The 91,538-nt window shown below is 44.8% G+C and carries 86 protein-coding genes and 1 pseudogene (1 of these 87 cut by a window edge); 41 read left to right on the top strand and 46 right to left on the bottom strand.

Annotated features, from left to right (window positions below):
- The 4 genes and pseudogenes from LG368_RS01840 to bfr (LG368_RS01825) all read right to left on the bottom strand — a co-directional run.
- A pseudogene (locus LG368_RS01840) lies at positions 1-207 on the bottom strand (IS1380 family transposase); the annotation flags it as partial.
- A 204-nt stretch (positions 208-411) separates the two neighbouring features.
- Positions 412-2,415, bottom strand: coding sequence for a TonB-dependent receptor domain-containing protein (locus LG368_RS01835; protein WP_226753013.1), 2,004 nt, complete (start codon positions 2,413-2,415; stop codon positions 412-414).
- Positions 2,416-2,691: 276 nt separating this feature from the next.
- Positions 2,692-3,159 (bottom strand): bacterioferritin, encoded by a 468-nt coding sequence (gene bfr, locus LG368_RS01830; RefSeq protein WP_226753012.1) that lies wholly within the window; start codon positions 3,157-3,159, stop codon positions 2,692-2,694.
- Between the two features lies 1 nt (position 3,160).
- On the bottom strand, positions 3,161-3,631 hold the full coding sequence (gene bfr / locus LG368_RS01825) for a bacterioferritin (RefSeq protein ID WP_226753011.1): 471 nt from the start codon (positions 3,629-3,631) through the stop codon (positions 3,161-3,163).
- Between the two features lie 698 nt (positions 3,632-4,329).
- Between bfr (LG368_RS01825) and LG368_RS01820 the strand changes: the two genes are divergently transcribed.
- Positions 4,330-4,845, top strand: coding sequence for a TetR/AcrR family transcriptional regulator (locus LG368_RS01820; protein ID WP_338086290.1), 516 nt, complete (start codon positions 4,330-4,332; stop codon positions 4,843-4,845).
- Positions 4,846-4,885: 40 nt separating this feature from the next.
- Positions 4,886-5,389: a hypothetical protein gene (locus tag LG368_RS01815; protein ID WP_226753009.1), complete on the top strand. Its 504-nt coding sequence runs from the start codon at positions 4,886-4,888 to the stop codon at positions 5,387-5,389.
- Between the two features lie 95 nt (positions 5,390-5,484).
- On the opposite strand, the gene LG368_RS01810 is transcribed toward LG368_RS01815, so the two are convergent.
- The 4 genes from LG368_RS01810 to dbpA all read right to left on the bottom strand — a co-directional run bounded on the left by LG368_RS01810 (position 5,485) and on the right by dbpA (position 9,426).
- A complete protein-coding gene (locus LG368_RS01810) occupies positions 5,485-6,045 on the bottom strand; it encodes a DUF6198 family protein (protein ID WP_226753022.1) in 561 nt (186 codons plus the stop codon).
- A gap of 224 nt (positions 6,046-6,269) precedes the next feature.
- Positions 6,270-7,571 carry a guanine deaminase gene (gene guaD, locus LG368_RS01805; RefSeq protein WP_226753008.1) on the bottom strand — a complete coding sequence of 434 codons (1,302 nt, stop codon included), beginning with the start codon at positions 7,569-7,571 and terminating at the stop codon, positions 6,270-6,272.
- Between the two features lie 66 nt (positions 7,572-7,637).
- Positions 7,638-8,036 (bottom strand): VanZ family protein, encoded by a 399-nt coding sequence (locus tag LG368_RS01800; RefSeq protein WP_226753007.1) that lies wholly within the window; start codon positions 8,034-8,036, stop codon positions 7,638-7,640.
- 7 nt (positions 8,037-8,043) lie between these two features.
- The gene (gene dbpA, locus LG368_RS01795; protein WP_226753006.1) at positions 8,044-9,426 is read right to left on the bottom strand and encodes an ATP-dependent RNA helicase DbpA; all 1,383 of its coding nucleotides are present in this window, start codon (positions 9,424-9,426) and stop codon (positions 8,044-8,046) included.
- Between the two features lie 205 nt (positions 9,427-9,631).
- On the opposite strand from dbpA, the gene LG368_RS01790 reads away from it, so the two are divergent.
- Complete coding sequence (locus LG368_RS01790; protein WP_226753005.1) at positions 9,632-11,977, top strand: bifunctional diguanylate cyclase/phosphodiesterase; 2,346 nt, start codon at positions 9,632-9,634, stop codon at positions 11,975-11,977.
- A gap of 59 nt (positions 11,978-12,036) precedes the next feature.
- On the opposite strand, the gene LG368_RS01785 is transcribed toward LG368_RS01790, so the two are convergent.
- From LG368_RS01785 to LG368_RS01760, 6 genes are read right to left on the bottom strand one after another with little or no spacing between them, the layout of a single operon-like run.
- On the bottom strand, positions 12,037-12,960 hold the full coding sequence (locus tag LG368_RS01785; RefSeq protein ID WP_226753004.1) for a LysR family transcriptional regulator: 924 nt from the start codon (positions 12,958-12,960) through the stop codon (positions 12,037-12,039).
- Positions 12,951-13,967 (bottom strand): ABC transporter ATP-binding protein, encoded by a 1,017-nt coding sequence (locus LG368_RS01780; protein ID WP_226753003.1) that lies wholly within the window; start codon positions 13,965-13,967, stop codon positions 12,951-12,953. Before LG368_RS01780 ends, LG368_RS01785 begins: the two co-directional genes overlap by 10 nt.
- The gene (locus LG368_RS01775) at positions 13,967-14,989 is read right to left on the bottom strand and encodes an ABC transporter ATP-binding protein (RefSeq protein WP_226753002.1); all 1,023 of its coding nucleotides are present in this window, start codon (positions 14,987-14,989) and stop codon (positions 13,967-13,969) included. Before LG368_RS01775 ends, LG368_RS01780 begins: the two co-directional genes overlap by 1 nt.
- A gap of 1 nt (position 14,990) precedes the next feature.
- Positions 14,991-15,929: an ABC transporter permease gene (locus LG368_RS01770; RefSeq protein ID WP_226753001.1), complete on the bottom strand. Its 939-nt coding sequence runs from the start codon at positions 15,927-15,929 to the stop codon at positions 14,991-14,993.
- Positions 15,926-16,906, bottom strand: coding sequence for an ABC transporter permease (locus tag LG368_RS01765; RefSeq protein ID WP_226753000.1), 981 nt, complete (start codon positions 16,904-16,906; stop codon positions 15,926-15,928). The genes LG368_RS01770 and LG368_RS01765 overlap by 4 nt, the downstream gene beginning before the upstream one ends.
- Positions 16,907-16,962: 56 nt before the next feature.
- Entirely contained in the window at positions 16,963-18,492 is a 1,530-nt protein-coding gene (locus LG368_RS01760) for an ABC transporter substrate-binding protein (protein ID WP_226752999.1), read from the bottom strand.
- Between the two features lie 446 nt (positions 18,493-18,938).
- Between LG368_RS01760 and ylqF the strand changes: the two genes are divergently transcribed.
- The 3 genes from ylqF (at position 18,939) to LG368_RS01745 (ending at position 21,004) form a co-directional block, all read left to right on the top strand.
- Positions 18,939-19,931, top strand: coding sequence for a ribosome biogenesis GTPase YlqF (gene ylqF, locus LG368_RS01755; protein WP_226752998.1), 993 nt, complete (start codon positions 18,939-18,941; stop codon positions 19,929-19,931).
- Positions 19,932-19,942: 11 nt separating this feature from the next.
- Positions 19,943-20,323, top strand: a complete 381-nt coding sequence (locus LG368_RS01750) for a YacL family protein (protein ID WP_226752997.1) — start codon at positions 19,943-19,945, stop codon at positions 20,321-20,323.
- A gap of 84 nt (positions 20,324-20,407) precedes the next feature.
- On the top strand, positions 20,408-21,004 hold the full coding sequence (locus LG368_RS01745) for a hypothetical protein (protein WP_226752996.1): 597 nt from the start codon (positions 20,408-20,410) through the stop codon (positions 21,002-21,004).
- 130 nt (positions 21,005-21,134) lie between these two features.
- Here the strand turns inward: LG368_RS01745 and LG368_RS01740 are convergent, their stop codons facing one another.
- Positions 21,135-21,542 carry a pyridoxamine 5'-phosphate oxidase family protein gene (locus LG368_RS01740; RefSeq protein ID WP_226752995.1) on the bottom strand — a complete coding sequence of 136 codons (408 nt, stop codon included), beginning with the start codon at positions 21,540-21,542 and terminating at the stop codon, positions 21,135-21,137.
- 330 nt (positions 21,543-21,872) lie between these two features.
- Here LG368_RS01740 and LG368_RS01735 point away from each other — a divergent pair, with 330 nt between their 5' ends.
- On the top strand, positions 21,873-24,221 hold the full coding sequence (locus tag LG368_RS01735) for a fatty acid cis/trans isomerase (RefSeq protein WP_226752994.1): 2,349 nt from the start codon (positions 21,873-21,875) through the stop codon (positions 24,219-24,221).
- A gap of 39 nt (positions 24,222-24,260) precedes the next feature.
- Here the strand turns inward: LG368_RS01735 and LG368_RS01730 are convergent, their stop codons facing one another.
- Positions 24,261-25,190, bottom strand: a complete 930-nt coding sequence (locus LG368_RS01730; protein ID WP_226752993.1) for a lysophospholipid acyltransferase family protein — start codon at positions 25,188-25,190, stop codon at positions 24,261-24,263.
- A complete protein-coding gene (locus LG368_RS01725; RefSeq protein ID WP_226752992.1) occupies positions 25,183-25,893 on the bottom strand; it encodes a 3-deoxy-D-manno-octulosonic acid kinase in 711 nt (236 codons plus the stop codon). The genes LG368_RS01730 and LG368_RS01725 overlap by 8 nt, the downstream gene beginning before the upstream one ends.
- 104 nt (positions 25,894-25,997) lie before the next feature.
- Between LG368_RS01725 and LG368_RS01720 the strand changes: the two genes are divergently transcribed.
- Positions 25,998-27,005 carry a glycosyltransferase family 9 protein gene (locus LG368_RS01720; protein WP_226752991.1) on the top strand — a complete coding sequence of 336 codons (1,008 nt, stop codon included), beginning with the start codon at positions 25,998-26,000 and terminating at the stop codon, positions 27,003-27,005.
- A gap of 22 nt (positions 27,006-27,027) precedes the next feature.
- Here the strand turns inward: LG368_RS01720 and LG368_RS01715 are convergent, their stop codons facing one another.
- Complete coding sequence (locus tag LG368_RS01715; RefSeq protein WP_226752990.1) at positions 27,028-27,987, bottom strand: methylenetetrahydrofolate reductase; 960 nt, start codon at positions 27,985-27,987, stop codon at positions 27,028-27,030.
- Positions 27,988-28,206: 219 nt separating this feature from the next.
- Here LG368_RS01715 and LG368_RS01710 point away from each other — a divergent pair, with 219 nt between their 5' ends.
- The 4 genes from LG368_RS01710 (at position 28,207) to ppnP (ending at position 31,552) form a co-directional block, all read left to right on the top strand.
- The gene (locus tag LG368_RS01710; RefSeq protein WP_226752989.1) at positions 28,207-28,743 is read left to right on the top strand and encodes a DUF1285 domain-containing protein; all 537 of its coding nucleotides are present in this window, start codon (positions 28,207-28,209) and stop codon (positions 28,741-28,743) included.
- Between the two features lie 95 nt (positions 28,744-28,838).
- Positions 28,839-30,206, top strand: a complete 1,368-nt coding sequence (locus tag LG368_RS01705; protein ID WP_226752988.1) for a DEAD/DEAH box helicase — start codon at positions 28,839-28,841, stop codon at positions 30,204-30,206.
- An 88-nt stretch (positions 30,207-30,294) separates the two neighbouring features.
- On the top strand, positions 30,295-31,191 hold the full coding sequence (gcvA, locus tag LG368_RS01700; RefSeq protein ID WP_226753021.1) for a transcriptional regulator GcvA: 897 nt from the start codon (positions 30,295-30,297) through the stop codon (positions 31,189-31,191).
- Between the two features lie 70 nt (positions 31,192-31,261).
- A complete protein-coding gene (gene ppnP / locus LG368_RS01695; RefSeq protein WP_226752987.1) occupies positions 31,262-31,552 on the top strand; it encodes a pyrimidine/purine nucleoside phosphorylase in 291 nt (96 codons plus the stop codon).
- Positions 31,553-31,636: 84 nt separating this feature from the next.
- Here ppnP and LG368_RS01690 read toward each other — a convergent pair whose 3' ends face one another.
- Together LG368_RS01690 and gloB are read right to left on the bottom strand one after the other, a co-directional pair.
- Positions 31,637-33,268 carry a lytic transglycosylase gene (locus tag LG368_RS01690; RefSeq protein WP_226752986.1) on the bottom strand — a complete coding sequence of 544 codons (1,632 nt, stop codon included), beginning with the start codon at positions 33,266-33,268 and terminating at the stop codon, positions 31,637-31,639.
- A 54-nt stretch (positions 33,269-33,322) separates the two neighbouring features.
- Positions 33,323-34,108, bottom strand: coding sequence for a hydroxyacylglutathione hydrolase (gene gloB / locus LG368_RS01685; protein ID WP_226752985.1), 786 nt, complete (start codon positions 34,106-34,108; stop codon positions 33,323-33,325).
- Between the two features lie 92 nt (positions 34,109-34,200).
- Between gloB and LG368_RS01680 the strand changes: the two genes are divergently transcribed.
- The 3 genes from LG368_RS01680 to dnaQ are packed head-to-tail and all read left to right on the top strand — an operon-like array spanning position 34,201 to position 36,103.
- Complete coding sequence (locus LG368_RS01680) at positions 34,201-34,953, top strand: class I SAM-dependent methyltransferase (protein ID WP_226752984.1); 753 nt, start codon at positions 34,201-34,203, stop codon at positions 34,951-34,953.
- Positions 34,950-35,393: a ribonuclease HI gene (gene rnhA, locus LG368_RS01675; protein WP_226752983.1), complete on the top strand. Its 444-nt coding sequence runs from the start codon at positions 34,950-34,952 to the stop codon at positions 35,391-35,393. Before LG368_RS01680 ends, rnhA begins: the two co-directional genes overlap by 4 nt.
- Positions 35,390-36,103, top strand: coding sequence for a DNA polymerase III subunit epsilon (gene dnaQ, locus LG368_RS01670; protein WP_226752982.1), 714 nt, complete (start codon positions 35,390-35,392; stop codon positions 36,101-36,103). Before rnhA ends, dnaQ begins: the two co-directional genes overlap by 4 nt.
- Before the next feature lie 65 nt (positions 36,104-36,168).
- On the opposite strand, the gene nhaB is transcribed toward dnaQ, so the two are convergent.
- A complete protein-coding gene (nhaB, locus tag LG368_RS01665; protein ID WP_226752981.1) occupies positions 36,169-37,671 on the bottom strand; it encodes a sodium/proton antiporter NhaB in 1,503 nt (500 codons plus the stop codon).
- Between the two features lie 258 nt (positions 37,672-37,929).
- Between nhaB and sohB the strand changes: the two genes are divergently transcribed.
- On the top strand, positions 37,930-38,970 hold the full coding sequence (gene sohB, locus LG368_RS01660) for a protease SohB (protein WP_226752980.1): 1,041 nt from the start codon (positions 37,930-37,932) through the stop codon (positions 38,968-38,970).
- A 92-nt stretch (positions 38,971-39,062) separates the two neighbouring features.
- Here the strand turns inward: sohB and LG368_RS01655 are convergent, their stop codons facing one another.
- Genes LG368_RS01655 through LG368_RS01645 form a run of 3 tightly spaced genes read right to left on the bottom strand, consistent with a single transcriptional unit; the run spans position 39,063 to position 42,703 of the window.
- Positions 39,063-39,716, bottom strand: a complete 654-nt coding sequence (locus LG368_RS01655) for an ATP-binding cassette domain-containing protein (protein WP_226752979.1) — start codon at positions 39,714-39,716, stop codon at positions 39,063-39,065.
- 12 nt (positions 39,717-39,728) lie between these two features.
- Entirely contained in the window at positions 39,729-41,441 is a 1,713-nt protein-coding gene (locus tag LG368_RS01650) for an ABC transporter permease (protein WP_226752978.1), read from the bottom strand.
- A gap of 41 nt (positions 41,442-41,482) precedes the next feature.
- Positions 41,483-42,703 (bottom strand): ABC transporter substrate-binding protein, encoded by a 1,221-nt coding sequence (locus LG368_RS01645; protein WP_226752977.1) that lies wholly within the window; start codon positions 42,701-42,703, stop codon positions 41,483-41,485.
- A 195-nt stretch (positions 42,704-42,898) separates the two neighbouring features.
- Between LG368_RS01645 and LG368_RS01640 the strand changes: the two genes are divergently transcribed.
- From LG368_RS01640 to LG368_RS01625, 4 genes are all read left to right on the top strand, one after another.
- Positions 42,899-45,190, top strand: a complete 2,292-nt coding sequence (locus LG368_RS01640; RefSeq protein ID WP_226752976.1) for an ATP-dependent helicase — start codon at positions 42,899-42,901, stop codon at positions 45,188-45,190.
- A gap of 11 nt (positions 45,191-45,201) precedes the next feature.
- Positions 45,202-46,152: an isopenicillin N synthase family dioxygenase gene (locus LG368_RS01635; protein ID WP_226752975.1), complete on the top strand. Its 951-nt coding sequence runs from the start codon at positions 45,202-45,204 to the stop codon at positions 46,150-46,152.
- A gap of 506 nt (positions 46,153-46,658) precedes the next feature.
- Positions 46,659-48,011, top strand: a complete 1,353-nt coding sequence (gdhA, locus tag LG368_RS01630; RefSeq protein WP_226752974.1) for an NADP-specific glutamate dehydrogenase — start codon at positions 46,659-46,661, stop codon at positions 48,009-48,011.
- Between the two features lie 218 nt (positions 48,012-48,229).
- Positions 48,230-49,813 carry an L-lactate permease gene (locus LG368_RS01625; protein WP_226752973.1) on the top strand — a complete coding sequence of 528 codons (1,584 nt, stop codon included), beginning with the start codon at positions 48,230-48,232 and terminating at the stop codon, positions 49,811-49,813.
- 154 nt (positions 49,814-49,967) lie between these two features.
- Here the strand turns inward: LG368_RS01625 and LG368_RS01620 are convergent, their stop codons facing one another.
- Positions 49,968-51,482 (bottom strand): alanine/glycine:cation symporter family protein, encoded by a 1,515-nt coding sequence (locus LG368_RS01620; protein WP_226752972.1) that lies wholly within the window; start codon positions 51,480-51,482, stop codon positions 49,968-49,970.
- Positions 51,483-51,894: 412 nt separating this feature from the next.
- Between LG368_RS01620 and LG368_RS01615 the strand changes: the two genes are divergently transcribed.
- A complete protein-coding gene (locus LG368_RS01615) occupies positions 51,895-52,272 on the top strand; it encodes a COG4315 family predicted lipoprotein (protein ID WP_226752971.1) in 378 nt (125 codons plus the stop codon).
- Between the two features lie 75 nt (positions 52,273-52,347).
- Here the strand turns inward: LG368_RS01615 and LG368_RS01610 are convergent, their stop codons facing one another.
- From LG368_RS01610 to LG368_RS01585, 6 genes are all read right to left on the bottom strand, one after another.
- Positions 52,348-52,722, bottom strand: a complete 375-nt coding sequence (locus LG368_RS01610) for a DUF2750 domain-containing protein (RefSeq protein ID WP_226752970.1) — start codon at positions 52,720-52,722, stop codon at positions 52,348-52,350.
- Positions 52,723-52,853: 131 nt separating this feature from the next.
- Positions 52,854-53,870 carry an adenosine deaminase gene (locus LG368_RS01605; protein ID WP_226752969.1) on the bottom strand — a complete coding sequence of 339 codons (1,017 nt, stop codon included), beginning with the start codon at positions 53,868-53,870 and terminating at the stop codon, positions 52,854-52,856.
- Positions 53,871-53,951: 81 nt separating this feature from the next.
- Positions 53,952-55,019, bottom strand: coding sequence for a BMP family ABC transporter substrate-binding protein (locus LG368_RS01600; RefSeq protein ID WP_226752968.1), 1,068 nt, complete (start codon positions 55,017-55,019; stop codon positions 53,952-53,954).
- A gap of 131 nt (positions 55,020-55,150) precedes the next feature.
- Positions 55,151-56,083 carry an ABC transporter permease gene (locus tag LG368_RS01595; protein WP_226752967.1) on the bottom strand — a complete coding sequence of 311 codons (933 nt, stop codon included), beginning with the start codon at positions 56,081-56,083 and terminating at the stop codon, positions 55,151-55,153.
- Between the two features lie 9 nt (positions 56,084-56,092).
- A complete protein-coding gene (locus LG368_RS01590; protein WP_226752966.1) occupies positions 56,093-57,160 on the bottom strand; it encodes an ABC transporter permease in 1,068 nt (355 codons plus the stop codon).
- Positions 57,157-58,704, bottom strand: coding sequence for an ABC transporter ATP-binding protein (locus tag LG368_RS01585; RefSeq protein ID WP_226752965.1), 1,548 nt, complete (start codon positions 58,702-58,704; stop codon positions 57,157-57,159). The genes LG368_RS01590 and LG368_RS01585 overlap by 4 nt, the downstream gene beginning before the upstream one ends.
- 541 nt (positions 58,705-59,245) lie before the next feature.
- Between LG368_RS01585 and LG368_RS01580 the strand changes: the two genes are divergently transcribed.
- Both LG368_RS01580 and rlmM read left to right on the top strand, forming a co-directional pair.
- Positions 59,246-59,917: a TIGR01621 family pseudouridine synthase gene (locus LG368_RS01580; protein ID WP_226752964.1), complete on the top strand. Its 672-nt coding sequence runs from the start codon at positions 59,246-59,248 to the stop codon at positions 59,915-59,917.
- A gap of 46 nt (positions 59,918-59,963) precedes the next feature.
- The gene (rlmM, locus tag LG368_RS01575) at positions 59,964-61,016 is read left to right on the top strand and encodes a 23S rRNA (cytidine(2498)-2'-O)-methyltransferase RlmM (RefSeq protein ID WP_226752963.1); all 1,053 of its coding nucleotides are present in this window, start codon (positions 59,964-59,966) and stop codon (positions 61,014-61,016) included.
- Between the two features lie 95 nt (positions 61,017-61,111).
- On the opposite strand, the gene LG368_RS01570 is transcribed toward rlmM, so the two are convergent.
- The 5 genes from LG368_RS01570 to gatC form a co-directional block, all read right to left on the bottom strand.
- Positions 61,112-62,776, bottom strand: a complete 1,665-nt coding sequence (locus LG368_RS01570; RefSeq protein WP_226752962.1) for a L,D-transpeptidase family protein — start codon at positions 62,774-62,776, stop codon at positions 61,112-61,114.
- Positions 62,777-62,786: 10 nt separating this feature from the next.
- On the bottom strand, positions 62,787-63,059 hold the full coding sequence (locus LG368_RS01565) for a YkgJ family cysteine cluster protein (protein ID WP_226752961.1): 273 nt from the start codon (positions 63,057-63,059) through the stop codon (positions 62,787-62,789).
- A gap of 147 nt (positions 63,060-63,206) precedes the next feature.
- On the bottom strand, positions 63,207-64,652 hold the full coding sequence (gene gatB / locus LG368_RS01560) for an Asp-tRNA(Asn)/Glu-tRNA(Gln) amidotransferase subunit GatB (RefSeq protein ID WP_226752960.1): 1,446 nt from the start codon (positions 64,650-64,652) through the stop codon (positions 63,207-63,209).
- Positions 64,649-66,115 carry an Asp-tRNA(Asn)/Glu-tRNA(Gln) amidotransferase subunit GatA gene (gene gatA / locus LG368_RS01555; RefSeq protein ID WP_226752959.1) on the bottom strand — a complete coding sequence of 489 codons (1,467 nt, stop codon included), beginning with the start codon at positions 66,113-66,115 and terminating at the stop codon, positions 64,649-64,651. Before gatA ends, gatB begins: the two co-directional genes overlap by 4 nt.
- A 12-nt stretch (positions 66,116-66,127) precedes the next feature.
- Positions 66,128-66,415, bottom strand: coding sequence for an Asp-tRNA(Asn)/Glu-tRNA(Gln) amidotransferase subunit GatC (gatC, locus tag LG368_RS01550; protein ID WP_226752958.1), 288 nt, complete (start codon positions 66,413-66,415; stop codon positions 66,128-66,130).
- A gap of 237 nt (positions 66,416-66,652) precedes the next feature.
- On the opposite strand from gatC, the gene LG368_RS01545 reads away from it, so the two are divergent.
- The 7 genes from LG368_RS01545 to LG368_RS01515 all read left to right on the top strand — a co-directional run bounded on the left by LG368_RS01545 (position 66,653) and on the right by LG368_RS01515 (position 75,807).
- On the top strand, positions 66,653-67,696 hold the full coding sequence (locus tag LG368_RS01545) for a rod shape-determining protein (RefSeq protein ID WP_226752957.1): 1,044 nt from the start codon (positions 66,653-66,655) through the stop codon (positions 67,694-67,696).
- A gap of 70 nt (positions 67,697-67,766) precedes the next feature.
- A complete protein-coding gene (gene mreC, locus LG368_RS01540; protein ID WP_226752956.1) occupies positions 67,767-68,549 on the top strand; it encodes a rod shape-determining protein MreC in 783 nt (260 codons plus the stop codon).
- On the top strand, positions 68,546-69,019 hold the full coding sequence (gene mreD, locus LG368_RS01535; RefSeq protein ID WP_226752955.1) for a rod shape-determining protein MreD: 474 nt from the start codon (positions 68,546-68,548) through the stop codon (positions 69,017-69,019). Before mreC ends, mreD begins: the two co-directional genes overlap by 4 nt.
- A 21-nt stretch (positions 69,020-69,040) precedes the next feature.
- Positions 69,041-69,649 carry a Maf family protein gene (locus LG368_RS01530; protein ID WP_226752954.1) on the top strand — a complete coding sequence of 203 codons (609 nt, stop codon included), beginning with the start codon at positions 69,041-69,043 and terminating at the stop codon, positions 69,647-69,649.
- Positions 69,642-71,096 (top strand): ribonuclease G, encoded by a 1,455-nt coding sequence (rng, locus tag LG368_RS01525; protein ID WP_226752953.1) that lies wholly within the window; start codon positions 69,642-69,644, stop codon positions 71,094-71,096. The genes LG368_RS01530 and rng overlap by 8 nt, the downstream gene beginning before the upstream one ends.
- Positions 71,097-71,149: 53 nt before the next feature.
- A complete protein-coding gene (locus LG368_RS01520) occupies positions 71,150-74,974 on the top strand; it encodes a YhdP family protein (RefSeq protein ID WP_226752952.1) in 3,825 nt (1,274 codons plus the stop codon).
- Complete coding sequence (locus LG368_RS01515; protein WP_226752951.1) at positions 74,971-75,807, top strand: carbon-nitrogen hydrolase family protein; 837 nt, start codon at positions 74,971-74,973, stop codon at positions 75,805-75,807. The genes LG368_RS01520 and LG368_RS01515 overlap by 4 nt, the downstream gene beginning before the upstream one ends.
- Before the next feature lie 95 nt (positions 75,808-75,902).
- Here LG368_RS01515 and yjgA read toward each other — a convergent pair whose 3' ends face one another.
- The 9 genes from yjgA to LG368_RS01470 all read right to left on the bottom strand — a co-directional run bounded on the left by yjgA (position 75,903) and on the right by LG368_RS01470 (position 82,875).
- Positions 75,903-76,439: a ribosome biogenesis factor YjgA gene (gene yjgA / locus LG368_RS01510; protein ID WP_226752950.1), complete on the bottom strand. Its 537-nt coding sequence runs from the start codon at positions 76,437-76,439 to the stop codon at positions 75,903-75,905.
- A gap of 6 nt (positions 76,440-76,445) precedes the next feature.
- Positions 76,446-77,798, bottom strand: coding sequence for a magnesium transporter (gene mgtE / locus LG368_RS01505; protein ID WP_226752949.1), 1,353 nt, complete (start codon positions 77,796-77,798; stop codon positions 76,446-76,448).
- A gap of 6 nt (positions 77,799-77,804) precedes the next feature.
- Complete coding sequence (locus tag LG368_RS01500; protein ID WP_226752948.1) at positions 77,805-78,074, bottom strand: HPr family phosphocarrier protein; 270 nt, start codon at positions 78,072-78,074, stop codon at positions 77,805-77,807.
- Positions 78,075-78,082: 8 nt separating this feature from the next.
- Entirely contained in the window at positions 78,083-78,532 is a 450-nt protein-coding gene (gene ptsN / locus LG368_RS01495; RefSeq protein WP_226752947.1) for a PTS IIA-like nitrogen regulatory protein PtsN, read from the bottom strand.
- A gap of 17 nt (positions 78,533-78,549) precedes the next feature.
- Positions 78,550-80,019, bottom strand: a complete 1,470-nt coding sequence (locus tag LG368_RS01490; RefSeq protein ID WP_226752946.1) for an RNA polymerase factor sigma-54 — start codon at positions 80,017-80,019, stop codon at positions 78,550-78,552.
- A 75-nt stretch (positions 80,020-80,094) separates the two neighbouring features.
- Positions 80,095-80,820 (bottom strand): LPS export ABC transporter ATP-binding protein, encoded by a 726-nt coding sequence (gene lptB / locus LG368_RS01485; protein ID WP_226752945.1) that lies wholly within the window; start codon positions 80,818-80,820, stop codon positions 80,095-80,097.
- The gene (lptA, locus tag LG368_RS01480; RefSeq protein ID WP_226752944.1) at positions 80,821-81,330 is read right to left on the bottom strand and encodes a lipopolysaccharide transport periplasmic protein LptA; all 510 of its coding nucleotides are present in this window, start codon (positions 81,328-81,330) and stop codon (positions 80,821-80,823) included. It lies immediately after the preceding gene.
- On the bottom strand, positions 81,314-81,892 hold the full coding sequence (gene lptC / locus LG368_RS01475) for an LPS export ABC transporter periplasmic protein LptC (protein WP_226752943.1): 579 nt from the start codon (positions 81,890-81,892) through the stop codon (positions 81,314-81,316). Before lptC ends, lptA begins: the two co-directional genes overlap by 17 nt.
- Positions 81,892-82,875: a calcium/sodium antiporter gene (locus tag LG368_RS01470; protein WP_226752942.1), complete on the bottom strand. Its 984-nt coding sequence runs from the start codon at positions 82,873-82,875 to the stop codon at positions 81,892-81,894. The genes lptC and LG368_RS01470 overlap by 1 nt, the downstream gene beginning before the upstream one ends.
- 145 nt (positions 82,876-83,020) lie before the next feature.
- Between LG368_RS01470 and LG368_RS01465 the strand changes: the two genes are divergently transcribed.
- The 10 genes from LG368_RS01465 to LG368_RS01420 all read left to right on the top strand — a co-directional run bounded on the left by LG368_RS01465 (position 83,021) and on the right by LG368_RS01420 (position 90,751).
- Positions 83,021-83,830 carry an ABC transporter ATP-binding protein gene (locus LG368_RS01465; protein WP_226752941.1) on the top strand — a complete coding sequence of 270 codons (810 nt, stop codon included), beginning with the start codon at positions 83,021-83,023 and terminating at the stop codon, positions 83,828-83,830.
- Positions 83,827-84,609 carry a lipid asymmetry maintenance ABC transporter permease subunit MlaE gene (gene mlaE, locus LG368_RS01460; RefSeq protein ID WP_226752940.1) on the top strand — a complete coding sequence of 261 codons (783 nt, stop codon included), beginning with the start codon at positions 83,827-83,829 and terminating at the stop codon, positions 84,607-84,609. The genes LG368_RS01465 and mlaE overlap by 4 nt, the downstream gene beginning before the upstream one ends.
- 1 nt (position 84,610) lies before the next feature.
- Entirely contained in the window at positions 84,611-85,072 is a 462-nt protein-coding gene (gene mlaD / locus LG368_RS01455; protein WP_226752939.1) for an outer membrane lipid asymmetry maintenance protein MlaD, read from the top strand.
- A gap of 3 nt (positions 85,073-85,075) precedes the next feature.
- Entirely contained in the window at positions 85,076-85,693 is a 618-nt protein-coding gene (locus LG368_RS01450) for an MlaC/ttg2D family ABC transporter substrate-binding protein (RefSeq protein ID WP_226752938.1), read from the top strand.
- Positions 85,694-85,929: 236 nt separating this feature from the next.
- Positions 85,930-86,166, top strand: a complete 237-nt coding sequence (locus tag LG368_RS01445; RefSeq protein ID WP_226752937.1) for a BolA family protein — start codon at positions 85,930-85,932, stop codon at positions 86,164-86,166.
- A gap of 23 nt (positions 86,167-86,189) precedes the next feature.
- Positions 86,190-87,452: a UDP-N-acetylglucosamine 1-carboxyvinyltransferase gene (murA, locus tag LG368_RS01440; protein ID WP_226752936.1), complete on the top strand. Its 1,263-nt coding sequence runs from the start codon at positions 86,190-86,192 to the stop codon at positions 87,450-87,452.
- A 1-nt stretch (position 87,453) separates the two neighbouring features.
- Complete coding sequence (gene hisG, locus LG368_RS01435; protein WP_226752935.1) at positions 87,454-88,098, top strand: ATP phosphoribosyltransferase; 645 nt, start codon at positions 87,454-87,456, stop codon at positions 88,096-88,098.
- Positions 88,099-89,409: a histidinol dehydrogenase gene (gene hisD / locus LG368_RS01430; protein WP_226752934.1), complete on the top strand. Its 1,311-nt coding sequence runs from the start codon at positions 88,099-88,101 to the stop codon at positions 89,407-89,409. It abuts the gene before it with no gap.
- Complete coding sequence (locus LG368_RS01425; RefSeq protein ID WP_226752933.1) at positions 89,409-89,954, top strand: SRPBCC family protein; 546 nt, start codon at positions 89,409-89,411, stop codon at positions 89,952-89,954. Before hisD ends, LG368_RS01425 begins: the two co-directional genes overlap by 1 nt.
- A gap of 35 nt (positions 89,955-89,989) precedes the next feature.
- A complete protein-coding gene (locus tag LG368_RS01420) occupies positions 89,990-90,751 on the top strand; it encodes a Nif3-like dinuclear metal center hexameric protein (RefSeq protein ID WP_226752932.1) in 762 nt (253 codons plus the stop codon).
- A gap of 59 nt (positions 90,752-90,810) precedes the next feature.
- Here LG368_RS01420 and LG368_RS01415 read toward each other — a convergent pair whose 3' ends face one another.
- On the bottom strand, positions 90,811-91,257 hold the full coding sequence (locus LG368_RS01415) for a ZapG family protein (RefSeq protein ID WP_226752931.1): 447 nt from the start codon (positions 91,255-91,257) through the stop codon (positions 90,811-90,813).
- A 130-nt stretch (positions 91,258-91,387) separates the two neighbouring features.
- Here LG368_RS01415 and zapE point away from each other — a divergent pair, with 130 nt between their 5' ends.
- Positions 91,388-91,538, top strand: partial view of a cell division protein ZapE gene (gene zapE / locus LG368_RS01410; protein WP_226752930.1) — the start only. The gene runs 950 nt beyond the window's last position; 151 of the gene's 1,101 nt are visible here — the first part of the coding sequence; it begins with the start codon at positions 91,388-91,390; its stop codon lies beyond the right edge, outside the window.

Below are 91,538 nucleotides of genomic sequence, written 5' to 3'. Positions count from 1 at the left end.
AACGGCTTCGAAGTCGCTTTTGCCGAGGCAAATCAGCCCCAGATAGGTGCGAATGAGATCGATGTTTGCAATGCCATGACGCTTGACGACTGAGCGTGAGGTTTTGGCCAGCGAGGTCTGTTTGTTGAGGCAATGTCCGACCAACGCCAGGCCGCCATGGGGTGTGATAGTCTCGGTTTTAGACTGTTCGAGTTTGAAGGTGCGCATGGAAAAAAGTCACTGTCTGGGTGAACGAAAAGCAGTGGTCATTTTACTGCTTCAGGCCGTATGATTACAGCTCTGCAGGGGTGTGAGAGGGGTTTTAAGTCACGGAATCAGGTTAGTGTCTTTATAATTTAAATGATCTTGAAAAATAATAGTTAAAGATAAATATAAGGCCTCAGTTTTCTATTGAGGCCTTATTATTGTCTATTAAAAGATATATTTAGCGGACAGCTTAACGTTACGGCCAGGTTCTGGAGTACCCGTATCATCGTCTCCAATGGTGGTCTGATCCACGTAATTCTTATCAAACAAATTTGCTACAGCAAGAGAAAGTGTTAAGTCCTTTAATTTCTTAGGTTTCCATGAAGAATTTATGCCATGTGTAATATAACTATTTCTACTGAAAGTGTTTGTTTCGATACTATCTGTGTATTGAATGTTATAGCCAAGGCTAATTCTATTATCATCATTATGCCATTTAGTTGTCCATGAATATCGATCACCGGTAGAGGCCCCAACTCTACGGATAATACCGATATCATCTCCATTCTTATATGTTGTGTCTACTTTTGTGTATGATAAAGAGGTTGAGAGGTATTTACCACTCAGTTGTGCAGTCGCTTCATACCCTTCACTTGTAATAGGATCGTCGTTATAAAAGCCACTTACTGGCTTCATTTTTTCACCACCCACCTGTTGGATAAAGTCTTCAATTTCAGTACTGAATGCAGTAACTTTAAAGTTAGCGGATTGAAAAGTAGCGTAGTCAACTGTCGTTTTGTAACTCGCACCGATTTCTCTTCTGGTGGATGTTTCTGGTTCTAATGGCGTATTATAGCTATCTTTTTTAGCGTTTTGATTAAATGCCAGTGTATCTGTTGTACTTGACAGCCATTGAATAGGTACAACACCAGTGCTTCTTACCGCTTGACCATACCCAGCAAAAACATTCAAGTTAGGGACAACCTCATAGTCAATATTTATGCTTGGAGATATTTCATCACCTTTTAATGATGTATTTCCATATTTGGAATCAAAGCTATCATAGCGAGCACCCAGTGATATTTGAGCATTACCAATAAACAATTCTTCTTGGATAAACAGACCTAGATTTGTCGATCGAATGTCATCCCCTTTTTTTACTCCAAAACCAGTGTTTTCCCCAGTCTCTTCAATATAATCTATCCCATAACTGAGCTCATTTTCTGTTGAGCCAAGAGAAAACAAGGACGTGTTCTTAACACCACCTCCAACGGAAGAACTTTCGGTGTAACTTGATGAGGTGAAATTTTCTAGATAGATTTTATTATTAAATACGTTACTTTTTATGTTTACTAAACTGTTGGAAGCGGGGTTATAGCCATGATTAATTGCTAATGTTTCTCGCTGATACTCTTGATAATCCAGAGATGCATTTGGGTTGTAAGCAGTATCGCCCGCTCTATACCTGTAATCACCACTGTTTGTATTGCGCTCAAATGAGATTGACAGCTGATGATCTTCCAAGTCAACACTGTTCAATTTAAAGAAATAGCTTGAGTTATCTTCAGCGGTGCCTTTCACCTCTGTACCATCACCAGAATTATAGTTTTCTGAGTCATATTCTTTAACATGAGCCAAGATGCCAAGGTGTCGGCCTGCAACCCCAAATGCGTTAACAGAAATAACTTGTGCATCACTCGCACTTTCGTAACCGGTTTTAATGCTACCACCGATTGTTTGATCTTCTTCTAGGAGGTCTTGTGCATCGACTGTTGTGTAAGTGATACTGCCGCCTAATGCTCCAACGCCTTGGTCAGAAGAAGGGTGAGTTGAAACGTCAACAGCTTTTAATAAGCTCGGGTCAATACCAATAGAGTTCCCTCTATGTTGAAATAAATTGCGGCCTTGTGAAGCACCATCAACAGTGACATTTAAGTTACTAGACTCTACTCCACGAACATAGACACGTTGAGCTGAAGTGGATCCACCGCCAACCGACACCGAGGTTTCATTGCGATATAGGTCACTCAGGCTCTCTATTTGTTCATTTTGTATTTTCTCTTGGGAAATTGATGTCACAGATTGGTTACCGATTTTTTCTCCCAATACACTGATTTTATCCAGCGTGAGTGGGGTGTCTCCGTTAGCACCATTGCTCGTTTCAATCGCGAATGCGCCTGTTGAGATGGGCAATGCTAGACACAAATTAAAAAACAGTTTGTTGTTCATAACGCCTCTTATGTTATTGATAATCATTATTGACAATAAAATTAAGATACGCTGATCGTTACAGAAGAGAAATCCTCATTTTTGAGACAGAATGGTCAGCAAATTAGAATGGTTTTTATTAGCAGGTTCATAGGAAGGTCGAGGTTACCATTAGTGAGCTGTTTACAGCTCTTTTTACTGCTACTAATGGTAACCGTTGTAAGGTGCGACACTGAAATTGAGCCTTCTTAGCCATTGCAGCCAATGAAGTTATCGAAAAAAGTGCCTATACCGTTCTTACATTTGTGTCTGAATGTAGTTTGATAGACCGAGTTTTTCAATCAAACCTAGATGTTGCTCTAACCAGTAGATATGATCTGTCTCAGTATCAATTAAAAGATCCTGTAGAAGGCGACGTGTCACATAGTCATGCTCCTCTTCACAGACCGCAATAATTTCACGCAAGCTGTTAGCTACAATGTATTCCGCTTTTAAATCATTTTTTAGAATTTGCTCAACGTTATCACCAATGAACAAAGGATCTCTTGATGCTGTGTCTGCCTTGCCATCTAAGAAAATGATGCGCTCGATAAGACGTTGGGCATGACCAAGCTCTTCTTCATATTCATGTTCGAGCTGCGTATGCAACTTGTTGATGCCCCAATCTTCATACAGTTTCGCATGAGCAAGGTACTGATCCATTGAAGTCAGTTCTAATTTTAGCTGTCTGTTTAATAAGTCAATGATCTTTGTATTTCCTTTCATCTTAGCACTCCATCATTTTTTGTTGATAATTTTCAATACCTAAAGTTTCAACCAATAGCAATTGTGTTTCTATCCAATCGATATAGTTTTCTTCATATTCTAAGATGTCTTTTAGTAGCTCTCTGCTGACATAGTCATCTTCAGATTCACATAAACTAATTGCATCTCTTAATTCGGCGACTTGTTCAGAAACAACATTAAAGTCACACTGCAAAATTTCTTGAGTATCTTCACCAATTTGCAATTTTCCTAACTGCTGAAGATTTGGCAGACCCTCTAAAAATAAGATGCGATTTATAAGTTCATCTGCCTGTTTCATGTCTTTAATGGATTTTTTATAAGACTTTGCATTCAGTGCTTCTAGTCCCCAGTTTTTAAAGATTCTGGCATGTAAAAAAAACTGATTAATCGACGTTAACTCATTGGTTAACACTTTATTGAGAATGCTTATTACTTGTGGACTGCCTTTCATTTAGCTGCCTCCCTTATTCGCTGAATTATTTAACAATGTGCGGATTTTACAGGTTAGGGTCTGGTTTTAACAGTGAGAATTAGAAAATAAAAAGATTATTTATTTATATATGAAAAAGAAAAGAAATATCTTGAGAATAAGCATTGAGAAGTGAAAATAAGAATGATTCTTATAATTTGTGAAATATTTATCAAATAAGAACAAGTCTCTTTCTAATATTTAAAAATATAATACATTCTATAATAATATAAAGTAGTAGTAGAGAGTTTAACATTGAATATAAATAACACGACTCAATCTTAATTTTCATTTAATAATCATTCTAATAAAGCCCAGGCGATCGAGAAAATCCCCGAGTTCAAATGAGTGGTGTTCGATGGCTTTTAGGGACGAGCTCTCCCTTAGGGAAGAAGGAGAGGAACTAGGTTGACCCTCCGACAGCAAGGTTCTAACCGGTAAGGCGTCAGGTACACACCGAGCGCCTTGAGAGCAATGAGGTGGTGACTCATCGTACACTTATGCCTCCAAAAAATTGAACATGAGAACTGTTCTGGAGTGTTATAGTAAAAGATAAGCTAAGTTAGGGCTTTGTGCCTTTTACCTCCGACAATTATTCAATGAATCGGTTAAAATGAACGATAATTTATCAAAGTGAAGACGTTATGGCACGAGGAAGACCGAGTAAAAAGGCACACATAGTGTCTGCTGCTGGAAAGTTGTTTACTCAACAAGGCTACCAAAGCACCAGTATTGACCAAGTAGTACAAGCCGCTGCCGTATCTAAACCCACGGTATACAGTAACTTCCCAACCAAGCTGGTTTTGTGGGAAGAGGTATTAATTGCGCTCACAAATGAATCCTTTGTTGAAATGCAGTCCTGTCTTACACAACTACGAAGTCATAGTAAAAGTCATTTTACCGAGGGTTGGATTATCCTTTGGGAGACTTGGGTCAACAAGGTAGAGCACCTTGCTGTATATCGGATAATGCTTGGTGAACAGCACAAAATGCAGCCATCCACCTTTGCCTTATTTGCGAAATTCGAATTAGTTTTAGAAAATATATTAATGGATTGGATTAGTGTATTTCCAATATTAGAAGTAAACTTTTTTACTTTAAAGGCCGTGAGTAGAGAAGCATTATTAACGCCGGCGTTAATGAACTTGCCAAAAATGAAAGAAGCAGAGTTAGCTGAACATTTAAAAAGTTTTTGAAAACTTTTTTATAGCGGTTTTGAGTTATAGAGAGGGAGAGATGCATAACAGCCAAAAAGAAAAAATAGCGCTTGAGCATCAAGCCGCTAAGCTATTTATGCGGTGTTATGAGAAAAACACAGGGAAGCCAATTCGACATATTTGGCATAATGATCCGATACGACCTGACGTGAGCTGTATGCTGGAGGGAGAACGTCTAGACTTAGAGATTGCACACCTTTATGGCTCAGAAGAAGAGGCGATGGAGATATTAGGTCGATCTCTCAGTAAAATAACCCAACAGGCTCTGCAGGTATTAAAAAACGAACCCGCCAGTGAGCGCCTATTACAGTCGCTTAATCGAATATTACAAAGTAAATCACGTAAACACTATGACAGTCAGCGTGTTTGGTTGGTTATTCGAAATACGCATCCAGCATGGCAGCAGCAAGATATTAAAGCGCTGGAACATTGTATCTGTGTGCCTGAACCTAACCCATTTGAAAAGGTATGGATTTTAGGCGATATGGAAGGGAAAAGTGGTATTGTGCGTTTGTACCCCTGATGAACAATATTGCTATGCAATAGACATCTTCGTGCTGGGGTGACACTCAACACGAAGATGCTTAATAAAGATAAAGAAGTATCGAGATTTACTTTCTAATGAGACGATATTCCCGCAGTACTGTTTTCTATCGCGGTATTGATCTTGCCCGATGTTTCTACTTGTGTGGTTTGGGCCCAAATCGGTGGTCTGTGATAGCGACCAATCACCGAACTGAGTGCCGCAAAAGCCAGCAATGAATAGACGAGATATGTTATGTCGATAACTGTCATGGCTGCAATTAAGACGAGCATATCGATAAATAACGTGGTTTTTCCCGCGTGAATGCCTGCCTTTCTTTCTAAATATACCGCTAAGATGTTAATACCACCTAAAGAAGTATTATGGCGAAAGAGAATGATTAAGCCAAAGCCAACTAATAACCCGCCTAAAGTGGACGCAAGCAGAGGGGGGATAGACAAAATGACATAATGCTTCATCAATTCAGAGAGAATAGAAAGGAAGCTGACGCTGACGAAGGTTCGTATTGTGAAGTCTCGCCCTAATGCGTACCAAGCTAAAATATAAAATGGCAGGTTAATCAGAAAGAAAAGCTGACCAAAAGAAAGGTCGGTTAATCTGAGTAAGATCATCCCTATACCGGCTGTACCACTAATCAGTAATCCTGCGGCATTAACTTTTGGTTAATGACAGTGGCCTACATTTACTTCTTGTGGAAGCGCAATGATAAACAACAGCAATCGGTCCAAGATTGAACACCTTCAAAATGCTTTAAAGTCGCTGTGTATCGCTAACAATAAAGCATTTTTCATACCATAAAAACTACAAATTACTATATTGTGACAAGATGCGTCACTGTAAGTGAGTTTGACCCTCTTTATTAACGCTTATGCACACATTGCCCGGCTGAATAGGTGGCTTGTATTGCTCTGTCGTCGCCGAGCGTCATAAGGATAAATAAACTTTCTTCGATGTTTTTCGAAAGGGCCAAGCGAGAGGTCAGCAGCGGTGTGGCTTTTTTATCAAGAATCACGAAGTCTGCTTCCGTACCGACTGCCAAATTTCCTATTTTATCCTCTAATCTTAGCGCTCTGGCACCACCCAGCGTGGAAAGATACAAGGATTTAATCGGACTCAGGTTTTCATTCTGCAATTGGATGACCTTATAGGCCTCGTTTATCGTTTGTAACATAGAGAAACTGGTGCCACCACCAACGTCGGTTCCTAGACCCACATTGACGTCATGTTCCTCGGCTTTGTTAAGTTTAAATAAGCCGCTACCAATGAATAAATTCGATGTTGGGCAAAACGCAATGGCCGAGCCTGTTTTATGTAATCGATGGTACTCACTGTCGCATAAGTGAATGCCATGGGCGAAAACAGAGCGTTCGCTGAGCAATTTATGCTGATCGTATACATCTAGATAATTATGGCTGTCTGGAAACAGCTCTTGTACCCAAGCGCATTCGTCTTTGTTTTCAGATAAATGAGTGTGCATATAAACGTCTGGGTATTCATTGAGCAATTTACCGGCTAACTGCAGTTGCTCGTCAGAGCTGGTCGGTGCAAAGCGCGGCGTAATTGCATAGTGCAAGCGGCCTTTATTGTGCCAAGTCTCGATCAGTTCTTTGCTTTCTTGGTAACTGGTGTCTGGAGTGTCGGTTAAGTAATCTGGCGCGTTACGATCCATCATCACTTTTCCGCAAATCATACGGAGATTATCGACTTCGCATGCTTCAAAAAACGCCTCGACAGAGACTTTATGCACTGAGCCAAACACTAGAGCGGTTGTTGTGCCATTACGCAGTAATTCTTTTAAAAAACGGTCGGCCACATCACGCGCATGGCTTTTATCAAAAAACTTACCTTCTTCTGGGAAGGTGTACGTGTTTAGCCAAGTTAGGAGTTGTTCGCCGTAAGAGCCGATCATGTCGGTTTGTGGGTAATGAATGTGCGTATCAATAAACCCAGCAGTGATAATGGCATCAGGCAAATGCTCAATGACCGTCTCTTTAGGTAAAGTGGCGATCACCCATTCTGCATCACCAAGGGCAATAATTTTATCGTTTTGAACCGCCAATACACCGTCTTTAAAATATTCATACGCTGCGTCATTGCCGACTTTTTGGGGATCGTCAAGACAGTGAATGATTTCTGCGCGCCACGCTTTTACTGGATTCATAAGGTTCCCTTGAGTGATGTTTTATAGACAGGTGAAAACAAAATTTGACCGAGTGGTTATACTTTATCAGGTCTGATTCTTTGTTTCATTAAGGCATGACTTTTGAGGGTATAAAACGATGAACAGTATGCGCAATAGGATAACAAGAAGGACACCAGCGGCATCGGCATAAAAATCCAGCCATTCGCCATAGCGATTGACATAAGGCTGAATGATTTCTATCACACCACCGAGTAACACAATGAGGGCAGACAGACCCATAAAGCGCCGCAACGGCCCTAAAGCACACATGAGCGCCCAACCGCCAAATCCCACCACATGGTGGAGCTTGTCGCCGCCGGGTGCAGCTGGCAAAAACTCAGCAGGGGTGAGTGTCGACCAACCGATTATAATGGCGCCCACTATAAAGCCGACTGTTTGTGCAGTCGGCGAGGTGAACCAAGAAAATGTCTGTCGTAATGTCATGGTGGGTTTAGCGTAAAATGCGAGCGCGAATGTTTTTGCCTTTGATTTTTTTGTTCTCAAAGGCTTTTACTACGCTTTTGGCTGCTGCATTATCGATTGACACATAGGCATGAAAATCAAAAATATCAATTTTCCCAACTTGTGACTTATCCAGGCCAATACCAGCCGTTAACGCGCCTAAAATATCACCTGGGCGAAGTTTGTTTTTACGTCCAGCATCAAATGCGATGGTGGTTTTTTGAGGGATCAAACGATAATGAGGGTCTACGGCGTCAAGCTTAATGAAGTTTGCTTTGGTCTCAAAGCGCGTTTCAATATCACGTACTTTATAATCGTCTTTTGATGTGACTAAGTTTACGGCAATGCCCGCCGCGCCAGCACGGCCGGTTCGTCCGATACGATGGGTATGAACATCCGTATCACGAGTCGTGTCATAGTTGACAACAAGATCGATTTCTTTAACGTCAATGCCGCGTGCCGCTACATCTGTTGCCACTAATACACAGCTACTCTGATTACTAAAACGTACGAGTACCTGATCCCGTTGGCGTTGCTCTAGGTCACCATGAATCGCTAAAGCGGCAATTTTATGATCGACCAACCAATCGGCTACGAGTTGACACTCTGCTTTTGTATTACAAAAGACAATGGCTTGACGCGGGTCGAAGTGCTGTAATGTTGCTAGTAAGGTTTCGCACTTATTTTTGTTTTCACTGCGAACAAAGAATTGTTCGATGTTTGGTTTTAAATCTTCTTGCGCTTCCACTTTGATATTGACCGGTGATTTTTGAAACTCACCACTAATGGCTTCAATGCTGTCACCATACGTTGCTGAGAACAAAAGCGTTTGGCGATTACTCGGTGTCAGTTCAACCACTTCACGGATGCTGTCTACAAACCCCATATCCAGCATGCGATCGGCTTCATCGAGCACCAATGTATTCAACGCATTGAGTTTCAGTGTGCCTTTACGAAGGTGTTCCATTAAACGCCCTGGCGTACCGACTACAATGTGCGCACCGTGCTCCAGTGAGCCAATTTGTGGGCCGAATGGCATGCCACCACACAAACTCAGCACTTTAATGTTTTCTTGATAGCGAGCAACTTTACGGATTTCTTTTGATACTTGATCGGCTAACTCACGAGTTGGGCACATAACCAAGGCTTGCACACCAAAAAAGCGTGGATTGATTTTCAGTAAGAGAGCGATAGCAAATGCCAAGGTTTTGCCGCTGCCTGTTTGTGCTTGGGCAAGAATGTCTTTACCGTCGATCATAACGGGCAAACTTTTTTCCTGAATAGGGGTAAAAGCGTTGAAGCCCATATCAGACAGTAGGGCTGTCAATTTTGATGGGAGTGTTACATTTAATGTGTGATGAAATTGGGTCACAATAGGCCTGTTGAATCGGGTAAATAATGCGCTGAGAATAACAGAAAAAAACGTTAAATACCTTTCTTCACATTATTTTCCGTGTTGATTAAAGCGTTTTTAGGTAAAGTACAAATAGAATGTAAATAATATGGATGCGTCCTGTTTTCACAATGGCTGTGGTTGTGTTGAATTGAGTGAACAAATGAAGAGTGTGGGAAAATAAATGAACACATTGAAAAAATGTGGTGTAGGTTCAAAGGCACACTATTACGTCTTTATTGTTGTTTTCCTCTGTGGAGCAATCATCAGTGCCATTATGTATTCAGAGGCCAAAAATCAGGTCGCTATTGCGCAAACAGCGTCGAGCAACGTCTTTGTTGAGAAATTGGCCCGCGCTGTAGAGAATTATCAATCCATCTCTTCCTCTGTTGTGTCTCTAATAGAGTCAAGTCAATCGAGTGTTTCCCCTGATCAATTTACTCGTTTTGTGCAAAAGGTCATGCCGGCGTCTGATTATTTTGGCAGTAACGTTTACTTTGCTCAGTATGTTTTATCCAAAGACAAGCCGTCATTTCTTCAGCAAAATCAGTCTTTATATGGCTATAAAGACTTTTCTATTTACCCGTTAGGTGATCGGGACGCCTACATGCCCTTGGTGCTTGCTTACCCTGATAAGGTTGCGTATGGCTTTGATATTTTATCGGCAGAGTACCGTAACAGTGCTCAAGTCGCTCAGAGCCGTTATGCCTTGACTGCCATGTTATCGGAACCGACTTCTTCTCCTTTTTTTAAGATGCCAGGAAAAAACAGTGCAAATAACTTTGTGCTTAGGGCGCCGGTGTATGTGCCGGTTGGTTCTCAGACCTATACAGACGACCTAGTGACGGGTTTTTTTGGCCTTGTTGGTGTGCATTTTACGGTTGAGGGTTTACTAAAACAGGTGGTGCCACTGACGGACAAAGGGCTGCAGTATCGTTTAGCCGACGTCTCTGGTGAGCAGACTGTTTGGTTCGCAGATTCAGCGGTGGCGTCGTTTTGGGGGGATGTTGCCTTTGACAGCCATTATCTGTCAGTGGCTGGCAGGAAATGGCGAGTCGATACCTGTTTTGCCAGCAGTGTGGCGCAACGTCTTTCTTGGTGGCAAGTGATTACGCCATTGTCTGTCTTTACCCTGTTGGCTTTTTTCCTATTTTTATACACACGCACGTTATGCCTTGAAACGTATTCCGTCTGGCGAACCTTAAATGAGCGCATTGAAATTGATGAATTAACCGGGCTTCATACGCGTCATCAAATACGTCAAAAATTAACCGAGCTGATGCTAGACAATCAGGGTAATGGACAAAAAATCGCAGCGCTTATTTTGGATCTTGATCACTTTAAAACCATCAATGACGCTTTTGGTCATGAGGTAGGTGATGCGTTACTGGCGAAGGTATCTGAACGTCTTACCTCTATTCTGCCAGAGGGGACTTTGACGGGTTACTTAGGTGGCGATGCTTTTTTAATTGTTTTGCCCGAAAACCAGAGTCAGCGTTTACCTAATTTGAGCCATCTGTGCAAAGACCTGATCAGCAAGATTAGCCAGAGTTATTTCACCGATGGCCTGACCTTGGACATTGGTTGTTCTATCGGTGTGGCAGTGTACCCAGAGTTTGGCTCGGACGCTGTGCATCTGATTAAAAATGCTGACATGGCTGTTTACCAAGCAAAGGCGTCAGGTCGTGCAACGTATCATTTCTACGATGGCGAAATGGGTCGACGCTTTGCTCGCAATGTGCGAATCGAAACGCGTCTGAGAAGAGCCTTAGAGGAAGAGAAACTCGAACTGCATTTTCAACCTAAAATGGATCTGGTTACTGAACGATGTATCGGCATGGAAGCGTTATTACGTTGGAACGATGGCGAATTAGGTTCGGTATCGCCTGCTGAGTTTATTCCCATAGCAGAACAAACAGGCATTATTTTACCACTGGGTGATTGGGTCTTTGAGCAAGCATTTAAGCATATGCAAGAGTGGAAAGAGCAGGGCATCAATGTTCCTCCTATTGCTATTAATTGTTCTGCTGCGCAGTTAAAGCGGGTTGATTTTTTGTCTAAGCTGCTCGCTTTACTGGATAAGTACCATATAGACGCCAGCTTGTTAGAAATCGAAGTCACTGAATCGATTTTAATTGAAGATGCAGACGGTTGTGCGGAGTTATTGTGTCAAATGAGTCGTTTGGGGATGAAGCTTGCGATTGATGACTTTGGTACGGGCTATTCAAGTTTAAGTTATTTAAAAGATTTGCCGTTTGACTGTGTCAAAATTGACATGGTGTTTATACGCGACATGATGAACAATAAGAGCAATGCGGCGCTGACCAAGGCAATTATCAGTTTAAGCCATGACCTGGGCTTAAAGGTTGTGGCAGAAGGCATCAGTGATGTTGACCAACTGGCGCGATTGCGTGAGTACGGTTGTGATATCGGCCAAGGTTATTTATTCAGTAAAGCCTTGGGCCCCCGTTCTATGGTCAATGACCCTATGATTGTGGCTCTCAATCAACAAGAAGAAAGTGACTTTTAGGCTTTCTCCTTTAGGTTTTCTCCTTTGGGTTTTCTCTTTTCTTCTGTTGATAGCGTGTTCTACCGACGACATTGTTGTTTTAAGGCTTCCCAGAACTGCATGACGTTTGGGTTTTGATTGAATCGAGATCGATAGAGACGAATTTCAAGTGGGATATGCCAGTTTTCTTCTCCTGCCAGGGCGACTTTGCCGTAATTGAGCGTATCAAGCATCAGACGCTTTGGAATCCAACCAATACCATACCCTTCTTTGACCATGGCCTTGATGCTGACAGAGTGATAATTCTCGGACAAGGTTTGTAACTGAGGAATGTCCCGTTGTCTCTGCAGATGGTGATGAATCACCGGTTGCAAAAAGGAATTTTCATAGTAGCCGATATAGGGCAGGGGCTTCCGCTTGGCACCGGGTAACGTGAATTTGGGTTCGCCTGATTCATTGGTTGCACTGCAGGGAATCAGTGTTTCTTCTGCAATCACTAGGTGTTCGTAATGTTCATCGTCGAGGGCACGAATAAAGTTAATGGCTGGGTGCCAATAACACAGCATGACGTCACATTGCTGGTCCATCAAAGAGTTAACAAAATCAATGCCGAGCCAAGAACTTGACTTCATATTGATGTCCAGCTCCAAGCCCATTTGGTCACAAAATGGCGCAATGACTTCTTTGTAAGCGCTAAGAAAAAGCGTTTGCGTGGTAACAAACCGTACTTGTGACTCTTCTTGTTTGCGAATTTCTTGGCAACGTTCTTTGGTGTCTTTAAGTTGACGAGTAATCAGCTCTGCACTTTGCAAAAACACTTCACCAGCAGGGGTTAAAGACAATGGCAGTGTATTACGATCAATCAGCGTGACGCGCATTTCCTCTTCAAGCAGTTTAATGCGTCGACTGAACGTAGGTTGAGTGACATTTTGCTCGTCTGCCGCGCGTGAGAAGTGCCGCGTTTTCGCCAAGGCAATAAAGTCCTCTAGCCATCTTATTTCCATAAACGGCCCTCCTCGATGGCATGGCACGCCACACTGCTGCCATCGGGTTGTTCTTTGATCGCCGGAGACGCTTCGTAACAGCGTTGATTTGCATAAGGACAACGCGCTTGAAACACGCACCCTGATGGTTTTTTTGTCGAAGTGGGCACTTCCCCGATAAGGCGAATAGGGTCCGCACTCGTGGTGTCCAAGCGCGGGATAGCCGACAACAAGGCTTGTGTATACGGGTGCTTGGGCGTACGAAATAAGACGTCTCTCGGGGCAAGTTCACAAATGCGCCCTAGGTACATCACCGCGACACGAGTGGCAAAATGTTCGACGACCGCCAAGTCATGAGTGATAAAAAGGTAGCTTAAATTGCGTTCCTCTTGTTTGTCCATCATAAGGTTGAGGACTTGCGCTTGCACTGACACGTCGAGGGCAGATAAGGGCTCGTCAGCAACAATAAAATCCGGCTCGACGGACAACGCGCGCGCCAAACTAATGCGCTGGCGTTGACCACCGGAAAATTCGTGAGGATAGCGATCTGAGCCCGTTGCGGAGATACCAACGGATTCCAGTAAACCGTCAATTTTTTGATCTAATTGCACTGATGAGAGCCCAGGTTGATGAAATGAGATGGGCTCACTTAACGTTTGGTAGACCGTCATTCTTGGGTTGAGCGATGCATAAGGGTTCTGAAAGACCATTTGCATACGACGACGGTAAAACATCCTTTGACGATTATTCAAATGATCTATCCGGTGACCGAGGTAATCAATTTCCCCTTTTGTTGGCTCGGTTAACCCCATGATGACTCTGGCCAGTGTGGACTTGCCACAACCGGTTTCGCCAACCACACACAGTGTTTCCCCTTTATAAATGGTTAAATCTACCCCGTTGAGAGCATGAACACTGTCTTGATGACGGGTTAACTTACCGCTCTTAAAGCGCCACTGACCTAGCCAACTGTCATTGGTGCTAAAGGCTTTTTCCAAGCCACGAATTTGGATGAGTGGTGTGTTCACTAGCGTTCACCCTCTAAAACGTTATCGCTTTGGACTGGGTCATCTCTATCAAATTCATCGATCATGTTTTCAATCATCAGGCAGGCAACACTGGAAACGCCGCTGTAAATAAATTTTGGTTGTTGTTGCTTACAGGCCTCGGTTGCGTATGGGCAGCGAGGATGAAAAGCACAGCCCGATGGACGTTCTGATAGGGGCGGCATGCTGCCTTGAATTTGATTCAACCTATGCCCAGGTAAGGTCATCTGTGGTAATGCGTTTAACAGTCCTTGTGTGTAAGGGTGCTGAGGGTCGTTAATGATTTCCAGTGTGGGACCTTCTTCGACAATTTGACCTGCGTACATCACTAATGTGCGTTCAGCCACTTTAGACACCACGCCAAGATCGTGGCTGATTAAGATCAAGGCAACACCATGATCGCGGCAAATGGCTAATAAAAGCTGAAGAATCTCAGCTTGAATGGTGACATCCAGAGCGGTGGTCGGCTCATCGGCAATAATGATGTCAGGGTTGAGCAGTAAAACAGAGGCGATAATAACCCGTTGTCTCATACCGCCGGACAGTTCGTGAGGGTACTGGTTGAAGCGTGTTTCTGGTGAGGCAATTTGAACTTTATGTAACTTTTCAATCGCAATATTTTTAGCGTCTTTGTAGGTGATTTTCGTGTGGCTACGAATGATTTCAACCAGCTGGTGGCCGATACTGAGAACAGGGTTGAGCGTCATCATCGGATCTTGAAAAATCATAGCAATACGTTTGCCACGAACCTCTTGCAACTGTCGAAGGTTCATCGTGGTCAATTCTTTGTTGTCTAACTTGATTGATCCAGATGCAATGTAACCCGGTTTGCCGATTAGGTTGACAATGGAAAACCCCAATACCGATTTTCCTGCCCCAGACTCACCCACAATCGCGATACGCTCACCACGGTTGAGTGTAAAACTGACATCAATAAGAGCCGCCAAGGATTGTTTTTTCACTTGAAAATTCACGTTCAAGTGACTGACGCTAAGTAAATTCATATTAGTCTTTATACGTCCTTGGGTTGAGATGGTCTCGCAACCAATCACCGAGTAGATTCATTGCCATAATCAGCACAATCAAGGTGACACTGGGAATGACACAGATCCACCAAGAGCCAGAAAACATGTAAGCAAAACCCTCTGATATAAGGGAACCAAGAGAGGGTTGCGTGGCCGGCATGCCTAAGCCTAAAAAAGACAAAGCGGCTTCCGCAACGATGGCATTGGCAATTTGAATGGTAAAAATCACCAAGATAGGCGATAAGGTGTTGGGCAGAATATGACGAAACATAACGCGTCTTGACCCAATCCCCATGATTCTAGCGGCATCAACGTATTCTTTTTGCTTTTCTGCCAACACGGAGGCGCGAATGGTACGGGCAAACAGTGGCCATTCGGTCAGCCCAATAACAAGAATCAAGATAATCATGGCAAATTGCTGAAAATACGCCATACCAAACATAGATTGAAAAATAGCCAAAAATACAATGGCAACCATCATGTTTGAAAAAGATAACTGGATATCTGCACAGCGCATTAAAAAGTTGTCTATTCGCCCTCCAAAATACCCCGCCATCAGGCCAATACAAATTCCAAGTGTGGCTTGAATCAACACCGCACAAATACCGATCGTCAATGACAATCTGGTGCCATATAAAATCACTGAGAGTAGGTCTCGACCCTGAGCGTCTGTGCCCAATAAGAAACGTTCATCACCACTTATCCATCGGGGAGGAATGTCTGATTGCATCAGATCCATAAACTGAGGATCGGCCATATCAAAAGGCGCGACTAAAGGGGCAAGAAGCGCAACCAGGCAGTAGAATACAAAGACGATCAGCGCCAACATCGCCAATTTATCACCGATGAGCCCAGAGACAATGTGATTCCAACGACTGCCTGACAAAGGCTGAATAAGCTCTTTTCTCGGGTATTTCATAATCCGTGGCTCGCTAGACGTACCGTTGGGTTAACCAGACCATAGATTAAATCCACCAGCGTGTTAGTGACCACGAAGATTCCGCCTACCACCATTAAATACGCCGCGACAAGAGGCGTATCAACACGGCTGACCGCATCCATAAACAAGTACCCCATACCTGGCCACTGAAAAATAGTTTCCGTTAATATGGTGTAAGCAACCAAGGTGCCCGCTTGAATTCCTCCCACGGTGATGATGGGTAACATGGTGTTTTTGAGCGCATGAACAAAATAAATACGTCTCGCGGATAGCCCTTTAGACCATGCAAAACGTATGTATTCTGACTGCAACACTTCCATCATTTCCGCACGGATAAGGCGTACAAAAATCGGCATCAATGCGATGGCTAATGACAAACTGGGTAATATCAGATGCCTCAAACCGTCTTTATTAAAAATACCGCTTTGCCACAGCCCAAAGACATCGGTGGTGTCGCCCCGACCAAAGCTGGGCGCCACATTATGTTCAATGGAAAAGACATACACCAACAGAATCGCCACAATAAAAATGGGCACAGAAAGACCGATAGAGCTGACAAACATCAACAGACGAGACAGGATGTGTTTTGGATTAATTGCTGCGAGGACACCACAGGGCGTGGCCACCAATATTACTAGAAGAATGGCGCAGAAAGCCAGTTCCAATGTTGCGGGTAATTTAGACAAAATAACGTCAAGAGCCGGCTCTTTAAAGTAATAGGAGGTGCCTAGGTCGCCTTGGATGGCCCCTTTTGCAAAACGCCAATATTGACTGACAAAACCATCGTTTAAGCCTAACGCTTCACGCAGCTGTTGACGATCGTCTGATGAGGCTGTCATTCCCATCATTTGTTGAACGGGGTCCCCTAACTTATCTTGAATGGCAAAACTGATCACACTGATGATGATCATCACAAAACAAGCTTGTAATAAACGGCGCAGTAAAAATGTTAGCATGAAAGCGTGTCGTATCTCTTCTTTAGGCGTTGTATTGGCGTTCTAGGCGCAAATGACTATTCCTCAATGACCAAATCTCCCAGATATGGGTAGTTTTGATCATTTACAATAGCGCGTATGTTTACCTTCTCTTTTGCCGCCCAAGTAAGATATTGCCAATACAATGGGACAACAGCGGCGTCATTATAAAGGGTTCGCTCTATTTGTTGCAGTCGTTGAGAGCGCCTTTCTGGGTTCATTTCGCGATTGGCTAGACGAATATCCTCATCAACACTAGGGCGACAGTATTCGCTTGCGTTGTAAGCACCCAAGCCAGTATCGGCGTCAGGGCAGGCAACAAGGAATTCATAAATATTGTTTGAGTCCATGGTGTCGGACTGCCAGCCAACCATCATAAGATCGGCACTGCGATCGTCAAACGCCTTAAAGTATTGCGCTTTCGGCAGGGTTTTTAGGTCCACGGTGATCTTGATGCGCGCCAGCATCGCCGCAATGGCCTGAGCGACTTTTTCATCACTCATATAGCGGTTGTTGGGTGCCATCATGCTTAGCCGAAAACCGTCTTGGTAGCCTGCTTCAGCCATTAATTGCTTTGCTTTTATCAAGTTATATTCAGGGGCTAGGTCGTTAATGTGTCCTAAGAAACGATCTGAACTCAGCTGGCCCGCAGGCATAGCGTAGCCTTTGAGAATTTTTTCAACAATTAAGCGTTGATTAATAGCAAGGTTAATCGCTTTGCGTACCCGCACATCTTGTAATTCTGCACGACGCTGTTGGTTCATGTGCATCAATAAAATGCGAGAGTTTGCTAAAGTGACCAACTGAAGGCCTGGTATGCTTTGTGTTCTTTGAATATCAATAGGGGAAATAGGAAAGATAAAATCCACATCGCCAGACAATAATGCAGCCAAACGCGTGGAATCAGCACGAACGGGAGTGATGGTGAGTGTCTTTACGTTACCTGGGCTGTTTGTGTCCCAGTAATTAGGGTTGCGTTCGAACACCATATAACTGCCAAGCTCCCGATGAGTGAGCTTAAAGGGGCCGGTTCCTGAGACATGGCGGGACGCAAAGGTACTGCCGTATTTTACAATTTGATCTTGACCTTGGTAAAACACCTTATCCATCGGGAACACATAGGTCATGATGTTGATCAGCAAGGGGTTAGTGTAGGTCGTATGGACGTCGATCGTGTAGTCATCAATTAGCGTGGTCGACGAAATAGTATCGAACATGGCGCGAAAATCAGGGGACCGTTTTAAGCGTTGTATCGTATAGGCGACATCCTTTGCCGAAAAAGGGTTACCACTGATGAAGTGGACGCCTTCTCGAAGGTGGAAGCGCATAGTGCGATCATCGATACGTTCCCAGCTTTCTGCTAATCGAGCTTCAAACTTGCCTGTTTTTGTCCATCGTAATAAGGGGTCAAACACAAGGTGTGAAAACTGTAAGGTTCCTTCAGACAACTGTTCATGGGGATCAAGTGAAACAGGATCCGCATCAAAGGCCATTTTCAATGTGGCCGCATCAGCGCCTTGATAAATTAAGAATGACAGGCAGTAAATAAAAAAGGCACGTACCTTCATAATCGAGCGTCTCTTTATGACCGAGTAATGTTTGAATGACCTAATATAATCCTGACCATATAGATGAAAAGGTATTTTTGCAAAAAATACGTGCAAATAAGATGGGTTAAAGAAGTGGGAGGAGGGAGAAAGAAAAAAGCCGAGGCCACACACAGCCTCGGCTAACAGACCATTAGGCAACATAATTGCCGGTCCAATCGAGAGAACAACCAGATTTGCATCGAAAGCTTGGTGCAGATTCCTCGCTTCTGCATACTCTGGAGTGAACGAGTATAGATACTTTGCGATGACTTACCTTGACTTGAATCAGATTAACCCCAGTCTTTAGAGGGCATTCGATGAGCTTCTTTCCTAAAACAGACTTGCTTGTAGTATTTTCTTTTTCCCTTTCCAACCTGTGGTAGAATTCGGCACCGCAAAAGACTAGGTCAATAAGGGGAGTTAGGGTGAGCGTTCAGTGGTATCCAGGTCACATGAATAAAGCGCGTCGAGAAATCGAAGAAGTCATGACGCAGGTTGATATTGTTATTGAAGTGTTGGATGCCCGAATTCCTGACTCCAGTCAAAATCCTATGCTGAATACCCTACGGGGTGATGTGCCGGTTTTACGCTTGTTAAATAAAAAAGACTTAGCGGACAGTGAGCGTCTTAACGCTTGGTTAACACATTGGAGCGGTCACGCTACCGTACTTGCCCATCCTTTTTCAACAGTGGATAAGGCCGACGTTGCCAAAATCAGTCAGTGGGTAGGGCAAATGGTGCCTCATAGAGGCAGTGCAGAAAAGCCCATTCGCGCGATGATTGCCGGTATTCCCAATGTGGGTAAATCCAGTCTGATGAATGCGTTATTAGGCCGCCGTGTGGCGAAAGTCGGTAATGAGCCCGCTGTGACCAAGTCCCAACAGAAATTAAAAGTGACCAATGGCTTTCAGATATTAGATACGCCTGGCATATTGTGGCCAAAAATTGAGAATCCAGACGCCAGTTATCGTTTGGCTGTCACGGGTGCTGTGCGTGATACCGCGATTGATTACGAGGATGTCGCACTGGTCGGTTTGGCCTTTTTTATGTCCGATTACCCGAACGAACTTATTACGCGTTACAAGTTAAAACACCTTGATTCTGATCCTTATGATGTACTCAAAGTGATTGGGTCAAAGCGAGGCGCACTGCGTTCAGGCGGCAAGGTGGATATGCACAAAGCCGCAGAGGTGTTCTTAAGCGATGTTCGAACCGGTGCCATTGGGCCTTATGTCATGGAGACGCCTGAGATGATTGCCCTAGAAGAGCAACGGGTGGAAGAAGTCAAAGCGAAAAAAGAAGCGGCACGTCTGGCTCGGTTAGCGGCGGCTGTCCCGCAGCGTCAACAGGCCAATAACGTGGCCTATCGTCAAGCACAGGCAGAGAATCAAAATGACAGTACAGATGAAAAAGAATGAGGTAAATGGCCATGGATTATGAAATTGCGTTTGATCAAGAAGAAAATCAATATCGAGTGTATACCGGCTATGAATTTTCTGCGATTGGTGAATGGGTCACTGAGTATGTGCGTGATTTAGAAAGCATCCAGCGTGTTCTTATGGCGGCACGTTTGGCGGAAAATGAAAAAGAATCGACAGTGTTTAAAAATGGCCCTTTCGAGGCTGTTGTGTCTGAAGAGGGCATTCTTGTATCACGTCAAATTGATCTTGATTCTGCCGAAGAAGAAATCAAAGCGATGTTTGATACCCAAGAGAGCTTTTATCAAGCGTCTACCGACGGTATTCAAGCAGAATGTGGCTTAGAGGATTTAATTGCTCTGGTAGAAAATTGGCACGGCGTTTTGTATTGAGCCAAATCCATTTGATTTGTTGTTCCTTGCGCTGGCTGGGTTTACACTAGTATCTGTTTATTATTAACGTTTTAGGGAGCCGATATGCTCATCGAATTGGAAAAAGCCCGCACTCGAAATAATGTTGTTCGCATTTTTCGTGACGAGTTGGATGGACCAGATAGCTGGACTGATGGTTTTGTTGTAGACGCCAACGAAGAAATGGTTTTACTCCAATTAGTCGACGAAAGTGTTCGTTTAAATGGCTATCAAATTCTATTTCTAGAAGACATTAGCGATTTTGCGCATCCTGCTCCCTTTAATGACTTCCAAAAACGCGTGTTAGCACTGCGTGGTGAAGAAGTAGACGATCCAGAAGTCGAGCTTGATGATTTAGCCGTCTTACTGATCGATATCAGCGAAGAATTTGGTTTGGTCACTTTGCACCGTGAAGAGGTTGAACCGGACAGTTGTGAGATTGGTCGTGTTGTTCGTGCGGACGCCGTAACCTATGAGCTTGAAGAAATTGGCTCGGATGCACGCTGGTTTGATGATACCTTTGAATATGACCTGTATGACATCACACGTATTGAATTTGGTGGCGCTTACGAAGAAGCGCTTCTTTTAGCCAATGATGATATGGGTGATAACGCTTATGAGTTGACAGAAGATTATCCAGATGATGAGCGCGATGACGTTTAGATGAAGCGTTAATAGCCTCTGTTTTGATTCATATGAAACGCCTTTGTGGGCGTTTTTATTTTTCTGGCGTTAGAAACCGAGTATGAGTAAAAGCGCTCACCGAATGTTTTTCGGTGAGCGTTAAAGCGACTTAGCTTAATTTTTGTCCGGCCGTTGGTCCAGATTTCAGTGTGAAGACGTCATCGACTTCTATCAGTACTGCACACTTAGGCTCTTTCATGCCATTTTCTGCGGCAAAAGCCAGTGCGTTTTCAAGCGGCGCGCCATCATGATGAACAGTGGGTGTGCCAACAAAGCGATAGCCATCAAGGTTTGGGCGGTCAATGACAGCGATAGCCACTTTAGAGCCTTGCTGAATATTTTCTAGTGTTTGACCACCTGTGTTTTCATTATAGATTAGGTGGTTTTCATCATAGACTCGAAGAGAGCGTTTAGGGCCTATGTTTGGCAAGCCGTTACTTTGAATGACGGTCGCTAAAATAGGAGTTTGAGCGGCTAACATAGCTTGCATTTTATCGTCGAGTTTTACTTGGCTCATGGCTTTATTGCTTCCTTATCTGGTTGTGTTAGCACTTTTATGGTGCTAACAAGAGGTAATATGAGAAACGATGTACCATTTTTCTGTGGTGACATGGTTTCTACTAGCGAGTTGATGTGTGCTTTGCGGCATGTCATCCATTCGCTGGGGAGATAGTTTAAACTAAATAATAGTAATTATCATAATCATTGGTGTGGTTTGTGTTGAATTTTTTGTATCGTGACAACGTTATCTGATTTTGACTTCATACTTTTTCTAACGATGGGACACAATGATGCTGGTGGCTGACGTGTTTCGTGCTTCTATTTGAAGTAATACAGGGATATCTCTATGGCTAGGTGGTTAAGTTTTACCTTAGTGTTTCTGGCGATTTCTGGTTGTGCCGCTTATGCGACACAGCAATTTGACTCGCTTTTCGGTCCTCAGGACACGTCTAATCGTCAAAGCTTGACTACCCAAGAAGAAGCCGACTTTTACAACGAGCAAGTGAAACCCATTTTAGATACGCGTTGTGTGTCTTGTCATGCCTGTTACGATGCGCCTTGTCAATTGAAGTTAACCGCAACAGAAGGCATAGAACGTGGAGGATCGAAAGAACTCGTTTATGATGGCACACGGCTGCTCGCTTCAGCGCCGACACGGCTTTTTATCGATGCGAAGACCCCTCAAGAGTGGCGAGAAAAAGGCTTTCATCCCGTCCTAAATGAACGCGACCAATCACCGGCTGCCAATCTGCAGGGGAGCGTACTGTACCGCGCTATTGCTTTACGTGCTAAGCAAGGAGCCTTTACTCAAACCGTGTTATCAGAAGATTATGATTTTTCCTTAGCGCGTGATCAACAGTGTGCCGGTATTGAAGAGTACCAAGAGTTTGAGCAAGATTACCCTAATTGGGGAATGCCTTATGGTTTGCCTGCTTTAAGCACACAAGAATACGATGTTTTAACGCGTTGGTTAGCAAGAGGGGGAAAGATGCCTGACGCCCAGCCGCTACCCGATACCGTGCGGCAAAAAGTGCGTTTATGGGAAAGTCGTCTTAATGGCGATGACCTCAAATCTCAGCTGGTATCGCGTTACATATACGAGCACTTGTATTTGTACAGTTTGTATCTTGACGAGGGTGAAGACCATCGTTTTCATCTAGTGCGTTCGAAAACCCCTTCTGGAGAACCGATTGATTTGATTGCGACGCGTCGACCTTATGACGACCCAAATGTCGATCGTGTCTATTATCGTTTACAGGTGGACCCCGAAGTTAAGGTGCAAAAAAACCATATTCCTATGCAACTAGATGAAGCGCGTTATGCACGCTGGCAATCTTATTTCTATGGCAGTGACTATCAAGTGACACGGGACCCAGGTTATGCGGTAGAGGTGGCGACCAATCCATTTAAAGCGTTTCGAGAGATTCCAGCGTACGCACGGTATCGTTTTCTTTTAGACCATGCACAAAATACCATTATGGCATTTATCAAAGGGCCTGTGTGCCGTGGTCAGGTTGCCGTTAATGTGATTAATGAGCAGTTTTGGGTGTACTTTGTCGACCCAGAAGTGGTCTATAACGCCGGGTCGGCCGATTATTTAGAAGATCAAATGCAAAACCTGGATTTACCAGCGATTGGGTCGAGTAATACCTTGCCTTTGACGTCTTGGATTGGTTTTTCAGAACAGCAAAAATCGTATTTATCGGCCAAGGCCAACCTTATCGAAAACACCGCAGGCAGTAAGGTGCCACTGGATCTAAACCTGATTTGGGACGGAGAAGGTGATAATGACAATGCGGCCTTGACGATTTTTCGTCACTTTGATAACGCCTCCGTGGTCAAAGGCATGGTGGGACAATACCCTAAAACAGCCTGGTTAATAGATTACCCGTTATTAGAGCGTATTCATTATTTATTGGTGGCAGGCTTTGATGTGTATGGCAACGTGGGTCATCAGTTAGTGACGCGTCTGTATATGGATTTCTTGCGAATGGAAGGGGAAATGAACTTCCTGTTGTTATTGCCCAAAGAAGATAGGCAAGCCATTCGTCAATTTTGGTATCGGGACGTTAGTCAGACCATTAAAAACTATATTTTCAGCGATTACATCAAGGTAAACAGTCAATCTCAAGTGGACTATACCACTGGCGATCATCAAGATGAATTGTATGAAAAGCTCAGGGCCCGCTTAGCCCCAGTATTGAATCAGAGTTATGATTTGGAACAAACGGGGTTTAACGCAGAGCAAATTCGAGCGCTGTATCGACTGCAATCGGTTCGAGGCGGTGGCTTAGTGCATTTACCGAATGTGATGACGGTATTGGTGACTGACCAAGGCGTGCCTAAGAAAGTGCTTAGTGTGATTCATAATAAGGCCCATGCCAATATTTCCAGCTTGCTGGATGAAGAGGGCGCACGTTTACCTGAAGAAGATGGCATCACCTTAGTCAATGGTGTGCTGGGAGATTACCCTAATGTGCTGATGCAGGTTGAGCAAGGTGAGTTAGTGGATTGGGCTGATCAGATGGCACAGTTACAGACAGAGCAAGACTACTCAGTGTTGCTTGATAGTTTTGGAATACGTCGAACTCATCCGAACTTTTGGTTTGTCAGTGACGCGATTGGTAACCTGAACCAGCGAGATCGACCCAGAGAAAGCGGTATTTTGGATTACAATCGCCTGGAAAACAGATAAGCCCAGTTAAGTGACTTATCTGTTGACGATTAGATAAGATTATTGCTTATCGTAAGGGGATGGGCTGTTTGGGTCTTCCTGAGTTTTGAAACGACGGTGTGACCAGAAATACTGCTCTTTTTTTGGCTCAATCACTTCTTGCATGAGTGCATTAATACGAGTGGCATTTTCAACATCGTCTTGGCTTGGGTAGTTTTCTACCTCACTTAAACGCAAGAAATAGCCTTTTTCTGTTCTACCGTAATCGTATAAAACAACCGGTGCGTTGGTCATTTTTGCGATGCGGCCGATATGTGCAATCGTGGCACATTGACGACCGTAAAAGGGGGCAAATACGGAATGTTTGCGACCATAATCTTGATCTACTGCGTACCAAACCGCTTTGTTTTGTTTAAGGGATTTCAGCACTTCACGCATGTTACTGCGTTCAATTGTTTTAGAAAAAATGGCTTTGCGCTGTCTTTCCATGACCCAGTTCATCACAGGGTTGGTTTGCAACTTGTATATTGGGTGTGCATCAACGAATCTTGGCATTTGACTGCCGCACAAATCCAGAGAAGAAAAGTGCCCACTGACCAGAATACAACCGCGGCCTTGCGCGAGCACTTTATCAATCACATCTTGACCTTCAAACGTGGTGCGCGACTTGAACTTGTCTTGACCTTGAAACCAGGACGAAAAGGTTTCTATTGTGCCTTTTCCCAAACTCTCAAAATGCGCTTTTGTCAGTGCTTCGCGCTCTTTTTTGCTCATATCAGGAAAGCAAATAGTAAGATTCACATCACAAATGTGCCGACGGCGCTTAGCGATGAGATGAAGAAAGCGGCCAAGGTATTTACCCACACCTTGTTGCCAAGACCAAGGTAAAAAGCTCAGAGAATAGGCAATGCCCATTGCAACCCAAGTGAGCCAATGTTTTGGTCCTAAAAAATCGGTGATACTTTTGTCTAGTGTTGTCGTTTTAGCCACGGTAGCCTTCCAAAAAATCGCGCCATTGCGCGTCTAAACTATCAAATGAAGCGTGTCGTTTGGATTCTTTGTCCAAAGAGCGTTTTAATCGGTCAATATTGTCTTGTTTCCACAGCGTGTCTGTTGCCCTGTGTTCGCATTTGTCAAAGTCGATGACCCAGACGGTATTTGCGTTGTCGATCATGATGTTGTGGCAATTTAAGTCTGAGTGATAAATGCCATGATCATGAAAGCGCTTAATCACACGACCGATGTTTTTCCAATCCAGAGTGTGAGCACGATTGGCTTTGAGTATATCAAAAAGGTCCTGTGCATTGGGGATGGTTTCGGTCATCAAGGTGCTGCGATAAAAACCGAATCCTGTGGTCACTTGCCCAGCGATCGGGCGAGGCACTGGCAGCTCCAGTGCGCGCATGTGTTCTAATAGGCTGAGCTCCTGCCAAGGTCGTGTGCTTTTCAGCCCCGTGTAAAGGAAACGATCTTTATTGAACTTGGCAATGAAGCCACCGCGACGATAACGACGAATGACAAATTGCCCCAGTGAACTGTGAATAAACCAGACGGCACCGCGTCCGTTCCCCGTCCCTTTCAAGGCATTTTGTGTTTTCCAATAGTCTGGCTCAAACCAATCTTTATTGATGGTGAGTGTTTCATCACTTTGTAGAAGGTGTGTGTTAGGCGACAGTGTTCGAATGTTGGGCATAATGTCTGCTTAGGTTAAGGCTGGTGATTGTGCTGATAAAAACACACATTTCTTGGTGGCTATTCTATAATACTTGTTATCTTTAAACAGCCCTTGAGGAAGTCATGCAACAAGAGAAAATGCAACACATTGCTGTCCTGCGTTTATCCGCGTTAGGAGATGTTTGCCATGCCGTGGCCGTTGTGCAAGCTTTGATGCGAAAGTACCCCTCGGCCAAAATTACTTGGATTACCGCACCACTCGAGGCCAAGCTTGTGCGTATGGTGGAAGGGGTTGAGGTCATAGAGTACGATAAAAAAAGTGGCTTCTCGGGCATGTTCGCGTTACGTGCTGCTTTGCAGCATATTACCTTCGATGCTTTGCTGCACTTGCAATGGTCTCTGCGCTCAAGTGTTTTAATGCGGATGATAAACGCCAAGCGTCGGATTGGTTTTTCTCTGTCACGGTCACGTGAAAAACAGCATTGGTTTGTCAATGAACAAGCACCTGAACCAAGGGGGCCGCATGTCCTCGATTCGTTCTTGTCCATTGCCAGTGTGTTAGGTGTTGAGGAGGTTCAGTTTCCGTGTCCGCTAAACTTACCTGAGGCTGAGTTTGATCTGCCTAAACCTTATGTGGTGGTGAACCCTTGTGGGTCAAAAATAGCAAAAAACTGGACGTTAGAAGGTAACCGTGAAGTGGTGCAACGCCTTTTAGACAGAGGCTATACCCCCGTATTAACCGGTGGGCCTTCATCGTTAGAAATCGAGTTTTCTGGGCAAATAGAAAAAGGATTAAAGGGTGTTGTCAACTTAGTTGGAAAAACATCGGTAGAAGCCATGTGTCGTTTAATTCAAGGTGCCCATTTGGTTGTTAGCCCAGATACCGGTCCCGCACATATTGCAACCCTAGTAGGGACACCGGTACTGGGGTTATACGCTTTATCTAACCCAGACCGAACCGGCCCCTATAAAGATTTGGCTAATGTGGTGAGTGTGTACGACGTGCTGGTCGAAAAAGAGTATGGGAAAAAACAAGAAGCACTGCCTTGGGCAACAACCGTTCACGATCCTGACGCCATGAAGCACATTGAGATTGAAACGGTGTTGTCTAAGTTAGACACATTGATTTAGTGTCTCACTTAGACGGCAGGTGTTATTTTGCTAATGCTTGCTCAGCCAGCTTTAGATCTAAGGTAGCTTTTAAGAGCCGATACAAGGTGATTGAGGCGTCAATTTCCTCTTTTCGATTGGTTAAACTCTCAATGTTTAGGCCAAGTGGCACACCCAGTGGGAGTGCGGTCTCAATAATTTGCTCCAGTGCATTTCGACATATTTTTATTGACTCCTTTAATGGCGCGTCTGCGTCTAGGATGCGGTGTTTGGTGGCTTCCGGTACAGAAATGCCGAGCCACTCCATAAACTCCAATGTTTTGGCGCTGCCACATGGGGTGAAGGTCAAAATAATGCGCTTTGGTGCTGTGCCTTGCTCTTTGCAGGTTCGAGCATAGCGGCTGATTAAGTCGGCCGTTGCTTGAGGGTTATACACCGCCTGGGATATAAAAAAATCGCAGCCAGCGGCGGATTTTTTGGTTAAGCGTAAATGCTCATCGCCTTTTTTGGCATGGCGTTCTGCAATGGTGACACCGCCAAGATTGAAATCGTATGGCGACGCTTTTAGCGTTTCATAGGCTTGTGGCAGAGGCAGTTTGATGTCACCTGTTGATGAGGGAGAACCGACTAAAACAAGATCTCGAATGCCGTACTCTTCCCATGCTTGCGACAACCACCCCGAAAATGCTTCAGAACTGCGTGAAGAAACAGATTTGTAGGTAATAACCGGTTTATCAGACGCTTGATGTAAACGCTTTGACCAAGCCCTTGGGTCGTGTGTCTCCATAAAAGGAAAAGGGCGAGGTTTGTCGATACGACTGGTTTCATCCTGAATATCGTAGACAATTAAACCATCGACATCGATGCTTTCAAGACGATTGAGAAGCTTCTGGCTAATGTCATCTAACTGCGCATCTTCTAAAGACGATTTTGGTGGCGTGGTACCAATAAAATATACCCCACGGCTTGGATCTTGAAATTTGTTCACTAATTGCGATGTCATAATGTCACACTGTGTCGTAAATAGGCGGGTGAAATATCAGAATAAAACGATAGGTTAGGGTGATGTTTTTTCTGATACCTCACAGTATAGACTTATATTAACAGTGAAATTCATTCAAGGCTTTAGATAAAAGTTGAATATTATTGCAGTTGCAGTGAGTTAAGCTAATTCGCTACTAAAAGTGTGGTGTTAATAAATGGATAAAAGGAACGCATAAAGATGAACTTGAAAGGGTTAGCAGATGTAAAAACGGCCTCATTGCCTCCTGTACACAAGTGGTCACCACCGTTTTGCGGCGATATGGATTTGGTGATCAAGGCGAATGGCGACTGGGTTCATGAAGGTGGAAAGATCAAACGCCCTGCGATGGTGACCATGTTCAGCCGTATTTTATGGTTGGAGGACAATGCGTATTTTCTGGTGACACCGGTTGAAAAAGTGCGAATTCAAGTGGAGGATGCCCCTTTTCTCGTCACTGAATGGCAGTGGATCGAGACAGAGCAAGGTCCAGCCATTGAATTTACCACGCTCACAAACGATGTGTTGGTGTTAGGCAAAGACTGTGATCTATGGATGGAAGAATTTGATTCCGAGGAGCGCCCTTATATTTCTATGCGCTACGGTATGAAGGCATTAGTAGGGCGCAACGTGTTCTATGGGATCGCGGAGAACATTGTGCCGGTTGAAACAGTGCAAGGAAAAGGCGTGGGTTTGATCAGTGCTGGAAAGCATTATCTTTTAATGCAAGATGAATGACGTTTTTTGATGTGCCTAGGTTATAATGCATCGCAACGATCCGTGTGTTTTTTTGCGCATGTGTATGAGTCCATTTAGAGTGAAGAGGTGTTTGTTTGTTATTCGAAGAATTTGGTTTTGATAATCGTATTTTAAAGTCTATTGGTCATCTAGGTTTTGATGCCGCTACAGAGATTCAAGCCCGCGCAATTCCAGAAGCGATGGCTGGTCGTGACTTACTCGCGTCATCAAAAACAGGTTCTGGAAAAACATTGGCGTACCTTTTGCCGGCTCTTCATCGGGTTTATAAGAAAAAAGCGCTGTCAAAACGTGACCCTCGTGTTGTTGTGCTGGTGCCTACTCGTGAGCTTGCTAAGCAGGTGTTTGGGCAATTGCGATTATTGCTTGCAGCGAGTCGTTTTACTTCTATCTTGATTCAAGGAGGAGAGAATTTTAACGATCAACATAAGCAGTTACAAAAAGACCCGCATTTTATTGTGGCGACGCCAGGACGTCTTGTTGACCATTTAAAGCAACGTCATGTTTTTTTAGAAGGGCTTGAGCTTTTGATACTGGATGAAGCTGATCGCATGCTTGATCTCGGTTTTGCTGAGGCTATGCGTGCCATTAATGCTGCCGCGAGTCATCGTCAGCGCCAGACGTTATTCTTCTCAGCTACCTTAGACAACACCCAAGTCAGTGAAATTGCCAGTGAATTGCTTCGTGAACCTTCTCGTGTGGCAGTGGGTAAAGGTTTTGATGAACACATGGACATTGCGCAGCATGTGTTCTTGTGTGATCACCTAGATCATAAGGAAGCGTTACTCAAGCATATTTTGCTGAACCAGACGATCAAACAAGCGATCATCTTTACCGCAACGAAAGCCGATACGGTCCGTTTGTCGGAAATTATTGCCGATTGGGGATTATCGACGCAGGCTTTGAATGGCAACTTATCGCAAAGTGCCCGCAACAAAACCATGGAAAGTTTTGCCAAAGGTCAATTCGATGTGTTGGTCAGTACTGATGTGGCGTCGCGAGGGTTGGATATTGCCAGTGTTTCGCATGTGGTTAACTTTGATTTACCAAAACAAGCGGAAGAGTTCGTGCATCGCACAGGACGAACAGGGCGCGCGGGTTTTAAAGGCGACGCTTATTCCCTTGTTGGGCCAAAAGATTGGTTTAACTTTAAGGCCATTGAAACCTTCCTACAAAAAACCTTTACGGTCGACGTCATTGAAGGACTCGAAGCATCGTTTAAAGGCTTGCAACCCCCTAAGTCGGCTCGTCCTGCGGCAAAGAAAAGTACCGCGAAGGCGAGCAGTAAAGCCTCTAAAAAAGCACCGAAAAAGTCACCGGCGAAAGCACGTTTTCATGACAATGCTCAAGATGACGGCTTTGAGGCGTTTAAGCTACCACCAAAACGCCTTGCAAGCAGAGACAATTCAACAGTACAACAAGACCTAGGTGATGAAGAAGATTAAATTCTTCTTGCTCCTTCGCTTTTCTGATTGACAGGTGAATTAAATTCATCATACTGGTTAAACGTTCTTATCTATTGGAGATGAGCTTATTAATCGTTTACCCCCTTTAAACTCGTTGAAATGTTTTGAATCGGCCGCTCGTCATGGCAGCTTTAATAAAGCCGCCAAGGAGCTGTCGGTGACACCTTCTGCGATAAGTCACCAGATCAAAGGCTTAGAAAGTTTTCTAGGTCTTGAGTTGTTTCGACGCACCAAACGAAAAGTCATTCTCACTGAGGCTGGGGAATCTTACCTTAAGCCGATTAAGAGTATTTTTGAACAGCTTGAGAGTGCAACATCAGAACTAAAAAGCAAACAAAAGACAGGCTCATTACGGTTAGCGGTTGCGCCTGCTTTTCTGACACGTTGGTTGATGCCACGAATGGAGCGCTTTCAATCCCGTTATCCTGACATTCAAATTGAAATCAGCGCCTCTTCTGGGTTGATTGACTTTTCAGCCAATGACATTGATATGGCAGTGTATTTTGGCAACGGTGACTGGGATGACGTAGAGGCTTACTATTTGCGTACAGCGAAGTTAGCGCCTGTTTGTAATCCGCGTTTAATTAAGCCAGAACAGCCCATTGTGACGCCAGAAGATATGCGTTTTTACCCTATCTTGCACGTGACTAAGCGTAAAGATGAATGGCATGATTGGTTGCAGCAGCAAGATTTAGACCCTGCTTTGTTTCGCCGAGGCTTGATGTTTTCGAGTGGCTCTCTAACGGCCGGGGCTGCGGCTCAAGGCTTGGGAATATCGTTAACGGACCCAGAGCTGATTATGCCGGAGATGGAAGCGGGTACGTTAAAGGTGCTGTTTGACCAGCATTTGATCACAAACCGTTCTTTCTATCTTGTCTATGAAAAGCGTCGAGCCCTCACTTCAGCCATGTCTGCTTTTAAAGAGTGGATCATTGAAGAAATGGTCGACAACAAAGTGACTTAGCGGTAAAAAGTTCATTGAACGACAATCTTCCCTTAACTGCGTTTATTTGAGTACCCGAGCGAGAAAAAACATGAGCACAGAGTTAACTGTAAACAGCTATTTTAATGATCAAGTAAAGTCGATTGGCCTGCAAAACGATGAAGGTACTTCCACTGTCGGTGTTATGGCGATTGGTGAGTATGAATTTGGTACTAGCCAGCGAGAGTACATGAGTGTTATCTCTGGCGCCTTAACGGTCAAGCTGCCAGATCAACAGGATTGGCAAACCTTTTCAAAAGGCGACACATTTATTGTCGAAGCGAATCAGAAATTCAATGTTAAGGTCGCAGAAACGACGGCTTATTTGTGCCGTTACGAATAATTCGTTAGGAATATAAAAAAAGGCTGAAAATTTTCAGCCTTTTTTTATGCTTATTTCAATGTGGTTAATAGATTTTAAGACCCTTTAACCACCCACAACGTTAACTAACAGAGTCACTTTATCGCCCGGTTGAACATATTTTTGACTGCTGACTTTAGGGTTCCAGTCGCGAACGTCGTTAAGAGAAACGTTGAATTTGTTCGCCACGACTGCGAGCGATTCTCCAGAGCGTATGGTATAGATCACTTTTTTCATGACACTGCGGCTTGTAGACTCTGCAGGCTTAGATTTCAGCCATACCACCAACTTTTTACCAGGGTGCAATGGATCACCTAATCCCATGTTATTCCAGCGTGCTAGCGTTTTACTGTCTGTGTCGTATTTATTAGCGATCAACCACAAGCTGTCTCCAGCATTTACCGTGTAATTGATTTTAATACGATTGCGATTCGGCGCACGAGACTGTTTGGCAAGCAAACGTTGGTGTGAACTTAGGGTGTAGCTCTCAATTTTGTTACCAGCCACAGGGATCATCAACTCTTGACCAACACGGATCATGGTAGAAGAGATTTTATTGACATCCTGCAACACATTCACCGTGGTGTTGTGCTGTTTGGCAACAAGTAACAAATTATCACCTGCTTTTACCGTATAGCGTACCCAGGTAACGCGTTCGTTATCTGGAATTTGAGCCAGCTTGGTTCGAAAGCTTTTCGCTTTTGATATGGGCATTAATAAGCGGTGAGGGCCATCTGGTGACGTTGCCCATTGATTAAAGCCAGGGTTCAACAAGTACACTTCATCAATGCTCACACCTGCCATATCGGCCGCTTGAGCGAGGTCAAGCTGCCCACCGATGTTGACGACGTCAAAGTAGGGCTTGTTAGGAATAAAATAGGTGGTGTAATTATACTGTTCTGGGTCTTTCAAGATTTTCGCCAGTGCAATTAACTTGGGCACATACGCACGAGTCTCTTTAGGCAAATCTAATGACCAAAAATCGGTTGGCAATCCGGCTTTTTTGTTTTTACGAATGGCCCGCATGACGGTGCCTTCTCCCGAGTTGTACGATGCCAGAGCGTGAAACCAGTTGCCGTCGAACATTTTATGGAGGCGTGTTAAATAGGCGATAGCGGCCTGGGTTGAGCCAATGATGTCTCTTCGGCCGTCATACCACCAAGTTTGATCAAGTCCGTACATTTGCCCTGTCGAGGGAATAAACTGCCAAGGACCAGACGCACGACCATGGCTGTAACCAAAAGGGTCAAAGCCGCTTTCTACGATAGGCAAAAGGGCAATTTCACTGGGGATGCCTGCTTTTTCTAGCTCGTCGACGATGTAATATAGGTAGCGTTCGCCACGTTTGGAAACACGATCTAGGTAGGAAGGGTGAGAACTGAACCAGCGGATCTGAGACGACAATCGTGGACGATCAATGTCTAGGTCGAGTTGGTAGCCAGCGCGCAGTCTTACCCACAGGTCCTCAGGTTCTTTAGGTTCAGCGAGCACGATGACTGAGTCTGATGGGTCTTTTTCAGTCTCAATAGCGGGAACCGTATCAATAAACCCTAACTGCTCGGTGGTGGCTTCACTGACTTGGTCGTCATCAAGTTCGCTAATGGTATCAGAGGCTGTGCTTTGTTCTAACTGAGAGGTTGTTTGACACGCGCTGAGTGCGAAACTGGCGAGGCAAATCCAAAAAATCTTATAGGTCATGTAGTTCACAAAATCGAATAAAGTTTACGCATTTTAAAGGTGTCACCATGGAGGTCAACTAAAACTGTCTTTTGCGCGCCTTACTTGGCTAAACGCAAGCACGGGATTTAAGCTTATTTCTTCATTAAGTTGTTGAGCCGCCATGGTTTTTACGGTTGATAAATGGCTGCGTAAAAAAGGGTTGGTTTTTTTCTCAATGTGCAATTCTGTTGGTAAAGTAGGCTGTTGTTGCTCACGTAGTGTTTGGCATCGCAGGTAGTTGCGTTGTAATTCGGTATTGTCTGGCTCAAGTGACAGAGCAAAGCGATAATTGGCTAACGTGTACTCATGAGTGCCATAAATTTTTGTATTATCGGGCAAGCTCGCTATGGTGTTCATCGCCTTGAGCATCTGTTCTGGTGTGCCTTCCATAATGCGACCGCAGCCGCCTCGGAAAAGCGTGTCACCACAAAAAAGCATCGGTGTTTGATCAGAATGAAGCGACTCAGAAAAGTAACAAAGGTGATCTAAGGTGTGTCCCGGTGTGGCGAGAACATCAAATTGATGTGAGAAAACAGTGAGATGATCGCCTTGATCAACGGGATGAGTAACAAGGTGACTCAAGTGAGCGGGACCAAAGACTGAGCAATTTGTGTCGTCTTTCAGTGCTGCAACGCCCCCCGTATGATCTTTATGATGATGAGTGATAAGAATGCCGCGTAAATTTTTACCTTCGTTTTTACAGTATTGGGTGACGACCTCTGCATCCCCTGGGTCAATGGCCCAAATAGCGGAACTTTCTTTATCCTGGAGGATCCAGATATAATTATCTTGAAAAGCGGGAAGCGGAAAAACAGTCATCGTTTATGTCTCTTTGTTATTAAGTGATACAGGCTGTGACTTGTTATAAAAACAAGGACATCGTTATACCGTTATAAAAGAGTGTGCATTGTATGTTGGATGATCAATCAAGACAATTTTTTCAAAAATGGTATCAAACTGAATTGGGTGACACCTTGTTGCGCGTTGAAGTAGCAGAAATTGCGAAAGAGCTCGATGCGACCGTGGGTTATTATTTAGTGGCACAATCACCGTTGAAAAATGTTCAATTCGATGATCATCGATTACGACACAGCCTTTTAGTCGCACCAACATTAGAGTTCGGTGCACCCTGTAATACAGTGGTTGCCAGAGCAAGCGAGTTACCGTTTGAGCCTGACGGGGTCGATGTCCACGTCTTCCACCATACATTAGACATCTCCGCAACGCCCCATGATGACTTGCGAGAGGCGGCGCGAACCTTGTTGCCCAGCGGCAAGCTGATCATTGTGGGTTTTAACCCCATGAGTGTGTGGGGGGGATGTCGTTTGTTTGCAAAACTGTTTTCAAAGCAAAAAAATGCGCCTTGGTGTGGGCACTTTATTGCCCATCAACGCTTAGAAGACTGGCTAAAAGTAGCGGGCTTAACCTTAGAAAGTAAACGCTTTGTTTTTTATGATCCTCCAATACACAGCAGTCAATGGCGGGCACGTTTTTCTTGGTTAGAAAAAATCTTCCGACCGTTAAAACTGCCTTTTAGCGGCATTTATATTATGACCGCTACAAAACAGGTAAAGCGCTTTATTCCGCTAAAACCCCGATGGTCTGGTGCTCGTGTTCGAGTACCGCCTTTGACAAAACCCACAGCAAAAGAGATAAAAGAGTGAAAAAAGTTGAAATGTACACAGACGGTGCCTGCAAGGGAAATCCTGGTATTGGAGGGTGGGGCGCTTGGTTAACATTTGGCGAACACGAAAAACGCCTTTGTGGTGGAGAGCAGGATACAACCAATAATCGAATGGAGCTAATGGGGGCGATTGAGGGGTTAAAAGCCTTAAAAGAGCCGTGCGCGGTGACACTCTTTACCGATTCCTCTTACGTACAAAAAGGTATCACCGAGTGGCTGGCTGGCTGGAAGCGCAAGGGCTGGATGACCGCGTCTAAGCAACCGGTAAAGAATAAAGACCTTTGGCAAAATCTAGACAAAGAGTGCCAGCGACATCAGGTGACTTGGAAGTGGGTAAAAGGGCATGCTGGTATTGAAGGCAATGAAATAGCCGATCAGTTAGCGAACCAAGGCATTGACGAACTAAGAGCGAAGTCATGAGACAAGTTATTCTTGATACAGAAACAACGGGCATTGATCCTAAACAGGGCCATCGGATTATTGAAATAGGCTGTGTGGAAATGATTGGTCGCAAACTCACCAATCGACATTTTCACGTGTACATCAATCCAGATCGTGAAGTTGAGGAAGAAGCATTTCGCGTCCACGGTATTAGCAATGAGTTTCTTGCTGATAAACCGAGGTTTCAACAGATTGCCCAAGAGTTTTTTGACTTTATTAAAGGGGCGGAACTGATTATCCATAACGCCCCTTTTGACATCGGGTTTATGGATCATGAATTTGCTCGTCTAGGCGGCTACCCAAAGACCGCTGAAGTATGTGGTGTGTTTGATAGTTTGGTCTACGCGCGGAAAAAACACCCGGGGCAAAAGAATAACCTCGATATTCTATGCAAACGCTATGGTATTGATAACTCCCACCGTGAATTGCATGGCGCCTTACTTGATGCTGAAATTTTAGCGGACGTTTATCTGCTTATGACAGGCGGCCAAACGAGTTTGGGATTGGCCAATAATGGCAGTGATGAAGCTAAGCAGGAAGGGGAGGCGGAAGCTATTCGTCGATTCTCAAGCGATCGCCCTATGTTAAAAGTGATTCGTGCGAGTCAGGATGAACTTAAAATACACGAAGAGCGTTTAGATCTAATTGACAAAAAATCGGGTCAATCGTTGTGGCGCATTAAGCATTAACACCATGCCCAATGGCGATGTCACCGCCATTGGGCATTTTTTAAAGTCTTATTTTTAGCGTTTTTTTACAGCAAATAGACGACGCACAAACCACCAACAACACTGAGAACGATGGTGTAAGGCAAGGCCATCCAAACCATTTTTCCATAGGACAGGCGCAGCAAAGGCGCAATGGCCGAGGTCAATAAGAAAAGAAAAGCAGCTTGTCCGTTTGGCGTGGCAACACTGGGTAAGTTAGTGCCGGTGTTAACAGCGACAGCAAGCACATCAAAGTGCTCACGGGTAATGGTTCCGGCATCCAAAGCGGCTTTGATCTCATTGATGTAAACCGTTGCAACAAACACATTATCACTGATCGCAGAAAGTAAACCATTGGCAACAAACAACATAATCGGCTGGCTGTCAGTGGGCATATGAAGAACCACATCAATGACTGGCTGGAACAAATGTTGTGTGTGGATGACGGACACGACGGTAAAAAAGACCACTAACAAAGCCGTGAAAGGTAAAGACTCTTCGAATGCGTGTCCGATACGATGCTCTTCAATAATGCCATTAAAAGACGTTAGCAGAACAATAACCATCAAGCCTACAAGACCCACTTCTGCGACATGAAACGCTAATGACAGTACCAACAATATTGCAACAACGCCTTGTATAATAAGTTGTGCCTTGATTTTATTGGTGTGTTTTTGGCTTTCTTCTTTCTCGAAATTGTTCAGGATGTTGCGCACATTATCAGGAAGTTGAGCGCCGTAATCGAACCACGCTGTTTTTTCCAATACAACAACGGTTAACAGTCCAGCGACAAACACTGGAATGGAAACAGGCGCAACATTGAGGAAAAACTCAACAAAGTCCCACCCTGCCACTTTGGCGATCAATAGGTTTTGCGGCTCACCCACTAGGGTTGCTACGCCTCCTAATGCGGTACCCACAGCACCATGCATCAACAAGTCACGTAAAAAGGAACGGAATTCATTCAAGTCTTCAGCGTTAACGGGAAGAATGCCATCGTCGGTCGCCACATCATGGTTTTTGTTGGCGTTTTGACCGGAAGCGGCTTTGTGATAAACAGAATAAAATCCCACACCAACACTAATAAGCACCGCGGTAACGGTGAGGGCATCCAAAAAAGCCGACATCATGGCGGCGGAGAAACTGAAAATCAGTGAGATGATGATTTTAGATTTTACCTTGACCAGCAGTTTATTAAAGATAAACAGCAACATGTCTTTCATAAAGTAGATGCCTGCCACCATAAACATCAACAGCAGTATGACTTCTAAATTATGTGAGACCTCGGTGTATACGCCTTCGGTGGAGGTTAAACCCAGTGCAACCGCTTCAATGGCCAGTAAACCGCCGGGTTGCAGTGGGTAGCACTTTAATGCCATGGCTAGGGTGAAAATAAATTCAATGATTAATAACCAACCCGCTACAAACGGCCCTAATGTGACCAGAACGATGGGGTTAATGATCAAAAAAGCCAAGATAACTTGTTTGTACCAAAGGGGTGACGCACCGAGAAAGTTTTTCCCAAAAGCTTGAGAAAGAGTAGGTTTCATGAATTGCTCCTGTTAAATAAGCAGCGCCAAGATCTGAAAAAATAACAAGATTGTTCTATTAAAGGTTATTAAGAAGAATCTTGTTAGTTTTTCTTCAGGCAAGTGTCAAGAAGAAGTAAAAAGGCGCAAAGATGATAAGGTATATAGCAAGCAGTATCTACACAGGAAAAGAAATTCGGATAATACAGAATACCTGTTGCTATTTGGTGCAAGCACTCTAGTATCTCGACGTATTGAAAAAATAAGAGGATAAAAAAATTGGAATTTTTAGTGGATTATGCCGGGTTTTTACTGAAATTAGTCAGTATTGCTTTGGTTATTGGGTTTCTATTGGTTATTTTGTCCAGCGGTAAACGTAAGGCACAGCCTGGTAGTTTGTCCGTTACCAAGTTAAATGAAAGCTACGAGACGATGAAATCTGAATTAGATCGTCAATTATTAGACAAGAAAGTATTGAAAAATTTAGACAAAGAAAAGAAGAAAAAAGACAAACAAGAGAAAAAGGCTTTGAAGAAAGGCCATCACACGGTCGAAGACTCACCAAAAAAGCGCGTTTATGTGGTGGACTTTGATGGTGATATCAAGGCGTCCGCCGTTGAAACCATGCGAGAAGAAATTACCGCCATTTTAAGTGTGGCAAAATCACAAGATGAGGTCGTGGTTCGTTTAGAAAGTGGCGGCGGTGTGGTGCACGGTTATGGTTTGGCCGCTTCCCAGTTACAGCGTATTCGTGAAGCTCAGATTCCCCTAACCATTTGCGTTGACAAAGTGGCAGCAAGTGGCGGGTATATGATGGCTTGTGTGGCAGATAAAATCATTGCGGCGCCTTTTGCGATCTTAGGATCCATTGGTGTTGTGGCGCAGATTCCGAATGTTCATCGATTGCTGGATAAAAGCTTGATTGATGTGGAGCTTCATACGGCAGGCCGTTATAAGCGTACTTTGACCATGCTTGGTGAAAATACAGAAGAAGGACGTGAAAAATTCAAACAAGATTTAGAAGATACCCATGGCTTGTTCAAGCGTTTTGTTTCTGGTCAGCGACCACAGCTTGATATTGAAGCGATTGCCACCGGAGATACCTGGTATGGATCTGAAGCCCTTGAAAATCATCTAGTCGACAGTGTTATGACCAGTGATGCGTACTTGGTGTCTCAATATGACAAAGCCGATGTAATTCAAATTGCTTACAAACAACCAAAAGGTATGGCGGAGCGTTTAGGGCTGTCCTTCTTTTCAGCGTTGGAGCAAAAAGCCACGGTATGGTTAAGCAAGTTAACGCAAACACGCGGTTACTAGTCCAGTGTAAATTTTGTATTTTTGAATAACGAAAGGACGCTAAACCGTCCTGATAGGCTCATTCTCATGTCATCCCATGGAATGAGCCTTTTTTATGTCGATGTTGAAAAAGAAGGTGAGCTTTCCAGTTCCAAGCAGTCGCCCTGCATGGCTTTTGCGTCGTCGGTATCGTGTGTGACCAGTAGGGCAGGAATATTGGCTTGACGAATTTCCGCTAACACAAAGGCTCGAACATCGCGTCTCAATGCTGGGTCAAGTTTGCTAAATGGCTCATCGAGCAAAAGGTAATCTGGTTTCGACAACAAGGTACGAAGCAAGGCCACGCGAGCTTGTTGTCCTCCAGACAGCTCATCAGGCAATGCATTCGCTTTGTCAGGAATCCCCAGTTTTTCCAAAGCCTGTTGCGCTGTCTGTAGACGTTCCACGGGTTTTAGGTCACCTGAGATGGCAAACAATAAGTTTTCTAAAATACTCATATGCGGAAACAGCAGGGGCATTTGTTGCAATAAGCCCACTTTTCTTAATGGGGTCGGTTTATCATGAATAGGGTTTCCATCCAAAAACACCTCCCCTGTTGCGGTCAAACTATGATGTAGAGTACCACTCAAAAAATGCAATAAGCTGGATTTACCGATGCCACTTGGCCCCATCAGTGAGAGGACGTGACCCTTATCAATACGGAAATTTACCTGCTGAATTAAACGTTTTTCATTCAGTGATAGGCAGAAATTTTTTACCACTAACACGGTATACCCTCTTTAAATACGCCATTTTTGAATAGCCAGTCGCCATCTTGTCCATCGTGATGGAATGAATTGCGCAAACCAAAATACTAGGATAGGAAACAGCGCTTGTAGCATGGCCATGCTGCCAACCTGCTTTCTGTCCCCCGACGCCGCTTGTGCCACGGCTTCGGTGGTTAGTGTGCTATAGCGCCCTTCACCAGCGATAAGTGTTGGCAGGTACTGCGCAATGCTGACAGAGAAACCAATGGCAAAGGCCGTTAATAGAGCGGGCTTAAGCATGGCGATTTTGATGTGGAGATAATTACGCCAGGGCCGATAGCAGAGACGATTTGCTTGCTGTAAATACCCTTCGTTAAAGGCTAAGTAAGGGCTTTTTAGCGTTAAATACACGTAAGGCAACACATACATAAAATGCAGTGCAATGATGGCACTTAAGTCACCGTTTAAATTCAGATAAATAAGCAATACGTGCAAGTCAAAGAGAAACCCCACTTGCGGCAATAAAATAGGAACATAAATAAGCCAATCGAACAAATGGTTGTTGGTCGTTTGGTGCCGGCTTGCAAGAGAATGTCGTTTGGTTTCGAGCATGATTAAACTGACGGCACAGGCAAACAGAGTAGAAAACAGCGCGATGACTAAGGTGTTTGTGGTCAGCTCTAACAACAGAGGTGCGGCGCGATCTAAGTTGCTCCAAGTCCATTGACTGGGTAAGGAGTCAGGAAAGCGCCAGCGTCTCGTCAATGACCAAATAGGCAACAAAAGCAGAGCAACAAAACCGCTCAACAATGTCAGTACGCCGACTCCCGCGCCGAGTCTTAACAGGTTGTCCGTGATCCCTTTGCGTTTTCCATTGCTTCGCCCCGAACGTGTTAGATGACGGGTGAGCAGGTGGCTGAGTTCCCAACCGACTATAACAAGCAGCACACACAACATGAGGAAAACAGCGCCTGCACTGGCCATGAAGCGCATAGAAAAATCGGGGTCATTGAACCAACGCAGTAGCGTGACAGCCAGAGTAGAAGGGGTATTAGGGCCAATGACAAGGGCTAAATCAACCACGGTTAAGCTAAAGGCGACAACGATAAAGATGGGCAATCGTACCAGAGGGTAAAGCTGGGGAATCAGTACTTTGCGCCATAGAGTCAGTCGGCTGTAACCAAGCGCCTGCCCGACTTCGAGGCTTTCTTGTGCCTTGATGCTCTTCATTGTCGCTAACATAACGAACAGTAAATAGGGCATTTCTTTAACGGTTAGGGCAAGCAACAACGACAAACCATAGGGGTCTTGTACGCTGATCCAGTTAGGTGGGCGATCAAAACCGGTTAACCATGGGCTGAATAGACGAATCAGCCAGCCAGATGGGCTCAGTAAAAACAGCAAGCCAATTGCGATAGCGGCGTGGGGAATGGCGAGAATCGGCGAAAGTAAGGCCTCTATTTTACGGAAAAAAGGGCGTTGATACCCCCAGGCTAATAAAGAAAATGCCAACCAGAGAGACACAATAGGAGCACCAATGCCGGTAATAAGCGTTAACTTTAAACTGGCATAAAACTCCCCTTGAGAAAACAATTCAACCCAAGGGGCAAAAGAAAGTTGTTGTTCATTTAATGGCGGAAAGTAATGAAAAGCCGGCAAGATCGTGCTGATAAGACCGACCACGATGGGCACCATTAACAGCAAGGCAATGCACCATGTGATCAGTCTTGGGTAAGTTAAGGGCATTTTACTTCTTATTCATAGATTTGAGAGTGTCTGCTTGGAGGTTATTGGGCATAACGACGACGCCATTCTTTTTCCAGTGCGGACACCCAGCTGCTGTGTGGCTCGGGTAACGTTTGACCAAGCTCTTCAATGCTTAACGTTGCTATGCCTCGTGGAATGTCATTAAACTGTTCTTTTTCAGCCTCTGACAACCTGTTATAAGACAGCACACTTAAATCGCCCCAAACGGTTGGGTGTTGTTTACGAATTTGTGCTTCGGGTGACAGCATAAAATTAGCCACCACCTGAGCACCGGCTTTGACGCTACTATTATAAGGAATGGCTAAAAAGTGTGTGTTGCCAATAGTGCCTTGAGTAAACACATAGGAGCGCACTGAGTCGGCAAGGTTGCCTTTATCAATTTGTACCGACGCAGCCGACACATCGAAGCTCAGTGCGACATCAATTTCTTGGTCATCCAACAGTCGTATCATTTCTTCTGAGCCTGATGGAAAGGTTTGACCGTTGCGCCATGCGACCGAATGCAAGGTATCTAAATACTCCCATAAAGGCGCGGTAATAGTCGTAAAATTAACTTGGTCAACGGGTTGCGAGAGTAAATCCGTGTCCTCGGTTAATTCATACAACGCCTGCTTTAAAAACGTAGAGCCAAGAAACTGTGGCGGCTCAGGGTAGGTTATGCGTCCAGGGTTTGCTTGCGCGTAAGTCAACAGCTCCGCTATGGATTTAGGGGGGGTGGGTAATGTTTGGGTGTCATGCATAAAGATCACTTGCGCCATCCCCCATGGCGACTCCATTCCATCGACGGGCGTACCAAAATCTTGAGTTAGGCTCTGACGAGCATTCTCATCCACATACTGACGGTAGTTGGGCAGACGCTGACTAAAGGGGCCTGACAGCAAAGCATTGTCTTTCATCGCACGGAAGTTTTCGCCATTTAACCAGATGAGATCAATTGAGCCATTCGTATTCTTACCTGCGGTTTTTTCAGCGAGAACACGATTGACTGCATCAGACGCGTCAGTCAGCTTGACGTGTTTTAATGTCACGTCGTAATCCTCCTCTAAACGATCCGCCGCCCATTGAATGTAATCGTTAATATTATCGGCGCCGCCCCAAGCATTAAAATACACAGTTTGCCCTTTGGCTTGATTGAGTGTGTCTTGCCATGTCGGTGTGTCTGCCAAGGTAAATTGGCTGGTCAGCGCCAACGTCGTGATGATTGACAGGCTGACAAGAGATTCTTTTATACTTCTTTTCAAACCATTTTCTCCAAATCATAATGAACAATTATATGCGATTCACCAGTAAGATACGCATTCTTACTGCAATAGGAATTGTTTTTTTATTAAAAACCACTTTTAGCGTACCATGTTGCAGCCATTTATTTCGCACTCTATTGGCAGATACGACACACTCCAGAATCAGGTCAGACTATTTTGAGGCAAGCAGAAACCGTGAAACCTATAGCACACAATTTAACAGAGGAGCAAGGCTCCGTTGTTGAACACGATCTGATTTCTCCGGCAAAGGTGATTGCCGTGGCCGGTGCAGGAAAAACAACCACCTTAATTGCTCGTATTGAGTATCTGTTAGCACAAGGCGTTGATCCCTCTCAGATTGGGGTCTTTATGTTCAACAAAAGTGCGCAGGTGGAGTTTTCTGAACGTTTAAATAAGCGCCTCAGGGGGGCGGGTTATTTGCGCTCCCCAACGGTGACGACATTTCATGCCTTTGGTATGCAGCTTTGTCGTCGATTGGAGCAACAAAGCTGGCTGCCAAGTTCTAAGTTGCTGACAGACGATTTTAGCATGATCAAAATGTTGCGCGAGGCAATGCAACGTTTGGTACGCAAGGGCGAACAAAAAATTGCCATTCAAGATGAAAAAGACTGGCTAGAAGACCTTTTGCTCTTTGTTGATCAAGTGAAAGCGTCTGATCAAGATGCGCAAACCGTATTTGAAGCGCTAGATTGGTCGGCCGAGCGTCAATTTTTTCCTGCTCTTTATGATGAGCTAGAGCGACTGCGTAAACGCAATAATGTGCGATTTTTTGCAGATTTGATCAGTGACCCGTACGAGTTGGTGAAAACCTTACCAGAATCAGAGCTGGTCAGAATCAGAGGCTTGGTGCCGGCTTTCCAGCACCTGTTAATTGACGAGTTTCAAGACATTAACCCATGCCAATATGAGCTATTAAAATGCCTGTATCCTACGCCGTGTCAGTGGATGATTGTGGGGGATGTACAGCAGTGTATTTATGAGTGGCGTGGTGCGAGTCCAACTATTATGCAAACTCAGTTTGATGAAGATTTTGCCTCTGTTGTTCCTTTTAGTCTCAGTACCAGCTTTCGTTTTGGTCATTCTATTGGCTTGATGGCTTCTAGCATCATCAGTGAAAATGACCCAAATGCGGTGGTTATTGGGGCTGGAGAACGGACACGCGTGTCGTTTGCTCGATCGCCAAAAACCGGTAAAGCCTTGTTGGGTGAGCTTAAAGCCTGGGTTGATGAAGGGCGGGTGTTGAGTGATACCGCGGTGCTGGTGCGTCTTTACAGTGATATGGTGCCGGTACAATTGGCGCTGATGCACAAGGCCGTGCCTTACCAATTACACGGTGATTCTCCTTTATTGGAAAATCGTCAAATCCGCATGTTGATGGCTTATTTGGCGGTGATTGCGGGTGGTTTAGAGACGCCAGATGTATTTTTTCATCGTGATGACATCGAGTATTTGTTAACGACGCCGAGCTTGGGAGCGTCAATGGCACAACGTAAAACTCTGATCCAGCAGGCCAAACAGTCGCCGCATTTATTACCACAAATGATCGAATCCTTAGCGGACGCAACCGAAGGCTGGCGCGCAAAAAAACTGTATGAGCGAGCCGATTGGTTGCGCGGTCTCACCGTGTTTCGTACGGATCCAGCACAGGGTCTGACCCAGACATTAGAAAAGTTAGGCATCTATCGTTACTTTGACAGTACCAGCAGCAAAGACATTCAAACCCAAGAAAAAATGGCCACCTGTGAAGCCTTCCTAGCTTATGTAAAAGGGGTTGGAGCGGATGCCAAAAGCTTGTTAGAACAACTGGCGTCGCTTAATGAGCGGCAGGCTGATGATCATCATGGTGTTCATTTAATGACCATTCATAAATCCAAGGGATTAGAATTTGATCAGGTATTGCTGTCTGGATTACAAGAGGGTCGCTTTCCCTATTACGATGAAGACCTCAGCGCAGTCGATAAGCAAGCGGCCAGTAATCTTGCTTCAGAGCGGCGCTTATTTTATGTTGCGATCACCCGGGCAAAGAAAAAACTCGTTATACTAGAAACGCCAACCGATGATGAGCATAAGCGCATGAAGCAGGGGGACATTCCCCGCGCTGCGGTAAAAAGTCTGTCTTTATCGCGTTTTGTGTTCGAGGCGCAGCCCTACGCGGTAAGCCAAATCTGTGACGCTTGGCAAGGGGAAGAGCATGGCACAGCCATTGCTTCTGAAAAAGGCACGGTTTTTCAGCGTTATTTACAAGCTGTCTCACCCTCTCCCTCTTTGGTGTTTCGACATCGGGTGGAAGCGCATAATGGATTACAGTCCGGTGACAAGGTACGTCATGATAAATACGGCCAAGGGGTCATTGTTCGCCAAGAGAAAGGCGACAAACCTATGATTGTCGTAGATTTTGGTGATTTAGGGTTAAAACGATTCAACCTTAAACACACACAACTTATTAAACTATCTTCTAGAGCGTAAGGAACGGGTTCATGTCTATCCCTCTCATCGATTTGTCTAAACTGACGCATTCAAGTGACGCCATTCGTCAAAATGAAATACAAGCGTTGGACACAGCTTGCCGAGAAATTGGCTTCTTTTACTTGGTCAATACCGGTATTTCGGCTGAATTAATGTCTGCGCTGATGCGTGAAGCCAAACGTTTTTTTAACCAACCTCAAGCAGTAAAAAATGCCATTGACATCAAAAACAGCATTAATCACCGTGGATATGGCAATATTGGCGAAGAGCAGTTAGACGAGGTAGGCCACGCGGATTGGAAAGAAACATTCGATATGGCGTTGGATTTTCCAAGAGATCATCCTCTGGTGGCCAAATACCCAAATACGTATGGACCCAATCAAATTCCATCGGACCCTAAAACGCTGGAAGTGTTGCAAGACTACTACGTTGAGGCGTTTCAAGTCGCCCAAACCTTGTTAACGGCTATGGCGCAAGCGCTAAAGCTTGAAGACGACTTTTTTACCCGTTGTTTTCAAAATCACGTCACCGTATTACGCATGATTCATTACCCACCGCGTCCTGTCAGTGAGCACGATAATGGTGCCGGTGCTCATACTGATTATGGTTGCGTGACGTTATTGTTACAGGATCAAGTCGGTGGTTTGCAGGTCAAAAATAGACAGGGTGAATGGTTAGACGCCACGCCTATCGATAATGCGATTGTGGTGAATATTGGCGACTTAATGCAGCGGTGGACCAATGATGAATACGTCTCCACGGCACACCGAGTGCGAGCCTCTTTGCCGGATGTGCATCGCTACTCTTTTCCATTTTTTGTTGAACCTGACTATGAAACCAACGTGGAGTGTGTGCCAAGCTGTGCCACAGAAACCACCCCCGCTAAGTATGAGGCGATTTTGAGTGGTGACTGGATTCAGTCGCGCTTTGATGCGACGTATGCTTACCGAGAAAAAGTATAACGACCGCTTTCGCCCATAGGCTTTTCAGTCCCACGTTAACACTTTTCTTTATTCGTCTTCTTGCACTTCTTTTCTCTTTTCAACCGATACTTCTTTTGTAGGAGGTATCGGTTTCAAACGGTCTATTTCAACAAAAAACAGAAAGAGAATTCTTCTGTTCAAAACCGCATTCTTAGCGAGTTATTTTGCATAACATGAAAAAATTCAGAATTATCCGCTTTTTCCTGTTTCCAAAAGCAATTTAAATTCAATACATTATAGATTTTCTATATAGTGATGTGCATTATTTTAGTGCCATCTGAATTATTTTGCTTTAAATTTGTGCGAAAATAGGTTTTGGTTTATTTTTGATCCATATGCTGTATTTGTCTGATTAGTAATGGTTTTTTAAGAGTTTAGATCCTTGTTTTAATCGTTATAGACCCATTATGCTACCAAAAGACCTTTCCTAAATTAAAATGCACAAAAATGTTTCACTTTCATTATTGACTAAGGACTAAGCGTTAATGACCTATATTCGCCAGACGATTACTGACCTGCAAAGAACGAGCCCAGCCCAATGTGAGTTTTACCAAGCGGTTGAAGAAGTGTTGGATTCTCTCTCACCTGTTTTAGAAAGCAATACACGTTATCAAAAGGAAGCCATTATTCAACGCATGGTGGAACCTGAGCGTCAGTTGATGTTTCGTGTGCCGTGGGTGGATGATCAAGGTAATATTCAAGTGAACAAAGGATATCGCATAGAGTTTAACTCCGCTCTTGGGCCTTATAAAGGCGGATTACGTTTCCACCCCAGTGTTAACGCAAGCATTATTAAATTCTTGGGCTTTGAGCAAATTTTTAAAAACGCCTTGACAGGTCTTCCAATTGGCGGCGGTAAAGGTGGTGCTAATTTTGACCCTAAAGGGCGCTCTGACGGTGAAATCATGCGTTTTTGCCAGTCTTTTATGACCGAGTTATATCGACATATAGGGCCGACAACAGACGTGCCTGCCGGTGATATTGGTGTGGGTGCCCGCGAGATTGGTTACATGTTTGGCCAATACAAACGATTAACCGGTCGATACGAAGGCGTATTAACGGGTAAAAGTCTCCTATGGGGCGGCTCCTTGGCGCGAAAAGAAGCAACGGGCTACGGTGCTGTTTACTTTGCTCAGTATATGTTGGAAGCACGTGGAGACTCGTTGCAGGGCAAGAAGTGCGTTGTGTCAGGGGCGGGCAATGTTGCGATCTATGCGATTGAAAAACTGTATCAATTAGGTGCGACTCCGGTTAGCTGTTCAGATTCTCGTGGTACTTTGCACCATGATCAAGGTATTGATCTTGCTTTATTGAAAGAAATCAAAGAAGTACGTCGTGCTAGTTTGAAAGAATACTTAGACACACATCACGACGCACATTATATTCCTGCGACGGATTACCCTGAGGGCGGTCATTCGGTCTGGCATATTAAAGCCGAGGTTGCCTTCCCTTGTGCTACACAAAATGAACTGACGGAGCAGGACGCAAAAACGTTACTGGAAAACGGTTGTATTGCCGTCAGTGAGGGGGCAAACATGCCGTCTACACAAGCCGCTGTCGATGCTTTTATTGAGGCTAAGATCGCTTATGGTCCGGGCAAAGCAGCAAATGCGGGCGGTGTTGCAACCAGTCAGCTAGAAATGGCTCAGAATGCGAGCATGCAAACTTGGTCGTTTGAAAAGGTTGATGAGAAATTAAAAGTCATCATGAAGAATATCTTTGATGCGGCCAATGAAACGGCTACCGAGTACGGTCAGCCAGGTAACCTTGTGGTTGGGGCAAATATTGCCGGGTTTAAGCGGGTTGCAGACGCCATGATAGAGCAGGGTATCGTTTAAGCGTTTTTCTTTAGAAGAACCGAAAGCAAACTAAGAATAAAATGCTAAAAAGGCGGCTCATCGTGTATGAGCCGTCTTTTTTGTGATTTTTTATGCCAGTTTCTCGTGTTTATATCTAATATAGTGATGAAAAATTGTGGTCAGTGTTAGAATGGCGCGCAACTCTTGCAAGACCTCCCACACAATGGGAGTTTGCGCTTCACTTATCAAGGAAAAGCATGAATACTTTAGTCTCTGGTCTACCTATTTTACTTCTCATATGGGCGATGACAAAACGCAATGCGGTTCCTTCGCATATTGCTTTGCCTGCAACGGCTATTATGGTTGCACTCATTCAACTCTTTTTATTTGATGCAGATGTTCAATTATTAAGTGCAAACGTGGTGGCTGGTGTGTTGTCTGTTTTGACACCTATCTCTATCGTGGCCGGTGCTATTCTATTAAATCGAATGCTGTTTTTTTCTGGCGCAGAAGCCATATTGAGTCAGTGGCTAAAAAGTATCAGTGGTAACAAAGTCGCTCAGTTAATGATCATCGGTTGGGCGTTTGCTTTTATGATCGAAGGCGCATCAGGTTTTGGTACACCCGCAGCCATTGCAGCCCCTATTTTGGTTGGGCTCGGCTTTCCTGCGATCCCTGTTGCCATTTTTGCTTTGGTCATGAATTCCGTTCCTGTGTCATTTGGTGCAGTTGGTACTCCTATTTGGTTTGGTTTATCGGCACTGCCCTTGACTGAAGTACAACTTATAGCTATCTCAAAGCAGACAGCATTATTAAACAGCATCGCTGCTTTGATCATTCCTTTTATCGCTTTGCGCTTTCTTTTAAGTTGGCAAGAGATACGCCAGAATGCGTTTTTTATTGTGCTGAGTGTATTGTCTTGTACTGTGCCTTATGTTTTGTTTGCGCAATGGAACTATGAGTTTCCTTCTTTAATTGGTGGTGCGATTGGTTTGGCTTTCAGTGTCTTTTTTGCCAAAAAAGGATTGGGCCTGAGCGCACAAGTTGGTGCGGCCGAGGCTGTTAAGTTGGTGACATTTCGAGACGTCGTGAAGGTGTTTCTACCGTTTGCTCTGTTGATTTTGATTCTTATAGTAACGCGTATTCCACAATGGGGCGTGAAAGACCTATTAAATACTCTGTCGCCTTTGTTTTCCTTTCAATTTGGTGAAACGGCTTTTGCGGTGAGCAAAGCGCTGGTATTGAGCATAAACGGTATTTTAGGCACCGAGGTCAACTGGCAATATAAGAGTTTGTATGTGCCAGCCATCATTCCTTTTCTTATCGTTTCGCTAATTTGTATCCCTTTATTTGGTATGTCACGACATTTGGTTGCGAACTCTTTCCGCGATACTGGAAAGCGATTGTTACTGCCGATTTTGTCTTTAATAGGCGCTTTGGTGATGGTGAAATTAATGATGCAGGGTGGCGACAGTGCCCCCATGTTGCTGTTGGCTCAGGCATTTGCCAATTTACTTGGGGATTACTGGGGGTATGCCGCTGCATTATTGGGTGGATTGGGGTCTTTTTTCTCAGGGTCAGCGACCGTTTCAAATATCACTTTTGGCGGCATTCAGCTGGGGATTGCAGAAGAGGTGGGATTGCCTGTAACGCTTGTGCTCGCATTACAGTCGGCAGGGGCTGCGATGGGGAATATGGTGTGTATTAACAACATCATTGCTGTGTCGACGATTTTAGGGATTAAAAACCAAGAAGGGTTTATTATCAAACGAACAATTATACCAATGTTATTTTATGCGCTGGTGGCGGCTATGTTTGCTGCAGTGAGTTTGTATTGGTGATCAAATCAACAATGATAAAGTCAACAGTGATAAAGCCAATAAGCGTCATGCGTGCTTTCTCTTTTATGAAACAGTGAGCATGAGACAAGAAAGGGACAGCAGTGTGTTTGCTGTCCCTTTTTTTAACGTCTAAACGTTTTACATAGATACAAAGTTACTTTTTAGCGTTTTTCTGAGCTTGTTGCTCTTCGTAACGTTTTTCCCAAAACTCTGCACCCTTAATGCCAAGGGCTTTCGGGTTGAAGGTGTATTCTTTAACGCCAGCTGCTTTTTGCTCTTCGTAATCGCGTAATGTTTTCATCGTTGGACGAGACATAAAGAAGATGGCAATAATGCCCACAATATTCAACCAAGCCATTAAGCCTACACCCACGTCACCAAGATTCCAGATGTAACCTGCTGTGTTAACGGTACCGTAGGCAACCATGAACATAATGAGCAGCTTAACCAGAGTCAGCGACACGTTCATTTTCAAAGCGCGACGAAGGTAAGCGACATTGGTTTCTGCGATATAGTAATAGGCTAAGATCGTTGTGAAGGCAAAGAAGAACAGGGCAATGCCTACAAAGATGGGTCCAATGTTACCGAATACGCTGGCCAGTGCCATTTGTGTAAAGGCAGGAGAGGCAATAATGGTAGAAGGATCAACGTTTTGAACAATAAACTGACCATCAGGTAGAGTGCCTTGAATATTGTATTGTTGAGTAATCAAAATCATCAGTGCCGTCGCCGTACAAATGAACAGAGTATCAACATAGACAGAGAAGGCTTGAACCAAACCCTGCTGTGCAGGATGCTGAACTTCCGCTGCGGCGGCTGCGTGAGGTCCTGTACCTTGACCCGCTTCATTTGAATATACGCCTCGTTTTACACCCCAACCAATCGCGGCACCAAAGCCTGCTTGAGCCGTGAAAGCGTCGGTGAAAATCATACCGAAAATGCCTGGCACTTTATCTAGGTTAAGGAAGACAACAATCAAGGCCATAACGATGTAGCCAAGTGCCATGAAGGGTACGACGACTTGAGTAAAGCCTGCAATGCGTTTGATACCACCGAAAATGATGAACGCCAGTACAAGTAAAATAACCGCTAAGGCAACTAACTTGGTCGAGCCAACATCACCAAAAGAGCTTGAAACAACCGTGCCTTCACCAAACACTTGTACCACAGCATTACCAACAGAATTGGCTTGAATGCCTGGCAAGAAAACACCACAGGCTAGGATAGATGCAAGAGCAAACAACACCCCCATCCAACGATGACCAAGGCAACGCTCAAAGTAATACGCCGGCCCGCCACGGTATTGGCCATTTTCACTGACTTTATACAGCTGGCCCAGTGTGGATTCAGCATAGGCTGTACTGGCACCCAGAAAAGCCACTACCCACATCCAGAATACGGCACCGGGTCCACCAAAACCAATGGCCGCGGCAACCCCTGCAATGTTACCGGTACCAACACGACCAGACAGAGAAACTGCGAGTGCTTGAAAGGAAGAAATCCCTTTATCAGATTCATTTGAATTAAACAAAAGTGAACACATTTCTTTGAAATGACGCACTTGCGCGAAACGTGTCAAGATGGAATAGAATAGGCCTGCGCCTAAACAGAGATAGATTAGAGCAGGGCTCCAAATGACTCCATTTAAGAAATCAATGAATGCTTGCATAGATAGTCCTTGATTGTGAGTAGCTCTTTTGAGCTTTTTTTTTTAATTTTAGGTTTGACGTAGACGATTGCGGCGAAAGACAGATCTGTGTCTGCAAAAGCGGCTGCTATTAGGCTGCGCGGTCTGGCATTACAGGTAAGTTTCGTACAAAGAGTGCATCTACGGAGTCAGAATCTATCATGAAAAAAAAGCCAGATCTATTTCTAATCCCTCAATATTGAGTGCTTTCTTTTGCAAAAAAAACCATTATGCAGAACTATATCTTGCTGAAAGAGTGAAAAGCCATTTTATCGTCTTTTTAATGATGGCATACATCCAAAAAAGCCTTTATTTCGTTTAAATCATGGAACAACCAGATAATTAAAAATAACCAACTAAAATCCGTGACAAAATCATTTAATGGAGCACACAAATGAAGTTAACAATTAAAGCTGCAGCGATGGCGGCTTTGCTGTCGCCAGTCATGTTGAGTACTGCCGCGCACGCAGATGGCCATATGTCACACAGACTTACCGATCAAGCAGGAATGACGCTTTACACATTTGATAAAGACGCTGGTGGGCAGTCTAATTGTTACGACGGTTGTGCTGTTAAATGGCCACCTTACGTTGCGAAAGCAGGCGACAAGCTCATTGAAGGCTTAGGTGTCACTGAGCGTAAAGACGGCACCATGCAGTGGACATATAAAAATGAGCCTCTTTACACCTGGGTAGGTGATAAGAAGAAGGGTGACGCGACTGGTGACGGCAAGGGGAATGGTACTTGGCACATCGCTGAAAAAGCGCATTAATACCAAAACTCAGAGTACTTGAATGTAAAAAGCTTTGGGCGTACGCTCAAAGCTTTTTAGTTTTAAAGCCATTTTTTATTTACTTTGTATGTCTGTGCTTTGTTCTTGAGCAGATGAGACAATGCATTCACCGGCTAGGTTGGGTGCAACACCTACCGAGAAGCCATCCTTTTCCATGCCTGGAAGCCATTTTTCCAACCAATCAACCGCTGTAATCTCGAGTGCTTCAAAGCCAATATGGTCTTTTTGTGCCCAAGACGAGGCAAGTGTCTGGTTTGGCCAAATAGGCAGCACTTTATCATTACCAAGATCAATAATGAGACAACCCTCTGGGTCTGCCAGTGTCCACACCGCATGGCCTTTTTTGATGTGTGAGAGTACCTGGTTGTATCGATCACTGCTGGGTAAACGGTAAAAAGTGTCGTCAAACTGAGGGGCTGGCACGGTCATAGGATGGTCTCGATTAGAAAAAACGCCATATTATCACATTCAGTAATAAAACGATGACGTATTATGTTGGCGTACGGTGAGTGGATAAACAGTGACCAACACACCCTACGTTCAGTCATCCAGAAATGGGATCAGTCGAAAAGTGCGTTAAGCGTATTGAGGTGAGTGGCTTTCTCTGAGTCTGTCATCCAGCTGCCCAAAATACCATTTTTAGCGAGCAGATACAGTTGCGCCTTATTAATCTGGGTCTGGCGGATAAGAGCGGCATAGTTGTCATTCATATAGCCACCAAAATACGCGGGATCGTCTGAATTGACGGTCGCATTTAAACCGAGTGCTAGCATCTTTTGTATTGGGTGGTTTTTCATATCGTCAACCACACACAACTTTAGGTTCGATAAGGGACAGACGGTCAGGGTTAGGCCACGATGCTTGATGTCTGCTACTAATTCATCGTCTTCTAAAGCACGATTACCGTGGTCGATACGGTCGACGCCAATAGCATGGATAGCCTGCCAAACGTATTCCGGCGGTCCTTCTTCGCCAGCATGAGCTGTGACATACAGTCCCAATGCTTGGCACGCTTGAAAAACGCGCAGAAATTTTTCTGGTGGGTGTCCAAGCTCTGAGCTGTCCAATCCAACACCATCGAGCCAGTCTAGGTAAGGTGTTGCTAGGGCTAATGTCTCAAAGGCACTTTCCTCCGTTAAATGTCGCAAAAAAGACATAATGAGTTTGGAGGTCATTCCCCATTGTTGCTTTGCATCCTGAAGTGCACGATAGATGCCTTTAATTTGTACATCAAATGCAACACCGCGAGACAAATGTCCTTGAGGGTCGAAAAAAATTTCGACATGTACCACATTTTCACTGTGCACCTTGCTAAGGTACGCCATAGTTAGGTCATAAAAGTCAATTTCATGCAAAAGCACAGACATTCCTTGATAGTAAAGGTCAAGGAAGTCCTGCAAGTTAGTAAACTGGTAGGCTGACTTAAGGTCGTCGATGGTGTGGTATTTTAAAGTAACCTGATTACGGCGTGCTATCTCAAACATCTGTTCAGGCTCGAAAGTGCCTTCGATGTGTAAGTGGAGTTCGGTCTTTGGCATCGCCTGAGAAAGTGCGATGAGTGTGTTTGTCGTGTCCATAAAGCGACCCTCGTAAAGAAAAGCGGTGGAATATACAGCCAGTTGTACTGGCTGTATAGCTTATGTTATCGACTTTACTGTTTAGCGAGGAATTTCGTCTGTAATGCCTTCAACGTACCAGCTTACTTGAGCCAATTCCACATCAGTCAAGGTATGGCCTTCTGGCACAACAAGGTTGCCTTTATTGTCCTTGATTGGGCCTGTGAATGGTTTAAATTCACCGGACTTGATCATGGCTTGAGTGGCGTCTATTTTTGCACGCACGTCGGTCGGCAGATTTGGGTTAATAGAGGCAAGAGTTAACATATCATCTTGAAATCCACCCCAAAAATCTTTCGGTTCCCAAGTGCCATTCATGACGGCTTTGGTTTGCTTGATGTAGTAAGGTGCCCAGTCATCACGTACAGAGAAGATATGCGCTTCAGGTGCGAATTTACTTTGATCAGACGCTTGGCCGATACCACGTAGGCCTCGTTTTTCCGCTGCGATTAATGGCGCTGGGCTGTCAGTATGTTGAATCAATACATCAACGCCTTGATCCATTAACGCATTCGCGGCATCGGTTTCTTTGCCTGGATCATACCAAGTGTTGGCCCATACAATTTTGATTTTGATGTCTGGATTAACGCTTTTAGCGCCCATGTAGACGGCATTGATATCACGGATAACTTCTGGAATGGGGAAGGAACCAATGTAACCAATGGTGTCTGTTTCCGTCATCATGCCTGCAGTGACACCAGAGATATAACGACCTTCATAGGTACGAAGTGTGTAGGTTCCCAGGTTTTTAGACTGCTTATAGCCTGTTGCATGCTCAAACGTTACGTTTGGAAAGCGTTTCGCTGCTTTCACGGTCGGGTTCATAAAACCAAACGACGTGGTAAAAATGAAATCGTTGCCGGCTTTAGCCAATTGAGTAATGACGCGTTCAGCATCCGCACCTTCTGGAACGTTCTCAACATAGGTTGTTTTGACCTTGTCACCAAAGTATTCCTCTAGACCTTTACGGCCCATGTCATGCTCATAGCTCCAGCCTAAATCACCCACTGGGCCGACGTAAACAAAGCCTATTTTTAACGGGTCTTCTGCTTGAACCATGGTGGTTCCTGCAAGAAGTCCTAAACCAACCAGTAAACTTTTAAGTTTCATTGCTGCTCCTTTTGCCACTGAGGCAGTTATTATCATAACGATTGTAGTAAACGGTTTTTAAACAGTACGCATACAGGATTTATCTGAAAGCGTACGGTAGTGTATTTTTAAGTGACCTTTAAGAGACTTTATTACGCCATCTGCCTTGGGTCGAAAGGCTTACCTAAAGACCGAGGCGCCAGTAGTTTTTCTTTGAACTTATCGGCACTGATAATCACCATCACAACGACGGTGGCTACGTATGGCAACATGGCCAATAAGTTGGGCGAAATTGACCAACCAAGGCCTTGTAAAACCAAGTGCATAATACTGGCCAAACCAAACAAATAAGCACCCAGCATAATACGACCCACACGCCATGAGGCAAATACAACCAGAGCGAGAGCAATCCAACCACGGCCTGCGGTCATGTTCTCCACCCACATAGGGGTATAAACCAATGACATGTAAGCACCGGATAGCCCTGCCATTACACCACCAAACATGACAGCCAGATAGCGAACCCTAAGCACTTTAATACCAATGGCATTGGCGGCATGGGGGTTTTCACCTACGGCTTTGAGTGTTAATCCAATGCGTGTTTTATTGACAACAAACATTAAAATAAAGGCCATCATAAAGGAACTGTAAACAAGAATGTCATGTTGAAACAGAATGCGGCCAATGAAAGGAATATCCGACAGTAAAGGTAAGGCGATTGGCTTAAAGCCTTCAATGGTTTGACCGACAACACTGGAGCCAACAAACGCGCTTAAACCTGTGCCAAAAATCGTTAGCGCTAACCCCGTTGCGACTTGATTTGCGCCCACATGCAACACTAAAAATGCAAAAATCAAACTCATAATGCTGCCCATTATTATGGCAGCTATGACACCTAACCCCGCATTTCCTGTGCTGTAGGCCGCTAAAAAACCGACAACCGCACCCATCAGCATCATGCCTTCTTGGCCAAGGTTAAGTACGCCAGACTTTTCACAGATTAACTCCCCTAGAGCAATGAATAAGAGCGGGGTGCCTGTTTTTATTGCGGCAAACAAGATTTGTATAATGAGATCCGAATCCATAATAAGGCCTTAATTTGTCGCTTGATTGGTAAAAGATAGGCGGTTGTTAATAAAGAAATCACACGCCAATAGGAAAAATAATAAAACCCCCTGAAACATACTGACGACAGCCACGGGTATGCCCATCTCAATTTGGGCTAAATCGCCACCCATGTAGAGTACCGCCATAAAGGCAGCGGCGATAATGGCACCAATGGGGTGTAAACGTCCTAAATACGCGACAATAATGGCGGAATAACCATAGCCAGGTGAGACGTTAGGAACGAGTTGGCCAATAGGGCCTGCCGTTTCACCAATGCCTGCTAATCCTGCTAGTGCGCCTGCAAACAACATAACGAACCAGCTCAATTTTTTGCCATGGAAGCCTGCGTACCTTGCTGCAGGCTCATCGGCACCAAAAACGCGAATTTGAAAGCCAAGATGGGTTTTAGTCAGAATAAACCAGCCAACGACACCCGCCAACAGCGCAAATAGGATCCCTATGTGAGTTCGGCTGCTTTCAAAAATAGTCGGCAACAGAGTCGCGTCAGAAAACATCGCCGACTCTGGGAAGCCGTATCCCTGCGGGTCTCTTAAAGGTCCATGAACCGCCCAAATAAGCAAATACAGGGCGATGTAATTAAACATAATGGTGGTGAGTATTAGGTTGGAATTAAAACGCAATTTTAAAAAGGTGGGGATAGCAGCCCATACCATGCCTGAGACAACGCCTGCTAATAACGTAATTGGAAGGGCAAATATGGATTCTGATTCTACAAAATACAGCGCCATAGCCGAGCCACCTAACGCTCCTGCTAAAAGTTGCCCCTCAGCGCCAATATTCCACATATTAGCGCGGTAACAGAGAGATAGGCCAACAGCACATAATAGAAGAGGGCCCATTTTGACAAACATTTCGCCAATATTGTAACTGTCTGCAAGCGGCGCGATCAGCAAAACTTGCAAGGCTTGAACAGGGGATTTCCCGATCGCGCTGAATAAAATACCGCCAAAAATTAAGGTCAGTACAATCGCTAACAATGGCGACACGAACTTCATCAATGCGCTTGGCTCGGTACGAGCTTGAATGCGGATCATGCTTGAGCCTCCTGTGGTTGATGTGTGTTTATAAAAGTCCCCGCCATCCACTGTCCTATTTGATCAATGTTGGTGTGCTCTGTTCTGACTACGGGAGATAAATACCCATCACACACGGCAGACATGCGATCGGCTAACAGAAACAGTTCATCAATGTCTTCGGAAATAAGTAAAATAGCCGCCCCTTTATCACGCAATTCAAGCAATGCTTGGTGAATGGCCAGCGCCGCTCCAACATCGACCCCCCATGTTGGGTGCGCACAAATCAATACGTTAGGGTTTTGACCGATCTCACGCCCCATAATAAATTTCTGAAGGTTACCGCCACTGAGGCTCTTGGCTTCAGAGAACTCACCATGACACTTTACTTTGTATTTGCTAATCAAGGATTTGGTGTAGTCTTTAATGCCTTGCCAGTCAACCAAGCCCGATTTAATAAAGCCGTCACTGTGTGTTAAAAGCGCATTTTCACTCAAGCTCATATCAGGTACAGCACCACGTCCTAAGCGTTCTTCCGGCACATAAGCCATACCCAATCTACGCCTTTCACCAGCATGCAAATGGCCAATGGGCTCACCCTTGAGGTGTAGATGGTTTTTAACATTGCGTTCGTCTTCCCCGCTGATCACCGCCATCAATTCGTCTTGACCGTTACCTGCTACCCCAGCTACGCCGAGTATTTCGCCCGCTTTCAGTTCAAACTGAATGTTTTTTAGGACGGTGCCAAAAGGCTGTTTAGAAGGAAGTGAGAGATCATCAACGTGAAACACAGTAGTCGTGCCTTCTCGCTTCACATAACCGGCTTCTTGATCTGCTAGATCACCGACCATCATTTTAGCAATAGAAGCAGGGGTTTCTTCATTTGGCACACAGGTGTCTACCACCTTACCTCCACGTAAAATCGTGGCTTTGTGGCAAATTTCGGTGACTTCGTGCAATTTATGGCTGATAAACAAAATACTGCAGCCTTCTTTTGACAGGGTCCGCAGTACATCGAATAGTCCAGCTACTTCCTGTGGCGTCAGTACAGACGTTGGTTCATCAAGGATCAATAATTTCACCGATTGCACGAGACAGCGCATGATCTCGACGCGTTGCCTTTCACCAATAGACAAGGTGTGAACATAGCGAGTGGGATCAACGTTAAGGCCGTAGGCTTGAGACAGTTCGGTAATTTTAGCGGCGAGGTCACCAATTTCGTGCAGTTGAGTTTTACTAAGACACAGCTCAATGTTTTGACTGATGGTGAGTGTCTCAAACAAGGAGAAATGCTGAAAGACCATGCCAATGCCAAGATCACGGGCAATGGAAGGAGATTTTATGACCACCTCTTTTCCGTCCCAGAGGATGTCGCCTTTGTCCGGAGACACCACGCCATAAATGGTTTTAACTAGGGTACTTTTTCCCGCACCATTTTCACCGAGTAATGCGTGAATTTCACCGGGCATAAGGGTCATGCTGATACGGTCATTCGCGAGGCAGCCTGGATACTGTTTCGTAAGCTTGACCAGTTCAAGGCGTGATACCAAATGTTGTTTTTTCACTTTGCTGGTACCTTATTGTTATCAGTAGAGCAGATATAAAAGCGCATGTTAGAACTCATTAATTAAAAATACTCGAATAATATAGGAAATTGACTGTCATTGCGCACAAAATGTGCACCAAAATAAACCTAAGCTTGTTTAACTTTGGTGCGAAAATCGTTGAATGCGCTCATTTATTTGACCGATCAGTTAAACTTTGTCTTTTTGTGATGCATATTGTGAAGTCAATCAATTATCATGCCAAGCATTATTAACAAAACCGCTAAACTGATGAGTCTTTGCTAAAATGGCGTATGTGAGTGTCTTCTGTGCCTAATAAATTGTTTCAATGACGAGATTTATTAGGCAAAGGTGTGTGTTCTCTGTAAAATCCGATCCATTGTCGATTTAGGTGCATCATTTTATCAAGCGATCGTTGATTTGTAGCATGCCCAATCGAATATATTTCTCTCTTTGTATTGACATATGAGTTGTCCACTTTCTCTGTGGATAAACTTGTTGGCTAATCGATTTTTCCTTTATATTTCGTGATGAGGCTGTTTTGATCTCCGTTGTCTTTCAATCCAATGATTATTGGGTGATCCATAAACCGGCGGGTATGAGTTTTCACGCTGAATCTGAAACGCTTGGTGTTATGCAAAGCTTGGCTGAGGCTTATCCAGAGCAAACGTTTTACCCTGTTCACCGTCTGGATAAGATGACGTCGGGCTTATTAATTGTCGCTTGTCATGCGAAGGCGACTGCAACCTTTGGTGCTATGTTTGAACAGCATCTAGTAGAGAAGCGTTACATTGCGTTGTCGGGGAAAAAACCAAAGAAAAAACAAGGAACCATTCGTGGCGGTATGGTGCCCAGTCGTCGAGGTCAGTGGAAGCTGACAAAGACGCAAGAAAATCTCGCCATCACAGAGTTTTTTTCTTCTTCTTTTCAAGGTCTTAGAGCCTTTTTTTTGCGACCTTTGACCGGCAAAACCCATCAAATTAGAGTGGCTCTAAAAAGCATTGGTGCGCCAATTTTAGGAGATACTCGCTATGGCGGTGGCGCCGCTGATCGAGGTTACCTTCATGCCTATTGTTTGCGCTTTGAATGGCAAGGGAAGAAGTGCGAGTATATTTGTCCACCAACAGGGTCTTTGTACTTTTCAACAGCGTTTGCAGAGTTTGTAAAGGTGCACTTTGATGACACACAATTAAAGTGGCCATCTGATAAATAATTTAAATTGCTTACCGATCAATAGGGTCGGGTAAGAAGGGATATTGATGAAAAATGTTTTAGTTTACTGTCGTCAAGGCTTCGAGAAAGACTGTGCGGCTGAGTTGTCAGAAGTGGCCAGTGTTAGAGGCTTTTACGGCTACGCGAAGGTTGTGCCGGATTCGGGCTTTGTTGTGTATAACTTGGATCAAGACGATGCGGGTGAGTCGTTAATACAACAGTTAGATTTTAATCGACTGATTTTTGCGCGACAAATTATCGCCGTTAATGATGTCATTGAATTAGAGCAGGGTGGTCGTGTTGAATCCTTGCTTGAGGCGGCCAGAGCCTTGCCGTTAGCCGAAGAAATATGGATTGAAACAGCCGATACCAATGAAGCAAAGTCCCTATCAGGTTTGATTAAAAAACTGGATAAACCGCTGCGCGAAGGCTGGAAAAAATCGGGTGTATTGCGCAATAAAGCTGTTGGTGTTCGACATCATGTGTTTATGTTGGATGGTAATGCGGCGTACTTAGGCGTGTCTTATGCCGTGTGTCGCAGTGAGTTTCCGATGGGCATTCGTCGCTTGCGGTTTCCAGCCGCAGGCCCAAGTCGATCGACGTTAAAACTTGAGGAAGCTTTTTTACAGTTTGTGCCAGAGCGAACCTTAAGTCGTGATCTCACCGAAGGAATGACAGCCGTTGATCTAGGGGCAGCACCAGGTGGTTGGACCTACCAGTTTGTTAAAAAAGGCATTCATGTTATTGCTATTGATAATGGGCCTATGCAAAAGGAATTAATGTCTACGGGGCTGGTGGAGCATGAAAAAGCCGATGGCTTCAAATATGAGCCACCCTACACAGTGGATTGGTTGGTGTGTGATATGGTGGAGCGTCCTATTAAGGTGGCTGAGTTAATGGCGAAGTGGTTAGCCAATGGCTGGACACGTCGTGCTGTTTTTAATCTTAAGTTGCCGATGAAAAAACGCTACCAAGAAGTGGTGTTATGCCTGGAAGCCATTGAGTCCTTATTGAAAAAATCGGGTGTCGGTTACCAGTATCAAATCAAACATCTATACCATGATCGTGAAGAAGTCACCGTGTGTATCATGGTCAAATAATCCAAGATTCTCATCATTGACATAAAAAGGCCCCTAAACCTGAAGTCACGGTTTAGGAGCCTTTTTTATTTACAACGCTGATTCCTAAAGGGGAGCTATATAGAGTCTCTAGCCTTAAACGGTGAGTAGCCCATGGCTTCCTCCATTAATAGGTCTCTTTCGTAGACATCGTTTCTAAATTCCAGCATACCATTGGCATTAGGTACCACGGTGAAATACACCAAATACACAGGCAGGTAGGTTGGTAAAGAGATCACTGTATTGCTTCCGGTCTGCATCGCTTTATTCATTTCTTCAAACTGCTTAAAGCCTTTAGTCAGTTCCCTGGCGAATTCATCTGGGTTTTCCAAACGAACGCAGCCTGAACTAAAAGCACGATCTTCTTCGCGAAATAAGTGTTTTGCCGGTGTGTCGTGAAGATAGATGTCATTTTTGTTAGGGAACATAAACTTATATTGTCCTAACGCGTTACTTTCGTCCGGCTCTTGTTCAAAACGATAAGACAGCTGATCCTCTTCGATCGCATTCCAATTGATTTTAGTCGAATCCAGCTCTTTTGCCCCTATGCTCCAGCTTGAATACACTTTGTAGCCATGTTTCACCAAATAGTTAGGGTTAGCCTGCAGTTTGGGGAGTAAGTTTTCTCGGGCAATGCGATGAGGAATGCGCCAAGTAGGGTTGGCAACCATGTAGGTCATGGTGCCTTTGAAAACAGGTGTTTTACGGTCTTTTTTGCCAATCACGGCTTTCATTGAGGTGCGTTCACCGTTAAGAAACATGTCTACTGTATAGCTGGTTAGGTCTACCCAGACACGGTTCGCTTCCAGTTCGCTGGGCATCCAGCGCCATCTTTCAAGATTGTAAGCGATCTGTTTTGCACGCTCTTTCAATGAGACGTTCAACATCTGAATGGTTTTTGAACCAGCGGCACCGTCTGCTGTTAAGTGATGTCGTTGTTGAAATCGAATCAAGGCTTCTTTGAGGCGTTGATCAAATTGCTCTTCATTCACTTTACGAGTAGAAAAACGTATGTCGCCAAGTTGAACCAACCGGGCTCTAAGTTGAGCAACGCGTGGACCTTCGTCGCCTGCTGTCAGTGGTACGCCAGCACTGACGAAGATGTCGTTTTCTTTTTTGGCAAGATCTTGGTAGTACACCAGCCATTTTTGCAACACCTGATACTGTGGGTTACGCGGTGTTAACAAAGGCAATGAGTTCACCATATCGGTGGCAGATTCAATGTAAAGTAAGTCTTTCCAAATAGTGTTGGGGGCGTCGAGTTGCCAGTTTGGGTCGATCAATTGTGGTTCGTAGCGGCCGTTGCTCAAGTCGTGACTGTAGCTTGCAAGGGCGATGGTCGCGATCACATCCATCTCAGCCAACTGTTGTGGTGTAGGTTGCTTTAGGTCGAGGTATTCTTTGAGAACCCCTGCGTGATAATGAATCGGGTTGAGTCCATGGGTGTAGGACTGCTCCAATATGTCGACTAACTTGTAAATGGACATATTGATGGTTTTGTTTTGGATCCAGATCGGCTCGTAGCTTCTGCTTGCGTAGGCGTCAAGAACGGTATTATTAGGTAATGCTTGTCCCGCTACAGGGGTAAAAGCGTTAAGAGTAATCAAAACTTGCTCTTTTACACTGCTCTCTATTTGTGACTCACTGGGTGGCACCACAACAAACTGAGACTTATTAGAAGATGAACAGGCGCCCAACAATAAGCTGACACATACTAAAGGGATAAAATGTTTTAAAGCCATGAATGCTTCCTTAATGTTGAGCGGGGCGGATGGGGTTCGTGTCGTCTTCCATTTTAGATAAAATACGTATGGCGTCTTTCTGAGAGTCTCCGCACACATACTTTTCTGCTGTAAAGTTACCACAGACTTTAGGGCGGTCTGGATCGCCAAAGATAGCACAACGAAAATCTGCCAGTAATTGAACGCAAGGCTCGCCTGCTTTTTTACCATGCGGCATTCCCGGTATCGGAGTGCTAATGGATGGCGCTGTACAGCAGGCACCACAGTGTGGTCGGCATTGCATAATAAAATTCCTTTTCGTGGTCACTGGTTGGTTTTCTGAGTGATCAAAGGTTATCGGTCAATATGTTGAATGCTTTAAACGTGAAAGCCACACCACACGATAAGGTGCAGCATGGCTTTTCGTTAAACATAGCTAAGAGCGCTACTGTTAGCCTTTAAGCATTCTGGCCAGGATAGGATTTACCATACCTGGGTTGGCTTTGCCTTTAGAGGCTTTCATGACCTGACCGACAAAGAAACCAATCATTTTCTTTTGCTTATCTTCGTCAGAGGCGCGGTATTGCTCTACTTGTGCGGCATTGGCATCTAGAATGCTCTGGATCATGGCTTCAATGGCCCCGGTGTCTGTGACTTGTTTCAGGCCTTTTGCCTCGATGATGTCATCGGCTGAGCCTTCACCTTGCCACATAGCCTGCAATACGTCTTTGGCGGTTTTACCATTGATGGTGTTATCTTTCACACGCACCAGTAGTTCACCAAAGGCGTTGGCGGTCACAGGAGAGTTTTCAACATCCAGTTGGTCCTGATTGAGTAATTTACTCAGTTCACCCATTACCCAGTTGGCGGTCAGTTTTGCATCCTTCACCACACCATAAGCCGTCTCGAAGTAATCGGCCATCGCGCGAGATGACGATAACACGCTGGCATCGTATTCACTCAAGCTAAAATCACTTTGGAAGCGCGCGGCTTTTTGGCTGGGTAATTCAGGAAGGCTGGCTTTAATGTCATCCACGTATTCTTGCGTTAACACAACGGGTAGCAAATCTGGGCAAGGGAAGTAGCGGTAGTCGTTAGCATCTTCCTTTGAGCGCATGCTGCGTGTTTCGTTTTTCTCGGGATCATACAGGCGTGTTTCCTGGATGATGCGACCGCCGTCTTCCAAAATATCGGCTTGGCGTTCGATTTCGGTATAGATGGCTTTTTCAATAAAACGAAACGAGTTGACGTTTTTGATCTCGGTACGAGTGCCATATTCTTGTTGTCCCTTTGGACGCAAAGACAGGTTAATATCGCAACGCATTGAACCTTCGGCCATGTTGCCATCACAAATGCCGAGATAGGTGACAATAGAATGGATCATTTTAACGTAAGCCACGGCTTCTTTTGCAGAGCGGATATCCGGCTCAGAAACGATTTCCAGCAAGGGTGTACTAGAACGGTTAAGGTCAATTCCCGTCATGCCTTGATAATCTTCGTGCAAAGATTTTCCTGCGTCTTCTTCAAGGTGGGCGCGGGTAATTCCAACACGGGATGTGGTGCCGTCGTCTAGGGTAACGTCAAGGTAGCCTTTGCCAACAATAGGGTGATCCATTTGACTGGTTTGATAACCCTTAGGTAAATCCGGATAAAAATAGTTCTTACGAGCAAAGACTGACGTCATGCCAATTTCTGCGTTAATAGCGTGACCAAACATGACCGCCATGCGCAGTGCTTCTTTGTTGAAGACAGGCAGCGCGCCTGGCATACCAAGATCAACCAGTGTGGTTTGGGTATTTGGTTTTGCACCAAATCCTACTGCCGCACCAGAAAATAATTTAGATTTGGTAGAGAGCTGAGTATGAATCTCAAGGCCAATGACTACTTCCCAGTTCATGCTTGTGCTCCTTCTGGCAGGGTCGGTGTTTGTAGGTGCCAGTCCGTTTGCTGTTGGTACTGGTGAGCAATGTTTAACAATTTGGCTTCTGCAAAGTAGTTGCCCATGATTTGTAAGCCGACTGGCATACCATCAACAAAACCTGCAGGCACAGACATGGCTGGGATACCGGCTAGATTAACCGACAAGGTGTATATGTCTTCAAGGTACATGGCGACGGGATCGCTGGTTTTACTGCCAAGACCGAAAGCGGTCGTTGGCGCAACTGGCCCCATAATAACGTCTACGTCTTTTAATGCATTGACAAAGTCTTCTTTGATCAAGCGACGAATCTTCTGTGCTTTTAAGTAGTAGGCGTCATAGTAGCCTTCTGATAAAGCATAGGTGCCCACCATGATGCGTTTTTGAACCTCGGTGCCAAAACCCTCTGCACGAGAACGCGTGTACATGTCTATCAAGTCTTTTGGGTCTTCGCAGCGATGACCAAAGCGAACGCCATCAAAACGTGAAAGGTTTGACGAGGCTTCTGACGGTGCGATCACATAATAAGCTGGGATGCTTAATTGCAAGTTTGGTAAGGAAATGTCTTTGATGGTTGCGCCAAGCTTTTCAAACTCTTTTACAGCCGTCGTAATGGTTTTCGCTACGTTAGCGTCCAGACCGTCACCAAAATACTCTTTTGGCAAGCCAATGGTAAGGCCGGTAAGCGGTGCGTTCAAGTTCGCCAAGTAGTCGTCGTTGAGGGTGTCTGACGAAGTTGAGTCCTTGTCATCAAATCCTGCCATGGCTTGCATCATGTGCGCACAATCCTCGGCACTCTTTGCCATAGGGCCGCCCTGATCAAGACTGGAGGCGTAGGCAATCATGCCGAATCGAGACACTCGACCATAGGTCGGTTTTAATCCGGTTATGCCACAAAAGGAAGCGGGCTGACGAATAGAGCCACCGGTATCAGTTCCTGTTGCAGCAACGGCTAAGCCTGCTGCAATGGCCGCCGCAGAGCCGCCAGAGGACCCTCCGGGTACTTTGTCAAGGTTCCAAGGGTTTTTAACAGCGCCGTAATAACTGTTTTCATTGGATGACCCCATGGCAAACTCATCCAGGTTGGTCTTGCCAAGCATAACGCCACCGGCTTGTTGAATGCGGCTGGTCACTGTGGATTCGTAAGGCGGAATAAAATTGTTGAGCATTTTTGAACCGCAGGTCGTTAACGTGCCTTCGGTGCAAAAAAGGTCTTTGTGAGCAATGGGGATACCGGTCAGGCTGGTGGCATTGCCACTGGCGATGCGCTCATCCGCCGCTTTGGCTTGTTGTAACGCCAGTTCATCGCTCACAGTGATAAAGCTATTAAGCTGGGGGTCAATCTGTTGGATACGATCGAGGAATAGACGAGTCAACTCAACGCTGGAGACTTCTTTGTTGCGCAACTGTTGCGCAAGGGTGCTGATGCTTTGTTTGAACATAGTGGGCTCTCGTTATTCAATCACTTGTGGAACTAGAAATAGACCGGCATCTGTTTTGGGCGCGTTTGCTAAAAACGCATCACGACGATTTTCTTCTGTGACGATATCCTCACGAAGGCGCTGCGTCATTTCAAGCGGGTTGGACAGAGGCTCGACACCATCGGTATCAACAGATTGCATTTGTTCAACCAACGCTAAAACACTAGAAAGCGAATGCTGGTATTGGTCTACATCGTCCTCAGTAAGGGCGAGGCGAGCCAAGTGTGCTATTTTTTGCACGTCTTGTTTGTCTATGGACATGTTTCACCTGATTCCTTTATCAATCGTAAATGGCTTTCATTGTATCTCTTCAAGTTATGGCTATAAAGCGCACCAACTCAAAAACACAGCTTATTTTACATTTATTAAAAATATTTTAGTAAACAAGGGAATACAGAAGAACTTTTTAAACATTTACGCGGAATCAACTTGCCCAATGGTCCCGTGGTTGTTACATTTTGGCACTGTTCGTATCGTATTATCAGGGTGAAAAAATTCATGTTTAAGAAAGTCAGGGGAATGTTTTCAAGCGATTTATCAATCGACTTAGGAACGGCAAACACCCTTATCTACGTACGTGGTCGCGGGATTGTGCTTGATGAGCCTTCTGTTGTTGCGATTCGCCATAATGGCAACCAAAAAACAGTCGCGTCAGTGGGTACCGATGCCAAACGCATGTTAGGTAGGACGCCGGGGAACATTACCGCGATTCGCCCAATGAAAGACGGTGTTATTGCCGATTTTCACGTGACAGAAAAAATGTTGCAGTATTTTATCTCTAAGGTACACGAAAACAGCTTCCTAAAGCCCAGTCCAAGGGTTCTAGTGTGTGTGCCGTGTAAGTCGACGCAGGTTGAGCGTCGAGCCATTAAAGAGTCTGCTCTTGGTGCGGGTGCCCGTGAGGTTTACATTATTGAAGAGCCTATGGCTGCGGCGATTGGTGCAGGTTTGCCAGTGGCTGAAGCATCCGGATCTATGGTGATCGATATCGGTGGTGGTACAACAGAAATTGCCATTATTTCGTTAAACGGCATTGTAACGTCTGAATCTATTCGAGTCGGTGGAGACCGTTTTGATGAAGCCATTGCGACCTATGTTCGTCGTCAATACGGCAGTTTAATCGGTGACGCAACGGCAGAGCGTATTAAGACAGAAATTGGTATGGCGTACCATACCGGTGAAGAATTACAAATTGATGTGCGCGGTCGCAACTTGGCAGAGGGTATTCCTCGTATGTTTACTCTGCACAGCACAGAAATTTTAGAAGCGCTTCAAGAGCCTTTGGCGCAAATTGTTCAAGCAATTAAAGCAGTGTTAGAGCAATCGCCACCCGAGTTGGCCGCAGACATTGGTGAAACGGGTCTTGTTTTGACCGGCGGCGGTGCTTTATTACGTGAAATCGATCGTTTGATCAGTGAAGAAACAGGGTTGCCTGTTATTATTGCTGACGATCCATTGACCTGTGTGGCGCGTGGTGGCGGTATGGCATTAGAAATGATGGATAAACACACCTCTGAACTCTTTACAGCGGACAACGAGTAAGTATTAGGAGTGTGTCATTAACAGTTCGCTTCCTTTTAACGGCAAGATATCAAGTGCACGGTTTGTTGTCTTGTTTCTGTTGTCGATAGCGATGATTGTTGCGGATGTGCGCTATGCCATGTTCGCAAATGTAAGGCCTTATCTTACGTTGTTTGTGACGCCCATACAGGTTGTCGTAAACACCCCGCAAAAAATGCTCAACTGGGCTGGCGAGCACCTTGCCAGTCGAGAAGAGCTGGTCAAAGAAAACCAAACACTCCAATCTGAGATTCTTTTGTTGCGCAGTCGTCAACAGCGGCTTGAGTCGTTGCAGGCAGAAAATGTGCGCTTGCGTGAATTGTTGGATGCGTCTCAACGGGTCGATGAGAAAATTGTCATGGCCGAAGTGATTGGCTTTGATCAAAATGCCTATAGTCATAAATTAATGATCGACAAAGGTTTTTCTTCAGGCGCCTATGTGGGGCAACCTGTTTTGGATGCGACGGGTGTTTTGGGGCAAGTAGTAGAGATGTCCGCTTACAGCAGTCGGGTGTTGTTAATTGCCGATGCCAGCCACTTTATACCTGTGCAACTGGCGCGAACCGGTTTTCGAGGGATATTACGTGGTACGGGCAGTCTAAAGCGTCTACAGCTCATGAGTGTACCAAGATCGGTGGATATCAAAAAAGGCGATATTTTGACCACGTCGGGACTGGATGAGCGTTTTCCAAGTGGTTATCCCGTGGGTGTTGTAAGGGGCGTTAAATACACGCAAGGTGAGGCTTACGCCGATGTTGACGTGGTGCCATTAGCGCAATTAGGGCGTAGTCGTCACGTTATGTTGATTGAAAAGCCTGAGGCGGAAGCACAATGAAATCGGTTCTAGTCTTTGGTATGACCTTGCTGGTTGCTTTAATGCTTGAGGCGATGCCATTTCCAGAAGGGTTTGTTTGGTATCGACCTGAATGGGCGTTGTTGGTCGTTTTATACTGGGTCATTGCACTGCCTTTTCGTGTTGGTGTGGGCTCTGCTTGGTTATCTGGTTTGATGGTAGACCTGCTTCAGGGCGGTATTATTGGTCAACATTCGTTAACGTACGTCATTATTGCCTACGTATGTGCGGTTTTTTATAAGCGCTTAAGAATGTATCACCCTTGGCAGCAAGGGGTATTTATTTGTTTATTGGTCAGTATTAATCAATTATTGGATTTTTGGATAGACCACTATGTGGGTCATGCGGAGCCGACGCTAATGATCTTTATGCCGGCAGTGATTACTGGGTTATTGTGGCCTTGGTCATTCATTATCTTGCGCAGTGTGCGCCGCATGTATGCTATCCGTTAAAAACGTTTTAAAGGAAAGTTTATGCTTGTTTTGGCTTCCGCTTCGCCGAGAAGAAAAGAATTACTCAGTCAGCTGGTAAAAGCGTTTACGGTTTTGCCGGCCGATATAGATGAGACCCCCCTTCAGCAAGAACCACCTAAAGACTACGTGATTCGAATGGCCGCTGAAAAAGCTCGGGCTGCTGTTATGAAGTATCAACAAAATGACGATCAAGCGTCTTCTGTTGTCTTTATTGCGTCAGACACCAGTGTTGTAGTGGACGGTCATATTCTTGGTAAGCCGAGTTCGCTAGAAGACTCCCGAGGAATGTTGCGACGTTTATCTGGTCGTACTCATCAAGTGTTGACTTCTTTATGTCTGACTGACTTGAGTGGAGAGCAACAAGTGAGTGTTTGTGTGACCAATGAGGTGTCATTTCGAGCAATTTCTGATGTAGAAATAGACCAATATTGGCGAACCGGTGAACCTCAAGACAAAGCCGGTTCTTATGCGATCCAAGGTTTGGGTTCTGTTTTTGTTCGTTCTATTTCAGGCTCTTATTCTGCTATCGTTGGATTGCCCTTGTTTGAAACAGCGCAATTGCTTGCTCAATTTGGAATCCATTCATTAGAGGATATGTCCCATGAATGAAGATGTACTGATTAATGTGACGCCGATGGAAATCCGCGTTGCTCTCGTTGAAAATGGCGTATTACAAGAAGTCTATATTGAGCGTTCTAGCCGCAAAGGCATTGTGGGTAATATTTATCAAGGCAAAGTCGTCCGAGTATTGCCAGGTATGCAAGCGGCTTTTGTTGATATTGGCCTAGAGCGAGCGGCTTTTATTCATGTTTCCGAAGTGGTGAGTCGGGATGCAGTTAACCCAAGTGATCAGATCGGTGATTATCTACGAGAGGGTCAGGCCTTGGTGGTGCAAGTCACCAAAGACCCAATTAGCTCAAAAGGAGCGCGTTTGACCACTCATCTGTCTATTCCTTCGCGCTATTTGGTGTACATGCCGGATCAAGCTCATGTGGGAGTCAGTCAGCGAATAGAAGATGAAGTAGAGCGTGACCGACTAAAATCGCTTGTCTCAGAAGCATTAACGGACGCTGATGAAACCAGTGGTTATATTTTAAGAACGGCTGCTGAAAGAGCGGGCGAGGAAGAGATTTTAGCGGATATTAAGTTTTTGACCCGTCTTTGGCAGTCTGTTAAGCGACGCATGCAAAACGCCAAGGCACCGTCTATTATTTATGAAGATCTGCCTTTGCACCTTCGTACCATGAGAGATTTAGTTGGTTTAAGCACTGAAAAGATTCGTATCGATTCGAAAGAGAATTACGCTAAGTTGCGCGCTTTCGCTGAAGATTTTATTCCAGAGTTAAAAGAGCGTATTGAATATTATCCGGGCGAACGTCCTATTTTTGACCTTTACAGTGTCGAAGATGAGATTCAGAAAGCCCTGGATCGAAAGGTTCAACTAAAATCAGGCGGTTACTTGTTGGTTGAGCAAACCGAATCAATGACCACCATCGATGTGAATACGGGCGCTTTTGTCGGCAGTCGAAACTTAGAAGAAACAATTTATAAAACCAACCTTGAGGCGGCAACAGCGATAGGCCGGCAGTTAAGACTGCGTAATTTGGGTGGCATCATTATCATTGATTTCATCGACATGGAAGACGATGAGCACAAACGTCAAGTGTTGAGAATGCTTGAAAAAGTGCTTGACGTTGACCATGCCAAAACAAAAATCACGGGAGTTTCTGAGTTAGGTTTGGTTGAAATGACACGTAAAAGAACCCGTGAAAGTCTAGGGCAAACCTTGTGTGAGCCTTGTCGATCTTGTCGAGGCAGTGGTTTGGTGAAGACGCCAGAAACGGTGTGTTACGAGGTGTTTCGCGAAATACTGCGGGCAGATCGAGCTTACAATTCACAAACTTATTCCGTTTTGGCGGCCAGTTCGGTGGTTGAGCGGTTTTTGGATGAAGAGAGTGCAGCGGTTGCGGAGTTAGAAGCCTTTATCGGTAAGACGATTCATTTTCAGGTGGACTCTGTTTACACGCAAGATCAGTATGATGTTGTACTTAGGTAACGTAATGCACCGCGATGCTGAGCGGTGTTTCTTAATACTAACAAGGACCTAATATGGGTTGGTTGTTGAGAAAGTGTATTCTGTTTGCTTTTTGGGGAGCGGTGGCTTTCTCTGCCTTGTTGGCAATCTTTGCGCTCAGTGTCGGGCAGTTATTACCTTATCTTGACCACTATCGGCCTCAAATCGAAAGGAATCTACAACAAATCGTAGGGTATCCTGTTACGTTAACTCAGATAGACGGTCGTTTAGAAGGGATTGACCCCACCATTTCGGTTGAAGGTTTTACGCTCACGGCGAATGGTGACAAAGCCATTCGCATTGAAGAGATGCGTGTTCGCCTTGATACCGTTAAGTCCTTATTAAGCTTGAGCCCACAGTTTACTTATATTCGTTTTGTTCAATCTACTGTCGACTTACAGGAGCGTGATGGAATATGGCGTCTCAAGGGGGCGACACCCTCTCGCAATGTCAGCAGTGAGGTGGGGGTTGAGCGAGTACTGGATTATTTGGCAGCACAACGTAATTTCTCCCTTTTAGAAGCGAGTGTTCACTTAGACAGCGCTCAGCTGGGTGAGCATGTGGTTCGTATTCCTCAGATTTACCTTTTTCAAAAAGCGTTTGAGTCTTTGCTAACGGCAGAGGTGTATTTAGATGATGAAGCGGCCCCCATTCGTGTCAATGCCCGTCTTGATAAAACCCGTAGTCTGTTGGGTAATTATCGTGTAAAGGCGTCTATTCAAGCACCAAATCTATCGCTACCCCTTACTAGCTTGTTGAAAACCCATAATTTTGGATTGTCATCGGTTGAGCTGGGCAGTGAGCTTTGGCTTGATATACTCGTTGGCAAAGAGTTTGATGTGCAAACAAGGGACACGCATATCAAGGTGTCTTTTAATGATGGTGAGCAATATCAACTGCGTTCTGATCTAAAATTTCATTTCTCTCAAAACCGTCCCAGTATGCGTTTGGAAGCCAATGATTTGACGGTAGAAGACTCAGAGGGTAAACGTTACCCGATGACTGATGTCACGTTTGATTGGTCTTCATTAACACAGCGCGCAAACTTAGCCTTTGATCGTTTGGATTTGGCCGTATCAAACCAGATTGCTTCACGCTTTATTCCAGAAGCGAGTAATGCAGGAAAAATCTTAACGGGTTTGAGCCCCCAGGGCATGGCTAAAAATGGTGTTGTTCGATTGTGGCAAGAAGAAGGCATGCCATCGTTTCAGTTTATGAGTAACCTTCAGTCCGCTTCTATTCAAGCGCACAATGGCATCCCACGAGCGACCAAGGTTAATGGGGTAATCAGCTTGAGCAACGACGAGGGTTACGTGGATTTCTCTGCGCAAGAAAGCTTGGTGTATTTCGATACTGTCTATGACGAAGCATGGCAGACTGATCGTTTATCGGGTCATGTGAGTTGGCAAAAGCAACAAGACACCTTTTTAGTCGCTGGACGAGACCTTCAGGTGCAAAGATTGGGCGCCACTGTCGAAGGGGGCTTTCGTTTAGAAGTGAGACCAACCGAGCCAGATTGGATTGCTTTGGATCTTCATGGCACCTCTTTATCTGTTAATGAACGCTTAACCTATATACCTCCCAAGGCCTTGTCACCTGAGTTGAAGGCTTGGATTGAGCAAGCTTTTCAAGGCGATGGACAGATCCCCCGTGCGGATGTGCTTATTCATGGGGAATTGTCGGGCGAGGCCGTGCCACACGTTCGTGTTGCGTTGGATGTGGCGAACCTTGATGTCGAGTTTGACAAATCCTGGCCTGCGGCGAAGAAGGTACAAGGCTCGTTTGCACTCGATGCTTCGGGTGTATCGGTTCTTGTCGATTCAGGCTTTTTGCTTGATCTACCAGTGACAGGTTTATCAATTCATGTCCCGATTGTTGATGGCGCCGCACCTTGGTTACATTTAAGTGGCGATGTTAATGAAGAAGCTGCTACTGTTTTATCGACATTACGACAAACGCCGTTATCTGAATCCGTGCTAGAACCGTTTGAAAACTGGTATGTGGGCGGTCAAGTGAAGGGGCGTTATGATGTCTCCGTGCCTTTTAATGAAGAGGTTGAGCCCAATGTTCGATTAAGCCTTCAGTTTGAAGACAATACATTGGATATCAGTGACATTCAGTTAGCGTCGTATGTGCAAACCGGCCAACTTAACTTCGACTCGGATAAGGGGATTACCGACTCGGTCTTTGAGTTTCAGTCGTTGGGTGGTGTGTCAATGCTAGTACTGACGTCAAGCACGTCAGAAACCGAGGACTTGTCAGTCATCGGAGATTTATCTGGTTATGTTGATGTCAAGAAAGTGGCTGAGTGGAATAAATTGCCCAATGCTGGTGTGACGAAACTCGAAGGGCAAGCAAGTTATACGGGCCAATTAGCGATTAATCGTTCCCAACCAGGGCAGATAGACGTTGAAATAGACAGTCAGCTGTTAGGGGTGCGTGCCGCTTTACCTGAGCCATTAGGGAAAACAGCTGAGGTGATGACGCCTTTAAAAGTGAAAGTTAGGAAACACGAAAACGACATTGTGATCGATGTGGATTACGCGTCGATGACAAAAGCACGCCTTTTGCTGCAAAATGACCACTTTGTAGGGGGGGAGCTTTTATTAGGCAATAATGAAAACTTAGCCTTTCGTCCCTCCATTCCCAATGGTCTTATGGTGACAGGGGATTTTGAACGATTTTACGTGGACGATTGGTTGGCGGTACTGAGTGATGTGGAAGAGGAAGAAAAAGACACATCGCCCGCTGATGCGCCAATGAGTTTGTCTTTACCAGACTGGCTCAGTCAAGCCAATTTTATTGTTGACGAAGTGGTGGTCAACGAAGACAACACTTGGCACAACTTTAAGGTGAACTACACCGTGGCGGGAAGCCGTCATTTACTGATCAGTGCGGATGAATTAAATCTCTCATTAACCAATAAAGCGGGTTTGCCTGACGCCCATTTTGGCTTTTTAAGTTGGAATACCTCAACAAAAGCGGATTCGAATAATGAGGAGGCTGTTGCTCCCATTTCAGCTTATCAAATTCCAAACATGACCTTGTCGATTGATCAGTTTTATCTGAATGAGCAGCCCTACGGTGATTGGCAATTGAATGTTCAACAACAGGGCGGTGTGGTCCAAATTGATCCCATTCATTCTAAGCTTACGACGGGGCAATTTAACGGTAGCCTGATATGGCGTGACAAGGCGGAAGATTCCGAGGTGGTGTTGTCGCTCGCTGCGAAAGGGGCAGATTTAGCTGAGTTGACCGGGAAGTTTTCTAACGAGGCGTTTGTCTCGTCTAAACAATACAATATGGGCGTTGATTTGAACTGGAAAGGACATCCGTTCTATTTTGATCGAGCGTCTGTGTCAGGGCGCATTGCTTTCTCTGCTGAAGATGGCAACTTTAAGAAAATAGAAGAGCTACCTGCCTTTCTTAAAGCATTGGGCATTTTCAATATCGGTGCATTAAGTCGTCGCTTGTCACTTGATTTCTCCGATGTGTATGAGCCTGGTTTAACCTATGATACGTTTAAAGGGTCTTTGTCACTGGGTAATGGTCTATTAAGAACCGTCTCTCCGATTACCATTATTTCACCGACAGCGGAATTGGTTGTGGCGGGCGAAGCCGACATTGTGAATGAAACATTAAATGAGAAGTTAACTGCAACCTTTCCTATATCGGGTACGCTGCCATTGGCGGGGTTGCTTTTAGGAACACCGCAATTGGCCGGTATCCTATTCATTACCGACAAATTGATTGGTGATCAGTTATCAAAAGTAACCAGCGTTCAGTATAAAGTAGAAGGCTCTTTTGATAACCCCACAATGACCCCTATCCGTTATCAACCATTAGGAAAAACAAAATGATGAATACCCTAAACGTTGCTGCAATACAGTTGACCAGTACCAAAAATTGGCAAGAAAACGTGCGTGAAGTGACTCGTCTTGTTGAGCTTGCGGTTCAAGATAATGCGCGTTTAGTGGTGTTGCCTGAAAATGTGTTTTTGTTTGCGGGTCGAGAAATGCGCGATTTAGCCGAGTCTGATGATCAGGCTGAGTTATTGAAATGTGTGACGGAACTGGCGAAAAAACATAATATTTATTTAGTGATAGGGTCGCACCCTTCCTTGTTACGCCCCGATGGCGTGGAAGTGCCTGATGGGAAAGTGCGTCAGACTTGTTGGGTGGTGGACCCACAAGGTGAGTTTGTGGGACGTTACGATAAGATTCACCTATTTGATGTGACTGTTGATGACAAGGCCGCGTCTTATAAAGAGTCTGACGCGATTGAAAAAGGGGATTTATTGCCTCAAGTGGTGGATATTGATGGTTTTAAAATCGGCTTAAGCATTTGTTATGATGTGCGTTTTCCAGAGCTGTATCGGGCACTTACTGATCAAGGGGCTGACGTTTTTCTAGTGCCTGCGGCTTTTACGTATGTGACAGGTAAAGCGCATTGGGATATCTTGTTGGCGGCGCGTTCTATTGAAAATCAGTGTTTTGTGTTGGGGGTGGGGCAGTGTGGTTGGCATAGCAAAACGCGACAGACGTTTGGCCACAGTAGCTTGTATTCCCCTTTCGGTAGAAAGTTAGCGGGACTAGAAGAGTCACCAGGGTATTTTGTATATCGTATTGAGCGGGAAGATCTTGAGCATTGTCGAACAAAAATGCCTTGTTTGAGCCATCGTCGCTTAAAGTAATGGTGATAATAAAAAAATGCCCTTGTCACTTGTTAGGGCATTTTTGATCGTAGCAGCTTAATAAATTGCTCCGTTTGTTCTATTTTTCTGAGATGTTACTCTTTAAGACCAAGTCGTTTTTCTTCTGTTTCGCGTAAAAATCGAAAGAGCTTCTTACGATTAGTCGTGTTGGAGCCTTGAGAGACTTCTTTTTGTGACTGTCTGATGAGTTGTCTAAGAAGTTGAATCTCTTCAATATTCGGGTTCTCATCAAGGTATTGTGACAATACCTCTTTGCTATTCTCGCCGATCAGTGCGTCTCGTTTGGCTTCAAGCTGGTGAAACAGCTTGTTGTAAGCAGCGGACGTTGAATCAAACAAAGCAACGCGCTGAGCGATGGCCTCGTGATCTTCCGTACGCATTACCTTACCGATGTATTGCATGTGTCTGCGCATGGCTTCGTGTTGCTTAATGCGTCCTGCCTCAACAAACGCTTCTCTTAGCGTATCGGACATTTCAACTTTTTTAAGCTGATTTTTACTGAGACTTAGTAGCTTTTTACCTAGGTCTTGCAGAGCTTCCATTTCACGCTTGATCTGGGTTTTGCTCTTTGGTAAGTCTTCTTCGTTTTCAAATTGATCAAAGTTTGTCATGGGAACCTATATAAGAAAAATAGTCGCGAGTCCGAGGAAGGATAAAAACCCTACAACGTCGGTCACAGTCGTTAAGATGACACTGCCTGCCAGAGCGGGATCTATGCCAAGTTTTTTTAATAAAATGGGCAAAAGTGTGCCTGTTGTGGCGGCAAACAGCAGATTTATAATGATGGCGCCCGCAATGATATAGGCAATCTTAATGTTGTCAAACCAAAGCGCCGTTAATGCTGCAATCACGGTTGCCCACAGCAGGCCGTTAATTAACCCAACAATTAATTCTCTGTTTAACAGCCATCGGGTGTTGGTTGCACCAATTTGGTTGAGGGCAATTCCTCGAATAACCAGTGTCAGCACCTGTGACCCCGCAATACCGCCCATACTAGCAACAATAGGCATTAGAATCGCCAAGGCGACAACTTGGTCTAGGGTGTCTTGGAATAGACCAATGACATAGGAAGCAATAAAAGCCGTCACTAGGTTGATGCCCAGCCAAACTGCGCGTCGTCTGGTGGTTTTTAAAATAGGCGAAAAGGTGTCTTCATCATCATCTAAACCAGCCATGCTAAGCATAGAATGCTCGGCTTCGTCCCGAATCACGTCCACCACGTCATCGATGGTAATACGTCCTAATAATTTTTGGGTATTGCTGTCAATGACGGGAGCGGAGACAAGATCCATTTTTTCAAACAGCTGGGCGACTTCATTCGCCGGTGTTTCAGCGGTAATCACCGTGCACTCTGTTTCCATGATATCGCGCACGGTTAGATCAACATCAGAAACCAGTAATTTGGTTAAGGGTAGCGTGCCAAGTAGGCGGTCCGAACGGCTTACAACCAGCAGACTGTCTGTCATATCCGGCAAGGTGGCGTGTCGTCTTAAATAGCGGAAAACAATGTCTAGGGTGATATTGGGTCTTATGGTGATGGTGTCCGTGTTCATCAAGCCACCGGCGGAATCTTCCGAGTAACTTAACAGTGCCTCAACCCGCATTCTGTCTTGTGCGGTCATTGAAGCGAGGACTTCTTTTACAATGGTTTCAGGAAGGTGTTGCAATAAATCAGCAAGGTCATCGCTTTCAAAATGCTCAGAAACAGCAATAAGGCGCTCTGTGTCCATGTCTTTCATGAACTGAACGCCAATATCTTCGCTTAGATATTGAAGTACTTCACCTTCATTTTTATCTTCGATCAGCTCCCAAAGGAGTTTTCGCTCTTTAGGAGGAGACGATTCCAGTAGTCGAGCCACATCTTGTGCTGGCAGTGCACCATTCAGCAGATAACGGATTTGTACCGTTGTGCCCGCTTCTAAAGAGTCGGTGACTGTCTGTAAATGCTTAAGTGTGTTTTGCTCTGACATAACGTGTTACTCGTCTTCATCAAAACGATTATTGATCAAGGCTAAGATAGCAGTGATGGCAGCCTCTTCATCTTCACCATTCGTTTTGACGAGTATTTCTGTGCCTTTTCCTGCTGCCAGCATCATCATGGCCATGATGCTTTTGCCGTCCACATTACGACCCTCTTTTTCAATAGTAATGTCGCATGAGAATTGGGACGTCGTTTCAACCAATTTCCCCGCTGCACGGGCGTGCAAGCCGAGTTTATTAATAATGGTTACAGAAGCTTCTTGCATACTTTTCCTTATATCAAAGCATCGAAGACGGTAAATAAATCGTCATTTGTTTGTGCGGCGCGCAGCTTATCCAGTGCGTCAGGTGACTGCGCTAATTCAGCAATTTTCGCCAAAGTGGATAAGTGTTGATCGCATTCTTGGGGCGGCACAATCAGGGCAAAAATCAAATCCACTGCTCGTTTATCAATTGAATCAAAATCGATGGGGGTCTGCAGAGACATAACCACAATCGCAGTTTGGTTTGCTGACTCCAATCGACAGTGGGGGATGGCGATGCCATTACCAATGCCTGTACTGCCAAGCTTCTCTCTGCCTAACAATGCGTCGTAAATGGCTTCGTTATCACAATGCAGACGATTTGATACAACATCAGCGATGCTTTCAAGAACACGCTTTTTGCTAACAATGTCCTGTTGTGCGAGAACAAGTTCCGCTTTTAATAATGATTTCAATGACATGATAAAATAGTATCCGCTTAGATCAGTCGCTTTCGCTCATTGGAAGGAGGGATGTTCATCGCCTCACGATATTTGGCTACAGTACGTCTAGCAACTTGTATGCCTTGATCGGCTAAAATAGCCGCTAATTTATTATCACTTAAAGGTTTCTTGGCTGGCTCATCTGCGACAAGCTTTTTAATCATAGCGCGTATCGCGGTGGATGAACATTCTCCCCCAGAAGCCGTGTTAACGTGACTGGAGAAGAAGTATTTAAGTTCAAAAATACCTTTTGGTGTGTGCATGTATTTCTGCGTGGTTACCCTAGAAATAGTCGATTCGTGCATGCCAACTTCTTCAGCAACATCGTGTAATACCATGGGTTTCATGGCTTCTTCGCCCAGCTCAAAAAAATCAATTTGGCGACTAACAATGCAGCTGGCCACTTTAAGCAGAGTTTCATTTCGACTTTGTAAGCTTTTAATAAACCACTTAGCTTCTTGAAGAGACGTTTTAATGTAAGTGGCGTCTTCGCCTGTGGCGGCAGTACCGGCCATAGCCGAGTAGGTTTCGTTGATTTTAACGGGAGGCAGGGCGTCATTATTCAGTTCGACTTGCCAAGTGCCATTGCGTTTTTTCACCGAGACATCAGGAATCACATAATCTGTATCATCTGCGTCAATCACGGAACCCGGACGAGGGTTGAGTTGTTGTATCAGGTCAACGACTTCTTTGAGCGCTTCGTCTTTAAGCTTGGTTTTACGGCTAAGTTGCGTGAAATCTCGATTGCCTAAGAGTGCCAGATAATGATTGATTAAATTGTAGGTGCTCTTATACAAAGGATGGGTGTTAAACGCTTCTAGTTGAACCAATAGGCAATCACGTAAATCGATTGAGCAGACGCCAATAGGGTCAAAACGCTGTAGACGGTGTTGCACAGCCATGACTTCTTCAATATCGAGGTCATCAAGCTCTGTGCTCAGTGACTCACAAATGTCGTCGGTTGAGATGCTGAGGTAGCCGTCCGGTTGCACACATTCAATAATGGCGTAAGCAATCTCTATGTCTCTATCTGACATATGCGTTAAATTGAGTTGCCATATTAAATGGTCTTGAATGCTTTCAGAGGGTGCATTGCGGCTTTCAAAATCGCCATCGCCTTCATGGCTATGATGATCGCTTACCGCTGCAGAGCTTTGATAAGTGTCATCCCAGTTACTGTCGATAGACAACTCTTCAGGAATGCTTTCTGTCCACTCAGATTCGACTCGAGCCTCTTCATTGTTGTCCGCGGGTGTATCAGGGGTGCTTTTGGACTCGATGCTTGCCGGTATGTCAATATGTAAGCCCTCATCGTCATCCAGCTCTAATAGCGGATTGGACTCAAGGAACTCATGGATCTCTTGTTTTAAATCCAGAGTTGAAAGTTGCAGTAAACGAATCGCTTGCTGCAACTGAGGTGTCATGGTCAATTGTTGACCGAGTTTAAGCTGTAAAGACTGCTTCATAGAGCAACACTTTTTATTTGGGTGAATTGGAACGAGTTGTGCATACTACTCCCTTTCTACAGTGATGATAAGGGGTTACAGACGGAAGTCGTCGCCTAAATAAACTTTTTTAACCTGTTCATTATTTATCACTGTGCTGGCATCACCTGATGCAATGATGTAACCGTTACCAACAATGTAGGCTTTATCGCAGATGTCGAGCGTTTCTCTGACATTGTGGTCGGTAATGAGAACGCCGATACCGCTTTCTTGAAGATGTTTAATGATCAGCTTGATATCACCGACGGATATGGGGTCGACCCCAGCGAAAGGTTCGTCTAGCAAAACAAACTTAGGGTTCATCGCTAACGCCCTTGCAATTTCTACTCGACGACGTTCGCCACCGGACAGCGCCATACCTAGGTTACTGCGAATGTGCGTGATATGGAACTCTTCCAGTAATGTTTCAAGGCGTGCTTTTTGCTGTGATTTATTCAGTTCCTTGCGTGTTTCTAATATGGCAAGGATATTGTCTTCAACAGACATTTTTCTAAAAATAGAGGCTTCCTGAGGTAAGTAACCGATACCCTTTTGTGCGCGAACATGCATGGCGTCACGCGTGATATCTTGGCCGTCGATATAAATGCCCCCCGCATCATTCGTCACCATGCCGACTATCATATAAAAACACGTGGTTTTACCCGCACCATTTGGGCCCAGTAGGCCAACAGCTTGTCCGGATTCTACCGCAATAGAAACGTCTTTTACCACTTGGCGCTTTTTATAGCTTTTGGCGAGGTGCTTCGCTTCTAATAACGCCATCTATTTCTTTTCCTCAGGTGCTTGGGGTTGCAGCGTCATAGATACGCGTCCGGTGTCCTGTTTTTCTGCGCTAAAAGTACCATCTTGTATCATGTACAAAATGGTGTCGGCGGTGATGGTGTTATCCAATCGACTGAGGTAGCCATCGCCAATAATTTGCAGTTCTGACTTGGTCGTAGAATAGTAGATTTCGTTGCCTTGTGTGATCACAATGTTGCCAGCCCAGTCAATCTGCTGACTGAATTTGGCTGGCGTGCCTTGCGCTTCTAAACGACTAAAAGTGCGCGTTTCAGGGTTGGTTAATACTTTTAGATATTGCGCTTGAATCTCGATCGAACCTTGTTTTACAAAAACATTTCCTTTGTAAATGGCTTCTCCCGAGTTCTGGTTAAAAGACGCTTCATCAGCTTGAATTTCTAGGGGTTGACTGGTGTCATCGGGCAAAGCAAAGGCGCTGTGGCTGCAAATAATGGCGGTTAATAAGGCCCCCGCGCTAACGAATTGTTTCATATTTTCCTCGTACAGATCCTGTCATTAAAACTTCCTCTGAGTGAAGGTAAGTGGTTATTTCCTCAGCGGAGGTCTCTCCTTGAGTGGAGAGTAGGGCGGCATTGCCATAACTTGTTAACGTTTGATCTTTATCGAGATAGTGTACGTTATCTGCGACTAAACGTATGTCATCCGATCCTAGGTGCTGCTTTGTGGCGGTCGCATTTTCGGTCAATAAAATATCATTACTGCCATCTTCAATTAGGCCTTTATCCGCTTGAGCCTGCCACTTTCCTGCTTCTATGCGTCGCTCGACGCTGGGCTTTTCGAGAATCGTTTTGGCCTCAGCGATGTAATGCAGGGTTTGCTCAGCGTTTAAGGTTTCCACTAAGGCGCCTTCTTGGTCAAATTTTTTGACGGTGACCTGAGTAATGAAATAATCCGGTGAAGTGCTTAAAACGCTCGTCGGGACCAAATTGGTTGTTGTGTTGGCGCCAAACCAAAAAGCCGAAGAGACGACGACTGCAACAATAATGGCCAAAGCAATTTTACCGAGGCTGATCTGGCGTTCTTTAGGTTGCATTACAAGGTGCCACTTGTGCTAACAGTGAATAGGTAGATGCCGTAAGAGGCAATCAGCGGCAAGCCAATCCATTTAGGGACACTACGGTTTTTCGTTTTCCCAAAAATAAACACGGCCAGTGCAAGAGCAACGGTCAAACCCAATACCCACGGGAAATCACGGCTGATGACACTGGCATTCACCAAGCCAGGCGCAATCAAAGCAGGCAATGGCAGTACGGTGGCAAGGTTAAAAATGTTTGAGCCTAGGATGTTTCCTATTGCAATATCATGATGCCCTTTTCTAACACTGCTTACTGACGCGGCCAATTCTGGCAAGCTGGTACCAACGGCAACAATGGTTAAACCAATGACTAATTCACTAACGCCCAGCGCTGTTGCAATACCGATCGCGCCCCAGACAAGCAATTTAGAGCTACCAATTAACACCGCAAGGCCCACAAACGCGATGATCAATGATTTGCCAACGGAGGCGTCTTCGTCATCGGGAAGATTGTCTTGTAATTCCGCCTCTAGGTCTTTGCTGCTTCGTAAAAGAATGGTTAAAACAACAATAAAGCTGATAACCAATACGATGCCATCAACGACGCTTAATGTTTGATCGTAAAGTAAGAAGCCACTTAACAAGGTAATGCCGAGCACAAGAGGAACCTCTTTTTTTGCTAAGCCCTTGGCAATAGGAATAGAAGAAAAAAGAAGCGTAACACCCAGTACCAAAGCAATATTCGCGATGTTGGACCCTAATACATTACCTACTGCAATTTCAGGTGCGTTGTCGATTGCGGCGATGGCTGAGACCACCATTTCAGGCGCGGAGGTACCAAAAGCGACCAAAGTGATCCCGATGACCATGGGGTTAACGTTAAGCTTTTCAGCCACAAGAGCCGCGTGTTCAATGAACTTGTCAGAACTCATAACCAATAAAATCAGCCCCGCGATCAGGGCAATGGAAAACAGTAGCATGGTGTTGGTATAACTCATCATATTAGGGGCTACCATTTAATGAGGTTTGACGTTGAAATTCAAGGTTTGATCGTACAAACAAGTGGGAATTAACAGGGGTTGATTTTCTTTGATGAAGGGCAGTGGTAGTATTTAGCGGTTTTTACAAGGACTAAAAGGTATATCAGTGACAGAGACTTATATCAAAGTGGAGAATGTACGTTTTTCCCGAGCGGGTCGTACGATATATGAAAATGTATCGCTTTCTATTCCACGAGGAAAAATAACCGCTGTCATGGGGCCAAGTGGAACCGGCAAAACAACGCTCTTGCGTCTAATAGCTGCTCAGCTAGCGCCCGATTCAGGACGCATTTTAGTTGATAATCAAGATGTACATACGCTCTCTCGTACTGATCTGTACAAGGTTAGGCGAAAAATGGGCATGCTATTTCAGAGTGGTGCGTTATTCAGTGATATGTCAGTTGCTGAAAATATTGCTTTTCCAATGGAAGAACATACCCAGTTGAGTCATGACACGATCTCGCAAAGAGTGTCAGATAAACTGCACAGTGTTGGCTTACGTGGTGCGGCTGATTTGATGCCTTCGGAACTGTCTGGCGGCATGGCGCGTCGTGTGGCGTTGGCAAGAGCCATTTCTCTTGACCCAGAACTGGTCATGTACGATGAACCCTTTACTGGGCAAGACCCCATATCAAAGGGGGTGCTGGTGTCTCTTATTCGACAGTTGAATGATTCTGCAAATATGACCTCTGTGCTGGTGTCTCATGATGTAGAAGAGTCTTTATCCATTGCTGATCATGTTTGCATTTTGTCCGGTGGGCGGGTTATTGCTGAGGGGACAGCGGAGGCGATTCGTGCTTCTAACGACCCGCAGGTTAAGCAGTTTTTAAATGGTGAGCCTGATGGTCCGGTACCTTTTCATTATCCGGAGAAGGGCGGTGATTTAGAACGCGATCAAAGAGGGGTAGCGTCATGAAACCTATCGTTGCCTTAGGGACGTCTTTTCTTGACTGGCTGGAAGCGGTGGGTCGAGCGGGCATTTTTCTGGTGCAGAGTATTTTTCGTGTTCCGGTCAGACTAAACGAGGCCATTAACCTACTAATCAAACAGTTATATTCTGTTGGTGTTTTGTCCTTGGTCATTATTGTGGTGTCTGGGGCCTTCATCGGTATGGTGCTTGCCTTACAAGGTTACAGCATACTGGCCAAGTTTGGGTCAGAGGAAGCCGTGGGGCAGTTGCTTGCGTTGGCTTTGCTTCGGGAGCTTGGTCCTGTTGTCACCGCTTTATTATTTGCAGGTCGAGCGGGTTCCTCTTTAACAGCAGAAATTGGTTTGATGAAGGCGACCGAGCAGCTATCGAGCTTTGAAATGATGGGGGTAGACCCACTTCGTAGAGTGATTGCGCCGCGTTTCATTGCGGGCGTTATTTGCCTGCCCTTGTTGAGTATTATTTTTTCTGCGACTGGCATCATGGGCGGTCTAGTGGTATCGGTCAGTTGGTTGGGGGTTCATGATGGTGCTTTCTGGTCGTTGATGCAGCAGTCTGTTTATTTTGATACTGACATTATGAATGGCTTTATTAAGGCCGTGTGCTTTTCTGTTGTGGTGACCTGGATTGCGGTTTACCAAGGTTATGAATGTGTGCCTACCTCTGAAGGGATTGGTAAAGCGACGACTCGCACCGTGGTGTTGGGTTCATTGGCGATTTTGGCGTTGGATTTTGTGTTGACAGCTGCCATGTTTGGAGATTTTTAAAATGAGAAGTAAGCGTACTGAGTTTTTTGTTGGTAGTTTTATTGTTTTAGGGTTGCTGGCATTTGTTTATTTGGCGGTGCAGGTCAGTGGTTTGGCTTTTGCTGGGAAGAAAGACACTTATCAGATTGTGGCGCGCTTTGATGATATCGGTGGTTTGACCAGTCGTGCGAAAGTGACTATAGCCGGTGTGACAGTCGGTACGGTGGAGTCCATTGTGTTGGATAAAGAGTTGTACATGGGGTTGGTTACCATGAACATCGACGCTGATGTAAATAACATTCCAATTGACAGCTCTATTGCTATTTTAACCAGTGGGTTGCTGGGTGAAAAATACTTAGGGCTTTCTATTGGTGCGGAAGAGGAAATGTTAACCAATGGTGAAGAAATTTATGACACCCAGTCCGCTCTCGTTTTAGAAACGTTAATCAGTCAGTTCTTATTCAAAAGTGACTCAGAGGATTAGGTTATGTTGAAGTGGTTAACATGTGTTGGATTTATCTGGGCTTTGCTAAGTTCATCGGCGCTATGGGCGAGTAACGACGCGGCGCGCGATACTGTGATTGGTATCGTTGAATCATTTCGTACTGACATCGTTGCTGAGAAAGACGTGTTATCGAAAAATCCCGCTTTGCTTGAGGAGCGAGTAGACAGTATTCTGGCAAAGGTGGTGGATTTTGATGATTTTGCCAAGAAGGTGATGGGTAAGTATTATCGCCGAGCAACACCTGAGCAACGCTTACGCTTTGCCAGTGTGACAAAAGATACCTTGCTGAATACCTATGGGTCTTCTTTGTTGGAGTTGGACCCCGATAAGATTAATGTTCTACCACTAGGGCCTCAAGGTCGTGGTAGAGAAACGAAAGTCGATGTGACGTTCCAAATGGAGTCGGCCGGTCTATTGAGTATTTCCTTTTTCATGGAGGAGGCTGAACAAGACAAATGGATGTTGAGTAATGTGGTGATCAATAATATTAATTTCGGTCTGACATTCCGAAAGCAGTTTGGTGTCATGATGGGACAAAATAGAAATGATATTGATTCTGCTATTGCCGCATGGAAAGACTCATTAGCGAAGAAGTCCTAATAAGCGAATGGTTGCTTGGTCTGAGGATGATTTAACCTCTATTCTTACACAAATAAGATCCGAGCCTATGCAATGGGGTCGGATTTTTCTTTTTTTAGACAGTGAAGAGTCAGGCTTTATTAAAATCCATGAAAACACAGGCTTTTTTATGATTAGAGCCTCGTCGAGGTGTTAAGTAGTTGCCTTGACTCATGTAGAATACGAAACATTAAAGCTATTTATATATTGGAGAAACTGTGAACGCAGCGGAAGTAAAAACATTGTTAGAATCCTCAATGGCGAATTGTGAAGTGATCGCTGAAGGGGAAGGTTGTAATTTCCAAGTAGTGGTTGTCACAACGGATTTTGAAGGGCTGTCGACCGTTAAACGCCAGCAACTTGTGTATTCTCATCTACAAGAAGCGATTGCCAGCGGAGCAATCCATGCAGTCACCATGAAAACCTACACGCCAGAACAATTTAATTCGCTTTAAAGCGACGACAAGAGATTAAAAGTATGGATAAGCTCCTGATTACCGGCGGTGCTCGGCTTAATGGTGTGGTGCGTGCGTCAGGTGCAAAAAATGCAGCTCTGCCTATTTTAGCGGCCACGTTACTGACAAAAGAACTCATCACGATTAAAAACCTTCCCCATCTGCATGACATTACAACGATGCTTGAGCTGCTTGGCTCAATGGGATGCGGTGTGGTGGTTGATGAAAAAATGAGCGTTCAGCTTGATATATCGACACTGAATAATTGTGAAGCGCCTTATGACCTTGTAAAAACCATGCGTGCATCGATTCTGGTTCTGGGGCCTTTGGTCAGTCACTTTGGCCGTGCGGTGGTGTCTTTACCCGGCGGTTGTGCCATTGGTAGCCGTCCTGTTGACTTGCACCTGCGTGGTCTGGAGGCAATGGGCGCCAAGATAGATGTAGAAGGTGGCGACATAGTCGCAACGGTGGATGGGCGTCTTAAAGGCGCACGCATTTTCTTCGACAAAGTCACGGTGACTGGTACAGAAAATTTATTAATGGCCGCGACATTGGCAGAAGGTCAAACAGTGCTTGAAAATGCGGCACGTGAGCCAGAAGTGGTTGATCTTGCTAAGTGCTTGATTGCGATGGGTGCCAAAATATCAGGTCATGGTACAGATACGATTACTATTGATGGTGTCGAGACGTTAAAAGGAACAACTTATCCTGTGATGCCGGATCGTATCGAGACCGGTACTTTCTTAGTGGCCGCCGCTATCACGGGTGGAAAGGTGCGTGTTGTTGATACGGATGTAAAATCCCTTGAAGCGGTTTTGTCCAAATTAGAAGAGGCAACCGCTAAGGTGACCTGTGGCGAAGATTGGATTGAAGTAGACATGGAGGGCAGGCGTCCAAAAGCGGTTAACATAAGTACCGCGCCTTACCCAGCCTTCCCTACTGACATGCAAGCACAGTTTGTCGCTTTGAATTCCGTTGCAACGGGCGTGGGTCGTGTGATTGAGAATATATTTGAAAATCGCTTTATGCACGTTGATGAGATGCTCCGAATGGGGGCTGATATTGAGGTGACCGGAAACACAGCGATTGTTAGAGGCATAGACAAACTTAAAGGGGCGCCTGTTATGGCGACTGATTTGCGTGCTTCAGCGAGTTTAGTGCTTTCTGCTTTAGTTGCAGAAGGCGATACAAAAATTGATCGCATTTATCACATTGATCGTGGTTACGAGTGTATCGAAGAGAAGTTCGGTTTGTTGGGTGCGAAAATTTCACGGGTGTTAAATTAATATGAGTAAGACATTAACCATTGCGTTGTCGAAAGGGCGCATTCTTGGTGAAACCTTGCCGCTATTGGAAAAAGCGAACATTGTTCCAGCGGAAGATATTAGTAAAAGTCGTAAGTTGATCTTCGATACTAACCATGAACATATTAAATTAGTGATCCTACGTGCGACAGATGTGCCGACTTATGTGGATCATGGTGTGGCTGACTTTGGTGTGGCTGGAAAAGATGTGTTGATGGAAGCGTCGACAAAGAATCTTTATGAATTGCTAGATCTAAAAATAGCTAAGTGTCGTTTAATGACAGCAGGTGTTGTAGGCGAGCCACTGCCTAATAGACGTTTAAAAGTAGCGTCTAAGTTTATAAAAACAGCCAAGGCCTATTTTGCTGAGCAGGGTGTTCAAGCTGATGTTGTTAAGTTGTATGGTGCAATGGAGCTGGCGCCTATTATGGGGTTAGCGGATTTAATTGTTGATATTGTTGACACCGGAAATACCTTAAAAGCAAATGGTTTAGAATCAAGAGAATTAATTGCGCCGATCAGCACAAGATTGGTTGTTAACAAAGCGGCTTACAAAACGAAGTACGCACAAATTGAACCTATCATCGACATGTTACGACGTGCGGTGGAAGATAATGAGGGTAAGTAAGTGAAGCTTAATGTACGAGAGTTTTCTTCTAGCTCTGAAGGTTTTCGCGATGAACTGGACGCGCTATTAGCATGGGATTCTGTTTCTGATGCAGGTGTTCAGCATGCTGTTGCTGGCATTGTGGAGCAAGTGCGCTTAAAAGGTGATGAGGCGGTCATTGAGTTTACGAATAAGTTTGATCGACGCCAAGTTGTTGAGTCATCTGAGTTAGAGATTTCTCGGGATGAGTTGGCGCTAGCGAAAGAGCGTGTATCACCAGAATTGGTCGACAATCTAGAAGCGGCTGCTCAGCGCGTGAATGATTACCATGAGCGTCAAAAGCAATCATCTTGGCAATACCAAGAAGACAGTGGAACCGTGTTGGGTCAGAAGGTGACGCCATTAGATCGTGTTGGTGTTTATGTGCCTGGCGGTAAAGCCGCTTACCCTTCTTCCGTGTTGATGAATGTGATGCCTGCAAAAGTGGCGGGCGTCAAAGAAATCATCATGGTGGTGCCAACACCTGATGGTGTAGTAAATGACATTGTTTTGGCTGCAGCTTACATTGCCGGTGTTGATCGTGTCTTTACGATTGGTGGTGCACAAGCGGTTGCTGCCTTGGCTTATGGTACGCAAAGCATTCCTAAGGTAGATAAGATTGTTGGTCCAGGGAATATTTTTGTTGCTACTGCCAAGAAGATGGTTTTTGGTGTTGTTGGCATCGATATGATTGCAGGACCGTCTGAGATTCTTGTTGTTTGTGATGGTAAAACCGATCCTGACTGGATTGCGATGGACTTATTTTCACAGGCAGAGCACGATGAAGATGCTCAGTCTATTTTGGTTTCTCCAGATTTGGCCTTTATCAAAGAAGTGAAGTCTGCCATGGAGCGTTTAGTCGACACACAAAGTCGCAAAGACATTATCAAAGTGTCCTTAGAAAACCGTGGTGCTCTCATTCATGTTAAAGATATGGATGATGCGATGGATATTGCCAACATAGTGGCGGCAGAGCATTTGGAGCTATCGATCGATGAGCCTGAAAAATGGGTGGAGAAAATTCGTCATGCCGGGGCTATTTTTATGGGGCGTCATACGCCTGAAGCTGTGGGTGACTATTGTGCTGGGCCGAACCATGTTTTGCCAACGTCTGGTACGGCAAGGTTTTCTTCTCCGCTAGGGGTTTACGACTTTCAAAAACGCAGTTCGCTTATTTATTGTTCGCCTGAAGGCGCCAGTGATTTGGCTAAAATTGCTGCGCCGCTTGCCCGTGGCGAATCTTTAGAAGCTCATGCGATGTCAGCAGAATACCGTATCTTGAAGGATGCTTAATGGCTGACAATACCGCTCATTCTCCGGCACTGTACAAACTTCGAAAAGTAACACGTATAGCTGCCTTGGTTATCTTGTTATTGGTTGTTATGGGGTTTTTCTTGCCGGCAGAGTATCGCGTAGAGCGCAGTATTGTTGTCGATGCGTCGCGGCAAGAAGTGTTCAGCAGTATGTTGCAAGGCGATAATTTGTCGGATTGGATGTATATTCAAAATGGACAGGTAGAAGTCTTTGATGGGGAGTTGACTGTTGGTGATCGAGTTGCTCTGTTCTATAGTGATGTGGAGCAGCAAGGCTTCCTGTCAGTCACCAATAAGTCGAACTACACGGTCCTTTTTGATGTGCAGCCTAAGCCAAAGGTGAACCTTGTTAAAAATACCATTGCTCTAACAGAGGTTGCCGAAGGGACGTTGGTGCAGTGGACGATCAATGGAACCTTGAGTGCCGGTTTGTTGAGCCCTTATTTAGCGATGTTCGCAAACGATATTGCGGGCAGTAATTTTGAAAGAAGTCTGTCCGCGCTTAAAGAGCAAATAGAGCAGTAATCTTCTGGAATGTGATTCTGAGTAAAGGGGCTATTGTGTTACGTGTAGAATTTGAGCGACACCTTAATAGTGTGTTAAAGCCGGAAAATTTTAAAGATTATGCGCCGAATGGTCTGCAAGTTGAGGGTAAGGATAACATCCAGCGAGTCGTGACTGGCGTGACAGCCTGCCAAGCCTTAATTGATGCGGCAATTGATTATCAAGCAGATGCCATTGTTGTTCATCATGGTTACTTCTGGAAAAACGAAGACCCTCGTGTTGTTGGTATGAAATATCGTCGACTGTCTTCGTTGATAAAGCAGGACATTAACCTGTTTGGGTATCACCTTCCTTTAGATGCTCACCCTGTTTTAGGAAATAACGCAGGCATGGCGGATGCAATAGGCTTGTCTGACCGTGTTGGTTTACAGACTGGGGCGTCAATAGAGCAGTCAATTGGTATTGTCGGTGAGCTAGGTGTTGCGTTGTCTGCAGAAGATTTTGGTCTTTTAGTGGAGAAAGCAGTAGGGCGTAATATTCTGTTTGAACAAGGGCATGATCGTCCAATTAAGCGAGTTGCATTGTGTACAGGTGGTGCTCAAGGTTATATCGAACAGGCCGTTGACGCACAAGCGGACGTGTTTATAACGGGCGAAGTGTCAGAGCAGACGATTCACATAGCTCGCGAAATGGGAATTCATTTTATTGCCGCAGGACACCATGCAACTGAGCGTTTTGGTGCACAATCCATTGCACGTTTGTTGACTAGTGAATGGGGTTTAGACGCGGTGTTTATTGATATTGATAGTCCAGCATAATTTTTTCATGTAATGGCGTATCAAATAAGAAGAGAGAATGGGCTACTAGAGCCCATTTTTTATATGGTGCGTTTAGGTTCTACTTCGTCAGTGTCTGATTTTAAGCCAAAATCATCACTTAGTGTGCCAGGCTCCTGTTCACTTTTGAGTGCATAATCTCTAGGTGGTTCATAGCCACTGTCTGTTTTGCTCTCTTCCGCTTTTTCTTCCTGAGCGTTGCTGTTGATGGCAACATTACTGATTTGACTGGCGTTATCTGCTAAGCACTTTCTAAAATCCGCTAAACGTTTTTCAACAGTAGCAAGGTGCTCATTACTGTCCGAGAAAAAGTTATCTATGATGACCTGTTTGTTATCTAGCTCCTGTTGTAAGGTTTTCATAGTGATAATGTTAGAGTCGTCTTGCTTGTTGTTTTTGGAACCAAAGCTTTTAAAAGCAAGGGTGGCGACGCAACCGATGATAATGCCCGTGATAAAGATGATGATATTGAATTCTTCTAAGTTCATGACTTTCTCCAAGAAAACTGATTATTCATTATAACGAAACGGCCTCTACGATAACAGCTTGATGGGTGTTGTTTAAGATGCAATTTGTTAGAATAATCGTCATTCACCTAACCTAATGTAAAGAGCACCGATGACGCCTATCACACGTTATAAACAAGATTTGACTAGAGATGATTTTAATTATGACCCTGCTCAAGAAGAAGCAGTAGAAGCCCTGCAGGATTTATTTGATCGTCTGGTGGCGAAGCAGCCTGAGAAACCGTCGGGTGGATTGTTTGGAC

This window comes from Marinomonas algarum, assembly GCF_020532605.1.
Classification (GTDB): Bacteria; Pseudomonadota; Gammaproteobacteria; order Pseudomonadales; family Marinomonadaceae; genus Marinomonas; species Marinomonas algarum.
Note: the sequence above shows the minus strand (reverse complement) of the source record. Positions and strands in the feature narration are given on the sequence as shown.

What these genes read in the sequence shown, in the direction of transcription:
- LG368_RS01835 (WP_226753013.1), bottom strand. Translation starts at nt 2,415, where the DNA reads ATGAACAACAAACTGTTTTTTAATTTGTGTCTAGCATTGCCCATCTCA.
- bfr (WP_226753012.1), bottom strand. Translation starts at nt 3,159, where the DNA reads ATGAAAGGAAATACAAAGATCATTGACTTATTAAACAGACAGCTAAAA.
- bfr (WP_226753011.1), bottom strand. Translation starts at nt 3,631, where the DNA reads ATGAAAGGCAGTCCACAAGTAATAAGCATTCTCAATAAAGTGTTAACC.
- LG368_RS01815 (WP_226753009.1), top strand. Translation starts at nt 4,886, where the DNA reads ATGCATAACAGCCAAAAAGAAAAAATAGCGCTTGAGCATCAAGCCGCT.
- guaD (WP_226753008.1), bottom strand. Translation starts at nt 7,571, where the DNA reads ATGAATCCAGTAAAAGCGTGGCGCGCAGAAATCATTCACTGTCTTGAC.
- LG368_RS01800 (WP_226753007.1), bottom strand. Translation starts at nt 8,036, where the DNA reads ATGACATTACGACAGACATTTTCTTGGTTCACCTCGCCGACTGCACAA.
- LG368_RS01790 (WP_226753005.1), top strand. Translation starts at nt 9,632, where the DNA reads ATGAACACATTGAAAAAATGTGGTGTAGGTTCAAAGGCACACTATTAC.
- LG368_RS01785 (WP_226753004.1), bottom strand. Translation starts at nt 12,960, where the DNA reads ATGGAAATAAGATGGCTAGAGGACTTTATTGCCTTGGCGAAAACGCGG.
- LG368_RS01775 (WP_226753002.1), bottom strand. Translation starts at nt 14,989, where the DNA reads ATGAATTTACTTAGCGTCAGTCACTTGAACGTGAATTTTCAAGTGAAA.
- LG368_RS01770 (WP_226753001.1), bottom strand. Translation starts at nt 15,929, where the DNA reads ATGAAATACCCGAGAAAAGAGCTTATTCAGCCTTTGTCAGGCAGTCGT.
- LG368_RS01765 (WP_226753000.1), bottom strand. Translation starts at nt 16,906, where the DNA reads ATGCTAACATTTTTACTGCGCCGTTTATTACAAGCTTGTTTTGTGATG.
- LG368_RS01760 (WP_226752999.1), bottom strand. Translation starts at nt 18,492, where the DNA reads ATGAAGGTACGTGCCTTTTTTATTTACTGCCTGTCATTCTTAATTTAT.
- LG368_RS01750 (WP_226752997.1), top strand. Translation starts at nt 19,943, where the DNA reads ATGGATTATGAAATTGCGTTTGATCAAGAAGAAAATCAATATCGAGTG.
- LG368_RS01745 (WP_226752996.1), top strand. Translation starts at nt 20,408, where the DNA reads ATGCTCATCGAATTGGAAAAAGCCCGCACTCGAAATAATGTTGTTCGC.
- LG368_RS01740 (WP_226752995.1), bottom strand. Translation starts at nt 21,542, where the DNA reads ATGAGCCAAGTAAAACTCGACGATAAAATGCAAGCTATGTTAGCCGCT.
- LG368_RS01735 (WP_226752994.1), top strand. Translation starts at nt 21,873, where the DNA reads ATGGCTAGGTGGTTAAGTTTTACCTTAGTGTTTCTGGCGATTTCTGGT.
- LG368_RS01725 (WP_226752992.1), bottom strand. Translation starts at nt 25,893, where the DNA reads ATGCCCAACATTCGAACACTGTCGCCTAACACACACCTTCTACAAAGT.
- LG368_RS01720 (WP_226752991.1), top strand. Translation starts at nt 25,998, where the DNA reads ATGCAACAAGAGAAAATGCAACACATTGCTGTCCTGCGTTTATCCGCG.
- LG368_RS01715 (WP_226752990.1), bottom strand. Translation starts at nt 27,987, where the DNA reads ATGACATCGCAATTAGTGAACAAATTTCAAGATCCAAGCCGTGGGGTA.
- LG368_RS01710 (WP_226752989.1), top strand. Translation starts at nt 28,207, where the DNA reads ATGAACTTGAAAGGGTTAGCAGATGTAAAAACGGCCTCATTGCCTCCT.
- ppnP (WP_226752987.1), top strand. Translation starts at nt 31,262, where the DNA reads ATGAGCACAGAGTTAACTGTAAACAGCTATTTTAATGATCAAGTAAAG.
- LG368_RS01690 (WP_226752986.1), bottom strand. Translation starts at nt 33,268, where the DNA reads ATGACCTATAAGATTTTTTGGATTTGCCTCGCCAGTTTCGCACTCAGC.
- gloB (WP_226752985.1), bottom strand. Translation starts at nt 34,108, where the DNA reads ATGACTGTTTTTCCGCTTCCCGCTTTTCAAGATAATTATATCTGGATC.
- LG368_RS01680 (WP_226752984.1), top strand. Translation starts at nt 34,201, where the DNA reads ATGTTGGATGATCAATCAAGACAATTTTTTCAAAAATGGTATCAAACT.
- dnaQ (WP_226752982.1), top strand. Translation starts at nt 35,390, where the DNA reads ATGAGACAAGTTATTCTTGATACAGAAACAACGGGCATTGATCCTAAA.
- nhaB (WP_226752981.1), bottom strand. Translation starts at nt 37,671, where the DNA reads ATGAAACCTACTCTTTCTCAAGCTTTTGGGAAAAACTTTCTCGGTGCG.
- LG368_RS01650 (WP_226752978.1), bottom strand. Translation starts at nt 41,441, where the DNA reads ATGCCCTTAACTTACCCAAGACTGATCACATGGTGCATTGCCTTGCTG.
- LG368_RS01635 (WP_226752975.1), top strand. Translation starts at nt 45,202, where the DNA reads ATGTCTATCCCTCTCATCGATTTGTCTAAACTGACGCATTCAAGTGAC.
- gdhA (WP_226752974.1), top strand. Translation starts at nt 46,659, where the DNA reads ATGACCTATATTCGCCAGACGATTACTGACCTGCAAAGAACGAGCCCA.
- LG368_RS01625 (WP_226752973.1), top strand. Translation starts at nt 48,230, where the DNA reads ATGAATACTTTAGTCTCTGGTCTACCTATTTTACTTCTCATATGGGCG.
- LG368_RS01620 (WP_226752972.1), bottom strand. Translation starts at nt 51,482, where the DNA reads ATGCAAGCATTCATTGATTTCTTAAATGGAGTCATTTGGAGCCCTGCT.
- LG368_RS01615 (WP_226752971.1), top strand. Translation starts at nt 51,895, where the DNA reads ATGAAGTTAACAATTAAAGCTGCAGCGATGGCGGCTTTGCTGTCGCCA.
- LG368_RS01610 (WP_226752970.1), bottom strand. Translation starts at nt 52,722, where the DNA reads ATGACCGTGCCAGCCCCTCAGTTTGACGACACTTTTTACCGTTTACCC.
- LG368_RS01605 (WP_226752969.1), bottom strand. Translation starts at nt 53,870, where the DNA reads ATGGACACGACAAACACACTCATCGCACTTTCTCAGGCGATGCCAAAG.
- LG368_RS01600 (WP_226752968.1), bottom strand. Translation starts at nt 55,019, where the DNA reads ATGAAACTTAAAAGTTTACTGGTTGGTTTAGGACTTCTTGCAGGAACC.
- LG368_RS01595 (WP_226752967.1), bottom strand. Translation starts at nt 56,083, where the DNA reads ATGGATTCGGATCTCATTATACAAATCTTGTTTGCCGCAATAAAAACA.
- LG368_RS01590 (WP_226752966.1), bottom strand. Translation starts at nt 57,160, where the DNA reads ATGATCCGCATTCAAGCTCGTACCGAGCCAAGCGCATTGATGAAGTTC.
- rlmM (WP_226752963.1), top strand. Translation starts at nt 59,964, where the DNA reads ATGAAAAATGTTTTAGTTTACTGTCGTCAAGGCTTCGAGAAAGACTGT.
- LG368_RS01570 (WP_226752962.1), bottom strand. Translation starts at nt 62,776, where the DNA reads ATGGCTTTAAAACATTTTATCCCTTTAGTATGTGTCAGCTTATTGTTG.
- LG368_RS01565 (WP_226752961.1), bottom strand. Translation starts at nt 63,059, where the DNA reads ATGCAATGCCGACCACACTGTGGTGCCTGCTGTACAGCGCCATCCATT.
- gatB (WP_226752960.1), bottom strand. Translation starts at nt 64,652, where the DNA reads ATGAACTGGGAAGTAGTCATTGGCCTTGAGATTCATACTCAGCTCTCT.
- gatA (WP_226752959.1), bottom strand. Translation starts at nt 66,115, where the DNA reads ATGTTCAAACAAAGCATCAGCACCCTTGCGCAACAGTTGCGCAACAAA.
- gatC (WP_226752958.1), bottom strand. Translation starts at nt 66,415, where the DNA reads ATGTCCATAGACAAACAAGACGTGCAAAAAATAGCACACTTGGCTCGC.
- LG368_RS01545 (WP_226752957.1), top strand. Translation starts at nt 66,653, where the DNA reads ATGTTTAAGAAAGTCAGGGGAATGTTTTCAAGCGATTTATCAATCGAC.
- mreD (WP_226752955.1), top strand. Translation starts at nt 68,546, where the DNA reads ATGAAATCGGTTCTAGTCTTTGGTATGACCTTGCTGGTTGCTTTAATG.
- LG368_RS01530 (WP_226752954.1), top strand. Translation starts at nt 69,041, where the DNA reads ATGCTTGTTTTGGCTTCCGCTTCGCCGAGAAGAAAAGAATTACTCAGT.
- rng (WP_226752953.1), top strand. Translation starts at nt 69,642, where the DNA reads ATGAATGAAGATGTACTGATTAATGTGACGCCGATGGAAATCCGCGTT.
- LG368_RS01520 (WP_226752952.1), top strand. Translation starts at nt 71,150, where the DNA reads ATGGGTTGGTTGTTGAGAAAGTGTATTCTGTTTGCTTTTTGGGGAGCG.
- LG368_RS01515 (WP_226752951.1), top strand. Translation starts at nt 74,971, where the DNA reads ATGATGAATACCCTAAACGTTGCTGCAATACAGTTGACCAGTACCAAA.
- yjgA (WP_226752950.1), bottom strand. Translation starts at nt 76,439, where the DNA reads ATGACAAACTTTGATCAATTTGAAAACGAAGAAGACTTACCAAAGAGC.
- mgtE (WP_226752949.1), bottom strand. Translation starts at nt 77,798, where the DNA reads ATGTCAGAGCAAAACACACTTAAGCATTTACAGACAGTCACCGACTCT.
- LG368_RS01500 (WP_226752948.1), bottom strand. Translation starts at nt 78,074, where the DNA reads ATGCAAGAAGCTTCTGTAACCATTATTAATAAACTCGGCTTGCACGCC.
- ptsN (WP_226752947.1), bottom strand. Translation starts at nt 78,532, where the DNA reads ATGTCATTGAAATCATTATTAAAAGCGGAACTTGTTCTCGCACAACAG.
- LG368_RS01490 (WP_226752946.1), bottom strand. Translation starts at nt 80,019, where the DNA reads ATGAAGCAGTCTTTACAGCTTAAACTCGGTCAACAATTGACCATGACA.
- lptB (WP_226752945.1), bottom strand. Translation starts at nt 80,820, where the DNA reads ATGGCGTTATTAGAAGCGAAGCACCTCGCCAAAAGCTATAAAAAGCGC.
- lptA (WP_226752944.1), bottom strand. Translation starts at nt 81,330, where the DNA reads ATGAAACAATTCGTTAGCGCGGGGGCCTTATTAACCGCCATTATTTGC.
- lptC (WP_226752943.1), bottom strand. Translation starts at nt 81,892, where the DNA reads ATGCAACCTAAAGAACGCCAGATCAGCCTCGGTAAAATTGCTTTGGCC.
- LG368_RS01470 (WP_226752942.1), bottom strand. Translation starts at nt 82,875, where the DNA reads ATGATGAGTTATACCAACACCATGCTACTGTTTTCCATTGCCCTGATC.
- mlaE (WP_226752940.1), top strand. Translation starts at nt 83,827, where the DNA reads ATGAAACCTATCGTTGCCTTAGGGACGTCTTTTCTTGACTGGCTGGAA.
- mlaD (WP_226752939.1), top strand. Translation starts at nt 84,611, where the DNA reads ATGAGAAGTAAGCGTACTGAGTTTTTTGTTGGTAGTTTTATTGTTTTA.
- LG368_RS01450 (WP_226752938.1), top strand. Translation starts at nt 85,076, where the DNA reads ATGTTGAAGTGGTTAACATGTGTTGGATTTATCTGGGCTTTGCTAAGT.
- murA (WP_226752936.1), top strand. Translation starts at nt 86,190, where the DNA reads ATGGATAAGCTCCTGATTACCGGCGGTGCTCGGCTTAATGGTGTGGTG.
- hisG (WP_226752935.1), top strand. Translation starts at nt 87,454, where the DNA reads ATGAGTAAGACATTAACCATTGCGTTGTCGAAAGGGCGCATTCTTGGT.
- LG368_RS01425 (WP_226752933.1), top strand. Translation starts at nt 89,409, where the DNA reads ATGGCTGACAATACCGCTCATTCTCCGGCACTGTACAAACTTCGAAAA.
- LG368_RS01415 (WP_226752931.1), bottom strand. Translation starts at nt 91,257, where the DNA reads ATGAACTTAGAAGAATTCAATATCATCATCTTTATCACGGGCATTATC.